Genomic DNA, 115,343 nt, shown 5'->3' with positions numbered 1-115,343 from the left:
CAGGGCCAGGCCAAGGATATGCAGGTCATGGGCACGACCTGCGGGGGAGGGGGGCAGCAGCTTTTTATCGGCCGGGGCCAGGGTTTCCAGATAGTCGAGGATCAGGCTGGAATCCATCAGCACCGTGCCGTCATCCAGCACCAGGGTCGGCGCCTTGACCACCGGGTTGATCTGGGAAAACTCGGTGAACGTGCTGAACACCGACAGCGGTTCATGCACAAAATCGACGCCGTAAAGGTCCAGGGAAATGGCCACGCGGCGTACGTAGGGCGAGTCCAGCATGCCGATCAGTTTCATGAAGCCTCCGTTGCTCTCAAGGTGATGGCTCCAGAGAGTAAGGGCACAGGATCGGCGTGCGCAATGACTGAATGTTGCCTGCCAAGGTCAGGCTGCGGTCATTCAGGCAGGACGCCTGATGTTCTGCCGGCTGGCCCCCGGTGGCTGGCCGGTAATGCGCTTGAATGCACGGCTGAACGCCGCCTGGGAGGTGTAGCCCAGGCGCAGCGCCACTTCTTCGATGGGTAAACGTTCCAGGGTCAGCCACTGGCTGGCCAGGCGCATGCGCAGTTCCGTCATGTAGCGCAGTGGCGGGAGACCCAGGGTGGCCTGGAAGCGCTCGGCGAATACCGAGCGGGAGGTGTGACACTGCGCGGCCAGTTCGGCCACGCTCCAATCGCGCCCGGGTTGCTGGTGCAGCACGAGCAGGGCGCCCGCCAGGCGTGGGTCGCGCAACGCTGCGACCAAACCCGACGCATTGCCGCAGGCGCATTCCACCCAACCCCGCACAATCATGGCAGCCACCACATCGGCCAGACGCGTGAGGATGCCGGGGTAGCCGACGCGAGCCGCGGCGACTTCGCGCTCCATCACCGCCAGGATCGGCATCAGGCCGGGGTAACGCTGGCCCTGGGCATCGATCAGCATCAAGGCTGGCATCAGGCTGCCGAGCCCCTGGAGACTGCCGAGTTCGAACTCCATGCAGGCGCTGAACAGCAACGTGCTCGGCGGTGAGTCCGGTGATGCGTCCACGGCGCAGACGGTCTCGCCCAGTGGTGTCGTGTCAAAGCCGCCGATGGCCTGCACCGGCCTGTCCGCACTGGACAGCAGCGCATGGGCACCGCCGTGGGAGATGAACACGGCATTGCCCGCCGACAATTCGAACAGGCTGCCGTCATCGGTGCGCAGGGTGGCCGTTCCTGCGGCGAGGAGGTGGAAGTAGGCATGCCCCGGTCTGGCGTCAAAGCCCATGCCGAAGCTCGGTCCGGCCTGGATGCGTCGGTACTGCACGCCGCGCAGGCGCATGCCGCGCAGCAGTTCGTCGATAAGGTCGGAGGACAGGTTGAAGGGCGCCGCTGCAGCCATGTTCGGGGTTTCGGTCAAAAACTCAAGGGTTTGCATCATAGATCATCCGGGTTGGCAAACCTAGACTGGCCGTCGTGCTAATGACCGAGGATGTCGTGTGATGAATGATTGTGTAGCCCAAGCCGCTCACTCTGCCCAAGTTGAGCCCGATGCGCCCGCCTGGATGGCGGTGTTTTCCCTGGCCATGGGGGTATTCGGCTTGTTGACGGCGGAATACCTGCCGGCAAGCTTGTTGACGCCAATGGCGATGGACCTGGGAGTGTCCGAGGCGCTGGCCGGCCAAGCCGTGACGGTGACGGCAGTGGTGGCGTTGTTTGCCGGGCTGCTGGTGCCCGGCCTCACGCGTGGGATCGACCGACGCGTGGTGCTACTGGGTTTCTCCCTGCTGATGATTGCGTCCAACCTGTTGGTGGCGTTCTCTTCAAGCCTGACGGTATTACTGCTGATGCGTATCCTGCTGGGCGTTGCCCTGGGCGGTTTCTGGAGCATGGCCGCCGCCGTGGCGATGCGCCTGGTGCCAGCGGCGCTGCTGCCCCGCGCGCTGTCGATCATCTTCAGTGGTATTGCGGTGGGCACGGTGGTCGCTGTGCCGCTGGGCAGCTACCTCGGTGGTCTGTATGGCTGGCGCAGTGCGTTCGTTGCCGCCGCCGCCGTCGGTGCAGTGACGCTGGCGTTCCAACTGTTCACGCTGCCCCGCCTGGCGCCCTCGGGGACTGCACGCTTGCGCACGGTACTGGATGTGCTGCTGCGTCCAGGCATCGCCATCGGCATGTTGGGCTGCGTGTTGGTGCACACCGGGCACTTTGCGCTGTTCACCTATATCCGGCCGTTCCTGGAAAGCACCACGGGCGTGGGCACTGAAGGGCTGGCCTTGATGCTGCTGGGCTTCGGTGCGGCCAACTTCGTCGGCACGCTGTTGGCCGGTTGGATGCTGGTGCGTTATCCCCGCGGCACCTTGGTGCTGATGCCTGTGTTGGTGGGCGTCGCGGCGCTGGCGCTGGTGTTGCTGCCGGCCTCGCTGCCAGGCCAGGCGTTGCTGCTGGCGCTGTGGGGCATGGCGTTTGGCGGCGTGCCGGTGGCGTGGTCGAACTGGGTAGCCCGCAGCGTGCCGGATCAAGCTGAAAGTGCCGGCGGCATGGTGGTGGCGTCCGTGCAGTCGGCCATTGCGGCGGGCGCGGCCGGTGGGGGCGCGATGTTCAGTCTCAGTGGCATCAGCGGGGTGTTTCTCGGCGCCGGTGTGTTGATGCTGTTGGCCGCCTTGTTGATTGCCCTGCGGGTAACGGTGCCCGGCAATGACGCCGTGGGTGCACCGCTGCATCTTTGACGTCAGCCTGGAGATTGGCCGCATTCACGGTGTGACGAGCCATCGACCTTTGGTTTAGTCTGGAACGCTTCGTTGAACGCAAGCACATTTGGAGCAGTAAGCATGACCGATTACGTACCCCCGAAAGTGTGGACCTGGGACACCGAGAATGGCGGCACTTTCGCCAGCATCAACCGCCCTGTGGCCGGCGCGACCCATGAAAAGGAATTGCCGGTGGGCAAGCATCCACTGCAGTTGTACTCCCTGGCCACGCCCAACGGGCAGAAGGTCACGATCCTGCTGGAAGAGCTGTTGGCCCTGGGGCACAGCGGTGCGGAGTACGATGCCTGGCTGATCAAGATCGGTGACGGCGACCAGTTCGGCAGCGGCTTCGTGGGGGTGAACCCCAACTCCAAGATCCCGGCACTGCTGGACCGCAGCGGCGCCACGCCGATTCGGGTGTTCGAGTCGGGCGCGATCCTGCAATACCTGGCGGAGAAGTTCGGCGCGTTCTTGCCCACCGAACCCGCCGCCCGCGCCGAATGCCTGTCGTGGTTGTTCTGGCAGATGGGCAGCGCGCCCTACCTGGGCGGTGGTTTCGGCCACTTCTATGCGTATGCGCCTAGCAAGATGAAATATGCGATCAACCGCTTTGCCATGGAGACCAAGCGTCAGCTCGATGTGCTCGACCAGCGCCTGGCGGTGAGCGAATACATCGCGGGTGATGAGTACACCATCGCCGATATCGCCATCTGGCCCTGGTATGGCGGGTTGGTCAAAGGGCGTTTGTATGGCGCGGCGGAGTTCCTCTCGGTGCATGAGTACCAGCATGTGTTGCGCTGGGCGGACGCGATTGAAGCGCGGCCGGCGGTGCAGCGTGGGCGGCGGGTCAACCGGGTGTCCGGCGAGCCCCATGAGCAGTTGGCCGAACGCCATAGCGCTCGCGACTTGGACTAAAAATGTGGGAGGGAGCTTGCTCCCTGCCACACTTGGATCACCACACTCCAGTTTATTGGTAGCGCTGCTCGAACACCGCCACCTGCTCGGGCTTGATCAGTTCGAACGGCACCCACACCTGCGGCTCAATCGCCTCGCCGTTGATCATTCGCACCGCCGCCTGCAAGGCCTGGGTCGCCTGGGCCTTCGGGTCCTGGAACACCGACGCCGTCAGCAGGCCGCGTTTGATCGCCGCCAGCCCGTCGGGCAAGCCATCAATGCCCACAATTGCCACATCGCCCTTGGCTTTGCCCGCCTGCTGCAAGGCCATGGCCGCGCCAATCGCCATTTCATCGTTGTTGGCCACGATGGCATCGAACGGCGTGCCCGCCAGCAGCCAGTTGCTGGTCAGGTCCATGCCTTTACTGCGTTGCCATTCGGCGCTTTGCTGCTCGACCACCTTGATACCGGGAAACTCCTTGAGCACCTGTTTGGCGCCCTCGGTGCGGTCGTGGGTGGCGTTCTGTGCGAGGTCGCCCATGATGATCGCCACGTTGCCCTTGCCGCCGAGTTTTTCCGCCAGGTAGCGCATCTGCAACTGGCCGGCCTCGATGTCGTTGGAGGCCACGGTGACCACGCCCTTGGGCAGGGTGCGTTCGTCCGGGTGGCGGTTGACGTACACCAGCGGCGTCTTGGCGGAGACGGCGGCGCGGGTCATGTTGGCAGTGGCGGCGGTGTCCACCGGCAGCACGATCACCGCGTCGACCTTCTGGTTGAGAAAACCTTCGACCTGATTGAGCTGGCGCACCACATCGCCCTGGGCGTCTTCGAACTGGATCTGCACATCCTGCTGCTTGGCGGCCGCTTCCAGGCCGGTGCGCACGTACGTCATGAAGTTGTCGTCGACCCGGGCAATGCTCACGCCGATGCGATAAGCCGCGAAGGTCCATTGGCTGAACAGCAGCAACAAGGTGGCAGCAAACAACGAATAGCGATTCATAAGGGTGATCCTTTTATTGTTATAGGGTGAACGCCTGGCGGAAACGCTCCAGGGCCAGCTCGCTGTCGCCGCTGGCCCAGCCTTCCAGGCCGACCACCCCGCTGTAGCCTATGGCGTGCAAGGCTTTGGCAATGGCCGGGTAGTGGATTTCACCGGTGCCAGGCTCCTTGCGACCTGGTACATCGGCCACTTGGATTTCACCGATGGCGCTGCCGGCGCGCTGGATCAGTTCGATCAAATTTCCTTCGCCGATCTGCGCGTGGTACAGGTCCAGATTCATCTTCAGGTACGGGCTGCCCACGGCCTCGATCAGCGCCAGGGTATCGTCGGCGCGGGCGAATGGCGTACCGGGGTGGTCGACTTCGGTGTTGAGGTTTTCCAGCAGGAACACACGGCCGGCGTCTTCCCCCAGGCGGGCGATTTTTTCCAGGGTCTTGCAGGCGCTCAGCCACATGCGCCCGGTGGCCAGGCTCACCGGTTGAACGGGCAGGCCGCCTTCACCCAGGCCGGTGCCGTGCAGGTTGAGGCTGGGGCAATTCAGGTGTGCGGCTACCCCTAAGGATTCGCGGGCGCTGTCGAGTAACTGGCGGATGCCATCGGGGTCGGTGAGGGTGCCGCTGATGTAGCCGGTCATGGAGGTGAAATCGGCGCCGGTGGCGGCCAGGGCGGTGATGTCCTTGTCTGTCCAGTTCCAGATTTCGGCGCTGAACCCCAGTGCGTGAATGCGCTTTACACGCTCGACAAACGGCAGGTCGAGAAACACCATCTCGGCGCTGACCGCCAGCTTGAACGGGCTCATACCGCCACCGCCTTGCCGGTTTCGAACGACTCGATGCACGCACGGGCAATCGCCAGGGCCGCGCGCGCATCCTCGCCGCTGGCCATCGGCTTGGCACCGCTGCGCAGGCAGTCGACAAAGTGGTTGAGCTCGGCAATGTAGGCGTCGCGCAACAGGTCGGTGTCCAGGCGCTGGGTGTCGGCCTGGATGCCCTGGGCCAGATAGCGCACCAGGTCGCTGTCGTTGAGACTGCCCATGCTCAGCATACCGGCGCTGCCGAACACTTCGCCGCGCACATCGTAGCCGTACACGGCCTGGAAGTTGGCTTCGGCGGTGGCGATGGCGCCGTTGTCGAAGCGGATCGCGACCACTGCGGTGTCGAGGAAGCCTTTGCTTTTGAATTGCGGAGCGATCAGTGCGTCGGCCATCACATACACCTGCTTCGCCTCGGCACCGGGGTTGAGGTAGCGCAGGGTGTCGAAGTCGTGGATCAGGGTTTCGAGGAAGATCACCCATTGCGGCGAGTTGGCCGGGTTGTTCAGCGCCGGGTCGCGGGTCAGCGAGCGCAGCAACTGCGGCGTGCCGATGCGGCCGGCGGCGACGTCGAGGTGCGCGGTGCGAAAGCTCTTGGCGAAACGCCGGTTGAAGCCCACCTGCAACGGCACTCGCGCATCGGCGGCAGCGGCGATGGCGCGGTCGGCCTCATCGAGGGTGATGGCCATGGGTTTTTCGCAGAAGATGCCCTTGCCGGCGCGGGCGGCGCTGATCACCAGTTCGGCATGACTGCGGGCCGGGGCGGCGATGATCACGCCGTCGATAGCCGGGTCGTCGAGCAGCTGCTGAGGGTCGGTGTAGACCTTGCTCACCCCCAGTTCGGCGGCGAGGCGGGCGGCCTGGCCTGGCGTCGGGTCGGCAATCGCTGCCAGGCTGGCACCGGGGATGTGCCGTGCGGCGGTCAGGCCGTGGAAGCTGCCCATGCGACCGGCACCGATCAAACCCAGGCGGATGTTTTGTGTACTCATGCAATGACCCCTTGTTGTTATTGGCCTCAGGACAGTCCTGATGGGCAAGGGGGTGGGAGCAAGGCGTGTGCCAGTTTTTAACCTATTGATTAATAAGGGTTAATTAATATCTACAAACAATAAGTGTTCATTTTGATGACATGCCTATACTGACATGTCAAAAACATGAACATGGATATCACCCAATGAGCATGGCCTTCAGTGTGCAAGACCTCGACTACCTGACGACCCTGGGGCCTGCGGCGCTGAATGACGGCCCGGTGGCCGCGCTGGAGCAGGCCTGGCGCGATTGCCTGGCCGGCCAGGTCGACCGGCCGGCGTCCGTGCGCCAAGTGATCTGGGATTCGTGGCGGCGCAGCGTCGAGGCGGGCATCGATCCAGCCGACAACGCGTACCGCTTTGTCGCAGCCGACACGCTGACCGCCACCCTGACCACCCACCGCGTGCTGATCGCCGCTGCCGCGCAAGTCATGCACGGCTTGCTGGCCTACAACCCGCGCGGCCATATCAACCTCACCGATGCCGATGGCACCACCCTGTATTTCTGTGGCCTGGACATCACTCCGGTCGGCAGCCGCCTGCTGGAGTCGGTGCAAGGCACCAACTGCACCGGCCTGGCCCTGGCCGAAGACCGCCTGGTGTACGTGCTGGCCGAGGAAAACTTCGGCATCGGCCTGCGCCAGCGCCGCATGCACTGCGCCGCCGCGCCGATCAGGAATGCCCAGGGCCACACTGTGGCGATGCTGACCCTCACCGCCGAGCCTGGCTGGTTTCACTTCCATACCCTCGGTACGGTGCAGGCGGCCGCCGAGGCGGTGTCGCGGCAGATGGCGTTGCAGGTGTTGCTGGAGGAGCAGCAAGCGGTGCTCGAAGTCCTCAACGAAGGCCTGGTGGTACTGGACGAGCGCGGCTGCATCAAGGCGCTCAACCGGTATGCCCGGCAGTTGTTCGGCGTAGGGCTGGAGCTGATCGGGCGGCCGTTCCAGCAACTGGGCCGTAGCGAGTTGAGCGACGTCCTTGGCGAGCCCGTGCGCGACCTCGATTGCACCTTCCACTTGGCTGACCGGGGCCAACTCGCCTGCCTGGTGTCGGTGTGCCCGCTGGAGCAGGGCGGGGTGATCGTGTCACTGCGTGAAAACCGCCGCATCCGCGAAATCACCCGGCGCCTGATCGGCACCCAGGCCAGCTACACATTTGAAACCATCCAGGGCAGCTCCCGAGCCATCCAGGACGCCGTGCACCTGGGGCGTATCGCCAGTCGCAGCGACTCCACCACGCTGATCCTCGGCGAAAGTGGCACCGGCAAAGAGCTGTTCGCCCAGGCCATCCACAACGGCAGCGATCGCCACAAAGGCCCCTTCGTGGCGGTCAACTGCGGGGCGATCCCCCGTGACCTGGTGCAAAGCGAACTGTTCGGCCATGTCGAGGGCGCGTTCACCGGCGCCACCCGTGGCGGTTCGGCGGGCAAGTTCGAACTGGCGGATGGCGGCACCATCTTTCTGGATGAGATCGGCGACATGTCCTTCGATGCCCAGGTCAGCCTGTTGCGGGTGTTGCAGGAGGGTGAAATCACCCGGGTGGGCGCGAAGAACTCGCGACAAGTGGACGTGCGCATCATTGCCGCCACCCACCGCAACCTCAGCCAGGCCGTGGCGCAAGGCGCGTTTCGCGAAGACCTCTACTACCGCCTCAACGTCCTGAACCTCACCGTGCCGCCCCTGCGCATGCGCCGCGAAGACATTCCGCTGCTGGCGCGGCACTTCCTGGCCCGCTGTGCACGCTCGTTGCGCAAGTCGGTGCAGGGCTTTTCGCCGGAGGCGATGGCATTGCTGTCGGCCTATGGCTGGCCGGGCAATGTGCGGGAGTTGGAAAACAGTATTGAGCGGGCGACCAACCTGGCGATGGGCGAGCTGATTCAGCCTGCCGATCTGCCGATGGAAACCAGGCAGCACACCCCGCTGCGCGCCTATGAGCCGCAACCCGCCCAGGACCTGAGCAGCCACGAAATGCACGCCATCGTCGCCGCACTCCAGAACACCGGCGGCAACATCCGCCTGGCAGCCCGGCAACTGAACGTGTCGCGGGGCGGGCTGTACAACAAAATGAGCCGGTTCGGGCTGAGTGCCAGCGATTTTCGCCGCGGATAAGGCCTAAGGTTTCAACTGCTTCCAATCAATGGCAAAGCGCGCCAGGTACTTTCGCAGGCGGTCAGCATCATTGGGTTGCGCCTTGGCCTGGCGCGAAACCCCGAACAGTCGTCGGCCGGCGTCGGAAAGGCTGTCGGATTGCAGGCACACGTCGATCACCGCCTTGAGTTGCAGCTGGTCGAACAGGTCCAGATCAGGCGGCAGCAGTGCATGGGTTTCGGTCAGCCCCCAGGCGCAGCGCAGGCGCTGGATCTCCTCTCCGGCCAGGACTTCATCAATACGCCCGCTGTCGGCCAGGGTGGCCATGCGCGTGATGGAGGCTGATAGCTCGCGAAAATTACCTGGCCACGCCGCTTCGCTGGAGCAGGCGAACGCCAGGTAGTGGCGGCGCGCTTCCAGGTTGAAACGCACGCGGCGGCCTTGCTCGCGGGCATGGCGCTCCAGTTCGAAGTCGATATTGGGCTCGATATCTTCGCGCCTTCCCGCCAGGCCTGGCAGGTCAAAGGTCCACAGGTTGATGCGCGCATACAGGTCTTCGCGAAACAGCCCTTCAGCCACGCGCCCGCGCAGGTCGCGGTGGGTGCCGGCGATGATCAGGAAGTCGCTGGCCACCTCACGGTCGGCGCCCATGGGATAGAAGCGTTTTTCTTCGATAGCCTTGAGTAGCATCGCCTGCTCATCCAGGCCCAGCTCGCCGATTTCATCTAGGAACAACATGCCGCCGTGCGCTGCGCGCAGCAGGCCGTCGCGGGAGTTCTGCGCGCCGGTGAAGGCGCCCTTGGTATGTCCGAACAGTGCCGACATCGCGCTATCGCCGCGCAGGGTGGCGCAGTTGACTTCCACGAAGCGGCCCTGGACCTGGTGGCGGCTGCGCTTGAGTTCGTAAATACGCCGGGCGAGAAAGGATTTGCCTGCGCCAGTGGGGCCGATCAGCAGCATGGGCGCGGTGGAGCGCACGGCCACGCGCTCGATCTGTTCGATGGAAGCATTGAACGCACTGCTGCGCGTGGCGATCCCGGACTTGAGGAAGTCTAGGCCTTCCAGGCGTTGGTGGGCGAAGCGCGAGGCGATGCGGTCGTAGCGCGACAGGTCGAGATCGATCAGGGTGTGGGTGCCGGTGGCGGGAGCGGTGTCGTCCCGGCGGCGACTGGGGGCTGTCTGGATCAGGCGCGCCGGCAGGTTGCGTGCCTCGGTGAGCAGGAACCAGCAAATCTGTGCCACGTGGGTACCGGTGGTGATGTGGACCAGGTAGTCCTCGTGGTCGGTGTCGAAGGTGTAGGCGGCGGTAAAATCGTGCAGCGCGCCGTAGACCTCTTCGAAATCCCAGGGGTTGTGCAGTGGCATGGGGTGCAGGCGCACCTCGGTATTCGGCGAGATCTGCTGGATGTCGGCACGTACCCGCTCGGCGAGGCTGACGTCACGGGCGTCGACATCGTGGATCAGCTCCAGGCGATCGACCTGCAAGTTTTCCTGCTGGCACAGACCGACGCTGGGGCGCCAGTGATTCCAGCGGTTGGCGCCCTTGCCGACGCGATCCAGCTTGGATCCGATAAATCCGATGGCGACCGTGCGCTTGTGTTTCATGACTAGACCAAAAGATAAATGACGATATGGAAGGATATGAATTTGGCTGCGGAGTTGTCATCGTTTTTCAAAATCGAAAGCTGCAGTTATTTAAATTATCTATATAAAACAATTGCTTATAAATTATTTTAGAGGTGGGGAAAAACGTGGCACGCCCGCTGCAGTCCCTCAGCCAACGCCGCAGTGTCGGCCTGCACATTAAAGAATCGAGATCATGCAAGAGACCACCTACCAACTGCTGGAAGTCGCCAACGGCAAGCCGATCAAACTCTGGACCCAGGGTGTGCCTGTGGAGCCTGAAGCGCGCGCGCAACTGATGAACACCGCCCAGATGCCGTTCATTTTCAAGCACCTCGCGGTGATGCCCGATGTGCACCTGGGCAAGGGCTCGACCATCGGTAGCGTGATCCCCACCGTGGGCGCGATCATCCCGGCGGCGGTGGGCGTGGATATCGGCTGCGGCATGATCGCTGCGCGTACCACGTTGATGGCCGGCGACTTGCCCGACAACCTCCACGGCCTGCGTTGCGCCATCGAGGCCGCAGTGCCGCATGGTCGGACCCATAGCCGTAAAGGTCGCGACAAAGGTGCGTGGGAAAATGTACCGACCCAGGCCGATCATGTGTGGTCGGCGCTGCACCCGCGCTTCAAGGCGATCACCGACAAGTACCCGCAACTGGAGCGCAGCAACAACCGCCACCACTTGGGCACCTTGGGCACCGGTAACCATTTCGTCGAGGTGTGCCTGGATGAAGCCAACCGTGTGTGGTTCATGTTGCACAGCGGCTCCCGTGGAGTGGGTAACGCCATCGGCAACTTGTTTATCCAACTGGCCCAGGCGGATATGCGTCAACACCTGGCCAACTTGCCGGACCGCGATCTGGCGTACTTCGAAGAGGGCAGCCAGCACTTCGATGACTACGTGGAAGCCGTAGGCTGGGCCCAGGATTTTGCCCGGCAGAACCGTGAGTTGATGATGCGTGCGGTGGTCCAGTCCACGCGCCAGGTGATCAGCAAACCGTTTGAAGTGGCGCTGGAGGCCGTGAACTGTCATCACAACTACGTGCAGAAAGAGCGGCACTTCGGCGAAGAAATCCTGGTCACGCGCAAAGGTGCGGTGTCGGCGAAGAAAGGTGAACTGGGGATTATCCCGGGCTCCATGGGCGCCAAAAGCTTCATTGTGCGTGGGCTGGGTAACGAAGAGTCGTTCTGCTCCTGCAGCCACGGCGCCGGGCGCACCATGAGTCGCACCAAGGCGAAGAACACCTTCACCGTGGCCGACCAGATCCGCGCCACCGCCCATGTCGAGTGCCGCAAGGATGCCGATGTGATCGACGAAATTCCGATGGCCTACAAGGACATCGACCAGGTTATGCACGCTCAGCGCGAGCTGGTGGAAGTGCTGCACACCTTGCGCCAGGTAGTGTGCGTCAAAGGCTGAGAGGGGAAGCAAGATGCAAAAGGATGAACGCCACCCATTGAGCGACGCCATGCGCGCGCGGGTGCTACAGGAGCTTGACCGCATAGAGCGCGAACGCAATGTCACGGTGTTGTATGCCTGTGAGTCCGGCAGCCGGGCCTGGGGGTTTGCGTCCACCGACAGCGACTATGACGTGCGCTTTGTCTACGTGGAAAAACCCGACTGGTTCATGCAGGTAGATGCGCCGCGCGATGTGATCGAGCGTCCGTTGGATGACGAATTGGATGTCAGTGGCTGGGAGTTGCGCAAGACCCTGGGCCTGCTGCGCAAATCCAATCCCACGTTGCTGGAATGGTTGGACTCGCCGCTGGTGTATCGCCAGCACGTCGAGGCCACACAACCGTTGCGCGCCTTGGCAGAGACGTTCTACAGCCCGTCGGCGGCGCGCAGTCATTATCTGTCAATGGCCAAGAAAAACTTCCGTGGTTACCTGCAAGGCGACACGGTGCGGTTCAAGAAGTACTTCTACGTGCTGCGGCCATTACTCGCGGTGCGTTGGATCGACCTCGGGCTGGGCCGGCCGCCGATGACGTTCGCCGATTTGTTGAGCACCGTGGATGACGCGCAACTGCTCGATGAAGTGGCAACCCTGCTGGCGTTGAAACGCAATGCCGGGGAAGCGGCCTACGGGCCTCGGCGTCCGGCGCTGCACGCGTACATACAAGCTGAATTAGAACGCAGCGTGCCTGGATTGCCACGAACTCATGCGGATTCACAACAACTGGACCAGTACCTGCGGGACACGGTCAAACGCTTTGCTTAAGGATGACGATGAAACAGGACGTGATTGAACTCGACGGCGCCATCGGCGGTGGCCAGGTACTGCGCAGTGGCCTGAGCTTGTCGATGGTGACCGGACTGACCCTGCGGATTAAAAATATTCGCGCCAAGCGCAGCCGGCCAGGGTTGATGCGTCAACACCTGACCGCTGTGCTGGCGGCGGCGCGAGTCTGTGGGGCCCAGGTACACGGTGCGCAATTGGGCTCGCAATCCCTGGTGTTCGAGCCGGGGCCGATTCAAGGCGGCGAATACCGCTTCAGCATCGGCACCGCCGGCAGTTGCACCCTGGTGTTGCAGACCCTGTTGCCGGCCTTGCTGCGCGCGCCCACGGCCAGTCGCGTGACGATCTGCGGCGGCACCCACAATCCGCTGGCGCCGCCGGTGGACTTTTTGCAGCGGGCCTGGCTTCCGCTGTTACGGCGCATGGGCGCGGTTATCGAATTGAGCTTGAACCGGTATGGGTTTGTGCCTGCCGGTGGTGGTGAGTTGGAGGCGTTTATTCAGCCGGCGCAACTGGCACCGTTGCAGTTGATGCAGCGCGGAAAACTGCTCGAAGCCCGGGCGATAACGCTTAACGCCGGGTTGCCTGCGCAGGTCAGCGAACGCGAGTTCAAGCGCGTGCGCCAGCGCTTGTCGTTCGATGACTCCCAGTTGTGCCCGATTGAGATCGACCCGGAACGAGGTCCGGGCAACATGCTGATGTTGGAGTATGTCCATGAGCACGTCACCGAAGTGTTCAGCGCTTTTGGCCAGGTCAACGTGCGCGCCGAGACGGTGGCTGACCAGGCGATCGAGCAGGTCATGGAATGGAAGGGCACCGACACGGCTGTGGGCGAACATCTGGCCGATCAATTGTTGTTGCCGATGGCATTGGCCGGCGGTGGTCGTTTCACCACACCGCATATGAGCGACCATCTGCACAGCAACATGCAGGTGATCCAACACTTCCTGCCCGTGCTGATTGAGAGTCACGTGCGGGAGGAGGGCGGTTTGATCATCCAGTGCCGTGCCCGCTAGAGGTTCTCCGACGTCACAATCTGCGGCGGTATATACACCCGCTGCCGCACCGGATCGAACCCTTCGGCAGTCTGCAACTCCACCATCAACTGCACCAACGCCGTCGCCGTCTGCCCCGGCTGCGAGTCCATCACCACATCGATCAAACCCTGGCGCAGCGCCTGGCGCGACAGCTCGGTGGACTCCTGCAGGATGCAGCACAACGCCGGCCGCCTGGGCAACTGCGCCAGGGCGCTGATGATGCCGTCGCCGCCGCCACCCACCACGCATAGACCGCGCAGATCGCTGTGGCGGCTGATCAGGTCGAGGGTGGCTTCTTCGGTAATGTCGCAGTTGTCGAGGTTGATCAACGGCTCCAGCGGCTTGAGCCCCGGCGCGTGCTCGGCCAGGTAGCTGTGCAGGCCTTCGACCCGTGCCTGGTGGCCGAGGAAACGATGGCCGCCGAGCAGGATGCCCACGCTGCCTTTGCGCGCGCCGCAGGTGCGGGCGAGCAGCCAGCCCATGGTGCGGCCGACCACATGATTGTCCTGGCCTACGTAGGGTTCCTCCGCCTGTTCGTGGATATCCGAGAGCAGGGCGACCACGGGCACGCCGGCTGCGCGGATTTGCGCCAGGCAGGCGTTGATCGACGGATGGGCAAAGCTGACCACCGCCAGGCCATCGCACTGCACGGCCAACTGTTCGATCTGCGCGACGATGGCGTTGGGCGAGCGGTCCACGATGTACTCGAACTGGCACGTCAGGTTGGCGTTGGCATGCTGCTCCGCGGCGGTGCTGATGGCCTGCGCCAGGCTGGCATAGAACGCCTGGGCGGTGGCCAGCAACAGGATGCCGAAGCGATAGGTCGGCCGACGCTCGCGAATGCGCTGGCCGATCAGCCGCGCCGCAAAATACCCCACGGCTTCGGCCGCCTGAAATACCTGCTCGGCAGTCTCGGGATTGACCGGTGCCCGCGCATTCAATACGCGGTCGACCGTGGCCACACTCAGCCCGGCATGGGCGGCCACGCTGGCGATGGTTGGGCGTTTGTTGTTGTTCATGACTGGCCCCTTGTGCGTCTTGATAGAAAACTATCAAGCCCCGCTGGGCCTGGATGATAGCTTGATAGGGAATGGATTCAAGGCCTTGAGGGTGAATAACCCGTTCTCTAAGGTGGGTTTCACACAGCACCAGAAACCACCCGCTTGTGGAGAACAATAACAATGCCTGAACACACCGCTCCTATCGGCCGCCGCGACTACAGCCTCACCGGCCCCGAAGCCGCCCGCGCCGCTGAAAAAGGCCTGGTCTCGGCCAGTTGGTACCAATCGCCGATCTCGCGTAAACGCATGAAAGAACTGATGCAACGCCGTGACGGCCCGGCACTGCTCGACACCGCGATCTGGGTGATCGCACTGTTTGCCAGCGGTTTTGGCGGCTACTGGTTCTGGGGCACCTGGGCCTGCGTGCCGTTCTTCCTGGTCTATGGCGTGCTGTATGGCACTGCTTCCAACCCGCGCTGGCACGAAACCGGCCACGGCACCGCCTTCAAGACCCGCTGGATGAACGATGTGCTGTATCAGGTCGCCAGCTTCATGTGCATCTTCGAACCCCACGTGTGGCGCTGGAGCCATGCCCGGCACCATACCGACACCATCGTGGTCGGCCGTGACCCGGAGATCGTCGAACCGCGTCCGCCGAGCTTCTGGATGATGTGCCTGAGCCTGTTCAACCTGCCCCTGGCCTGGAAAACCTTCAGCGGCGTGGCGCGCCATGCCATGGGCAAGATGAGTGCCCAGGAAGCGGACTTCATCCCCGAATCCGAATGGCCCAAGGTGTTCCGTGCCGCGCGTATCTGGGTCGGCATTTATGCCGTGGTGATCGGCACCGCGTTGTACCTGCATAGCTGGTTGCCGCTGATGCTGGTGGGCCTGCCGAGTATTTATGGCGCGTGGCTCGGCTATCTGTTTGGCCTCACGCAGCATGTCGGCCTGGCCGAAGATGTACTCGACCACCGCAGCAACTGCCGCACCATTTACATGAACCGCGTGCTGCGCTTTATCTACATGGACATGAACTACCACCTCGAACACCACATGTACCCGATGGTGCCGTACCACGCCCTCGCGCAACTGCACGACGAAATCCGCAGCGACTGCCCGCCGCCGTACGCCAACCTGTTCGAGGCATTCAAGGAGATCCTGCCGACCATCTGGAAGCAGCGCAGCGATCCCACCTATTTCGTCCAGCGCCCGATTCACCCGAATACGCCTCCGGCTGCCCATGCGCCGGTGCATGCAGAAACCGCTGCCGGTTGAACCCCACCCAAGAACAAGAGAAAAACGCCATGAACGATCAATGGATCGACGTCTGCGCCGTGGGCGAAATAGACGAAGAAGACGTGCTGCGCTTCGACCATGGGCCGCACACCTATGCGGTGTATCGCTCGGCCGAGAATGAATTCTTCGCCACCGCCGGGCTGTGCACCCACGAGAAAATCCACCTGGCCGATGGCCTGGTGATGGACCACGTGATCGAGTGCCCCAAGCACAACGGGCGCTTCGATTACCGCACCGGCAAGGCCCTCGGCGCGCCGGTGTGCGTCAACCTCAAGACCTACCCGGTGCGGGTCGAAGCGGGGCGGGTGTTGCTCGCTGTCACGGCCTGATCATGCACGATCCCTTGATCATCGTCGGCGCCGGTCATGCCGGCGGCCGTGCGGCGCTGACCTTGCGTGAAGAAGGCTACACCGGGCGGCTGATCCTGATTGGCGATGAGCCGCACTTGCCCTACGAGCGGCCGCCGCTGTCCAAAGGCGTGTTGCAGGGCACGGCGGACCTGGCCGGCTGCAGCCTGTGCGACAGCGCGCGACTGGCCGAGCTGGGTATCGAGCACATCGCCGCTAACCCGGTGACGCAGTTGCAGCCGCAACAGCATCGCCTGCAACTGGCCGATGGCCAATGGCTGCGGTACGCCGGCCTGCTGCTGGCCATCGGGGGGCGGGCGCGCCGGTTGCCTCAGGAGCAGGCCAACGTGCTCTACCTGCGTACCCACGATGAAGCGCTGGCCCTGCGCGATGCGCTGAAGCCCGGCACGCGGTTGGTGGTGGTCGGTGGCGGCTTTATTGGCCTGGAAGTGGCGGCCACGGCACGTGGCCTTGGCTGTGAGGTCACCCTGCTCGAAGCCGGGCCGCGATTGGCGGGCCGGGTGTTGCCGGCCGTTATCTCTGAGGCGCTGTTGGCCCTGCATCGCCAGCACGGGGTCGACGTTCGCCTGAATGTGGCCTTGGAATCGAGCCAGGCCGACGCCGTGCTGCTGGTGGACGGGCAACGCTTGCCCTGCGACCTGGTGGTGGTCGGCATCGGCATGCAACCCAATATCGAATTGGCCGCCGCAGCGGGGTTGGACGTGGGCCAGGGCATACGCGTGGATACGCACCTGCGTACCAGTGCGCCGGATATTTTTGCGGCCGGTGACGTGTGTGAGTTTCGCCTGGATGGCCTCTATCAGCGCCAGGAAACCTGGCGCAACGCCGAGGTCCAGGGCCGGCATGCGGCATTGAACCTGCTGGGCCGCGATGTGCCGTTCGAGGCGCTCCCCGGGTTCTGGTCCGACCAGTACGACTGGGGCTTGCTGACCGTCGGCGTGCTCACGCCCTCGACGGTCAGCCGGCCTTTGCCGGGCGGCGGCATGTTGCTGTTCCATCTCGATGCCGATCACCAGTTGCAAGGCGCGTGCGGATGGGCGCCAGGCAACAGCGTGGCCAAGGACATCAAACTCTGCGAGCGCCTGATCAGCGCGCGACGCTCACTCGATCCCGCCAGCCTGGCCAACCCCGAGCTGTCCCTCAAACACCTGCTGCGAGGCTGATATGCGCCAATTCCTGGTGTTCCAATCCCTGTGGGCCATGCAGACCGAACCCGGCCCACTCGAGGCTCAACTCGAGCGCATCAAGGCCGCCGGGTTCGACGGCATTACCGATCATTACTTCAAGCCCGCCGATGTCGCCCGCCTGCACGCCGCCGCCACGGCGCAAGGCTTGCAGATCGAAGGCCAGTTATTCCCGCAGTCGGTGGGTGACCTGGCCGCCGCGCTGGAGGTGATCAGTGGCTACGGCTGCCACCACCTCACCCTGCAAGCCGACGTGCGCCCACGCACTCAAAGCGAAGCGGCGCGATTGGTCGAAGGCTGGCAGCGCTTGGCCGAACAGGTGGAATTTCCGGTGCTGCTGGAAACCCACCGTTATCGCCTCACCAATGATCTGCTGTTCACCCTCGATCTGCTGGCACAGATGCCCGACTTGAAGCTGCTGGCCGACCTGTCCCACTACGTGGTCGGGCGCGAACTGCCGGAGCCGGGCGCCGCCGAGGACGATGCGCAGATACGCAGCATCCTGCGCCACAGCTGGGGTTTCCACGGTCGGGTAGCCAGCAGCGAGCAGGTGCAAGTCTCGTTGGCGTTTCCCCAGCACCAAGCCTGGGTCCGACGCTTTACCGAGTGGTGGCGCTACGGGATCGAAGACTGGCTGGCGCGCCCGCAGACGCCGCAGAGCCTGTCCTTTACCTGCGAACTCGGCCCGCCGCCTTATGCGATCACCGGCGCGGACGGGTGCGAAATCAGCGATCGCTGGTCCGAAGCGCTGAAGATGCAGGTGCTGATTCGTGAGGTGTGGCGCAGTTGTCAGAAATGATCTGCTAATCTGCGCGGGTTCAATCTCGCCCTTTAGCCTGGACTTTCACCATGACCCCATCTTCCGTTCAGCCGCCCCTGGAACCGCAGTCCGTGTGCCACCCGATCACCAGCAGCGCGATTTTCATGGTCGCCACTGTTACCCCCGGCAGCGAGGACACGGTACGCGCCTGGTGCGCCGATATCGCCGGGCTGGTGCGCTCGGTGGGCAAGCGCGTGCCGGCCGGCAACCTGACCTGCGTCTGCGGGTTTGGCTCGGACGCCTGGGACCGCCTGTTCGGCGCGCCACGCCCGGCGGCGCTGCACCCGTTCCGCGAGTTCGGCGTGGAGGGGCGCATGGCAGTGTCGACACCGGGGGATATCCTGCTGCATATCCGCGCCGAACAGATGGACCTGTGCTTCGAACTGGCCACCCATCTCATGGCGGCCCTGGGCGACAGCGTGAAGGTGGTGGATGAGGTCCAGGGTTTCCGCTATTTCGACATGCGCAGCATCATCGGCTTTGTCGACGGTACCGAGAACCCGGTAGGGCGCAAGGCCGAGGGCTTCACCATCGTCGGCGACGAAGACAGCGAATTCCGTGGCGGCAGCTACGTGCTGGTGCAGAAGTACCTGCACAACATGACGGCGTGGAATGGCTTGACGGTGGAGGCCCAGGAGAAAGTGATCGGGCGCACCAAGTTGTCGGATATCGAGTTGGACGAAGAAGCCAAGCCGAGCAACTCCCACAGCGCCTTGACCGTCATCACCGACGAGCACGGTGAAGAAGTGAAGATCCTGCGCGATAACATGCCCTTTGGCCGGCCAGGTGCCGGGGAGTTCGGCACCTACTTCATCGGCTATGCCCGCTCGCCGCAGCCCCTGGAATTGATGCTGGAAAACATGTTCGTCGGCCGTCCGGTGGGCAATTATGACCGCCTGCTGGATTTCAGCACGGCAGTCACCGGCGGCCTGTTTTTCGTGCCGTCGGCCGACCTGCTGGAAGAACTGGCCGACCGAACCGACAGTCTGTAAGGCAACACGGTACAAAGGTGGGAGAGGGCTTGCCCCCTCCCACATTGGATTAATGCTGGTTTGAGATTAATGTCAGATCAGCTCAGCCACCCAGTGCTGACCGCCACAATCAGGAACACCCCCAACAGCGCGCGGTAGATCACGAACGGCCAGGTGGAGAACCGCTCCAGGAACTTCATCAGGCCCCAGATCGCAAAGAACGCCGAGACGCTCGCCACCACCAGACCGAACAGCAGATGCGGCCAGGCATGGGCCGGCATGTCGGCGTGCAGCAACACCCACAACTCCTTCAGCCCGGCGAGGGCGATGGCCGGCAGGCCCAGCAGGAAGGAGAAGCGTGCAGCTTCCTCACGCTTGAAATTGAGAAACAACGCAGCGGTCAGCGTAGAGCCGGAGCGCGATACCCCCGGAATCAACGCGCCAATTTGCGCGATCCCGACGATCAACGCATCGCGCAGGCGCATTTCGCTCACTTCACGGGTGTGGCGTGCGCGTACTTCCGCCACAGCCAGCAGCACCGCCATCACCACGCAGGAAATACCGATCACCATCAGCCCACGCAGCGGCGAGTTGCAGGCATTCAAGGTCGACGACAACGCCAGGCCGGCAATCCCGATGGGAAGGGTCGCCAGCACAATCGCCACCGCCAGCTTGAACCAACGGTCGTTGTAGTCACCCCGACGCACCGCGCCGATGCTGCCGGTGGTGACCTGGCGCACATCGCGCCAGAAGTAACTGACCACCGCTGCCAGCGCCGCCAGTTGCATGGCCGCGGAAAACGCCGAGCCGGGGTCTTGCCAGCCGAGCAGGGCGGGCACCACGCGCATGTGGGCGGTGGACGACACCGGCAGCAGTTCGGTAATGCCCTGGATCACGCCAAGGATGAAGATCTGCAGGTAATCGAGGGAGGCAAAACCCACATCCAGGCCGGCGGTACACATGTTGGTCAAAATAGGTGTCCTTGAAGAGCAGGGGCAAATTTCACGAAGTTTATTCGAAATGTTTCAAGGTTTTGGGCGAGGCAACACCTATTTGCAATCGGTTCAGCAAGTAGAAAGGTTGGCCTCTCCTCGCGTTTTGTGAACAATGGCGCCCTGCGTTTTTTCACCGAGAGCCCCATGCCCGAAGTCACCGTCGAATTGATCCAGACCGGCCCCGAAGCCGCCGAGCTGATCCGTAATCTCTACCAGTACTACGCCTATGAGTCGTCCGACTGGGAACAGGAAGATGTGGAGGCGGACGGCCGTTTCTACATCCATGACGAACACCTGGCCCGCTACTGGCAAGACCCGCAATGGAGCGCCAACCTGCTGCTGGTGGATGGCTACATTGCCGGCTTCCTGTTGATCGAAGGCAGCGAATTGCCAGGCATCGATGCCCTGGAGCTGGCCGATCTGTTCATCCTCAAGCGCTACCGCCGCAAAGGCATCGGCCGTGCCATCGCCAGCCAGGTGCTGTGCAGCGGCCAGGCCAATTGGCTGGTGCGGTTCTATGACCAGGACGAAGTGTCCCAGGCGTTCTGGCGCACGGTGCTGGATAACCTGCCGCGCCCGGTACAGACGATAGAGCTGGAGGATGACCCGCAGTTGGTCAGTTACCTGGTTACGCGGGCGGCCCTGCATTAAAGGCCTGTTGCATCACCGCCGGCGGCTGCCCGAACGCCCTCAGGAACGCCTGGCGCATGCGCTCGCGATCGCCAAAGCCGGTTTCGCGGGCCACCACCTCCACCGGGTGACGGCTGGTTTCCATCAGTGCCCGGGCGGCTTCCACGCGCAGGGCTTCGATGGCTTTGGCCGGTGTCTGCCCGGTTTCCTCACGGAACACCCGGCTGAACTGGCGCGGGCTCAGCCGGGCGACATCGGCCAAGGTCTCCACCGTGAGGTCGTGGGTCAGGTTCTCACGGGCGTAGGCCAGGGCCAGTTGCACGCGGTCTGACTTGGGGTCCAGCTCCAACAGCGCCGACAGTTGCGATTGTTCACTGCCGCGACGTTGGGCAATCACCAGTTTGCGCGCAATGCGCCGGGCGAGGTCGCTGCCCAGGTCGTTTTCCACCATGGCCAATGCCAGGTCCACCCCGGCGCTCATGCCGGCACCGGTCCACACCTGGCCGTCCACCACGAACAACTTGTCTTCTTCCAGCTGGATGTGCGGGTAGCGCTTGCGAAAGGCCGGCGCGTGAATCCAGTGGGTGGTGGTGCGCTTGCCTTCCAGCAGGCCGGCTTCGGCCAGCACGAAGATGCCCATGCACAATGACGCGACGCGCCGCGACTGGGCAGAGGCGGCCTTGACCTGTTCCAGCAGGTTGGCTTCCGGCAGGCGGAACTCCATGTAGCCGCCGACGATCAAGGTGTCATAGCCCTCGGCCCGAATGGGTGTGGTGTTCACCGAAAAGCCCTGGGATGTCATCACCGCGCCGCCGGTCTCCGAGACCAGGTGAAACGCATAGGCCGGCTCGCCGCGCAACAGGTTCGCGCACTCGAACACCGAGCCCACGCTGAGGCTCAGGCATTCGAAATTCGGGTAGACCAGCAGCGCAACGCTGTGCATCGTGTTTCTCCAGGGGGTAGGGGAGACGCGATTGTCGGTGGCTGGGCGAGAAACGGCAACTGCCGTCGAGCGATGTCCGAAAACCTTGCGGATATGACGTTGTGAGGCGACGCCCGGGCTCCTAAGCTTCAACCCACAGTCATCCCGAGGCACTCGACAATGAAAGTATTGATGGTATTGACCTCTCACGATCAGTTGGGCAACACCGGCCGCAAGACCGGCTTCTGGCTCGAAGAATTTGCCGCACCTTATTACGCGTTCAAGGACGCCGGCGCCGAGGTGGTGCTGGCATCCCCGGCCGGCGGCCAGCCGCCGTTGGATCCGGTGAGCGATCAGCCGGACTTCCAGACCGAACAGACCCGCCGCTTCGCCGCCGACCCGGCCGCGCAACAGGCCCTGGCGACCACGCTGAAGCTGGATTCGGTCAACGCCGATGCCTTCGACACCGTGTTCTACCCAGGCGGCCACGGCCCGCTGTGGGACCTGGCGGAATCGCCGGTTTCCATTGCGTTGATCGAGTCCTTCGAGCGTGCCGGCAAGCCGATCGGCTTTGTCTGCCATGCACCGGGTGCCTTGCGTCATGTCAAGGCGGTCAACGGCGAGCCGTTGGTCAAGGGCCGGCGTGTCACCGGTTTCTCCAACTCGGAAGAAGCCGCCGTTGAATTGACCGATGTAGTGCCGTTCCTGGTGGAAGACGAGTTCAAGAAGCTGGGTGGCCTGTATGAGAAAGGCGCTGACTGGCAGTCCTTTGTCATTACCGATGGCTTGCTCGTCACCGGGCAAAACCCCGGCAGTTCCAGCGATGTCGCCAAGGCCCTGCTGAAACTCACTGCCTGACTCAATAAACCGCTTGATGCATTGGCGACTTGAATAAGTCGCCAATGCTTTCGCGCGCTCGTAATCTGGAAGAATGAGATGACCGTTTTAAGTACCCCGGTGAAACTGGGTCACCACGCACTGAACAACCGTATTGTGCTGCCACCGTTGACGCGCCAGCGCAGCGCCCAGCCGGGCGATATCGCCACTGACTTGATGGCCGAGTATTACCGCCAGCGCGCCAGTGCCGGCTTCATGGTCAGTGAGGGCACGCAGATTGAACCGCGTGGCCAGGGTTACGCGTGGACGCCGGGCATTTATACGCCGGCGCAGATCGACGGCTGGCGCAAGGTCACCGAGGCGGTGCATGCCGAAGGCGGGGTGATCTTCGCCCAGTTGTGGCATGTCGGTCGGGTGTCCCACAGCGCGTTGCAGCCTGAGGGTGCCGCACCGGTCGCACCTTCTGCTATCCAGGCAATTCAGGCCAAGGCCTTTATCGAAACGGCGCCGGGCGAGGGGCAATTGATGCAACCGCCTGTACCGCGTGCGTTGACCACGCAGGAGGTCAAGGACCTGGTCGGGCACTACGCCCAGGCAGCGCGCAATGCACTGGATGCGGGGTTTGATGGGGTGGAAATCCATTCAGCCAATGGCTACCTGGTCAACCAGTTCATCTCGGCCCACGCCAACCAGCGTGACGACGAGTACGGTGGCTCGCTGCACAACCGCCTGCGCTTCCTGCGCGAGATCGTCGAAGCAGTGACCGCCGTGGTCGGGCCCGAGCGCCTGGGCGTGCGCTTCTCACCATTGTTCAGCGGCACCGACCAGGACCGGGTGTACATCGGCCTGGTGGAAGACGACCCGCACCACACCTACATTGAAGCGATCAAGGTATTGGAAGCGTCGGGCATCGCCTATGTGTCCATTGCCGAAGCCGACTGGGATAACGCCCCGGTATTGCCCGAATCATTTCGCCGAGCGGTACGCGACACCTTCAGCGGGCGGATCATCTATGCCGGTCGCTACACCGCTGAACGCGGTGCAGCACTGGTTGAAGCGGGGCTGGCGGATCTGATCGCATTCGGGCGGCCGTTTATCGCCAATCCGGACTTGCCGCAGCGGATTTTCAACGACTGGCCGTTGAACCCGCTGCGGGCGGAAGGGATGTATGGGGGAGGCGAAGCGGGTTATGTCGACTACCCGGTGTTCGCCGGGTAATCAAACCACCCGCAACACAATCTTGCCAATGTGATCGCCACCTTCCATCCGCGCATGCGCCTGATCGGCCTGGGTGTAATCGAACACCTGGTCGATCATCGGCAGGCAGCGCCCGGCTGCCAGCACCGGCCATACGTGCTCGCGCAGTTGGTCGGCGATGGCGGCTTTCTCGTCCTTGGTACGGGCGCGCAGCAAGGAGCCGGTGACGACGGCGCGTTTGCCGAGGATGGTCAGCAGGTCCACGTCATTGGCCTTGGCGCCGCCGAGGAAGCCCAGCATCACCAGGCGCCCGTCCATGGCCAGGGCCTTGAGGTTGTTGTTGAGGTAGGAGCCGCCCATGATGTCGAGGATCACATCGACACCTTGAGCCCCGATCACCTCGGCAAAATCCTGCTCGCGATAATTGATGGCTTCAGCGCCCAAGGCACGGATGGCCGCACATTTCTCTTCGCTGCCAGCGGTGGCGAACGCCTGGATACCGAATTCGCGGCACAGCATCAGGGCGGTGGTGCCGATCCCGCTGGTACCGCCGTGGATCAGCACGCGCTGGCCCTTGTGCGCGCCGCCGATGCCGAACAGGTTGGCCCACACGGTGAAAAAGGTTTCCGGGATGGCGGCGGCTTGAATCCACTCCATGCCTTCGGGAACCGGCAACGCCTGGCTGGCGGGCACCGTGCAGTATTGGGCGTAGCCGCCGCCATTGGTCAGGGCACAGACCCTGTCGCCAATCGCGTATTCGCTGACGCCTTCGCCCAGCGCGACCACTTCGCCGGCCACTTCCAGGCCGGGGATCGGGCTGAAGCCGGGTTTCATCGGGTACTTGCCGGCACGTTGCAAGGCGTCGGGGCGGTTGACCCCGGCGGCGTGCACGCGGATCAGGATCTCGCCGGAGGCCGGGGAGGGCACCGGTTCCTGGCGCGGCTTGAGCACCTCGGGGCCCCCGGGCGTGGTGATTTCAATCAGGGTCATGTCGGTAGGCACGGTCATTTGGCAAATCCTGTAAGGGGGAGCGTATGGGTTGGGACCGTGTCGAGCGGTCGACGGTTCAGCACAATCATGCCCAGTTCCAGGGCCAGGGCGACCACGATGGCGCCAGCGGCAATCACGAACAACAGCGCATGCTGGCCACCGCTGCTGTTGAACAGTGCCGAGTAGGCAAACCCGGACAGTGCCTGGAAGGTAGCAAAGGAGACGGTGGCGCGGCTCCACGCTACCTGCTGCTGATGATGATGGTTGGGCAGCAATTCATGCACCCGCGCCAAGGCCAATGGCACGATGCCTGGCGGGAACGAACCGAGGATCACCGCCAGTACGGCAAGGGCAGTGAACGAACTGGCCAGCGGCAACAGGCCGACGGCAACCGCCTGCACCACCAGCACCACACGGATACTCAGGCGTGCACCGAGTTTATCGGCGAGGAACCCGTAGCTTACCGGCCCCACAATCGCGCCCAGGCCGTACGTCACCCAGACCATCGCGCCGATGTGCGCACCATCACCCAGGCCACGGGCCACGTAATCCACCAGGAACACCATCGCCGGCACCAGGCCTGCGGCCATGAAGGCGTACTGGGCGAACAGCAGGTACACGCCGGACGGCATCCGCGCTGAAGTGGCCATTGGTGCTGCTGCTTCATGCAGCGTAACGCCGGGCCAGGCGAACCAGCTGGCCGCCGTCAACAGCAACGCCAGCAGGCCCAGGCCCAGCCACGTCTGCTGCAAGCCCAGGCTCAACAGCGGCGGCACCAGTGTGCCGGAGCCTGCAATGCCCAGGCCGATGCCGAGGAAGATCGCGCCACTGGCCAGGCCCCGGCGTGCGGCCGGTACGTGGGGCAATACGGTCGCGGCCACCAGCACCATGATTGCGCCGCCGGCAATCCCCGAGAGCAGGCGCCAGGCGAAGAACCACACCACCGACAACGGGAAGGCACAGGCGAAGAAGGCCAGGGTCACCGCTACCATCATGATGCGCAGGGCGGTCGTATTGGAGGTGCGCTGGGCGATGGGCCGGCCGATCAGCGCACCGATCAGGTAACCCACCAGGTTGGCGGCGCCGAGGTAGACCACGTCATTGGCGGAAAACCACTGGGCCTGGATCAGGCTGGGGATCAGCGGTGTGTAGGCAAAGCGTGCCAGGCCGATACTGACCAGGCTGGCACACAGGCCGGCAAAGATCGGCAGCCAGACCGCGCTGCGGGATGGTGCGTGGGAGTCGAGCATGATGGCTGTCCTGAAGTTTTTTCTGCGGCGGTCAGCATATCGGGCTTTTTCGATGCAATAATGCAGCGAATTAGCGTCATGATGATGCATATCTGCATCAATGGGAGGCCGCATGAATTGGGACGATGCACGGGTATTCCTGGCGGTGTGCCGCGAATCCACGTTGCGCGGCGCCGCACGGGTACTGGGCGTGGACCAGGCCACCGTAGGGCGCCGCGTCAACGCCTTGGAAAAGTCCTTGAACGCAACCTTGTTCCTGCGCACCTCCGAAGGCTACGCGCTCACGGCGGTCGGCGAAGCGGCGTTGCTTTCGGTGGAGAAAATGGAGCGCTCGGCCCTCGACCTGGAGCGCCAGATCCAGGGCCTGGATGACCGCCTGACCGGCACTGTGCGGGTCAGTACCACCGACTCCCTGGCCATCGACTTCCTGATCCCGGCCATCGCCTGCCTGCACGACAAACACCCCGACGTGCGCGTGCAACTGGACGCCTCCACGCAGATCCTCAGCCTGGCCAAGCGCGAAGCCGATATCGCCGTGCGCAACCAGCGCCCGGATAACCCCGACCTGATCGCCCGGCGTATTGCGCGCTGGCCGCTGGGGTTGTTTGCGTCCCAGGGTTACCTCGAGCGTCACGGCGTACCTGAGCCGGGCAGCCTGTTCGAAGGCCATGACCTGGTGGTCTACCAACCTCACCTGCAAAGCCAGAAGGACATGACCCTGGTCTCCGAGCCCCTCGGTCGCGGGCGCATCGTTGCTGCCTTGAGTTCCAGCCTGCTGGTGCGCCGCTCCATCGCTGCCGGCATCGGCATCGGCGAAATCCCGGTGTGCACCGGTGAGCGCGACGGGCTGGTGCGCCTGTGGCCGGAGCGCACCCGACCCCTGCCATATGACGTGTGGCTGGTGACCCACGCCGATCTGCGCCACACCGCACGGGTGCGGGCGGTGATCGATGAGATCGTGGCGGCGTTTGCCGGCACCGGGGAGTGAGGTCAGCACAGGCTTGCAAGCGCGGCGGTGGCTCGGTCGACACAATCGTTGTTTGTGGCAATCAACCGAGAGCACGTATGAACGAATCGACGCGTCAGGACCTGGGACTATTGTTTCTGCGGATCAGCGGGGCGCTGTTCCTGCTGTGGGTGCATGGCTTGCCCAAGTTGCTCAACTACAGCGAGCAATTGCAACTGATCGAAGACCCGTTTCACCTGGGGGCGAACATCACGTTGTTGCTGGCGATTTTCGCTGAAGTGCTGTGCCCGCTGCTGATCATTGCCGGGGTGCTGGTGCGCCTGGCGTGCCTGCCGATCCTGGCGGTGCTGTTGATCGCTTTGTTGGTGGTGCACCCGGAGTGGACGTTGTTCGAAGGGCAGTTCGGCTGGCTGCTGTTGATCATCTTCACCACCTTGCTGATCAGCGGGCCCGGTCGCCTGGTCCTGGGCCAGCGTTTCTCCTGAGCAAAAAAAGGCCGGGCAAGCCCGGCCAAAATAAGGAGAGGGTGGTGCAGGTGTTTCAGCGTTGCAGGAACGCCAGCAGGTCTTCGTTCAACTGCTGCGCGTGGGTCACGGCGAAGCCGTGTGGCGCGTCCTTGTAGACTTTCAGTTCGGCGCCCTTGATCGAGGCGGCCGCCACTTTGCCGGTGGTTTCGAACGGTACGATCTGGTCGCCATCGCCGTGGATCACCAGGGTCGGCACGTCGATTTTGGTCATGTCCGGGCGGAAGTCGGTTTCGGAGAACGCGGTCACGCAATCCACCGTCGACTTGAGGGATGCCAGCATCGCCACCTGCAGGGTCTGGGTCAGCACGCCTTCAGAGACCTTCTGGCCCTGGTTGATGCCGAAGAACGGCGTGTTGAAGTCGCTGATAAATTGCGCACGGTCTTTCAACAGGCCGGCCTTGATGCCATCGAACACTTCAGTCGGCACGCCCTGCGGGTAGTCCGCTTTCTGGCCGAACAGTGGTGTGACCGCGCCCAGCAGTACCAGGCCGGCCACGCGTGCGCTGCCGTGGCGTGCGATGTAGCGGGCGACGTCGCCACCGCCCATGGAGAAGCCCACCAGGGTCACGTCCTTGAGGTCCAGGTGTTCGATCAACTGGGCGATATCGTCGGCGAAGGTGTTGTAGTCGTTGCCGGTCCAGGGCTGATCCGAGCGGCCGAACCCACGGCGGTCAAACGCGATGGTGCGAAAGCCGCGGCTGCTCAGGTATTCCATCTGGTATTCCCACATGTCGGCGTCCAGCGGCCAGCCGTGGCTGAACAGCACGGGTTTACCGCTGCCCCAGTCTTTGAAATAGATCTGGGTACCGTCTTTGGCGACGAATGTGCTCATGAACATCTCCTTATCGAGGGGGGGATAAAACGCAGGATCACTATTGCCGTTAACCGGCTCGAGGGCTTGTACGGGTGTGCTTGCTTGGGGTTACCAGCTGAACTTGAGCTCGACCCCCAGGTAATTGCTGTCGTCACCGCCGGCATCGCGCAGGGTCTGGCCCACGTCGTAGTGCACGGCCTCGACGGCGCCGGTGAGGTTGGGGCTGAACACATAATCGGTGCGCACTTGCGCATAGGCGCCGGTCCAGCGATCGCCCTGGCCTGCGGTGCCGGCCACCGGCAGGTTGGGCTGGGTGTAGACCGCGTCGCTGGTGGTTTGGCGCCACAGCAGGCCGATGGCGGTTTGCACGCTGAGCCTGTCGATCGGCTTGACCGTGATCGACGGCTTGACGTGAATCAGGTTGCTGTAGCCGGTGTAGCCCGCCAGGGAAAAATAGTAGCCGTTGGGGAACAGCGGGTTGAAGGTGCCGACGGTGCCATCCCCGGTTTTGCGGTCGCCCGAGGCGATGTCCAGTTGCAGGCCGATGCGCGGTTTCCAGGCCACGCTGTCGAAGGTGTAGCCGGTACGGCTGCCACCGGCCCAGGCGCGAATGTCCTTGTTGCCGACCGAGCCGCTTTGCAGCATCGCTTCGATGTCCCAGTCAAAGCCCATGGCCGCGCCGCCCAGGCGTGCGTCGAACAGGTGGCGGGTCTCGTCGCCGTCGGCGTCCAGGTAGTGGGCGGCGGTGCGCTCATACACGCCGTAGTAGGCGGACAACTCGTTCTTGCCGCCCACCAGTCGCTCCACACGGACCATGTGGAAGCGCGCATCGCTGTTGGATTTGTCGTCGAAGTGACGCCCGTCCTGGTACTGCACCGGCTGGCTGGCGATCCCGATAAAACGCCAGTTGGAGGTCTCCCAGTCGGCCCACAGCGCATCGAAGGACTGCCGCACATTCGGGCCGTCCCGCGATGAGATGAAGCGTTGCAGGTCGAAGGCGAAATCCTGGCGCCCGACACGGGCCTTGAGAGTCCCACTGCTGAAGGTATTCACGTACTCGGCGAAGGCCAGGCGCAGATCGACGCGATTCTGGTCGGCGCCGCCGATCGTGGTCTTGTCGTACGCCCGCACATCTTCCAATTGGGTGAACACCCGCCAGTGCTCGTTCAGATGCAGGTCGGCGTGGAGCTGGAAGCGTTGGATCAGGTAGCGATCACGCTTCACATCCCGCACGCCGAAGCCACTGGCATCGTTCATCTCGAAACGCTCGCGCAACGTCGCGCCCAGGGACAGGTAGGTGTAGGGGTTCGCGCTGGACAGCGGGATGTACTTCAAGCTGTCCAGCGGCTGCGTGCGCAGCGCCGGGTCCTGCAAAACCGACCAGTCTTCCTGCCAGCGGTTGGCCTTGATGGCCGGGCGTGTCGCTTGCTCGTCGGCGTGGACGCTGCCGACGAGCAGCGGCCACAGCACGGCCAGGCCCCAGCCTGTGCGGCGCATCATTTTGCGGCGTTGAGTTGATGGATCTCCGCGACGTAGCCGCCAGGAAATTCCACCAACGCACTGCGACGGCCTCTGCTGTCGAACGCAGGCACTAACACTTTCGCGCCGGAGCCGGTGGCCTTGCCCAGGGTGGCCGTCAGGTCAGCCACTTGATACCCGGTGGTCTCGTGGCCGAACGGGTAGGGCAGTTGGCCGTTGGTGACCAGTACCGCCATGCGCCCGAATGGCGATTCGATGTCGACGCGACGGTAGTTGCCGTTGGCTTGGCCGATATCCACGCCAGGGGCATGTTTGTCATCGGCCAGGACTTTGCCGTGGGAGAAGCCGATAAACGATTTGATAAAGGTGTCGGCACGCTCGGCACTGAGGTACACGCGGTTTTCCGGCACGGTCTGGAACGCGGCGTAATCCGGGGTCTTGGTGTGCCAGTAAAGCTGCATGTTCACACCGCCCGGCCACTGCACCACCGCGTCACGCCCGATCGGGTCGGGAAAGTCGCTGACGATCACCGCCGCGCCGTTCTCCCGGGCGGCCTTGAGGGCGACGTCCATGTCCTTGACCAGGTAACCGTTGCGCTCCTGGCCGAACGGGTGCGGGATCGGCGTGGTGAAACCGAACAGCGACACTGTGCCTGCCGGGGTCTGCAGCAGTTGCGACGTGGTGCTGCTGGGCACCGGCAACACGTTCACCACCACTTGGGGCGTGCTTGTGCCGCCGAATGTGGCCAGGAAGCTCTGGGTAAAACGCTCCACATCGGCCGGTGCCACATAGACGTGGCTGGTGTCGTATTGCGGGGCCACGGCGACCGCCGGTGTAGCGGCGAAGGCGCTGTTCATCATGGCCCCGGCCAGCAAGGTGACTGCCAGCGATACCGTCCTGACTTTTCTACACATACCCACTCTCCCGCGTTTTGAGAAAGTCTCGATCTTAGGGACGGGGCCGACCGGCGGATTGTACGGACGTGCTCGGTTGAACGATTCAGCGTCCATGCTGGTCATGGTTGAACGGTGGCATCCAGCAGCCCCAGGACATGCTCGACTTCTGCGCCAGGCACGGGATTGTCTCGGACATCGAGATGATCGATATCCAGGGTATCAACGAGGCGTATGAGCGGATGCTCAAGGGCGATGTGAAGTATCGGTTCGTGATCGATATGGACAGCTTGAAAAAGGAAAGCCAAGCGGCGTGAAACGCATTCCCTGAACCGCTGTAGAACCCTTGTGGGAGGGGGCTTACACCCCGATAGCAGTCGGCCAGTCACCGCATAATTGACTGACCCGCCGTTATCGGGGCAAGCCCCCTCCCACATTATTTTGTGGTGTGCCTGGACCGAGAGGTGCTCGTACAGAATCGTCGCCCCTACCAACATCAACACCACACCACCGACCATCTGCGCACACTTGCCCACCAGATCATGTGCAGCCCCAGCCCGACCAGCAGGGTAAACGCGATCCAGTGCTCCCAGTCTCTGGCTGAAACCCTCCCGTTAAGAGCGAACACTGCAACTGTGGCGAGCGGGCTTGCCCCGCGTTGGGTTGCGAAGCGACCCTGGAAGGAGGAATGCGGTGAATCAGGCATGCTCCGGGCGCTGGTTTTGGGGCTGCTGCGCAGCCCAACGGGGGGCAAGCCCGCTCGCCACAGGGGACTTATCGCCCGTTTTGAAAGGGTTGGCCCTCAGGGCCGCTGCGGTTTCACCGACGTCCCGAAGGTATTGCCCATGCGCACGCTGGTCGCCGCCGGGGTGGATAGGCCTACCGCGTTCGGCGGGCGTTTTTCGATGGGGAGGTTCTGCGCCTCGCGGTTCTTTTTGGCCGCCTTGGTAGCGTTCGTGTCGTTGCTCATCTGCTGGCTCAGGCAGCCATAGTCGGGCGCCTTGTAGCCATCCACGCTGACCTCGGCGCACGTGCCGGCGGCAGTTTCGGCATGGCCCAGCAAGGGCAGGGTGGCGCACAGCAACAGGCTGGCAACGGTCGGCAAGGTTTTCATCGGGCCTCCTGGCAGGCCCGAAGGAGTGGGCCGGTAAGGCTTGGAAGTCTAGTGCAGCGGGCCTCTCATCACCGTGATGTTTTTTTTGCTATCACCGTAACATCAGGTTCATAAACTGGCCTCAGGATGACGGTTTTCTAGGGCGCGTCGGCCGTGCAGCGATGCAGAACAGGGGGTGAACAGGGAGCCTGGAGGCGCGTCATGCGCGCCCTGGTCTTGCTGTTGCTGCTGGCCGCTGGTCGCGCGGCGCAGGCAGAGTCACCGCTGCTGCCGTTGAACCTGCCGGCGCAGGACCTGGAACATGCACTGCAAGCCTACAGCCGTGCCACCGGGATGGCGGTGCTGGTGGACCGTGAGTTGACGCGCGGGCGGCGCTCCATCGCAGTGCGCGGGCGCTTCACGGCGCAAGAGGCACTGGCGATGTTGCTGACAGGGAGTGGCCTGATGGCCCGTTATGCACGCAGTGATGCGTTTACCTTGCAGACCCCGCAAGTCAGCCCGCCGCCTACTACGCGGGGTGCGGCGGCACGCAACGCTGCGCGGATCAACAACAGCTACGCGACGGCGTTGCAGCAAGCCATCGAGACCAGCCTGTGCCGCTCGCCGTTGACCCGGCCCGGCAGTTTTCGCGCGCTGGTGCAGGTGTGGGTCAACCCGGAGGGGCGGGTCGAACACAGCCGGTTGGTGAGTTCCACCGGCGACGAACAACGCGATGAAGCACTGGTGCGCAGCCTGGCAGCGGCGCGGGTCGAACGCCCGGCGCCAAGCTCGCTGCGCCAACCGGTGACTTTACTTTTGATGCCTGACACAACAGGAACGCGCATGGAATGCACAGCCGCAAAAGGAGCCTCGGAGGGATGAAAAATACCGGGCACAGTACGATGGTCAGCCTGTTCCTGGCCTCTTACGAAGACTTCAAGGTGCGGTTGCGCAAGCGCCTGGGCTCGGAGGACCTGGCCAACGACGTGCTGCACGAGACCTACCTGCGCGTCGACCGCATGGACGTGCCGCCGAACCTGCAACAGCCCAATGCCTACCTGTACCGCATGGCCCTGAACATCGCCGCCGACCGCCGCCAGGCCGATGCGCGCCTGCTCACCGGCAGCGAGGTGGAAGAGCTGCTGCAAAGCGCCGACGAAGCCCAGGACCCGTCGCGAGTGGTGGGCGGCCAGAAAGAAATCCAATCCCTGGTCAAGGCCCTCTACGAACTGCCGGCGCGTCGGCGCAAGATCCTTATCGCCGCGCGCCTGGAAGAGGCGCCGCACCTGGAAATCTCCCAGCGTTTTGGCATTTCCACGCGCATGGTCGAAAAGGAAATCAAGGCCGCCCTGGGCCACTGTGCCAAGCGCCTGGAAAGAAAAGTGATTCAGCGGTTCGGTCCCGGGGCCGGAAAACCGTCTTAGTGTCGAGTCCCTGATAAATCCGTGAGTACGTGCGCGCTTGAATATTTTTAGCCTCTCCACCGCCCGGCAGTCCGCCGCCAGCCCCCTGCACGATGAAGCCCGCGACTGGCTGCTCCTGCTGACCTCGGGCCGCGCCACCGTGGCCGATGCCAAGGCCCTCAAAGCCTGGTGCGCGCAGAGCCCGGAACACGCCCAGGCTTTCGAACAGGCCAAGGCGCTGTGGCAGCAACTGTCCCCGGCCCTTGATCAAATGTCGCAACCGCGCAGCTTTGGCCGCCGTGCCTTCCTCGGCGGGGCCATCGCCGCCTCGGCAGCCGTGGTGATGGTGCGCGTCGGTGTGCCGGGCGGCTTCGCCGGGCTCACAGCGGACTATCGCACCGAAGTCGGCGAGCAGCGCCAAGTGCTGTTGAGCCAAGGCATCAGCCTGGAACTCAACACCCAGACCCGCATCAGCCGGGTGGGCGAGGGCATCGAACTGCTCGAAGGCGAAGTCGAGGTGGTCACCCACGTTTCGCAACCGCTGCTGGTCCAGGCTGGCGAGGGCTCGGTCAGCGCGGCGCAGGCACGCTTCAATGTGCGCAATACCGACCACCGGGTATGCGTCACCTGCATCGACGGTTCACTCGCGGTGGCCATCGCCGGGCGCAGCGTGCGCCTGGACAGCGGCCGGCAACTCACCTACGGCGCGTCCGGCGTCAGCGAGGTGACAATGGTGGACACCCAGGCAGTGGTGGCCTGGCGTGAACAGGTGCTGGTGTTCAACAACGCCACGCTGGCGACGGTGGTGGACGAGATCAACCGTTATCGCCCGGGCATGCTGCTGCTGTTGAACAAGGAACTGGGCCAGCGTCGGGTTCAGGCGCGCTTCAGTTTGCAGCAGTTGGCGGGCGTGGCGTTGTTGATCCGCGATGCGTATGGGGCCAAGTGCACGGAGTTGCCGGGTGGGGTGGTGTTGTTGAGTTGAGGGGCTGCCGCTCGTCGGGTAACTCCAATTTTTACGATGTAAATGGACCGGGCCAGAACGCTAATCTACGCCTGTCGCTTTCAGGTATGCCTGTGTGCTCATGGGTTGAGCGACCGGTCTTTTTCCTCTGACAGATCTCCTTTCTTATCCTCTCTGAATTGTCTTTCTCGTTTGTAGGGGAAAGGACTTTCAGCGTAAGAAAAAACCAGGAAATGTACGTTTCAAGTCTCACTTCCTATCCGGTTTCTTCCTTCGACTGACATTGTTCGGAAGCATCTGACAGCCCTCCAACGCCTGTGTGACAGACAAGGCGACGCCCTCAGGAACGCCGAATTTTTTGTAACCTTTCCTGTTTTCCTTAAGCGTTTCAGCCTCGGCAGCATGGGTGCTCTTTCCATTTGAGTACCTGTGTGAGGGTGAAAGGATGCCGGCTGTTTTTCGACCTGCGCTGCTGGGGATAGCGCTGTTTTCAGGTCCGCTTCTTGCCGCGTCCCCCGTGTCGCCCGGCGACCGCGAATTGGCCCGTGAGCGTCAGCAGCAAGTGTTGGAAGAGCAGCGTCGTCGCCTTGAAGACCTGCAGAACCTGCCCGGCCAAATCGCTGTGCCAACGGCTCCCGCGCTGCTGGAAGACGGCCAGTGCATCACCGTCACGCGTATCAACATTGAAGGCGCGACATTGCTGCCCGAAGGCCAGCGAGAGGCGCTGCTGCAACCCTGGCAGGGGCGTTGCCTGGGGGTGCCTCAACTCAACGCCGTGCTCAAAAGCCTCACCGATCACTACCTGCATCGCGGCTACGTCACCACCCGCGCCTACCTGCCACAGCAGGACCTGAAACATGGCGAACTGAACATCATCGTGGTCGAAGGGCGCCTTGAAGGGCTCGACAGCTCATCGCTGGCCAGCCCGCTGGAGTCCGCCATGACCTTTCCCGGCACCGTAGGGGAGGTGCTCGACCTGCGCGAGCTGGAGCAGTGGGTGGATCAACTGTCGCGCTTGCCCTCGCGCCAGCCGCAGCTTGAGGTGTTGCCGGGGCAGGCAGTGGGGGGCAGCCGCGTGACGCTCAAAGGTGAGCGCCGCGAACCCTGGCGTGTCTCGGCCAACCGCAACAACCATGGCGATGCCAGCACCGGTCGCCAGCAGGCCGGTATCGGCCTGGATTGGGACAGCCCCCTGGGCCTGGCGGATCAATTGAACCTGCGGGCCAGCCGCGACACCGTCAGCGACCGCTGGCGCCATTCCCACAGCCAGAACCTGTTCTACAGCCTGCCGTATGGTTGGTGGACGTTCAATGTCAGCCACAGCCAAAGCTTCTACCGCACGCGCAACGACCTTTCCGGGTTTGCCTTCGCACTGTCAGGCGAGACGTCCAGCCAGCAGTTGCGCGCCGAGCGCGTGCTGCACCGCGATAACCTGGGCAAGACGGCGTTCAGCTTTGGCCTGAGCCACCTGCGGACCCGCAATTACCTGGAAGACGCGTTGCTGCGCACCTCCAGCCATCGCATCACGGAGCGTCAACTGGGCTTCAACCATGGCCGCCGCATCGGCAACGCCTTTCTCAACCTCGATGCCGGCTGGCAACAGGGCATCGGCGCCCTGGACGCCCAGCGCGATCTCTCTACACAGCGCGGCGCGCCGACCTCGCGCTATCAGAAATACACCCTGACCCTCAGCTATTTGCAGGCCTTTCGCTGGCTGGGCCAGCACTGGAGTGTCGACAGCCTTGCCACCGGCCAACACGCCGAAGACGAACTCTATGGGCCACAACGCCTGAGCGTCGGCGGCCTCGGTGCGGTGCGCGGGTTCCAGCAACAGAACCTTTCGGGCAATAGCGGCGGCTACTGGCGCAGCCAGGTGCGCTGGCGCCAACCGGTGGCCTGGGACGCGCTGCGGCCCTGGGTGCACGAAGTGGGCGTGGGCTTTGGCTACGACGTCGGAGTGATCCGCCGTGGCCCGCACAACCCTGACGTTGCCGGGCGCCTTACCGGCCATGCCTGGGAGCTCAGCGCACGCGGTACTCACCTTGCCGCTTCGCTGGTGCTCGCCCGCTCCCTGGAGCGCCCGGCCATCGTTGAACGTCGCGAACACCCGATCTACGCCCGAATCGACCTGTTTTTCTGAATAACAACAAGGAACCTAGCCTATGGACGTGCGCCGCCCGTTTTACCAGTGCCTGGCCCTGAGCCTCGCAGGCATCATCTTCCTCAACCCGATTGTCGCGGCCGCCGCCGAGCTGAGCGTGGACCCGGCCAGCCCCGGCACCAGCCTCGGCCATGCGCCCAACGGCGTGCCGGTGGTGAATATCGCCGGGCCCAATGGCAGCGGGCTGTCCCATAACCTGTTCACCGACTACAACGTCGGCAGCAACGGGCTGATCCTCAATAACGCCACCCAGGCCACGCAAAACACCCAACTGGGCGGTGTGATCCTCGGCAACCCAGGCCTGCAAGGGCGGCCTGCCAGCGTGATCCTCAACGAAGTCACCGGTGGCAACCGCAGCCACTTGGGGGGCTACACCGAAGTGGCGGGGCATGCCGCGCGGGTGATCGTCGCCAATCCTCACGGCATCACCTGCAATGGCTGCGGGTTTATCAATACGCCGCGTGCGACGCTGACCACCGGCAAGCCCGTGATCGAAGGTGGGCGGCTGGATCACTTTCGCGTAGACGGCGGCGATATTGCGCTGGAGGGCGCCGGGCTCAATGCCCGCAATGTCAGTCAGTTCGATCTGATCACCCGCACGGCCAAGCTCAACGCGCAACTGCATGCCGACCAGCTCAACATTATCACCGGCCGTAACGATGTCAGTGCCGACACTTTGCAGGCCCGTGCCCGTGCCGAAGATGGCCGGGACAAACCGCAACTGGCCATTGATGCCAGCGCCCTCGGCGGCATGTACGCCGGGACGATTCGCCTGGTGGGCACTGAGCAGGGCGTCGGCGTAAGGCTGGCGGGCGATATGGCCAGCACCGCCGGCGACATCGTGATCAACGCCAATGGCGGCTTGAGCCTGTCCCACACCACCAGCGTCGGCGCCCTCACGGCCAAGGCCGCGTCGATTGACTTGCAAGGCCCGACCTTTGCGATGGCTGATATCGACCTGCAGGCCCAGGGCGATCTGGTGGTGCGGCAGACCCTGGCCAGCGCCGGGAATGTCAGCCTCGAAGGCAGTACGGTGAGCAACCAGGGCAAGGTCGTCAGCGGCATCCTGGAAGACCGGCGTATCGCGGGCAAACAGCTGAGCATCAAGGCCCAGCGCCTGGATAACCCGGGTGAACTCAATGCCAGTGGCCACCTGGAAATCACCAGCGGCAGCCTCGATAACAGCGGCCAGATCGCCGCCGACAGCGCCAGGATCGAAGCCCGCCAGGACCTGAGAAACACTGGCCAGGTGGTCACTGCCGGCCAACTTGAAATTGCCGCCGGACAGGCCATCAACCATGCCGGGACGCTGCATGCCGAAGGCGATTTGAGCCTGGTCGCCGACAGCGTCGACAACAGCGGCAAGATCGTGGGGGCAGGCACTGTGCTGAGTATTGCGGCCGGCACGGTCACCAACGCGGGCGAACTGCTCGGCGACAACCACCTGCACCTGCAGGTCGATGGCGACCTGAACAACAGCGGCCTGATCGCCGCCAAAGGCGATGCCCATATCAGCGCATCAAACCTTACCCAAGACCACGGCCAGATTCTCAGCGGCCAAGACATCCAACTGCGCGTGCGCGATGTACTGCATAACCTCGGCGTGCTCAGCGCAGCGCGGCATATGCAGATCAATGCGGCTCAACTGAATAACCCCGGCACGCTCGGCAGCCAAGGCAACCTCCTGCTCACTGCCAACGTCACCAACAGCGGCCTGCTGTTCAGCGGCGGCGACCTGCATGTGCGTGGCGAGCATTTCAGCAATCTTGAAGGTGACCTCTACAGCGTCGGTGATTTCAGTTTCGCCGGCACGCGCTTCAGCAACCTCTCCGGCAGCGTGGAAACCGAAGGCAACCTGCACATCAACGCCCGCGAGTTTGAAAACGCCCGCACCCACCTTGTCCTCGAACGCGAGCTGGTCGGCGGCAGTATCCAATGGGTCTGCGGCCAGCACTGCCACGGCAACGACAGCTACAAGCGCGGCACTATCTACATCAGCGAAATCTGGCGCGAAACCGCCGCGCCCAACTCCACCAGGGCGGCGCGACTGGTGGCCGGCAAAGACCTGCGTATCGACGCGCAGACCCTGGAGAACCGCTACAGCCTGCTCGCCGCCAATGGCGACGTGCACCTTTCCGCCAACCGCCTTATCAACCAGGGCGCGGCCTCCCAGACCGGCATCTCCAGCACCATCATCGGCACCCCCGGTCGCATCGATAAAGCCCTGTGGGACCAGATGGAATTCCACGACCTGCCGGCCTTCAATAACGCACCCTTCGACCCCGTGCGTTTTGCCGAACTCAAGGCCCGCTCGACCGGAGAGGGGTTCAGCAACCCCGGCACCCTCACCACCTGGCGCGAGGATGGCCGCGAAGTCTATGCCGCCACGCTGCAAGCCGGCGGCCGCCTCAACCTGCAGGCCACCGAGTACCTGCAAAACGGCACCCTGCGGGAAAACACCCTGGCGCAACTGACCGGCGACATTGGCCACAACCCCAACGACCTCGAACTGAGCCCGGATCGCCTCAGCGATGACCTGACCCAACCGCCGGAATTCCAACTCCCCAGCGGTAAATACGGGCTGTTTATCCCCAGCAAGAATCCGGGCAGCCCCTACCTGATTGAAACCAATCCCCTGTTCACCCACCTGGCCAACTTCCTCAGTTCCCAGTACTTGCTCGACAAGATCGGCTACAGCACCGACGTGGCCTGGCGACGCCTGGGCGACGGCTACTACGAAAGCCGCCTGATCCGTGACGCCGTGCTGGCGAAGACCGGGCAACGCTTCCTCGCCGGGCTGGAGAGCGACGAGGAACAGTTCCGCTACCTGATGGACAACGGCCTCAGCGCCCGCGACAGCCTGCAATTGAGCGTCGGCGTTGGCCTCACCGCGCAGCAGGTGGCGGCCCTGACCCACGACATCGTATGGATGGAAAAACGCCAGGTGCAGGGTGAAGACGTGCTGGTGCCGGTGCTGTACCTGGCGACGGTCGACGCCAATAACCTGCGCGGGGGCAGCCTGGTGCAAGGCCGGGACATCAACCTGGTCAGCGGTGGCGACATCGTCAATGTCGGCACCTTGAAAGCGGCACAGGAGCTGACCGCCATCGCCGACGGCCGCCTGCTCAATGGCGGTACGCTCAGCGCCGGTGAACGCATCAGCCTGCTGGCCACCGACAGTATCCGCAACGCGATGGCCGGCGAGATCCGTGGCAGCCATATCGAACTTACCAGCGTCACCGGCGACATCGTCAACGACCGCACCGCCCATGCCAAGCACCAGGGGGACGGCACCCTTGTCACCCATCTCGACCAGGCGGGCCAGATCAGCGCCGCACAGCGCCTCACGCTCAACGCCGGGCGCGACATCACCAACCGAGGCGACATCAACAGCGCTGGCGATGCCAGCCTGAGTGCCGGGCGCGACATCAACCTCATCGCCGTCACCGATACCCAACAGGTGCGTACCACGGAAAACGGCGGCCACCGGGTCACCCAACACAGCCGCACCGAACAGCTTGGCGCCAATCTCAACGCCGCCGGCAGCCTGAGCCTGCATGCCGGGCGCGACATCACCCTATTGGCCAGCCACGCCAACGCCGGCAAAGACCTGACCGTCGCCGCCGGTGGCAACCTTCACCTGTTGGCCGCCGCCAACGAAACCGATCACGCGGTCAACAGCAAACGCGGCGGCGCCAAGGTGCATGAGCAAACCACCCAGGTGCGTCACGTGGGCAGCCAGCTCACCGCCGGCGGCAAACTGAACGCCAGCGCGGGGCAAGACATCGTGCTGCACGCCAGCCAGGTCAGCAGCGGCAAGGATGCGTATCTGGTGGCGGGTGGGCAGTTGCAACTGCTGAGTTCCAATGACAGCGACTACAGCCTGTATGACTACAAGAAAAAAGGCAGCTTCGGCGCCCTCAAGACCCAACGCGACGAAGTCACCGACGTGCGTGCGGTGGGCAGCCAGATCACCACAGGCGGCAACCTCGACCTGATCAGCGGCGGCGGTCAGTTGTATCAAGGGGCAAGGCTGGAAAGCGCGGCGGATATCGCCATCACCAGTGGTGGGGCGGTGACCTTCGAAGCAGTGAAAGACCTGCATCAGGAGAGCCACGAGAAGACCAACAACAACGCATTCTGGGTGGCATCCAAGGGCAAGGGCAGCACTGACGAAACGCTGCGCCAGAGCCAGTTGGTTGCCGGGGGCACCATTGCGATCCAGGCCGTCGACGGTTTGCAGATCGACATCAAGCAGGTCAATCAGCAGAGCGTCAGCCAGTCCATTGATGCGATGGTCAAGGCCGACCCGCACTTGGCTTGGCTCAAGGACGCAGAACAGCGCGGGGATGTGGACTGGCGTCAGGTCAGGGAGGTCCACGACAGCTTCAAGTACAGCCACTCCGGGCTGGGGCCGGCCTCGCAACTGATCATTGCCATCGTGATGTCGGCGGTCATCGGGCCCATGGCGACGGCCGCAGCAGGCGGCGGTGTCGGCGGCGCCATGGTCGGTGCGGTTGCGACCGGCGCCTCGACCAATGCCAGTGTCAGCGTGGTCAACAACCGGGGCAATCTCGGTGCCGTGTTCAAGGACGTGACGTCGTCCGATGCCCTGAAGGGCTACGGGGTTTCGGCGATCACTGCCGGCCTGACGGTGGGTTACTTCGACCCATGGACCGGAGCGCAGACCAATACCACCATCAGCAAAGTGGCCACCTCCGGCTCGCTGGGCACCTGGAGCGGCGTCGGCCAATTCGCGGCCAACCAGGCGCTGCAGAACGGCACCTCTGCGTTGCTGAACAAAGCCCTGGGGCAGGGCGGCAGTGTCAGTGACGCGCTGAAAAATGCCTTGTTCAACACCTTGGCGGCGGCCAGTTTCAACCTGGTAGGGGACTACACGAAAAACGTCCTGGCGGACGGCTCGTTACCCAAGGTGGCGATCCACGCCATGGTCGGTGGCTTGCTGGCCGAAGCCACCGGCGGCGACTTCAAGACCGGCGCATTGGCGGCGGCGGCAAGCGAAGCACTGGTTGGCCACCTGGATACGTTGGTCAAAGGCAACGACACCCTGCTCACCATGAGTTCGCAGATCGTCGGCGTGCTGGCGGCTGCGGCACAAAGCGACACCGACGCCGCCAAGCTGGAGACCGGCAGCTGGGTGGCGAAGAACGCCACGCAATACAACTACCTGTCACACAACCAACTGGAACGGGCCGCCAAACAGATAGCCCGATGCACCGACGCCTCCTGTATCCAGGACGCCACGCGCAAATTCCAGGAACTGAGCCTCCAGCAGGACATTGACGCCATCGTCAGCTGCCAGGCCGACCCCAGCTCCTGCGCGGCAAGCTCCAAAGAAGTCGCCAACACCCTGGCGAACCTGAATGCCATCCGCGACATCGCCGACTACGCCTCGCCCGACGCACGGGAGGCGGTACAGAGCCTGATCAACGGCAATCACGAATTTCAGGAAATGCTGGCGACCGCCACGACCGAGCACTCGGTGGGCGCGATGGTCGAGTCGCTCAAGTCGAAGTGGGCACTGAGCGACGCCCAGGCGCAGGACATTGCGGACAACCTGAAGATCGCACTGGCGGTTGGGGTGGGGACTGCGGCGGGGGTGGTGGCTTATAGGCGGGCTGTGGCGGGTGGGGTAAAAGGCGCGACTAGCAACAACTCTATTCCTCGCAACGCAAATAATCTTGTCGGAGGTCCGCTTGAAAATGCTACTCAGATTAGCGGCCGCTTTAAGCTAGACGGCGGCCCCGCGAATGGAGCTTTGTATCGGGCCGATAATCAAGGAAATATTACGAGCTACGCCGTCTATGATTCAGCTGGGATGATTATTAAGCGGGTCGATGTTAGAGGTGCTGCTCATGCTAATGTATCGACACCACATGTAATAGAATATGGTAGAAATACGCTTCCGGACGGAACAGTAAGAGTTCAGTCGCCTTCTACTAAACTGGCTCCGCGGCCTACTAATTCAGATGAGATTCCATAATGAAAGTAAATACGCTTGGGCAATTTAGCGGTTTGAGTCGATACGAGCTATGGGCGTCAAGCTGGGCTGAGAGCGATAATATTGATATATTTTCTTATATGAGCGCTATTTGTAAGCCTGAAGACTGTCTGCTATTTTGCAGGCTGTTGTTTCCTGATTTTTTTATCAGCCAAGGTGCGATTTTTTTAAATGCTAAATATGATCATGAGGTTTTTTTGGTATGGTTAAAAAAGCTTGATGGGGATATTTCTGCAGTTGAAAAAATAATGAATCATACTCACATGTACGATGTTTTTTCAGGCTGTACGGATGAAGTTGATGATGTCGTTTTTGAGCAGCTAGCTGACACTATTGCTTTTTCATGGCGGCTAGTTTTAAAGGACAAATTTCCAGGATGTAATTTTTCTGTAGAGGTTTCGAATTCAGATCAGGATTACGGGCCTACTGTTACTTTTTATCAATCTATCGGCTATGGCGAGAAAAGGGATAGGTAAACGTAGGTAAACGGGGTCAGACCCTGAGGGACTGCGAAGAAAAATACATAGACTGAGGGAGTTGTTCTAGATTTATCGAAAAGCTCCGTTACCAGAGAGCAATTAGGAGATGTACTGTGTAGAGTTAACGGTTTAGGTGCAAAAAATAATAATGATGTCGTTATTATAGGAAAATAAAATGCCCTCAGTTCTCTGCAAGTGTGGTAATAAGTTAAGTTTTGGTGGAATACCTAATTCAATTGAATGGTTGATGATTTCAGATGATGGATTTGAAAAATTCCAAGGCTCTGTTGATGCGGAGTATATTTATCGAGAAATGAATAGTGCACTTAAGTGTTCTTGTTGTGGGCGATTATTAGTGTTTTGGAACGGCTTTGATGTTTCCCCGATTTCATATATGCCGGAATAGTCATTTATTGTAAGTTAAGTTGGTGCAAAAGTAGCGCCTGTCTGGGGTAGCGCTATATCTAAAGCTGACGGAGACTTTGGGTATCTCCCGCTTGTCCAGCAAAACTATGTTAAAGATATTAGAGGGTATTAGAGGTTATTTGCCGTGAGTAGAAAATCTAGAATTACGCCGGTATCAACGGACTATGAAACGAGCGGGTAAACGGGGTCAGACCCTGAGGGACTGAACAAAGCCCTGGGGCAGGGCGGCAGTGTCAGTGACGCCCTGAAAAATGCCTTGTTCAACACGTTGGCGGCGGCCAGTTTCAACCTGGTAGGGGACTACACGAAAAACGTCCTGGCGGACGGCTCGTTACCCAAGGTGGCGATCCACGCCATGGTCGGTGGCTTGCTGGCCGAAGCCACCGGCGGCGACTTCAAGACCGGCGCATTGGCGGCGGCGGCAAGCGAAGCACTGGTTGGCCACCTGGATACGTTGGTCAAAGGCAACGACACCCTGCTCACCATGAATTCGCAGATCGTCGGCGTACTGGCGGCTGCAGCACAAAGCGACACCGACGCCGCCAAGCTGGAGACCGGCAGCTGGGTGGCGAAGAACGCTACGCAATACAACTACCTGTCACACAACCAACTGGAACGTGCCGCCAAACAGATAGCCCGATGCACCGACGCCTCCTGCATCCAGGATGCCACGCGCAAATTCCAGGAACTGAGCCTCCAGCAGGACATTGACGCCATCGTCAGCTGCCAAACCGACCCCAGTTCCTGCGCGGCAAGTCTATTAAGGAGAGAAAATAGATGATCATCGGAGGGTATACCCTTAGTCCTGAGCATGGCAGATCGCAAATCCCTCTAATTGATCAGCCGACCATGGAAGAGGTAAGGTCCATTATATTTGAATATAGTAAAGTCGACGGCGTCGTTTCGTTGTCTATTTCCCCAGCACCTGAAGCCGGACCTTACGAAATCAATCTTTATGCTGAATCCGGAAATTATATTCTGATGCTGAACCAATACCTTGATGATGGTGAGCATGTTGTGCGTACTCTTAATAATACGTCGGCTGGAGCAAAATTGGTTGATGTTTTGGACGATTACTATCCGGCGAGTGTTGTCACAAGAAATATAGATATCGTTATTTCTTGTTTTCAAGAATTTTTGAGGTCCGGTGATGTAAGCTTTGCAGTGTTGAATGCTTAAAAAATTTTGCTGCTAGCCTAGGACCTGAAAAGATAGGGGGCAGGCCACGGTTTTGCGATTTTTAAAGTTCAGCAGAATTGCTCTTTTAAAATATTATTTATTTTTTGTACTTATTCGATTTTGTTGGCCTAGTGATGGGCGGCTAAGCTGTAAGCTCTTATTTATTTGGGGATTTATATGGTTCGCCGTCCTAGGGTTATACTGCCGTATATCCCGTTGCACATTATTGGGAAATAGGGGGCGGACCACGATTAGTGCGCCCGATTAGTGCACCAATGTATATTGGTGGTCTGACCCCGATTTCCCCACCCCGATTTCCCCGGTGGGCTCAAAGCCTTGGTCGGCTGCTGAGCAGACCAAAATGGTAGATCAGGCGAAGAAATACTCATCCGGCTTCGAGGGCGGTGTTATTTATCATGCGAATAGTCCAGAGTTGGCTAGTTACTATTCGAAAGTATTTACTGATGCGGGTGTCACAAACTTTAAGTTTTTAATTACATCAGTGAAAAACTGAGGTGATATTTTGGCTAACCAAATAGAAGAATTGGAGAAGGTTTTAGGCGGGAAGCTAGAAAGGTCTGATGCTAGAGTCATTCCTGGGACGGATGGTGCGACCACCAGGGAGGCTATCTATTTTTCTGATGATGGGAAAAGTAAATTTCGTAAGCAATTTAAAAATATAACGTGTTTTTCTGAACCTCCGAATGCAACTAGTGGTGGGATCAACGAAGCCGGATGCAGCATCACACCGAGAAATGGCCCGCTCTTTCATGCTGTCGTATATCACGGTGATATTGACGGCTGGAGAAAAGACATCGAAGCCGGTGCAGAGGGCCTTGGTCTACTGTTGGCAAGAATCGAAGGCGATCAATTTATGGTCTCTGATGGCCGCTCGATCCCTCTGTCAGATTGCAAAATAGAGTTTTCTTGAACACTGCTCACCCTCAACACCGGCCTCGCGCCGGTTCGGCCAAAGCAGCCGCAGAAGGTAAACGGGGTCAGACCCTGAGGGACTGAACAAAGCCCTGGGGCAGGGCGGCAGTGTCAGTGACGCGCTGAAAAATGCCTTGTTCAACACGTTGGCGGCGGCCAGTTTCAACCTGGTAGGGGACTACACGAAAAACGTCCTGGCGGACGGCTCGTTACCCAAGGTGGCGATCCACGCCATGGTCGGTGGCTTGCTGGCCGAAGCCACCGGCGGCGACTTCAAGACCGGCGCATTGGCGGCGGCGGCAAGTGAAGCACTGGTTGGCCACCTGGATACGTTGGTCAAAGGCAACGACACCCTGCTCACCATGAGTTCGCAGATCGTCGGCGTACTGGCGGCTGCGGCACAAAGCGACACCGACGCCGCCAAGCTGGAGACCGGTAGTTGGGTGGCGAAGAACGCTACGCAATACAACTACCTGTCACACAACCAACTGGAACGTGCCGCCAAACAGATAGCCCGATGCACAGACGCCTCCTGTATCCAGGACGCCACGCGCAAATTCCAGGAACTGAGCCTCCAGCAGGACATTGACGCCATCGTCAGCTGCCAGTCCGACCCCAGCTCCTGCGCGGCAAGCTCCAAAGAAGTCGCCAACACCCTGGCGAACCTGAATGCCATCCGTGACATCGCCGACTACGCCTCGCCCGACGCCCGGGAAGCAGTACAGAGCCTGATCAACGGCAATTTTTTGTTTTTCGACCGCCACGACCGAGCACTCGGTGGGCGCGATGGTCGAGTCGCTCAAGTCGAAGTGGGCACTGAGCGATGCCCAGGCGCAGGACATTGCGGACAACCTGAAGATCGCGCTGGCGGTTGGGGTGGGGACTGCGGCGGGGGTGGTGGCTTATAGGCGGGCTGTGGCGGGTGGGGCAAAAGACACTGCATCTGGCTTGGTTTCTGGAGAAACAAGTGTTGTAGGTAACGGAAAAGCTGCTGCCAACGACGCGAGCTACGATGGTGCAAAAGGTGTACTTCGAATAGATCCAAATGGAAAATTTACTCAGTCAGAGATAAATTCTGCATATTATATGGCGGCCCAAGGTAAAAAAGTTGAGTTGCGCAGCCCTGTTGGTACACGAGCAGGAGGAAATACTTCAGATCTTCTAGTTGATGGTGTTCGCTATGATGTATATACGCCTACAACAGGTAACGCGGACCGAATAATTTCTGCGATAGCGAAGAAAAATACACAGACTGAGGGGGTTGTTCTAGATTTATCGAAAAGCTCCGTTACCAGAGAGCAATTAGGAGATGTACTGCGTAGAGTTAACGGTTCAGGTGCAAAAAATATTAATGATGTCGTTATTATAGGAAAATAAAATGCCATCAGTTCTCTGCAAGTGTGGTAATAAGTTAAATTTTGGTGGGATACCTAATTCAATTGAATGGTTGATGATTTCAGATGATGGATTTGAAAAATTCCAAGGCTCCGTTGATGCGGAGTCTATTTATCGAGAAATGAATAGTGCACTTAAGTGTTCTTGTTGTGGGCGATTATTAGTGTTTTGGAACGGCTTTGATGTTTCCCCGATTTCATATATGCCGGAATAGTCATTTATTGCAAGTTAAGTTGGTGCAAAAGTAGCGCCTGTCTGGGATAGCGCTATATCTAAAGCTGACGGAGACTTCGGGTATCTCCCGCTTGTCCGGCAAAACTATGTTAAAGATATTAGAGGGTATTAGAGGTTGTTTGCCGTGAGTAGAAAATCTAGAATTACGCCGGTATCAACGGGCTATGAAGCGTGCGCCGAGTGCTTCGTTAGGCTAATGATTTATCCTGGCGATATTCATCCAAGCGAAATTTCCAATATCATGCATGTTCAACCAACACAAATTACTGTTGTAGGCGAAAAAGTAAAAAATAGTCGTGGAGTCACGCGAGAGGTGAAGAACTCTAGCTGGTTTTTATCTAGCGCGGGAAATGTGCAGTCTAAAGATCTTCGCGACCACATTGATTGGTTAGTCCGTGAGATCCAACCGCATCGTGAGTCTTTGGGTTTCGTGCAGCAGATTGATGGGGTGAAAATCACCCTGAAGTGTGTGTGGTTTTCTCTGCTGGGGCACAGCGGTCCAGTACTTTGGCCTGAGCAGATGAAAGCTTTAGCAGACTTGGATTTGGAAGTTTCTTTTGATGTTTACTTTGTCGAATAAGAAAAAAGGTAAGGGGGCGGAATCCAATTAATTGAATATGGTAGAAATACGCTGCCGGACGGAACAGTAAGCGTTCGGTTATCTTCTACTAAACTGACTCCCCGGCCTACCAATTCGGATGGGATTCCATAATGAAGGTAAATACGCTTGGGCAATTTGGCGGTTTGAGTCGATACGAGTTATGGGGATAAATGGGGTCTGATCCTGAGGAGTCCATGTTGTTACCAAGCCAGATGGAACGTTTGTGACTATCTTGAAAGATGGGGTGACTCAGAATTCATCTGTGAAAAGTGCTTTGAAAGGGGGAGTAGGTAATGAGTCTTTCATATCTTATGAATACTTGGTTAGTGAGGGCGTTAGGAAGTAAGCTGCTTTCAGTAAATGCATTGCTTCATGTGTTCGAGTCTTATAGAGGCTCGATTCCTCAAGAGATTTCTTTTCGATTTGAAGATTTGGAGAGTGGGAGGTTATATTGCGGAAGTGATGGTGTGTCGCTATGTTTTTCTGAAACGCCTATTGCTGAATGCGATTTGGGTGAGTACGGAAAATTGATTGATTTTTGTGTTTCTAGTGGAAGTTATTTTTTTGATGTTGTCGGGCTTAGATTGCTTTCGGTCTCGGCTATAAAGTCCTCGGTAGAGCGTAAAGTGATAGGCGTATTATTGTTGTTTGAATATGACTCGTTTCTATCAATTTTGAATTTAGGGGATGAGCTCTTTTTTTGTGATAGGGTGCCAGATGAAATAATTGCCAGCGAAGGGTTGACGTTTGTTTTGTTGGGCGGAAAAGGGGGGGTGGAAAACGGGGTCAGACCTTGAGGGATCCAGCTCGTTGGTTATCAAGGCTCTGGAGCTGGGTGCCCAATTTATGAGTTAAGTATTAATGGGCAGCCGCAGCGAATTGCTGTGACTGTTGGCGACAACGGTTTTGTCGTCGGTGCAAATCCAAGGGGCAGCGTTAAATGAAAAATCTAAAGTTGATGGCGGATTATCAGTGTCATCCGCTTTGGAATATGTCCCCCCGATGAGTATGGGGACATAGCTCCTTGCGGGCTTCCTATTTCTGAAGAGCTTCAGCTGCGTCTATCAAAGTGGGCCGCTATATACGATGAAACCCTGAATGCTGATTACCCGCCAAACTCTGGGTTCAAGAGTGAGGAGTTAGAGCGCGAATTCAAGCGAGAAGGAGAGCGATTAGCTGAATGCTTGAGAAATGAGCTCGGTCCGGATTTTTCTATTCTCTTTAAGCTTTAGTTGGGGCAAAAGGTATAAGAAGGTAAAATAGGTTGTTTGCCGGATCGCTACGCAGCGGAAAGCGGGCGGCAGCGATTATGACTTTGATCCAGTCTGCGCGCATGAACGGACATGAGCCGTATGCTTAAATGAAGGACGTTTTGACTCGTCTGCCCACGCAGCGGACAGGGGACGCCACCAACTTGTTACCACATCGTTGGGCGCCTGTTTAATCAAAAACCACTCAAGGAGAAAGCTGTGGACTTACGGATTGAGATAAATGAGACGCCTCAAGAGGTCGATTACCAAGCGATTTTGGCACCGCTGCGCGAATTCAACCAAGCACAAACGGGGCTCATCGGAACTGAAAAACTTGCGATCTTGATCAAGGATGACGCAGGGGCTACGCAAGGTGGGCTATACGCAAAAATTTCTGGGCAGTGGTTATTTGTTGAGCTGCTGGTAGTCCCTGAAGTTGCCCGCGGGCAAGGGTTGGGCGCAAAGTTGATGGACAAGGTGGAAGCGCTGGCGCGTGAGAAAGGCTGCCAAGGTATCTGGCTGGACACATTCTCTTTTCAGGCTCCGGACTTTTACCGCCGGCTCGGCTTCAGCATATTTGGAGAACTCAAAGATTACCCTGTCGCTGGATACAATCGGTTTTTTATGCAGAAAAGATTTGATCTCGACAAGCATAACGCTAGTCATACTCAGCCTTGAGGCAATAACAGCAAAAAACCTAGGCAAGGTGTGTTACCCGCGATCGATCGTCGCCATTCCTTTTCAGAAGAATACGCAGGACGTGGTGCATGCCTTGACCCGCAGTACCCTGGAAGAAGCGGTGCAACGCCGATTGTTGTAATGCGCGGTCAAGTCAGTTCAACCCGAACGTCGATCAGCCGTGACCGGCGTTCAGCTTCCTATCGAGTCGTAGGAATTGTTCCCTGTAATATGTAGGTCATTTCGTTTTATGCTTTTCCAGCCCTCCCAGACACCTGCTGTTTCATGCCTGCGCTGTTTTATAGTTCACGGAGAAATCCACCACGGCAGGGAGCCGCCCACCTCATGCATACCCGAAAAAAATCCCCCCGGCGCCACACCCCACCACAACCCCCGACCCTTCATTCCGGCCAGCGCCTGCGCATGGTGCTCAACACCTACGGCATTCCGCCCACGGCCTTTGCCGAATGGATGCACGTCAGCCCGCAGTGCCTCAACAATTGGTTTTCACGCGGGCTGCCGGTGGATCGTGTGGAGAAACTGGCGACAACCTTGAGCGTCAGCAAAGTGTGGCTTGAGACCGGCGAGCGCGGATGATGACAGTGGTGGGGCGGTCAAAGGGCCGCCTCTATTTCAAGGGTCCCACCACCTGCCGGTATTTTTCCACCCCCTGCGGTGTCTGCCGCATCAGGCTGATCTCCAGTCCCAACGGGTCTTCGCGGCGATCGCCGCTCAGTTGCCGCCAGCCTTTTTCCGCTTCCCATACGCGTACCTGCAGGTCACTGACGCCGGTCAGTACCACCACGCCGTCCTTCGCCGCCGGCAGGGGGTAGCGGTCCCGTGCGGGGGCGGCGGCGCGGTAGAGTGCGTCGCCCTTGAGCCACCAGCGTACCCGTTGCAGGCCGTCGCCTGCCATTGGGGCGCTGCGGATCACGTCGAGGCGAAAGCCCTTGCTGTCGGAGCTGCGCACGGTCACGGCGGCCAATCCCTCCGTTTGTGTGGCTTCAGGGGGCGTCAGTTCGACGCTGGCACGCAGGCTAATATCCCGTTGCATCTGGTTCAGCGCGCGCAGCAACACTTCGGTCTGTTCGGTGCTTGCCTGCAAATGCTGATCGGCGCGGGTGACGCTGTCCAGCCCGCGCCAGGCGATCAGGCTGACCACCGCCATGAGCATGATCGCCACCATCACTTCGATCAGCGTGAAGCCTTGCTGTGACGGCTTCATGGTTGACTCACTACGCGCATCAACCCGGCGGCGTCGCGTTGCAGACTGAGGCTGTGTTGGCCGTCGGACAGCACCATGCGCAGCGGTGGGTTGATCCATTCAGCGTTGAGCACCAGGGTTTGCCGGGGCTCGAGACTGATCTGCATCGGCGTGCTTTCCCACAGGCGTGGGCGCAACGGGTCGTCGTTTTCAAAGGTATCGAGGCCCTGGCCGTCGTCCCGCTGGCGGTTGAAGCGAAACCCCTTGGCATCCGCGCGCCAGGTGATGGGTCGGCCGTCGGCGTGGGCTTCGGCCTGGGCGACTTGCAGCAGTTGGCTCAGGCGTTCGGCGTCTTTGCGCAACAGGTGCAGCGGATCGGGCTTGATGGTGAGGCTGATGGCGGCGCTGGCGATGCCGATGATCACCAGCACCACCATCAGCTCGATCAGGGTGAAGCCTTGCTGTTTCATCGCGGGCTACCTGGAGAACTGGGGAGTGTGTGAAATAAAAGCGTGCGAATTGACCTGTAGGCTGGTGCGACGGACAAACAGGAGGTCCTCCCCATGACATTTGCCCCTCGTTTCACCCTGGCCCACGGGGTGCAGGCCCTGGGTGTGCTGGCCGCGCTGGCGGGCGTGGCGGTATGGACGCCGCTGCTGCTGACCACGGCAGAATCCCACACGCCGCAAGCCACGCCCCAGGCACTCGCGGCACGCAGCGATAACCCGGCGCTGCAATGGTTTTCCAATGCGCCGACAGCGCTGCAAGTCAAAGTCACTGGCGTGTTGGCAGGTGCCCGTGGTGCGGTGGCGATCCTGAGTCTCAACGATGGCCCGCCGCGCAGCTTTCTAGTGGGTGAACGCCTCAGCCCCGGTGTGCGGCTGACGGCCATTGAAGGCGACGGGGTGGAGATCGAGCGCGGCGGCGAGAAGCAGCGCGTCAACCTCGACAAGTTGCCGCCGGGGCCTGCGTTGCCGCTGCTCACTCGGCCATGACCTGGGTGTCCAGCCGCGCCAGGGGCGGCGCTTCGCGGCTGGCGTCGAGCACTTGCAGGTTGACCTGGAACAGACGGCCGTCGGCGTTGATGGTTTGTTCGCAGCGCAGTTTCAGGCGGCCTTGATCGCAGGTGAATGTCTTCTTGCCGCTGCGCAGGTGGCCTTCCAGGCGCAGTTCGGCGAGGCGACTCTGCGCCGCCAGCAACGCGATGGATTTGTCCCGCAGCAGGCCGTTGCTCTGGGTCATCAACCCGGCCACGCGCACGGCGGCGGCCATGGCCACGGCGATGATCGCCAGCGCCACCAGCACTTCGATCAGGGTGAAACCTTGCTCCTTGCGACGGCCGTACATGGCGCTCTCAAAGCCGGGAAACAGGCCCGCAGACTAGCGCCGGCAGTTGACCGATTGGCGACTGAAACTCCCGAGGAATTTCAATACGACTGACATGTGTTCTTGCAACACTGCGCCACGAACTGCACTCAAGCCAAGGAATGTCGAGATGGATATCGCGCGCCTAACGTCCCCATTGCCAGGCCCTCACAGGCAGCGTGGCTTCACCTTGATCGAGATCATGGTGGTGGTGGTCATCCTCGGGATCCTCGCCGCAATGGTGGTGCCCAAGGTGCTTGACCGGCCGGACCAGGCGCGGGCCACGGCGGCCAGGCAGGACATCGGCGGGTTGATGCAGGCGCTGAAACTCTATCGTCTCGACCACGGCACTTACCCGAGCATGAACCAGGGCCTCAAGGTGTTGGTGGAACGCCCGGCCGACGCCAAGAACAGCAACTGGCGCGCCTACCTGGATCGCCTGCCCAACGACCCCTGGGGCCACCCGTATCACTACCTCAACCCGGGCGCCAATGGTGAGGTGGATGTGTTTTCCCTCGGCGCCGACGGCCAACCGGATGGCGATGGCGTGAATGCCGATATCGGCTCCTGGCAACTCTAAGGCCCGCCATGAAACGGTATTCGCCCCCAGTGGCGAAGCAGCGCGGCATGGCGATCATCAGCGCCTTGCTGATCGCAGCGGTGGTGGCGGTATTGGCCGGCGCCATGCTCACGCGCCAGACCGTATTTACCCGCAGCCTCGAAGCCGAGCAGTTGCGCATCCAGGGCCAATGGTTGTTGCAGGGCGGCCTGGAGCGCAGCCGGCAGATGCTCTGGGACGCCCGCCAGAAGGACGTGCTGACCCGTCTCGACCAACCCTGGGCGCGTGCCCAAGGGGGGGCCTTCGAGGGGCGGATCGAGGACGAACAGGGCAAGTTCAACCTGCGCAACCTGGTCAACCGCCAGCAGGTGGACACCGAGCAATTGCAGAGTTTTGAACGGCTGTGCCGCCTGATCGGTGTCGACCCGGCGGTGAGTCGGCGCATCAGTCAGCGGGTGATCGCGTCTTATGAGTCGCCCGCCAGATCCCCGATGCTGCGCAGCCTGGATGAGCTGAGCGGGATCGAAGGCCTTGATCCCCTGGTGTTGCAGCGCATGCAGGCCTATATCAGCGTGTTGCCCGGCCCGACCTGGGTCAACGGCAACACCGCCAGCGCCGAAGTACTCAGTGCGGTGGTGCCTCAGCTCAGCCTGTCCCAGGCCCATGGATTGGTGGCTGAGCGTGACAGCGGGCAGTGGTTTATCAACCGGGGTGATTTCGTCAACCGCTTGCACTTGCCGCAAGTGGCGGTGGATTCGGTGCAGGTGGGCATCACCAGCGAGTGGTTCCGCGTGCGGGGCCAGGCGCGGCGCGAGCAGCGGCGGGTCAGCCTCGACGCCTTGTTGCACCGCCCCGAAGACCGGCAGCCCCGGGTGATCTGGGCGCGGGTGGGCGTATGAAACGCTTGCGCATTGGCTTGCCGCCACTGGATCAATTGAGCGCGCAGAGCCAGGTCCGGTTTGCCTGGGTGGAGCGTGGCGTGGTCATTGAAGAGGGCGACGCCAGCCTGGCGCAGTTGGGCCAGTCACGCCAGGCAGCGGACTGTTTCCTGCATCCGCGGGACAGCCTGCTGACCAGCCTGGAACTGCCGCCATTGCCGGCGGCGAAGACCGCCGCCGCCGTGGCCTGTGCCGCACAAGCGTTGATCCTCGGCCCGGTTGAACAGATGCAGGTGGCCCACGGCCCGCGTGAAAGCGATGGGCGCGTGCAGGTGGCCTGGGTGCCCAAGGCCGGGCTGGAGCGGTTGGCGCAGTTGCCGCTCAAGCTGCGCGGCCTGTACCCGGCACCCTATGCGTTGCCGGTGGGCGCCGCTGCGTTGGATGACGGCTACCTGCTGACCCGTGACAGCCTGCAACAAGGCACGGTGCACCCGCTGGGTTTGCAGGCGCTGGACCTGCCATTGGTGGCAGCGGCGCAGCGTTGGAGTGGGCCGCTGCCCATGTGGGGGTTGCACGGTCGCCTCACACAGCCCTCGACCGGCGGGTGGGGCAGGGCATTGGCCTGTGTGGTGCTGGCCATCGCCATCTGGACCCTGGGCCTCAACCTGTATGCCGCGCGCCAGGTGGAGCAAGGCCAGCGACTCAAGGCACTGATGAGCCAGCAGGTGCGCCAGGCGTTTCCGGCGTTGCCGGTGGTGCTCAACCCCTTGCAACAGGCCCGCCAGCAATTGGCCGCACGCCAGACCGGCGCGGCCGCCGACCCGGGCCAACGCTTCCCCGGCCTGCTGCAACTGGTGGGCAGCAACCTGCCGTTCATGGTCGGCAGTGTCGACAACCTGACGTTTGAACAGGGACGCTTGCGTGTCGAGCTGCTCGCCGACAGCCGTCACCCGACCGCCGAAGGTGAATGGCAGGCGGCGTTGGCCCAGGCCGGTTTCACCGCCAGCCGCGATGGCCAGGCCTGGACCATTGCTCCCGCGCAAGCCGCAGAAAAAGCCGGAGCTGGCGATGAATAAAGTCCAGCGACTGCGCAGCCAGGCCCGGGTGTTCTGGAGCGGCCTGGCCCTGCACGAAAAGCGCATGCTCGGCGGCGCCGGCCTGGTCCTGGCCAGCCTGTTGACCTGGCTGGTGCTGGTGCAACCCGCGTTGAAGAAGATCGATTACTGGCAGACCGAAACCCCCAAGCTGCGCGCTCAGGCCGCCGCCTTGCAAGTGTTGTTGCAGGACGTCGCCGCGCCCAGTCCGGGCGACGAAGCCGCGCTGCGCCAGGCCCTGGACAGTGCCGGTCTGCAGGGGCATTACCAGTTGCAGGCGCTCGAACCCACTGGGTGGCGCCTGACCTTGGACAACGCCCCGGCCGATGCGGTGGTGGGCTGGCTGCTGGGCAATGCCCGTTCGTTTTCCCTGGAGGTGTCCGAGGCGCATTTGCAGCGCGTGCTCGATACCGTCGACAACTCGGCCGGCACTGTGTCCGGGACCGTTCGCATGGATCAGGCGCTTGGCGCTAAGGAAGCTTCATGAAGTGGTCAGTCCCCCCTTTCCGTATGGTCGCGCCGTTGCTGGTGCTGGCCCTGAGTGCGTGCAGCAACCAGGACGCGTCCAAGCCGCTGCTGGTGGACAGCGAACTCGGCCAGCCCCTGGCGGACACCCGTCGCAGTGGCGAGACCGTTCTCGACCGCCAGAGCCAACCCGCCCCCAAAGCGCCGGTACAGCACCGCGTCACCAACAGTGCTCGCGGCCATGCCCCGGCAACCGTCAAGGCCCGCAACCCGCTGGGTGACCAACCGGTGCAGCTCAACTTTGTCGACGCCGACATCCAGGCCGTGGTGCGCGCACTCTCCCGCGCCACCGGCCAACAATTCCTGGTCGACCCGCGTGTGAAGGGCAACCTCACCCTGGTCAGCGAAGGCCAGGTGCCGGCGCATCAGGCCTACGACATGCTGCTGGCGGCGTTGCGCATGCAGGGCTTCAGCGTGGTCGACGTCGGCGGCGTGGCCCAGGTGGTGCCCGAAGCCGATGCCAAATTGCTCGGCGGGCCGATGTACAGCGCCGGCGCCAGCGGCATGCAGACCCGAACCTTCCGCCTGCAGTATGAGAACGCGGTGAACCTGATCCCGGTGCTGCGGCCCATTGTGTCGCCGAACAACCCGATCAATGCCTACCCCGGCAACAACAGCATCGTCATCACCGACTACGCGGAAAACCTGGCGCGGGTGGCGCAGATCATCAACGGTATCGACACCCCCAGTGCCATCGACACCGATGTGGTGATGGTGCAGAACGGCATCGCCGTGGACATCGCCGCCATGGTCTCCGAGCTGCTGGACACCCAGGGCGCCGACCAGACCCAGAAAATCAACGTGGTCGGCGACCCGCGCTCCAACTCGATCATCATCCGCTCCGGCAGCCCGGAGCGGACGGAACTGGCGCGCAACCTCATCTATAAACTCGACAACGCCCAGAGCAACCCCAGCAATATGCACGTGGTGTACCTGCGCAACGCCCAGGCGGGCAAGTTGGCCCAGTCACTGCGCGGCTTGCTCACCGGCGAGAGCGATTCCGGCGTGAGCGACGATGCCCGGGGCAAGCTCAGCGCCATGGGCGGCAATGGCAAGAACACCGCCCAAGGCGCGAGCAATGCGCAAAACAGCAGCGGCACGCCCACCGGCAGCGGCGTGCAGTCGGGTTATGGCCAGGCCACCGGCTCGACCACCGGCACCAACGGCACCCCCAAGGACCAGGACACCGCGTTCAGTGCCGGCGGCGTGACGATCCAGGCCGACGCCACCACCAACACCCTGCTGATCTCCGCGCCGGACCCGTTGTACCGCAACCTGCGCGAAGTCATCGACATGCTCGACCAGCGCCGTGCCCAGGTGGTGATCGAAAGCCTAATCGTGGAAGTCGGCGAGGACGATGCCACCGAGTTTGGCGTGCAGTGGCAGGCCGGCAACCTGGGGGGCAAGGGTGGGTTTGGTGGCGTGAACCTCGGCGGTAGCGGCGTGAATGGTAAGCCCAATAGCCCCACCAGTATTGATGTGCTGCCCAAGGGGCTGAATGTGGGGGTGGTCAACGGCACGGTTGATATTCCCGGCATCGGCAAGGTGCTCGACCTCAAGGTGTTGGCCCGTGCGTTGAAGAGCAAGGGCGGCACCAACATATTGTCCACGCCCAACCTGCTGACCCTGGACAACGAAGCGGCGAGCATTTTCGTGGGCCAGACCATTCCGTTTGTCACCGGCAGTTATGTGACCGGCGGCGGGGGCACCAGCAACAACCCGTTCCAGACCGTGCAGCGTGAAGAGGTGGGGCTCAAGTTGAACGTGCGGCCGCAGATTTCCGAAGGCGGCACCGTGAAGCTGGATATCTACCAGGAGGTCAGCACCGTGGATGCGCGGGCGTCGGTGGAGGCGGGTACGGTGACCAACAAGCGCGCGATCGATACCAGTATTTTGCTGGATGACGGGCAAATCATGGTGCTCGGTGGGTTGCTGCAGGATGGGTATAGCCAGAGCAATGATGCGGTGCCGTGGTTATCGGATATTCCGGGGTTGGGGGCGTTGTTTCGCAATGAGAAGCGCAGTGTGAACAAGACTAACCTGATGGTGTTTTTGCGGCCCTACATTATTCGGGACAGTGGGGCGGGGCGCAGTATTACGTTGAATCGGTATGAGTTTATGCGCAGGGCGCAAGGGGGGTTGCAGCCGGAGCACAGTTGGGCGATGCCGGATGTGCAGGCGCCGCAGTTGCCTTCTGTGGACAAGGCGATTCCTGGGGGCCGGCCTTGAACGTTTTGACCGTGTACATATCCATTCCTTCGGTAACGGCGGCTTATGGTTCCGCTCTTACAGCGGGTCACTTTTGGAAGGACCCAAAAGTAACCAAAAGGTCCTCGCCCCACCACTCGGCACCTCGCCCAGGCTCGGTGTGCCGTAACGAAGGCTTGAATCCGTGGGCCGCCGCAATGGGCCATCCATGGCCCAGTGCGGCTAACCCGGCGTCCTGCCGGGTTACCCACGGATTCAAGCCTGCGTTCGGCCAGCGTGGTTTTACGGGGCGCCGAAGAGCAAGATCAAGAGCGACTCGCTGCGCATCGTGGATACGTTTTTTGTTCTGTGTCGCCGCCTTACTGTGGCGAGCGGGCTTGCCCCGCGTTGGGCTGCGAAGCAGCCCTAATACCAGTGAGCGCGCCGTGTGCATTCTGGTTTCCCACGTCATCGTTAACAACCATCGCGGGCAAGCCCGGCTCAGGGGGAACGCGCACGCCTCAACGATCCGGTCGGCTACCAGGCCGCCGCGCTTTGCTTTTGATTTTGATCTGAGGCGCCCCGTCAAACACGCTGGCCGGAATTCGGCAGGGATTTGGGGGGTAAACCGGCAGGGATGCCGGTTTAGCCGCCCCGCGCCATGGATGGCGCGTGGCGGCGGCCCCCCAAATCACTGTCGGATTACGGGCACACCGAGCCTGAGCGAGGTGCCGAGTGTTGGGGCAAGAGCGTTTTGCTTACTTTTGCGCTCTTCAAAAGTGAGCCGCCGTAAGGGCGGAACCCTAAGTAGCCGTTACCGCAGCAACGGATATGTACACCTACAAACAGGGCCAAAACCATGAGCCTATTGCCCTACGCCTGGGCCAAATCCCAACGCATCCTCCTGCGCCCCAGCGACCAGGGCATGCTGCTGACGGTCTGCCCCTCAACCCCCGGCTGGTCCATCAGCGAAGTCCACCGCCAATTCGGCCCGGCCCACCTCGAACAGGTCCGCGACGATGAACTCGACGGCCTGCTCACTGCTGCCTACGCTGACACCGGCAGCGCCGCCGCCGTCGTCGGCGCCGCCGAAAACGAGGTCGACCTCGACCGCCTGATGCAAGACATGCCCGAAATCACCGACCTGCTGGACACCCAGGACGGCGCCCCGGTGATCCGCATGATCAACGCCTTGCTCACCCAGGCCGCCCGCGACGAAGCCAGCGACATCCATATCGAACCCTACGAAACCCATTCCGTAGTGCGCTACCGTGTCGACGGCACCCTGCGTGACGTGGTCTCGCCACGCAAGGCATTGCATGGCGCGCTGGTCTCGCGGATCAAGATCATGGCCCAACTCGATATCGCCGAAAAACGCCTGCCCCAGGACGGCCGTATCGCCCTGCGCGTGGCCGGGCGGCCCATCGATATTCGCGTGTCCACGGTGCCCACCGGCCATGGCGAAAGGGTGGTCATGCGCCTGCTGGACAAACAGGCCGGGCGCCTGCAGTTGGAAACCCTGGGCATGGAGCCGCAGCTGCTGGCGCGCCTGGATACGCTGATCCGCCAGCCCCACGGCATCGTGCTGGTCACCGGGCCCACCGGCAGTGGCAAGACCACCAGCCTGTACGCCGCCCTGGCGCGGCTGGATGCGAGCACCAGCAATATCCTCACCGTGGAAGACCCGGTGGAATACGACCTGCCGGGTATCAGCCAGATCCAGGTCAACGCCAAGATCGACATGACCTTCGGCCTGGCCCTGCGTGCGATCCTGCGCCAGGACCCGGACATCATCATGATCGGCGAAATCCGTGACCTGGAGACCGCACAAATCGCCGTGCAGGCTTCGCTCACCGGTCACCTGGTGCTGGCGACCCTGCACACCAACGATGCGGTGTCGGCGGTCAACCGCCTGATCGATATGGGCGTGGAGCCGTTCCTGCTGGCGTCGTCCCTGTTGGGGGTGTTGGCCCAGCGCCTGGTACGGCGCCTGTGCCCGCACTGCAAGCAGGAAGACCCCGCCGCGCCCGGCACCTGGCGCCCGGTCGGCTGCGCGCAATGCAACCAGGTCGGCTACAGCGGACGTACCGGGATCCATGAGTTGTTCTGTGTCGACGATGCGGTACGCAGCCTGATTCATGAGGGCGCCAACGAGCAGGACCTGCGCCTGGCCGCGCGCCGCGCCGGGATGTTGAGCATGCGTGAAGACGGTGAACGCTGGGTGCGCAGCGGTGCCACCGCCCCCGAAGAAATCCTGCGTGTGACACGGGACGCCTGATGAATCGCTATCGCTATGAAGCCGCCGATAGCAGCGGCAAAGTCGAGGCCGGGCATGTGGAGGCCGACAGCCAGAGCGCAGCCTTTGCCAACCTGCGCAGTCGCGGTTTGACCGCGTTGCTGGTGCAGATCGAAGGCAATCAGCAGGCCGCGACGGGCAGCAGCCTGTTCAGCGCCAAACTGTCGGACAACGACCTGGCCTGGGCCACGCGGCAACTGGCGAGCCTGCTGGGTGCGAGCCTGCCGTTGGAAGCCGCGCTGAGTGCCACGGTGGAGCAGGCCGAGAAAAAGCATATCGCCCAGACCCTGGCCGCCGTGCGCGCCGATGTGCGGGGCGGCATGCGCCTGGCGGATGCGTTGGCGGCGCGACCTCGGGATTTTCCGTCGATCTACCGCGCGCTGATTGCGGCGGGGGAGGAGTCCGGTGACCTGGCCCAGGTGATGGAGCGTTTGGCCGACTACATCGAGGAGCGCAACAACCTGCGTGGCAAGATCCTCACCGCGTTTATCTACCCCGGTGTGGTGGGGCTGGTGTCCATCGGCATTGTGATTTTCTTGCTGAGCTACGTGGTGCCCCAGGTGGTCAGCGCGTTCTCCCAGGCCCGCCAGGACCTGCCAGGGCTGACCCTGGCGATGCTCAACGCAAGTGACTTCATCCGCGCCTGGGGCTGGCTGTGTCTTGCCGGGATCGTCGGCGGTTTCTGGAGCTGGCGCCTGTACCTGCGCAATCCGGTAGCGCGGCTGAATTGGCACAGCCGCGTGCTGCGCCTGCCATTGATCGGGCGTTTTGTACTGGGGTTGAACACGGCACGATTCGCCTCGACCCTGGCGATTCTCGGCGGTGCCGGGGTGCCGTTGCTGCGTGCCCTGGAGGCCGCGCGGCAAACCTTGTCCAACGACCGGCTCGACCAGTGCGTCAGCGATGCCACCGCCAAGGTGCGCGAGGGCGTCAACCTGGCCCCGGCGCTGGCGGTGGAAAAGGTCTTCCCGCCGGTGCTGATCCACTTGATCGCCAGCGGCGAGAAAACCGGCTCGCTGCCACCGATGCTGGAGCGCGCGGCGCAGACACTGTCGCGGGATATCGAACGGCGTGCCATGGGCATGACCGCCTTGCTGGAGCCGCTGATGATCGTGGTGATGGGGGCCGTGGTGCTGGTGATCGTCATGGCGGTGTTGTTGCCGATCATCGAGATCAACCAACTGGTCACCTGACCGCACCTGCTCCCGTCCAACCTCGGGTTCCTCGTTCCGTCACATTCCGACAGCTCATGTCGCCTTCAGCCATACGCGCTGAAACCTGACTGTCACCTGCGCCCAAAGCGCTCGGAATCATGACCGGAACACCCGAGAATCTTTTTAAAAATCAAGGTGTTCCTCCCGAGGTTTTTTCCTACAAACGTCATCGGAAACTGCGAATTTCTGTCCCATGGTTTTAACCCCTGGCCACCCCCCTGAACACGGCTCGGGACCGAAGCCATGGCGTCATGCAAGAGCCCTCTACCCCAAACGTACAAACACGACGAAAGGAGATTCTTCATGTTTAAGCGCAACGTTCTCGCGGTATCCATGACCCTCGCTGCATTGTGCTCGGCCCAGGCTGCAATGGCTGACATCAACGGCGGCGGCGCAACCCTGCCACAAGCGCTGTACCAGACGTCTGGCGTGTTGACCGCAGGTTTTGCCCCGTACATCGGTGTGGGCAGCGGCAATGGCAAGGCAGCTTTCCTGACCAACGACTACACCAAGTTGAAGGCTGGCGTTTCCAACCTGAACGTGCACTGGGCGGGCAGCGATTCCAAGCTGAGCGCTACTGAACTGTCGACGTATGCGTCGGCCAAGCAACCTGCCTGGGGCAAGCTGATCCAAGTGCCATCGGTGGGTACTTCGGTTGCCATCCCGTTCAACAAAAGCGGGACTGCGGCCGTTGACTTGAGCATCAACGAGCTGTGCGGTGTGTTCTCCGGCCGTATCGCCGACTGGAGCGGTATCACAGGTTCGGGTCGCAGTGGCGCCATCAAAGTGGTTTACCGCAGCGAAAGCAGTGGCACCACCGAACTGTTCACGCGCTTCCTGAATGCCAAGTGCGCTGAAACCGGCACCTTCAATGTCACCACCACCTTCGGCACCAGCTACACCGGTGGTTTGCCTGCCGGCGCGGTTTCCGCAACTGGCAGCCAAGGCGTGATGACCACCCTGGCCGGTACCGACGGCGGTATCACCTATATGAGCCCTGACTTCGCCGCGCCGACTCTGGCCGGTCTGGATGACGCAACTAAAGTCGCTCGCGTGGGCAAGGACGTGGTCAACGGTGTGGCGGTCCAGGGTGTATCGCCGAAAGCGAGCAACGTGTCCGCTGCCATCAATGCCGTGCCGTTGCCTGCTGTCGCTGACCGTGGCAACCCTGACGCTTGGGTTCCCGTGTTCGGCAAAGCCAACACTGCGGGTGTGGTGCCTTACCCAACGTCGGGCTACCCGATCCTGGGCTTCACCAACGTGATCTTCAGCCAGTGCTACGCCGATGCCACCCAGACCACCCAAGTGCGTGACTTCTTCACCAAGCACTACGGTTCGTCTGCCAACAACGACGCAGCGATCGAAGCCAACGCGTTCGTGCCACTGCCAAACAACTGGAAAATCGCTATTCGCGGTAGCTTCCTGACCGCCACCAATGCCCTGAGCATCGGCAACACCAACGTCTGCAACGGCATCGGTCGTCCGCTGTAACCCACGCTTTCAAAGACCCGCAACACCTGATCAGCAACGGCCTGCGCCGTTGCTGATTTTTGCGTTTGTGCTGTTCACCGCCGCGCCGACAGCGTCATGTGAACTTTGCATGACAGAAGTTCAGTCGTGTCCCTCGCCAACCGCCTAATCCTCATACGTGAGCCTGTCCTGCTCCCTGCGTAATAACAAAGAAGGAAGATTCCCGATGGTCCGCTGCAAATCGCCGGTCAACCTGAAAGCCCCCGAGACCGTTCTGTGTCTCAAGCCTTTGGCCCATGCCATTGCCTTATTGATGGTGGCGGGTAACGCCCAGGCAGCCACGGCGTTCAGTTCCGGCTGGTTTGCCGACAAGGGCGCGTCCCAGGCGGCCACGGCAGCGCGTACCGGTGCCGGCCAGGTGCCGGGGATTCCTTCATTGAACCAGCAGGCGCGGGTCAAGCAGCAGTTGGCGCGCTCCATCAGTACCTTGAACACCAGTGTCGCGGCCATTGCGGCCCAGCAGGCCGCGCAAGCGGCAGGGCGCCAGGCGGCGTTCGGTCAGGTCTCGGCGATTCCCGATGGCCTGGGCAAGGGCGGCCTGCAGGTCGACAACAGCCTGACCCAGGGTTGGACCCACGCCAAGAACCCGACCCAGAGCCAGTCCGGCGGCAAGACCACGGTGACCATCGAGCAGACCGCCGACAAGGCGATCCTCAACTGGGAGACGTTCAACGTCGGGCGCAACACCACCGTGGACTTCCAGCAGCAGGCCAGTTGGGCGGTGCTCAACCGCGTCAACGATCCCAATGCGCGCCCCAGTGAGATCCAGGGCCAGATCAATGGCGCCGGTACGGTGATGATCATGAACCGCAACGGCGTGGTGTTCGGCGGCACCAGCCAGGTCAACGTGCGCAACCTGGTGGCGGCCGCCGCGAACATCACCGACGAGCAGTTCACCCAACGCGGCCTCTACGTCGATGCCAACGGCACCCAGCCGACCTTCACCGATGCGGCAGGCAAGGTTCAGGTGCAGCGCGGTGCGTTGATCCAGACCCACAATCCGGCCACCTCCACCGACGCCGGCGGCTATGCCTTGCTGCTCGGTACCGAAGTGGAAAACGCCGGCACCGTCATCACCGCCAAGGGCCAGACCACCCTGGCCGCCGGCGACAGTTTCTACATCCGCAAGGGTGTCGGCACCACGGGCAACGACCGCTCCACCACGCGTGGCAATGAGGTGGCGACCAGCCTCAACCCTGGCAGCAGCGCAGGTAAAGTCACCAACAGCGGCCTGATCATGGCCTCCACCGGCGATATCACCCTCACCGGCCACCAGGTGCAGCAAAACGGCGTGGCGCTGGCCAGCACCTCGGTGGACACTCGCGGCACGATTCATCTGCTCAACGCTGCCAGCGACAGCACCGGTAGCGTGACCCTGGGCGAGGGCAGCACCACCGCGATCTTGCTGGACGCCAGTGGCAGCACCGCCCTCAACAGCCAGAAAGACAACGGGCTGGTCAAACTCGACGGAACACCCGCCAACCTGATCACCGGCCGGTTCAACCACCTCAGCGCCGTGGCTGACCGTACCGACCAATCACGCGTCGAGATCGTCAGCGGTGGCTCCGTGGACTTCCAGAAGGGTTCGATCACCCTGGCCACCGGCGGCCAGGTGGCGGTCAGCGCTACCGGGCGCAGCCTGGTGCGCGATGGCGCGATGATCGACGTCTCAGGCGCGGTCGGCGTCAAGGTGTCGATGGCATCCAACACGATCAAGATCAACGTGCAGGGTAACGAGCAGCGCGATGCTCCGGTGAACCGTGACGGCGGGCAACTGATCAACAACGATGTGTGGGTCGACCTGCGCGAGCTGGTGTTTGTACCGGCAGGCACCAACGGTTACGCGACGGATCGCTGGTACACCGCCGGCGGCTTGCTGGAAGTGGGCGGTTACCTCGGTACTCAAGGACATTCGGTCGGCGAATGGATGGCCCAGGGCGGCACGGTGACCTTTACCGGCAAGGATGTGGTCACTCAGACGGGCGCGCAGATCAACCTGTCCGGCGGCACCGTGGACGTGCAGGCCGGTTACATCCAGCAGACCTGGCTCAAGGGGCCCAATGGCCGCTTGTATGAATTGTCCAAGGCGCCCGGCGACATCCTCTATTCGGGGTTCTACAAGGGCTATGAAGACACCAGCGCGCGCTGGGGCCAGACCGAGTATTACTACAACCCGCTGATCGCGCCGCAACGCCGCTACGAGGCCGGCTACACCGTAGGCCGCGACGCCGGCAAACTGGTGGTCGGCACCACCAGTGCGGTGTTGGAAGGTCAGTTGATCAGTGATGTGTTCCAGGGCGATCGGCAGACCCAGGCGCCCAACATCAACCTCGACGGCTACCAGCAATCCAAGAAGGCCATGGCCCAGCGGGCGCAGTTGATCATCGGCCAGTACATTCCGATCTACAACAAGACCACCGGCACGCTGCGCTATGCCCTGAGCGGCACCGCCGACCAGGTGCTGATCGATGGCAATACCCGGAAAATCGCCGATGGCCTGGACCTCACCACGGCGCTGCCAGCCGATCGCCAGGGCCAGATGGTGCTCGACAGCGACCCGCTCAACGGTTACCAACTGGGCGCGATCAAGGTGGGCGCCAAGCAGCAGATCACGGTGAATGGTGCGCTCAAGGTGGCAGACGGCGGCGACATCACCTTGTTCGGGCCGGGGGTCGATATCAACGCCAATCTCACCGCCCGGGGGGGCAGTATCAACGCGGGCAACATCCTCACTCAGGTCAACCTCAACGCGGGCAACACCGTCGGCGATGTGATCCTCGCGGGCAGCGGACGGGTCGATGTGGCGACCGGCGTCAAGCTGGACGCCGCCGGGCGCTGGAACAACCTGGCGCTGGACCCGAGCCTTGGTGAAGGCGTGGCCTATGTGAACGGCGGCAAGGTGTCGCTGCGCAGCACCGGCAACCTGAACCTGGCGTCAGGCAGCGTGGTGGAGGCGTCTTCCGGCGCCACGCTCGGCGTGGATGGCAAGCTCATCGGCGGCAAGGGCGGTGACGTGACCTTGGGGGCACTGGGCAGCCTGGGGCTGGAGGGCGAGATTCGCGGTTATGGTGTCAATGGCGGCGGCACCCTGGCGTTGCAGGCCCGCAAGGTACAGATCGGCAACAGCACCGGGGCGCCTGACGCCGGCACCGTGCAACTGGCGCAAGACTTCTTCAACAAGGGCTTCTCGGCCTATGACATCACCGGCAACGAGGGCCTGCTGGTCACTGACGGCACCCAGGTAGATGTCACCACGCCGGTGTATCGCCTTGGCGAGCAGACGTCCGCTGCGCCAACGGGAGGCGACCCTGCCACGGTATTGGAGCGCTGGACCCCTGCGCTGTATCAGCAAGACGCTGCTAAAGGCGTGCTGACCCAGCGCCGTGGCGCCAGCCTGACCCTGACTGCCGGTCGGCAGGAATCCACGGCGGCCGAACTGGCTACCACGGCCCTGACAGTGGGCCGGGGCGCGGTGATCAACGTCGACCCGGGCCAGAGCATCAACCTGCGCAGCGTCGGCCAGTTGACGGTCAACGGCACGCTCAATGCCTGGGGCGGCAGCGTCAATCTGGGAGGCCTGACCGCTGTCGGTTCCGAGGTGGCCAATGCCGCCGGGCATAACCGCTCGATCTGGGTCGGCGACCACGCGGTGATCGATGTGGCAGCCCGTGCGATCAGTGCCGCGGACAATCGCGGGCGCCTCTACGGCCAGGTCGGCCAGGGTGGCAGGATCAGCCTCGGCGGCGAAATTGACCTGGCCACCGGCATTTCCAAGGCCAGCGACCTGTTTGTGGTGGTGCGCGACGGCGCGCGCCTGGACGCTTCCGGTGCCCAGGCGATGCTCGACATTCCGGGCCAGGGCCGGGTGCAGGTGGCCAGCAATGGCGGCAGCATCAGCGTTGCGTCCAACAATGGCCTGTATCTGGATGGCAGCTTGGTCGCCCGGGCCGGCGGTGCCGCGGCGGCGGGCGGCAGTTTATCGCTGGCACTGGAAACGCCTTACTACCTCAAGGCGGCGGTCACCGACCCGATGCTCAAGGTGCGTGAACTGGTGCTCAGCCAGTCCCATCAAGCCAGCCCCCTCCCGGACACCCTCGAGTACGGCCATGGCCGCCTCGGTGTGGACCAGGTCACCACCGGCGGCTTTGATAACCTGGCCTTGCTCAGCAACGGCGTGTTGAGCTTCGACGGAGATGTGTCGCTGAACATGGGGCAAAGCCTGCGCCTGTACAGCGGCGCCATGGGCCTTGCCGAAAACGCCGCCGCCAACGCTCGCATCAACCTGTCTGCGCCTTATCTGCTGCTGGCCGGCATCCTTGCGCCGCTGGACCCCAGCAAGGACCAGTACCTGCATCCGGTGCTGGCGTCCAACCTGTCGCAACGTGCCAGCCAGGCGCTGTTCCAGGCCAGTGGCAATCTGATCGACGTGCGCGGCAATGTGCTGTTCGGCAACCAGAGTGACCTGACGCTGAGCGATGCCAGCAAGCAGAGCATCGATCGCCGTGGCTTCGATGATGTGCAGTTGAGCAGCCAGGGTGACCTGCGCTTCCTGGCCGGTGCCGGGGCGGACGTGATCGCGCAGGGCATCAGTACTCAGTTGATGACCAAAGGCGATATGACGCTGCGCGCCGCGCAGTTGTACCCGGCGACGGACGTTGGCGCACGGGTGCTGGCCGGTTTTATCGATGCCTTCTCTGGCTTCAAGTACGACCCGACCCGTACCTTGACGATCGCGCGCACGGGGACTGCTGATGCCGCCATGCCGTACTCGGCGTTTGGCCGCTTGCAACTGGGCGGCCCGACGATCAAGCAGGGCGGGGTGGTGCGTGCGCCCCTGGGCCTGATCGAAATCGGCAACCTCGGGGCCAGCCGCGTCGAGTTGCTGCCCGGCAGCCTGACCTCGGTGAGTGGCAAGGGATTGGTGTTGCCCTACGGCGGCACGGTAGACGGCCAGGTCTACAAATACAACGGCAAGACTGTGACGTTCCTTGGGCAGGGGGCGTTGCCTAACGCGAACGGCAGCCTGAATGTCGGGATGGTCCTGGGTGGCGAATCGGTGGTGGTGCAGCCTGACGCTACCGTGGACCTTTCCGGTGGCGGCGAGCTGCTTGGGGCCGGGTTTATTTCCGGGCGCGGCGGATCTACCGATGCGCGCTACAACCCCCTGGTGCAATTCGGGGCAACCGGCGGTTTTGTGTTGCCGGGGCTGGGCACCAACCCGGTCTACGCGATTGTGCCGGGCGCGCAACCGGGCTATGCCCCGGTGGGGCCGGAGGGCGGGGCGACCGACCCGTTGATTGGCCAGCAGATCACGATCGGTGCCGGTGTGCCGGGGCTGACAGCGGGCACCTACACCTTGATGCCGTCCACTTATGCCCTGATGCCGGGGGCCTTCCGCCTGGAAATAAACGGCTTGGCGGGGCTCGGCAGCGAAGGCACGACCCAGTTGCTGCGCAACGGCTCATGGTCCACTGCGGGGCGCTTGTCCATCGCCAATACCGGCATCGGCAACAGTACGGCGAGCCAGGTGATCCTCACCGCCGCCGACACCCTGCGCCGATATTCCCAATACAACGAGACCCGTTATGCGCAATTCGCCGTGGCCGACGCGGCCCGCCTCGGGGTGCCGCGTGCGCTGTTGCCGGTGGATGCCAAGACCCTGCAACTGAACCTCAGCCCGGGGGCGGGTGCCAATGCCTTTTCGTTCAAGGGTATCGGTCGCTTCGAGGCCGCCGACGGCGGTTACGGTGGCACCGTGGCGTTGACCAATGGCAACAGGAGCACGGGCAAGGACATTGAGATCGTCGCGGCAGGCAAGGGCGCAACCCCGGGTTTCAGCGGCATCAGCGTCGAGGCCGAGAGCCTCAACGCGCTCGGCGCGGCGCGTCTGTTGATCGGTGGCCTGACCGTGGTGACCTACGGTCAGGGCGGCAACTACATCAACCTGGCCAACGGAGCCTTGAGCAACATCAACCTGCGCGAAGGCGCGAACCTGGCGGCGCCGGAAGTGTTGCTGGTGTCCTCTACCGGCAAGGTAACCGTCGAACAGGGGGCCTCGATCAACACCATCGGTCGCGGCAAGGCCAGTTATGACGCACGTGACGGCTTTGTGTACAACATGCCCAATATGCTGGCGGTGTCCAACGGCCTGCTCAACGTGGTCGCAGCAACGCCGATGGCAGGTGTGACCAGCGGCGGGATCGAGCTGGGGGCTTGCACTGGCACGCTGTGCAGCGGCCAGACCGCTTTGTATTCCGAAGGCACACTCGTTGCCTTGACCGACAGCACCCTGCAGATGGGGGCGGACGTGCGTTATGGCACCCGTCACCTGAACCTGGGCGTATCCAGCATCAACGTCGGCAGCCCCGAAGCCTTGGCCGCCGCCGCTGCCGGCAATCGCCTGCCGGCGGGCATGACCCTCACCCAGCAAGTCCTGGAGCGCCTGCTGCGGGGGGACACCCAATTTGGCGCGCCGGCCCTGGAAACCCTGCAACTGTCGGCACGCGACAGCTTCAACTTCTATGGCACCACGACCCTGGATACTTATGACTCGGCGACCGGCAAGTCGATGCTGAGCAACCTGATGCTGTCCACGCCGGCTATTTATGGTGCGGGCGGCGCCAACGATGTAGCCACCATCCATACCGCCAACCTGATCTGGCAGGGGGCCGCGACACCGCCCGTGGCGGCAGTGACTGACGGTGCCGGCAGCGGCAGCGGGCGCCTGGATATCCATGCCGAGCGCATCGAGTTCGGCTATGGGGATTTTGCCCAGCCAAGCACCACCCAGTCCTTTGACCGCCTGGCCCTGGGCTTTGCCAACGTCAACCTGAACGCCAGCCAGCGCATCACCGCCAACCATAAGGGCAGCCTCTCGGTGTATCAGCGTCAGGGCGCCTATGACGCGATCAAGGGCTTTGCCTACAACGGCGGCAACCTGAATATCCTCACACCGTTGATGAGCGGTGAAGCTGGCTCAGTCAACCGGATCACAGCCGGTGGCGCGATTGATGTGCGCGCCTCGGCGGGGCCGGTGGGCGAAGCGAAGGGCATTGGCGGCGAGTTGTCCTTGCAGGGTGACAGCATCCGCCTGGCCAGCGCGGTGGTATTGCCCAGCGGCAAGCTCACCCTGGGCGCCCGTGGCGACGTGGTGTTGACTGATGCGGCATTGATCGATGTGGCCGGCCGGGCCATTGCTTTCAACGACCTGACTAAATACAACGCTGGCGGCGAGGTCCTGCTGGAAAGCCGTGCGGGCAACGTGCTGCAGGCGGTCGGTTCGACCATCGACCTGTCGGCGCAGCACAACCAGGCGGGCCGGCTGCGGGTGGTGGCCGTAGAGGGCGCGGCGGGCACCGTCGACCTGGCGGGCAGGATCGTCGCTGGCAGCAGCGGCGACTACGATGCCGGCGGTACGCGGGTGCCTTACCTGGCGGGCGCGGTCGAGATCCAGGCCCAGCGGCTGGGCACAAGCGGCACATTGAATGAACAGTTCGCCGCCCTCAATCAACGCCTCAATCAAGGCCAGGTGTATGGCTCGCGCAGCTTTCAGCTCAAGCAAGGCGATCTGATCATCGGCAGCGATGTGAAGGCCAACAGCGTCAACGTTTCGCTAGACAATGGCAGCCTGCGCGTTACCGGCCTGGTAGACGCCAGCGGCGAGCGCGTCGGCAGCATCAACCTGGCCGCCAGGAACGGCCTGGTCCTGGACGGTACGGCGGTGCTCGATGCCCATGGCACGCAAGTGCGCGTGGACAGTTATGGCAAGGTCATCGACGCGCCGAACCGCGCCACCGTTGTGCTCGGCTCCGGCCAGGGCCAGTTGACCCTGGCCGATGGCGTGCGCATCGACCTGCGCCATGGCACGGGGGCAGGGGCCGGTAATGACGGACGCAGTCTCGGCACCCTGGAGCTCAACGCGCCCCGTCTGGGCGGCAATGACATTGCCATCGATGCCAGTGGGCGCCTGACCATCACCGGCGCACGTTCCATCGCGCTCAATGGCATGGTCACCTACGACGATGCCCCGACCAGGACCGATGCCACCCCGAACGGACGTCCGTACCAGGCGATCGACCAAGCCTACCTCGACGGCAAGCACGCACTGAGCACGGCGTTCATCAATGCTGCGCTCGGCAATACCAACCTGCTGCAGAACAAACTGGCAGGCCTGAATAACGCCACCTACGGCGATGTTTTCCACCTGCGGCCTGGTGTGGAGATTATCAGCAAGACGCCCGACGGCGACCTGGTGGTACAGGGCGACCTGGATTTGTCCGGCTATCGCTACGCCAGCCTCAAGTCGACCGAACCTACCGAGGCCGGCAGCCTGACCCTGCGCGCCGGTGGCGACCTGAATATCTACGGCAGCATCAACGACGGCTTTGCACCGCCGCCGCAAACCGATGATGACAATGGCTGGGTCCTGCGTGCAGGTATCGACTACACCGGGGGCACGGTGGTGGTGCCGGGCAGTGGTGTGACCCTGGCGGATGGCACCCTGTTTCCGGGCGGCGTGACGCTCAATTTCGATGTGCCGACGCAGCCGCTGTTCCTGCCTGCTGGCACGCGGTTGCCCGTCGCGGCAACGCTCAGCCAGTCCTTGGTGCTGCCTGCCGGGACGGTGTTGGCCGCCGACGTGCGGGACGCATCGGGCAATGTGCTGTTCGCCGTGGGCACGCTGCTGGTTCAGAGCCAGACCCTCGCCGCCGGCAGCACGCTGGACGCCGGCACCTTGTTGGGCAGTGCGGCCAACGTCAACGGGCTGATCTGGCCCAAGGGAGTGCCTTTGGCTACCAGCCTCAAGCTGGCAGGCAGTAAAGTCTTGCCCCGTGGCGCGCTGTTGCCGTCGGGTACCGATGTCAAGTTGCCGGACGGTGTGGCGTCGGTACAGCTGCGTGTCGCCGATGCCGGTCGCCAGGGCAAGAACTGGGCGATTGCGCCGATGCTGGAGGAAGGCTCGCAAGCGTGGTCGATTCGGCTGGTGGCCGGCGCGGATACCGGCGCGGCGGACAGTCGCCTGCTGCAACCGCACCCGGTCACCGGCAACCTTCGGTTGGCCGACAGTCACTATGGGATGTACGGGCAGGGTGCGCTGGTCTGGACCGAGCAGGGCTCTTTGGATGTCTATGGCGACAACAGCATGGTGGGCAAGCCCATCGATGTGAATGATGGCTACGCCTACCCCGGGATTTGTGACGATATGCCGGAATACTGCTCGTCCGAGGGCGATGCCTACACCTTGCTGGCGGGCGGCAGCACGCGTTTCAGTGTCATCCGCACCGGCGCTGCGGACTTGGATTTGCTGGCAGCCGGCAACCTGAGCATGGAGTCGTTGTACGGTGTCTACACCGCCGGCAGCTCCTCCACGGGCACCTCGGCTGGCGACCCGTATAACCTCAAGCGTGCCCTTGGCGGCAATGGCAAGGTCCTGGGTAACGTCGGCGGTAACGAAAAGTGGGTCAACGGTGGCCCCGACAGCCTGTACCGCGCCTGGTACCCGGACACGGGCGGCAATGTGCTGGTCAAAGTGGGGGGCGACCTGACAGGCAATATCACCAGCCCTGCGCAGAATGGCGTTGCGCGTCCTGTGCCTGTCGACCTGGGGCTGGATTCAGCCAATGTCGGCAATTGGCTGTGGCGACAGGGTAATAACCTGGAGGGTAGCCAGGCACAAGCGACCGCCTGGTGGATCAATTTCGGTTCTTACGTCGCTAACGTGCGTTCGGACCAGATGGTCGGTTTTACCGGGTTCGGCACCCTGGGTGGCGGCAACCTCACGGTTGATGTGGGGGGCAATGCGGGAATCATCAGTGCGCTGTCGTCAACCGCCCAGAACGTCAGCCCACGCAGCCAAGGCCTCGTTCTGGCGGTCGGCGGTACAGGGCGGGTCGCCGCCGATGGCAGTGTGCAACTGAGCGGTGGTGGCGACTTGAACCTGCGGGTGGGCGATGCGCTGAACCCCGCCAGTCAGGTCACCGTCGATCACCTCAATGGCTCGTTGGTGAACCTGCGCGGCCACGTACAGGTGACGGGCGGCAGCCTGGGCAGCCTGACCTTGCGTTACGGCAACCAGTCCAGGGACCAGAGCCCCAGCGAAGTGCGCGCCTACGACCCGCTGCGCTCCACCTCGGCCATGGCGGCCGGCGGCTTGAGCCTGCTGCCAGGGGATTCGACCTTCAGCCTGGCTACCCGGGGCGACCTGGTCCTCCAGGATGTCGCCGATCCAGGCCGCGTACCGCAGATGAATGCCTTGGCCTACGCAAAGGAAGGCGTCAACGGGGTAGGACAGAGCTGGTTCAGCCTGTGGACCGACCGTACGGCAGTCGATCTGTTCTCCTCCGGCGGTAACCTCACACCACTGACCCAGACGCTGGAAACCGATATGGCGGCGGTCTACCCCGCCACATTGCGTGCGGTCGCCGCCAGCGGCAGCCTGTACTACGGCCGTGCGTCGACGAGTAACCCGAATGTGCCGCAGCCATTGCAGGCGCTGGTGCTGGCACCGTCGGCCAACGGTCAACTGGAATTGCTGGCGGGCGATTCGATCTACGGCGGCGACTTGACCATCAGCCGTTCCAGCGCAAGTCCGCAAAGCCTGGCGACGATCCAGCGTCCGGCGTTCCTGGGCTTCATCAACAGCTTGCCGGTCGCAGGCAGCGGCAATCTTTCCAGTGATGGCAACATCGCACGCCTGGGGCTTCACCCGCTGTTCGCGTTTGGCCCTGACACCGCGAGCATGGCATGGGGCGGCGCCTTGGAACCGGCGCGTTTCTATGCGCTCAGCGGTGACCTGCTGGGGGTCAACAGTGGACGGGCGCTCAGTCTCTATGGGGCAAACGATCCACGCTTCGGTCAGACCTACTACGAAGGTGCAGGCCCGGTCTGGATGCTCGCCGGGCGCGATATCGTCAGCAGCGGCACCCGCTTGAATGGTGCCCTTGGCGGGGACGTGAGCACCGGTGAATACACGTTCACCGGTAACCTGTTCGTGCACACGGGGGCGACTGATATCTCCATTGCCAGCGCCGGGCGCGACATCCTCTACAGCAGTTTCAATGTCGCGGGCCCCGGGACCCTTGAGCTGACTGCCGGGCGCACTATCCAGATGGACGATCAGGTGGGCGTGAACAGTCTGGGCGCCGTGGCGGCCGGCGACAACCGAGCGGGTGCCAGCATCGCCCTGCAAGCCGGTGTCGGGCCCAAGGGGCCGGACTACCGTCGGTTTGTCGAGGCTTACTTGAACCCCGCCAACCTGGCGCTGCCGGGTGAGTCGATCCAGGGCAGTAAGGTCGCCAAGACCTACGAGAGGGAATTGCTCGCCTGGCTGGTCGAGCGCTTCGGGTTTACCGGAGACGCCGAACAGGCCCACACTTACTACGCGGCGCTCCCCGCCGAGCAACAACGGGTGTTCGCCCGCGACGTGTACTTCGCCGAGCTCAAGGCCGCCGGCCGTGAGTACAACACCGCTGGCAGCGTGCGCCAGGGCAGCTACCTGCGTGGCCGCGCGGCGATTGCGGCGCTGTTCCCGGACAAGGACGTGGCTGGCAACCCGATCACCTACAAAGGCGACATCACGATGTTCGGTGGCGCGGGCGTGCACACCAACTTCGGGGGTTCCATCCAGATGCTCACGCCGGGCGGCAGCCAGACCTTCGGTATCGAAGGCGCGGCGCCACCGTCGACGGCGGGGGTGATCACCCAGGGCGCGGGGGATATCCAGCTGTATTCCCTGGGCAGCATCCTGCTGGGCCAGAGCCGCATCATGACCACCTTCGGCGGCTCGATCATGGGCTGGACCAGCGAAGGCGACATCAACGCCGGGCGCGGTTCCAAGACCACCGTGGTGTACACGCCGCCCAAGCGTGTGTATGACAACTGGGGCAACGTCGGCCTGTCGCCGTCGGTGCCGAGTACCGGTGCGGGGATCGCCACGCTCAACCCGATCCCGGAAGTGCCGGCGGGGGACATCGACCTGATCGCACCGCTGGGCACCATCGATGCCGGCGAGGCGGGCATTCGTGTGTCCGGCAACGTCAACATTGCCGCCTTGCGCGTGGTGAACGCGGCGAATATCCAGAGCCAGGGCAAGTCGTCCGGGGTGCCGGTGTCTGCTGCGGTCAACACCAACGCCATGACGTCGGCCAGCGCGGCCGGTGCGGCGGCGTCCCAGGCCGCGCAAGACGCGGCGCGCAGCCAGCAGGCGGCCGCCAAACAGGGCAGGCCGTCGATCATGACCGTGGAAGTGTTGAGCCTGGGCACCGAACCGTTGCCGCAGGAGCCTGCGCCGGCGCAGAAAACCTCCGGCTACAACCCCAACAGCCCGGTGCAGGTGCTGGGCGCCGGGCCGCTGAGCGAACAGGCGCGAGCGCGGCTGACGGATGAGGAGCGCAAGCAGATCAGTTTGTAAGGCTTTGGAAGGGACCTCTCGATGTACCGTTCGGGGCGATCAATGATCGCCCCTTTTTTTGCGCCGGTTACGGGTTGTCCTTGAGGGTCTTGAACGACTCGATGCGTTTGATCAGCCGCGTATTTTTAGCCGAGTCGGCATTGCCGAACAGGAACGAGAAGTCCGACGCCAGCCCGGATTTGCCGGCAATCGCCGCGTACTGGTGGCAGTCATTGCAGTTGTCTGTCTGCACGTAGGTTTCTATCGTGGTGTTGGCGACCACGACACTCTGGTCGCTGACAAACGGCCCATAGGACAGCGGCACCTTCACGTTCGGCCCAGGGCCTGGATCGTTGGGGGCGTTGGGCGTCTTGGACCACAGCACGTTCACCAGTTTGTAGTACTGGAACACCGACTGGCCCTGGGTCTGCTGGGCGAAGGTCTGCTGCACCGCCGTGTTCAGCGCCTGCATGTCCTGGGGCGTGGCGTTGAGCCGGGTGGCCTGCACCGGCTGGTCCAGGGGCGTGCAGTCGGGCGGCGTGTGGGTGGCGTCGCACTGCACGCGGGCGACGTTTGGCGCGCAGGCATTGCCGGTGCACTCGGGGTTGTTGAAGCTGTAGCCCTGGGGTGGGGCGGCGCCGCCATCGGGCACGTTGTCGATCTGCTCGAAGGTGGTCCAGATGAAGTTCGGCTGGGTCTGGGTCTTGTTGATGATATGCAGCCCTACCAGGCCTATCACTTCCTGGGTGCATTGCAGCGTGTCCGGGCGTTGCAGCCAGGCCACGGTGGTCAGGTAGCGCCCGTACAGGTCGGGCTTGTTGGTGAGCACGCGCCAGGCCGCCTTGAGTTCCAGGGCACCCAGTTCCTCCTGGGGCAGCGCCTTGGCCGGCAGCTCGCGCACCGGCTTGCCGGCCGGCAGTGACAGGCCGGCGGGGTGTCGGTTGTCGCTGTTTTGCGCCACGATCAGCTGGTTGGCGGCGTCGTACAAACCGTTGTCGACGATGTAGTCGAACTCGGCCTTGCCCACCTTGCGCTCGAAAAACACCAGGTTGCCCGACTGGTCCGTGAGCCAGCCGCCGGATGCTTCCATGATCGAATCCGGCAGGGTCACCTGGGTGCCGCTGGACAGGTGGAAGCGGTGCTTGCGGTTGATCGCGCTTTCCGAGGTGGCGGTGATGAATTTACGCGCCCCCGTGGCAAACGCCTTGAGGTTGCCGGTGGCGGTGCAATGGGACGGCACCAGGGTTTCCACGCCCCAGCCGGACGGCTTGGCCGCGCCGGGCAGGAAGATTTCGCTGGCATCCTTGTAGCTGGCCCACACCGGGGCATTGCTCATCGGTTGGCCGGGGGTTGGCGGCACGCCGAACTGGGCCGCGCTGCTTTGGGTGTCCGGCTCACCGGCCAGGCTTGGGTTGGCCGGCCAGCCGGGATTGACCGGCCAGTTCATGGCGATGAACAACTGCCAGCCGAAACAATTGAGAAAAGCCTGCTCGGTGCCGAAATTGTTCACCGGCAGGAAGCCGCCGCTGGTGGGATCGAACACCAGCTGGCTGACGCAGCTCTGGGCGTCCGAGGCGGCATTGGCCGGTGTGGGGGCCAGCAGTGGGAGAAGGGTGCAGGTGATTGCGCAGGCAATACGCAAGCGTGCCCGGCGCAGCGGGCGAAGCCATCCGTTCATGATCGCATTCCTTGCTCAAGACTCAAGGGGCGGCCGCCCAGGCCAGGCATGGGCGGCCGGGAGGCACTCAGGCGCTGGGCACCAGGGCCAGGCCGCTTTCCCAGGGGTGCTCGGAGGCACTCGGGTTGGCCGCTTCGCTGGGGTTCAGCGCACGCACGCTGACCAGCCCCGGCGCCGCGTTGCTGCTGACGGTGATGGTCATGATGTAGCCCTGGGTGCCGCCGCCGTCGGTCTGGCCGGGAATCGCCGAGGCATCCGGCAGGAACTGCGTGACCTGGGCCGTGATGCCCGGGTTGGAGAACTGCACCCGTGCATCCGCCGCCGTGGTGTTCGGGTCGGCGCCTTGTACCACCAATACGAACTGGCCTGAGCTGCCGGGGGCAAAGCTGGCCGGCAAGTCGCTGGGGGATTGGCCGTAGAACAGGTCAATCGGCAGCAACTGCACGGGCCAGGGTTGCGCATCGGTGGTGTTGGCCGCCACGCAGGCACACTCCTTGGGCTGGGCCGTGAGCGGCGCAGGGGTCACGCTGAGGGCCACGTTCAGTTCGTTGGCGATCACCCACACGTAGTCGATCGGCGTGCCGTTGATGGTGATCTCATTGATCGAGAACCCCGCGCTGGCCGGCACCTCGAAGACCGCCTGGAGAATCTGGTCGGAGTTGTTCGGGCCGGTGCCGGCGGTGCCACGGGTAACGCGCCAGTAGCTGCTGACATCCTGGCCTTGCGGGCCTTTCCAGGTGCTGAAGGACTTGGGTTGCTGCAGGTACAGGCCGATAGGGTTGGTCAACGAGATCAGGTTGTTGACCGCCGCCTGGTTCGCGGAGAACCCGATATGCGGGTCGGAGTTGCGGTAGTTCTGCCCGTATTGCGCGCAGCAGATCAGGCTCTGCTGGTTCTGGCTGCTGGTGAGTGGCCGCAGGATGGTGGCCGCCGCCGCCAGGTAGATCTCGGCACTCAGGGTATTGGGGCCGGAAGTCAGGTGCATCGCGCCGCCCGACACGCCCGGTATGCGCACGGTGCCGCTGTTCCATTTGTTCACGGTGTCGTAGGCGGGCTGGCCGGTGGTGGGGTCGAGTACCGGTTCGCCGGCCTTGCCGGTCGGGCCGTCTGCGGTGTAGCGCAGGTACAGGTCTTCGAGTTTCACCTGCGGGTCGACATACGCCTGGTACAGGCCCAGCACGGCACCCGGGTCGATGTTCCACATGGTCAGGAAATACGCCGGGTTCTCGCTGGTGAACATGATGCTGCGCATGTTGCCGTCGGGGTCGCGGGTGATCGACCATTCGCAGTATTCGTCCAGCCAGCCCCGTGGGCCCGAGGGCGAAAAGTCGGCGTAGGGGCCGTTCCAGTTGATGGATTTGCACAGCACGCTGGGGATCTGCAATTGGGTGGCCTTGGGGTCCGGGTACAGCGAATAGAGGGTGTCGTTGAGGGTGATCTGGCCGTGGTCGGTCAGTTGCATCACCTGGTCCAGGGTCATGGCCTTGCCGCCCAGTTGCGGGACCACGGCAGCGCCCTCGTTATAGAAAAACGTCCACAGCCGATTGGGGAAGGGCTGCCAGGTGATGGTCTTTGGCGTCAGCGTGCCGTAGCCGCTCTCCAGCGGGTTGTAATAGCCCGAGCGCGGTGCATCGTTGAGGTTAGACCAGGGGTTGCCGATGATCGACATCTGGGTCCAGCCGGTGACGTTGTTGTTCCAGTCGGTTTCGAACGTCGGCAGCTGGTCCTCCAGGCCCAGCTTGTTGTAGTCCTTGGGCGCTTGTTCGGCGGGGGAGGTGAATTGGGTGAAGGGTGTGCTCATGTCGGTTCTCCAGCATCAGTGTTGGTGGAGCAGCAACCGGCGCCCGGAGCGGGGCCGGCAGAGGTTTGGCGCGGGTCGTCCCACACCAGTTCGGCGATAAAGCCAGGCAGCGGCGCGTATGCATCGGCCGTCAATACCTGGCCACTATCGGAGTGGGTCACGACCAGCGATAACTGCGCTGTGTCGGTCGGTTTGAGCTTGAGTACCCGGGCATTGCGCGCAGCGTTCAGCGCCCGCGACACGCCCTGGGTGACGCAGCGGCCCTTGTCGTCGACCAGGCCCATGCCGATGCGGCTGAAGCGCCCGACGTAATGCGGGTTATCGGCGCGGGCGTGTTGCGCGGTGGCGTCGGGCTGGTTGAGGAAGACGTCGATCAGGTAGGTGTCGTGGGTGCAGCGCACATGGTCGAACACCACCCACGGACCGCTGCCTGCCGCCTGCGGCTGACGGCAGCACACAGCCTTGGCCGCGCCGAACTGCGGGGCGACTGGCGTGCCATAGTCGTAGCCGATGTGCCGGCTGTCCTGGGCCATGTCGCCGAGGGTGGTGTAGCGCCAGGCGTCGGCGCTGGTGAAGGTCACGTCATCGGCCTGATGCCCGGCGAAGGGTTGCAACAGGCATTGGGTGGTGTACTGCGCCGCCGGGTTGGCGCGGATCCAGACCTCCAGCATGCGGTCGATGTTGGCGTGATAGGAGCAGAATACCGGGTCGAAGGCGGTGTAGGCGTTGTCGGCCATGTCGCCGCCGATCCAGCCGTGATAGTTGTCGTGGGGCTGCTCGTAGAGTCCGTCGAAATTCAGCGCACGGTTGGGGTAAAGGTTGTCCGGTTGCGGCGGGTCGAAGGCCGTGATGTTGGCCCATGGATAGCCTGGCACACCCTGGGGCTGGCTGAAGGTGGTGAACGCCAGCGCATCGACCACCTGCTGCTGGAAGATCCGGCTCATGCCATACAGTTGGGTGCGCTCGAACCGAAAGTCTTCGCCCTGGGTGTAGAACAGCGGATTGCGCTGCACGTACAGGCAGTCGACACCTTCGACCGGCGCGGTGGCGCAGACCTTGGAGCAGCCATCCTTGGCCGCCGCATAACGCAACGGGTTACGCCGCACCTCACCGGTATGCGGGTGCACGTAGGTTTCATCGAGGAACGCCTGGGGCAAGCCGGCCTGGGGGCTGCCGTCGACACTGGCGTCTGCGGCCATCCAGTCCCAGTAGGGGATCGCGCAGTCGATCAGTGCTTCCAGGTACAGCAGGTAAGCGCGGTGCCACAGGGCGAAGGCTTCCTGGTAATGCAGGCACCAGTTGGTGTGGATGTAGGCATAGCGCTGCCAGGGCGAGCCACTGTCGGGGTCGCCGATGTGCATTACGTCATCCAGCTTGGCGCGGTACAGGTTCAGTGCTTCGGGGCTCAGGGAGCGGATGTCCTGGCGCACACGCTTGACCGGGTGTGGCAATGCCGGTGGCGGAATGCGCTCGGCCAGGTCAAACGGCGAGATGCTGTCCAGGCGCCAACCCTGGTTGACCCAAAGGCGGAAGGTTTCCAGGGCATCCATCGGCCAGAACTGTTGCTGATCGGTGGTCAGCGGCATGTTGCGCGAGGCCAGGTGCTGGTAGATGGTTTGCGACCAGGTCTTGACCGAGGCCGGGTCTTCCAGGAACACCTCGTAGGCGTTCATGCAACCGACCCAGGTGGCGGCGACGGCGGTGCGCTGGGCGGCGGGTATCCAGTAGGGGGCGCTGAACAGCGCCTTGATATCACCGGTCCATGTCGGTTTCGCGACTATCATAAGATCCCTCTCATGCCGCCTTCAGGCCAGGTGTTGGCCGGGCTGCTAAGCTGGAACGATGTTAACTAGCCACTGCGCAGGATTTGTGCAAATTGGCCCGTCTTTGCGACGTATTCATTGCATTTTTTCAAGGACGATTCGGAACCGATGACAGACGCCATGGATTTGAAGATCCTGGGCAAGTTGCAGAAGGATTGCGACCAGAGCCTGGAGTTGTTGAGCGACAGCGTGGGGCTGTCTTCCACCAGTTGTTATCGGCGGATTCGCCGCATGGAGAGCGTGGGGATCATCAAGGCCAAGGTAGCGGTGCTGGATGAACGCAAATTGGGTATTCAGGTGACGGCGTTTTTCCTGATCAAGCTGGACAGGGATAGCCAGGATATTGACCGCAAGATGCAGCACATCCTTTCGACTCATCCGGAGATTCAGGATTGTTACCTGATGACGGGGGAGTTTGATTTTGTGATGGTGGCGAAGTTTCGGGATGCTGCGGAGTACACCGAGTATATCTATCGGTTTCTGGAGACTTATCGGGATATTCCGATTCGGACCTATTCGTCGACGTTGGTGGTTAGGACGGTTAAGAAGTCTTATGAGTTGCCGTTGCAGGGGGTTGGGTTTTGTTCTCGGAGTTGAGTACATATCCGTTTCTTCGGTAACGGCTACTTATGGTTCCGCTCTTACAGCGGCTCACTTTTGGAAAGGCCGAATGCCGGCCCAGCCCAAAGTAAGCAAAAGGCCTTCGCCCCAACACTCGGCACCTCGCCTAGGTTCGGCCAGCGTGTTTGACGGGGCGATCCCACATCAAAAGCAAGAGCGCGGCGGCCTTGGAGCCGACCGGATTGTATGGCCGGTACTCGGTCAAAGTGTGGGAGGGGGCTTGCCCCCGATGGCAGTGGGTCAGTCACTGATGAGTTGGCTGACACACCGCCATCGGGGGCAAGCCCCCTCCCACAGGTTGATCTTCATGTATCAGTTGAAGGGTGGTTTGCTCTGGCTCTGGCTTTTGATCTGCTTTTGATTTTGATGTTAGGCGGCCCCCAAATCCCTGTCGGATTACGGGCACACCGAGCCTAAGCGAGGTGCCGAGTGTTGGGGCAAGAGCGTTTTGCTTACTTTTGACTGGGCCGGCATTCCGGCTTTTCAAAAGTGAGCCGCCGAAGGGCGGAACCCTAAGTAGCCGTTGCCGCAGCAATGGATATGCCCCGAAAAAAATGCCCCCCACCCAATCCCAAATGAAGCTTTCATGACAAAAGTTCGGTAGCCCATGGCCACTCCCGTCTCCTCTGTGTAACGCGCTTGAGCCCACCAGAAAGGTGAGCTTTTCAGCCGCAAGCAGGATGCCAGGAGTGGGGCGATGGGAACTATGGAACGTTACTCGAAAGTGGGCATGCAGGAGCTCGACCAGCGCCTGTCGAAGATCGTCGAGGCGGCGCGCAAGAAGCCGGTGTCGGTCTATCGCTACGGCGCACCCTGGGTCTGGATCGTCTCCCAGGATGACTGGCAGGGCGCCCGCAAGGAAGTCTCAAGCTACATCCCGGCAGGCCATTCCCTGGTGTTGCTGCGCCCGCAGATCGACGAAGTGCTCGACCAGCACCGTGACTGGCTCACCGCCGAACCTGCGATGTCGATCCCGGCGCAGACCGTGCTGCAGATCCTGCTGCTGCAGCTGCTGTATTCGGTGCCCAGCGAGCAGCAACTGCATGAACAACTGAACTACAACCTGCTGTTCCGCTGGTTCGTCGGCCTGGACCTCAACCAGAAGGTCTGGAGCGTTCACGTCCTGACTCGCGACATCGCCACGCTGCTGAACAACCCGCGTGCGGTGCAACTCATCCAGAAAATCATCGGTGACGTGTTTTGTGGCGCCTTGCTGCACATGCCGGAGTTCTCGTTGAACTTCGCCCTGTTGCACACCTGGCTGGCACGCCACGGCAACACCGCGATCACCAGCAATTGAGCAGGCCGTACGCCGGGCATTCGGCGACGGTGCAAACAATCAGACAGTCAGGGGGCGGTGTGGAGCATCTGTTCAAATTAACGCTGGCGCTGTGTTGCGTGACGCTGGGGAGCCTGGCGCAACCGGTGTTGGCCGAGGAAGAGGCGGCGGCGCGCAGGGTCGACGTCAATGAGTACTTCGTGCGCGGCAATACCGTGCTCGATGCGACGACGATCGAGGAGGCGGTGTACCCGTTCCTGGGGCCGCAAAAGACCCTGGACGATATCGAGGGTGCCCGCGATGCATTGCAGAAGATCTACCAGGCGCGTGGCTACCAGTCGGTGTTTGTCGAGCTGCCGGAGCAGAAGGTCGATGACGGCATCGTCTACCTGCAAGTAAGCGAAACCAAGGTTGGCCGCGTACGGGTGGTCGGCGCCAAGCACTATTCACCGGTGGAAATCCGCGAGCAGGTGCCGGCCCTGGAGGAGGGCGCGGTGCCGGACTTTGCCACGGTGCAAACCCAGTTGGCCGGCCTCAATCGCAGTGCCGGGCGCCAGGTCACGCCGCTGGTGCGCGAAGGCCAGCGCCCGGGCACGATGGATGTGGACCTGCAGGTGGAAGACCAGAACCCCTGGCACGCCACCCTCGGCCTGAACAACGACTACAGCGCCGACACCGAGAAGCTGCGTTCGGTCGCCACGCTGGGTTACGACAACCTCTGGCAGCTGGGCCACAGCATTTCCCTGACCTACTTCACCGCGCCCCAGGACACCGACAACGCCAAGGTCTGGTCCGGCTCCTACAGCGCGCCGTTGAATGAGCGCTGGACCTTGCAGTTCTCGGGTTACCAGTCCGACAGCAACATCGCCACCATCGGCGGCAGCAACGTGTTGGGCAAGGGCCATTCCTACGGTGTGTCGGCCATCTACAACCTGCCGGCGGCGGGTAATTGGGCCCATTCGTTCTCGTTCGGCGTGGACTTCAAGGACTTCGACGAGCAGATGAAATTCGGCTCCAGCAGCGACCAGGTGCCGCTCAAGTACGCACCGTTCACCTTGGGTTACAACGGCTTTCGCTACACCGAACAATCCCAGTTGGGCCTGGGCCTGAACCTGGTGGTGGGCACCCGCGCGTTCTTTGGCTACGGCAGCGATGCCGAAGAGTTCGACTACAAGCGCTACAAGGCCAGCGCCAGTTTCGCCGTGCTCAAGGGCGACCTGAATTACACCTACACCTTTGCCAGCGATTGGCAGTCGGCAACCAAGGGCGGCTTCCAGCTCGCGTCGGGGCCGCTGGTTTCCAACGAGCAATATTCCGCCGGCGGCGCCACTTCGGTGCGCGGTTACCTGGCGGCGGAGCGCACCGGGGATGAGGGTTACTTGCTCTCCCAGGAGCTGCGCACGCCGTCCCTGGCCAGGTTCCTCGGCAGTTATGTGCAGGAGTGGCGCTTTTATGCGTTCGCCGAAGGCGCGCGCATGCGCCTGCACGACCCGCTGCCCGAGCAAGAAGACGAATACAGCCTGGCCAGTGTCGGCCTGGGCACCCGCGCCAGTTTGAGCAAATGGTTGTCCGGCAGCCTGGATTGGGGCTACCCGCTGCTCGATGGACCGAACACCCAGAAACAGGACTCGCGACTGCACTTCAGTGTGCAGGCGACTTTCTGACTTTTTCTTCCGGAGACTTCACCCATGCAACGCCTATTCCTGAGCCTGTTGATCTGCCTGGGCTTCGCGCTCCCGGCCACCGCCCATGCCTGGTGGCAGGACGACTGGCACTACCGCAAACAGATTTCGGTAGACACCACCGCCCAAGGCGCCGCGATCAGCCAGGCCCTGGGTCGCACTGCACTGCTGGTGCGCCTGCACACCGGCAACTTCACGTTTGACGGAGTCAAGGACGACGGTTCTGACCTGCGTTTTGTGAGTGCCGACGACAAGACCGTGTTCAACCACCAGATCGAAAGCTTCGACCCACTGATGGGCATGGCGCTGATCTGGGTCGATGTGCCCAAGGTCGAAGGCGGCCAGCGCCAGGACCTGTGGATGTACTACGGCAACCAGAAGGCCCCGGCCACGGCCAATGGGCAACTGACCTTCGACCCGAACTACACCGCGCTCTACCACTTTGACGGGGCCAATGGCACCCCGGCCCGGGACACTACGGCCTACGCCAACACCGCGTTGAACGCCACCGGCGCGAGCATCGACGGCGTGATCGGCCGCGCCTTGCAGTTGAGCGGCCAAGCGTTGATGTTGCCGGCCAGCCCCTCGTTACAGCACGCTGCGGGCGGCGCGTTCACGTTCAGCGCCTGGTTGCGCCTGGACCAGGCCAGCGGCGAGCAAGCGGTGCTGGCCCGTCGCGACGGCGGCCATAGTCTGTTGCTGGGCCTGAACCAGGGCATGCCGTTCGTGGACGTCGACGGCCAGCGCGCCGTCTCCACTCAACCGCTGAACCCTGGTCAATGGCAGCACCTGGCGTTCACCGCCGAGGGCGATAAGGTCACGCTGTATGTGAATGGCCGCGAAACCGCGACCCTGGCGCAGGCCTTGCCGGCGTTCAATTCTCAGATAGCCATCGGCGCCGACCTTCCGGAAGCCGGCAGCACCCACCTGCCATTCGCCGGTGCCATCGATGAGTTGCGCCTGTCCAAGGTGGCACGCCCGGCTGCGCTGTTGTTGGCCGATGCCAGCGCCCAGGGCGCCGAGTCGAAGCTGGTGGCCTACGGGGTGGATGAAGAACAATCCGGCTTCGGTTTCGGCAGCCTGGGCTTTTTGCTCAACGCCGTACCGGTGGATGCCTGGGTGATCATCCTGGTGCTGGTGGCGATGATGTTCCAGTCGTGGGTCATCATGCTGCGCAAGAACCGCCAGGTCAGCCGTGTAAGCAGTGCCAACGAGGTCTTCCGCGAGCACTTCGCGCAGATCGGCACCCGCCTGGAGATGTATGCCGACGACGCCCTGTTGGGTGAGCGCCTGACCCATTCTTCGCTGTGGCGCCTGTACCTGGTGGCGGTCAAGGAGATCCGCACCCGCCGTGCCCAGGGCGCGGACACTTCGTCGGTGTCGGCGGCCACCATCGAAGCCATCCGTTGCTCCATGGACGGCGTGCGCACCCGCGAGAACCAGGCGCTCAGTTCCAGACTCTCGACCCTGTCCAACGCCATCGCCGGCGGCCCGTACATCGGCCTGCTCGGCACGGTGCTGGGGATCATGGTGGTGTTCCTCGGCACGGCGATGGCCGGTGACGTGAACATCAACGCGATCGCCCCCGGCATGGCGGCGGCGTTGCTGGCGACGGCCATGGGCCTGTTCGTGGCGATCCCCGCGCTGTTTGGCTACAACCGCCTGATCACGCGCAACAAGGAAGTCAGTGCGGACATGCGCGTGTTCGTCGACGAGTTCATCACTCGCCTGGCGGAGATGCACGGCGAGAGCCAGCACAGTGAAGCCGCGCACCGCCGCGAACATCACGCATCGGTTCCGGCCTGAGGAGAATCGCCATGGCTTCCGTAAATGCCTCCCACGACGATGACGATGACGCGGCCGTCGACAGCATCAACATCACGCCGCTGGTGGACGTGCTCATGGTGGTGCTGGTGATGTTTATCCTCACCGCTACCGCCCAGGTGTCCGGTATTCAGATTCACCTGCCCAAGGCCAGCGCCTCGGTGTCGTTGTCGCAGGCCAAGACCAAGGCCATCTCCGTGAACGACGGCGGCCAGGTGTTCCTCGACGCCTATCCGGTGACTCTCGGCGAGTTGGAAGAGCGCCTGCGCATCGAGAAAGCGCTGAACCCGGACTTCCCGGTGATCGTGCGCGGCGATGCGATGGTGCAGTACCAGAAAGTCATCGAAGTGCTCGACCTGCTGCGCCGGCTGGAGCTGTCCCAGGTCGGGCTGGTCACCGGCAAACCGAGCCAGGGCTGAGTCATGACTGCACAGATCCCGATCGCGCCACCGCCTGTGAAAAACACGCCGCCGTTGCGCCCGTTGAAGTGGGGCGCCGGCCTGTTGCTGGGCGCCGTCGCCGCCTGGTTCTTGTGGCAGTGGGCCAACGACATGAGCGGCGTGCGCCGTGAAGCGCCGAAGGTGCCGACGATTATCCCGTTGCCGCCGCCACCACCGCCACCGCCGGAAAAACCCAAGGAGCCCGAGCCCCAGGTCGAAGAAAAAGTCCCGGAACCGGTGCCGAGCCCCGAGCCCGAAGAGGTCAAGCCGGTCGAGGAAGCGCCGCCTTCGCCTAACGAGGATTTGGCCAACCCGATGCAGATCGATGGCGACGCCCAGTCCGGCAATGACGGTTTCAACATCGGTGCCGGCAAGGGCGGCGGTATGGCCGGCAGCGGTGGCGGCGGGCTGGGGACCGGCACCTACAAGCAGTACCTGGCCGGCACTTATCAACGGCTGATGCGCGAGGATCCTGAGCTGCGCAAGAAGGCCTTCTCGATACAGATAGACCTGTGGCTGGGCGCCGATGGCCAGGTCACCAAGGCGCTGGTGGCCAAGTCCAGCGGGGATGCCGAGACCGATGCGCAGATGCTCGCCTTGATCCAGGCGCCGCGTGCCACACAGAAACCACCGGCGTCGCTGACGCTGCCCATGCGCCTGTCCCTCAAGGGCCGGCGCCCGGATTGATTGAATCCTTTTTTCAACGGTTTTTACAGGAGTTGCGTACACATGATTTCCCCCGTGAATCGACTGACCCTGGCGGCCGGCATGGTCATCGCGACCCTGGTCGGCCAGGCGGCTGCGGCCCCGGTTGCGCCCTCGGAAAACGTCACCATCAACCTGATCCGCCTGCTGGTGCAGCAGGGCGTGCTGAGCCAGGACACCGCCAACGGGCTGATCGCCCAGGCCGAAAAAGAAGCCCGGCAGGCGCGTCAGGCGAATGCCGCGCCGGTGGTGGCCGCAGGCCCGACCGCAGCCCCCGGCGATGTGCGGGTGCAATACGTGCCGCAGGCGGTGAAGGATCAGATTCGTGACCAGGTCAAGGCCGAGGTCATGGCCACTGCCAAGCAGGAAAACTGGGCGCAGCCCAATACTTTCCCGGACTGGGTCTCGCGCATCAGCTTTGACGGGGATATCCGCCTGCGGGATGAGTCGCGCTACTTCTCGGGCAACAACAGCAACGAGATCGTCGACTACGCCAAGCTCAATGAAAGTGGCCCGTACGACACCAACAAAGACACCAACACCAAGCTGCCACCGCTGCTCAACACCACCAAGGACCGCGAAAACCTGTTCCGCCTGCGCGCTCGCCTGGGCATGAAAGCGGTACTGTCGCCGGACTGGACCGCTGGCATTCGGGTGGGCACCGGCTCCGACAACAACCCGGTGTCCACCACCCAAACCCTGGGCGGTGGCTTTGGCAAGAAGGACATCTGGCTCGACCAGGGTTACCTGAGCTGGAAGGCCAGCCCGGACGTGACCCTTACCGCCGGGCGTTTCGCCAACCCGTTCTATTCCACCGACATGATGTATTCGGGCGACCTGAACTTCGACGGTATCGCCGCCAACTTCAACCACGCGCTGAACAGTGAGTGGGGCCTGTTCGGCACCCTGGGCGCGTTCCCGGTGGAGTACACCTCCGACTCGGCCAGCAGCAACGGTTTCGACAAGGAAGACAGCGATACCAAATGGCTGTTTGGCGGGCAGATCGGCGCCAACTGGAAGATCAACCGCGAAAACAGCCTCAAGGGCGCGTTGGCGTACTACCACTTCGACGATATCGAAGGGAAGCGCTCCGGCGCTTGCCAGCCCTGGTCCGGCCAGCCGGCCTGTGACAGCGACGGTTCACGCCTGGCCTTCATGCAAAAGGGCAACAGCGTGTTCCTGCTACGCGACATCACCCCCAACCCGGCGACGCCCGGCCTGACCCCGCAGCCGCAGTTCGTGGGCCTGGCGTCCAAGTTCGACGTGCTCGACCTCAACCTGGCCTGGGATGCCGAGCTGCCGAGCGACTTCAAACTGCGCACCCAGGGCAATTACATCCACAACCTGGCCTACGACAAGGGCGAAATGCTCAAGCGCAGCGAAGGCCAGATCGTCAACAACATCAACAGCAACGGTCAGTTTGAAAGTGGCGGCAATGCGTTGATGGTTTCGTTCACCCTCGGCAGCGCGCTGGAAATGCGCAAGCGTGGCGACTGGAACGTACTGGCCGGCTACAAGTACATCCAGCCTGACGCCTTGCCCGACGGCTTCAACGATTCGTCGTTCCACCTGGGCGGCACCAACGCCAAGGGCTACTTCATTGGCGCCAACTACGGCATCGAAAAGAACATCTACGCCAGTGCGCGTTGGTTGAGTGCGTCCGAAGTGTATGGCGCGCCGTTCGAGGTAGATGTGATGCAACTGGAACTCAACACGCGCTTTTGATGCGCAGGGAGATGCCACATGAACACGCGAATCTGCGGGTTGTTACTGCTGCTGGTCGCTACCGGCGCTACGGCTGAAGGCATGGAGGAACGCCTGCGCACGCAACTGCGCAGCACCACCCAGCAATTGCAGGCCTTGCAAAGCGAACAGGCCCAGGCCAGCGCCGCGCGCCTTGCCGCTGAAAACCAGGCCAGGCAAGCCCAGGCGCAAATCAAGCAACTGACGGCCGAGTTGGACAAGGCTCGCGGCGTGGCCGAGCAATTGGCCGGCCAGCAACAGAGCCTGCACAGCCAGGCGCAGGCCCAGATGGCGGCCAGCAATGAGCAGATCGGCAAGTTCAAGAAAGCCTATGACGAACTGCTGGTGCTGGCCAAGGGCAAAGAGGCTGAGCGTGCACGCTTGCAGGCACAACTGAGCGAACGTGACACACAAGTGCAGCAATGTTCAGTCAAGAATCAGCAGATGTACGGCGTGGCCCAGCAGTTACTCGCGGCCTACGAAAAAATCGACGTGGCCGAGGTGATGAGTATCCGCCAGCCGTTCGCCAGCAGCGCCCGGGTCAAGTTCGAGGAACTGGCCCAGGGCTTTGGCGACGATTTGTACAAGAGCCGTTTCGACGCACCCCAGGCAACCGCCAATCATTGATAGACAGGGAAGAGATCTCCATGAGCGAATTGATCACCAGCGTCACCCCCCAGAGCCTCACCGAGTTGCTGCAGGAAGCCGGCTACCGGGTCAACCAGACTGAGCAAAATGGCATCGTGCAATTGCTCAGCGCCAGCCAGGGCATCGGCTTTGCGGTGCGCTTCGGTAACCCGGCGGCGGAGCAGGGCGGCTATGTGGATTTCACTTACAGCTGCGCGCTGCGGATCCAGGGCGAGCTGCCCGAAGGCCTGGCCCAGGTGTGGAACGCTTCGCGGCGCTTTGCGCGTTTGTCCGTGCAGGGCGAATTCCTGTTGATGGAAATGGACGTGGTGGTAGCGGGCGTGGGCGCTACGCACCTGCGTAGCCAGCTGGAGTTGTGGGACCGCCTGTTGCAGGAATTTATCGTCTACCTGCGTGAGTACAGCCAGCAGGCCGCGCAGTTGCAGGCTGAAACCGAGGCACCGGTATTGTGAAGAAACCAACCCTGATGGTCGGCGCGGGTGCGCTGGCTTTACTGGTGGTGGCGGTGGGCTTGAGCCTGCGACCGGGCAGCGACCCGGTGGCGGCGCAGCAACCGGCACCGGTGATCAGCCCTGTATCGGCTGGGCCGGCGGTGGCCCGCCTGGGCAATCAGCAGATCGACCTGACGGAGCTGAAAACCGTGCTGGCCAGCCTGCCTGCCGAGTCCCGTGAGCAATTGCGCGGCAACCGTGGCGCGCTGGAAACCTGGATTCGCTCACGCCTGGCGCAAAAGGCTGTGCTTGAACAAGCCGATGCCCAGGGCTGGCGCCAGCGCCCCGACGTGGAGCAGCAGACCCGTGCGGCCACTGAGCAGATCGTGTTTCGCGACTACATGCTCTCGGTCAGCCAGGTGCCGGCCGATTACCCCAGCGCGGCGGAGTTGCAGCAGGCCTACGACAGCGGCAAGGCCCAGTGGGTAACGCCGCCGTTGTATCGCGTGAGCCAGATTTTCCTGGCGACCAATGACCCGCAAACCGTCGATAACGTGCGCCGCCAGGCCCAGGAGCTGAGCCGCCGCGCCCAGGCCGCACCGGGTGATTTCGCCGCCCTGGCCACCCAATATTCCCAGGACGCCGACTCCGCCACGCGCGGCGGCGACTCGGGCATGCAGCCGTTGCAGCAACTGGTGCCGGAAGTGCGCAGTGCGGTGTCGCGCCTCAAGGTCGGTGCCGTGTCGGACGTGGTGCAGAGCGCGGCGGGGTTCCATGTGCTCAAGCTCACCGGCCAGCAACCGGCGCGCACCGCGACCCTCGACGAACTGCGTGAACGCCTGACCCAGGCCCTGCGTGCACAACGCCAGGAACAGATCGCCAAGGCTTACCTCGAAGGCATGCTCAATACCGCCACCCTGAGTATCGACGGCGCCGAGTTGAACAAAGTGCTGGAGTAGTACGCGTCAACCCGCATTGGATGCACAGACTGACAAGACAGGGAGTCTCCCATGGCATTTCTAGAACCGTCTGCCCCTCAGGGGCCGTCCGCTTATCGTGCGCCAGCCGAAGGCCGCAGCAGTTGGCTGGCCCTGGTCCATGAGATCGACCCGGAAGTGGCGCGCTATTTCCTGGTAAGTGCACGCTGCGGCTGTTTCATGCAGGCGGCGCGCAGTTTGAATATCAAGGCCACGCTGTTGCGCAAGCGTCTGGCGCAGTTGGAGGAACACCTGCGGCATTCGCTGTTCAGCTACCAGGGCAATGGTTTGGTGCTCAGTCGCGATGGCCAGCAGCTGCAGGCGCAGCTGATTGCCCTGGCCCATGAACGACGCCTGCCTGTGACGGAGCAGCCGCTGATTCGGCTGGCCGTGGCCGAGCCGATCCTGCATGACATCCTTGGGCGCGATCTGATCGCGTTGCTGCGCCGCAATGCCAGCGTGCGCCTGGAGATCATCTCCATCGACAGTCAGTTGTCGTTGCAGGCGGTGGATGTGGACGTGGTGCTGTGGCTGTCAGACGCCGACGGGCCGGTGCCGGGTCCGAGCTTTGCCACTGAGCCACCCCGAGCCTTGGCGCGCTTGCAGTATCTGCCGCATATCGCCAAGCGTTATTCGCGGTTGACCACGCGGCCGGACAGTGTGGAGGACCTCGACGATTACATGCTGGTGCAATGGCAGCCGGATGCGCAGGTGGGGGCTTTGCAGGCGTGGAACCAAGTGGTGCAGCAGCGCCTGGCGGCAGTGGTGCAGGTGCATGCGTATTCGCTGATGCTGGAGATGATCCGTTGTGGCGCGTGCATTGGGTTGCTGCCGCAGTACATGAGCAGCTTTGACCGGGGGCTGGTGGCGTTGCCGGGGTTATTGGCCGAGAGCATGCAGCGCCAGGTGTGGTTGGCGGTGAATGCGCAGGTGCGGGATGAGGAGGCGGTGCGGATGATTGTGGAACTGATCGTTGGCACCTTTGAAGGTCGGCGGGAGTGGTTTGACTGACAGATTTCTCTTAGATCACCGAATTCCCCTGTGGTGAGCGGGGCAAGCCCGCTCGCCACAAAAGACAGTTATTTCAGTGTTGCAGCACGCCGCGAAAGGTCGCACTCAGGGCACGCAGTGTCTCCCGTGAGCGCACATCGGTGATGCGGCTGTAAAGCACCACTTCACTCACCGGCAAGGGTGGCAGGCCGTATTGCTCGCTCACATCTACCGCGCCAGACGGCGCCACGCGGCGGGCGAGGGCGGCGACGCCCAATCCGGCGCTGACGGCAGCACCGACGGCCATGACGCCGCCGCCCACGAAGACTTCGGTCCAGTCGATGCGCGCCGTGTCCAGTGCGCGGGTCGCCAGGTGACGAACACCGCAGGGTGCGGCCATGGTCGCCATGCGCAGGGGCGTGCCTGGGGTGTGTTGCCAGGTGGGGGCGGCGAACCAGCCGAAGCGTTCCACTGCCAGCACTTCACCGTCCCGGCGGTCGCCCTCGTTGCGCACGATCACGGCGTCCAACTCATTGCGATCAAAAGCGGCAACCAGGTCGCGGGAGGAGGCGATGCGCACTTCGAGGATCACCAGCGGGTCGTAGGCGGCCAGGCGGCTGAGCCAGGCCGGCAGGTCGGGGCCGGCCACGTGGTCGCTGATGCCGATGACCAGGCGCCGGGGTGTGTGAGTCGCCATGTCGCCCAAGGCGCGTTCATGGGCATCGAGCAGGGCGCGGGCGGCGATGATGAACTGTTCGCCTTGGGGCGACAGCCGTACATGGCGAGGCGTGCGCTCGAGCAGGCGGTAGCCGAGGCGCTCTTCCAGGCGTTTGAGCTTGAGGCTGATGGCCGCCTGGGAAGTGTCGACGGCTTCGGCGGCGCGGGTGAAACTGGCGAAATCGGCCACCAGCACGAAGGCCTGGACGGTATCGATATCCAGTGGTCTGAGGGCGTCAGTCATATTCGATCCTTATCGCACATATATCGGCTGATATCTTGTTGAAATCATCGCCGCTGCGCAAGCTGAACGCTCATCTTGCACAGGAGTTCTCGCATGTTTGCCAAACAGTATTCACACCGCTTGCCAGCTGACTACGACATGGGCGTGATTCACCGGCGCGCGGCGCAATTGGGGCCGTTGTGGGATGACGCCGAGGGGTTGCTGTTCAAGGCGTTTATCGCCCGCGAGCAGGGGGGCAAAGTGTATTCGTCGGTGTACCTGTGGGCCGACCCGTTGCAGGCCGCTGACTTTTTATTGGGCGAGCGCTTCCAGAAGGTGCTCGACAGCTTTGGTCGCCCGCATATCGAGAGCTGGTTGCCGCTGGATGTACAACGTGGCCCGGCGCAGGGCGCAGTGAGTTTGTACCGCGAGGAATGGCCGCTGGAGGCGGGCGCGGACAGGGCGGTGGCCTTGGCCGAGGGAAAACGGCGCAATCGACAGGTGGCCGACAGCGCAGAGACCTTTGCGGTGTTCCTGGCGCTGGATGTGCAAGCGTGGCGCCTGGTGCGGGTCACCTTGTCGGCCAAGGCGCTGGACGCGCAGCACCCAGGGACGGGTTACCAGGTGCTCTATCTGGCACAAGGCGTTGCGCGACTGGGATAAGTGCGCCAGTCTTGGTGGCCTCATTCCCTGGGTCCAAGCACGCTGCGATGCAAGCCACACGTCTGACACTCATTTGCCATGCCCTCACGTCCCTGCAGAAACAGGGGCGTTTCTGCGATGACGAGCCGGTGGCGATGGATTGGCAGGGCGCGGCCGGCTCCCTCGCCGGGCGTTACAGGAAAACGCCGCGTTTACTCTGCGCTCCCGAGCTGCGTACTCGACAGACGGCTGGCTTGTTCGGCAATGACGCTGTGATCGAAGACGCCCTGCGCGATGCTGATTTCGGCCAGTGGAAAGGCCAGGCCATCAACCAGCTCAGTAGTGATGAGTTGAATACCTGGCTCACCGACAGCACCTTCGCGCCCCAGGGTGGAGAGTCAGTCGATGAAGTCTGTACACGTGTAGCGCAGTGGCTGAAAACCCTCGAAACCCAACCCGGCCATATCGTCGCCATCACCCACCCCTTTGTGATCCGCGCCGCGTTGTTGCAGGTGATGCAGTTCCCGCTGTCGATGTTCTACCGTATCGACGTCGAACCGTTGTCCGCCACCGAGCTACGCTTCAACAACGTCTGGCGCCTGCGCCTGGAAACTCACGCCTGAGCGCCTGAACATGGCAAAATCCACGCCCCGCACTGAGAGCAACCCATGAAACGCATCCTGATCATCGGCATTGGCGCCGGCAACCCTGACTACATCACGATGCAGGCCGTGAAGGCGCTCAACCGCACCGACGTGTTTTTCCTGATGGACAAGGGCCAGAGCAAAGACAAGTTGATCGACCTGCGTCGCGAGATCTGCGAGACCTACATCACCGAGCCGGGCTATCGCTTCGTGGAGGCCGAGTGCCCCGAGCGCGTGCGCGGCGATATCGACTACACCACCGCCGTGCAGGACCTGAACCGCGACAAGCAGCAGACCTTCGAACGCATGATCAACGAAGAAATGGCTGACGGTGAAGTAGGTGCTTTCCTGGCCTGGGGCGACCCGGCGTTGTACGACAGCACCATCCGCATTTTGCAGGCGATTCTGGCCAGTGGCCGTTGCGCCTTTGAGTTCGAGGTGATCCCCGGTATCACCAGCTTGCAGGCCCTGGCCGCGCAGCACAAAGTGGCGCTGAACCGTATCGGCAAGTCGGTCGAGATCACCACCGGGCGCCGTCTGGCGGCGGGGCAGGCGAGTGATGCCGACACCCTGGTGGTGATGCTCGATGCGGAAGACTCCTACCGCACCGTGGCCGATCAAGGCCTGGACATCTACTGGGGCGCCTACCTGGGCACGCCGGATGAAATCCTTATCAGCGGCAGGGTCAGTGAAGTGGCAGAAGAAATCGAACGGGTGCGCAAGGCGGCGCGCCTGGAAAATGGCTGGATCATGGACACTTATCTGCTGCGCAAACCCTGAGGTTACGTCCCATGCTCAAACTGTTTGCCCTGGCACTGACCCTGGTGGTCGGCGTCGCTCATGCCGACGATACGCTGCATACCGACTTGCCGTTGTCGTACCTGGAACAGACCCAGGGCGATGCGCGCAACCAGCCGCTGGTGATTTTCCTGCACGGTTTCGGCAGTGACGAAGAGGATTTGTTCGGCATCAAGGACGCGTTGCCGTCCACCTGGACTTACCTGTCGGCCCGCGCGCCGATGCCGGTGGACCCCCACGGCTATCGCTGGTTTACCAAGACGCCCGGTGACGGCGAATACGATGGCGAGACCGCCGACCTGCAACGCAGCGCCAGGCTGATCGAAGAGTTTGTCGGTAAAGCCACCGTCAAATACCACACCCAGCCGGATCGGGTGTTCCTGGTGGGCTTCAGTCAGGGCGCGATCATGTCTTACGAGGTGGGGTTGCGTCGGCCGGAACTGCTGCGTGGGATCGCGGCGTTGAGTGGCAGCGTGTTGCCGGTGCTCAAGGCTGAGCTGAAGCCGGATGCGTCACTGGGCAAGCTGGCGATTTTCATTGGCCACGGCACTTTGGACCAGGCGCTGCCTTATGCGTCGGCCACTCGGGCGAATGAGGTGTTGACGGGGTTGGGATTGAAGCCGGAGTTCCACGGGTATCCGGGCATGCCGCATACCATCAGTGAAACGGAAGTGCAGGACCTGAAAGCCTGGCTGGAAAAGAGCCTGAATTAAAAGCGGTCAAACATTGTGGGAGGGGGCTTGCTCCCCCCCCACATGTGGATCGGGTTGTCTGGAAGACTGTTATTTCCCGCCGGTAATCTGCCTCACCAGCGCGGCATGCCCCTTCGCATCATCCGCCCGCGAAATCGCCTGGATCACCAGCAGGTGATTGCCCGAACCGCCCAGGAACGTCGAATTCAGGGTCTTGCCGCCGCCCTGGGTGGCGGTGCTGTCCACCTGGCGCAGGCCCAGGCCCTTGAAGTTCAGCTTCTTTTCGCTCTGTTTCTTGAAGTCCGGCAGGGCGGCGCTCTGGTCCTTGACGAAGCCGGCTACGGCGCCGTCCAGGAATTTCGCGTCGTTATCCCCAATGCTCAGCCCATCGTTGCGCACGGTTTCGGCGACGATCACCACGCTTTTCGTGGTCTGGTTGGCGTACATCGTGCCTTGGGTATCGGCAGTGCCATCCTCGGCCTTGCCTGCCGGCAGGGTGTCGGCGGCGTAGGCCTTGGGCAAGTTGAAGGTGAACTTGCCGCCCAGGGTGGAGATGGTTTGCGTGGTCGGCTTGGACGCGGCAAACACGCTGCCGGCGGTCAGCGCGAGGGCCAGCAGGACGGCGGTCTTGGTGAAAGTGGCCATGAAGCGCTCCAGGGGATGAACAAGATTGCGGCGTATTCTGTCAGAAAAATCGCAATCTCGTTCATTGGCAGCCTCACAGCTTGTCGGACTCTTCCTCAAGTCGATCCATCTCAAACAGCCGCGCCAGTTCTGCCCGTGCCTCCTGGGCGGTCTGCATCACCTTGGCCGCGTCGTCGTACACCGCGTGTTGCGCGGCCAGCACTTGCAGGTCGTGGTTCTTGAAGCGGGTGATGCGCGCATCGGCCTGGGCCTGGCTCAAGCCGAGGCCCACCAGGGTGTGGCGGCTCATTTCCAGGCTGGAATAGAAGGTCTCGCGAACCGGCGAGGCGTCCAGGTCGACCAGGCGGTGCACGTGCTGGCGGTTACGTGCACGGGCGATGATCTGCATGTGCGGGTAGAGGTTGCGCACCAACTCGGCGGTCTTGATATTGATCTCAGGGTCGTCCATGGCGATCACGAAGAACTCCGCCTGGTCGACCTTGGCCGCGTGCAGGATCTCGGGGCGTTGCGGGTCGCCGTAGAATACCGGCATGCCGCCGAAGCTGCGGGTCAGCTCAATGGTTTCCACCGAGGTGTCCAGGGCGATGAACGAGATGTTCTGTGCCCGCAGGATCCGCGCCACGATCTGGCCCATACGGCCCATGCCGGCGATCACCACGCGTGGCGCATCGCTTTCGATGGTGCGATATTCCTCGGGCACTTCCACCGGCTTGGCCTTGGGCTTGAACAGCTTCGGGCACACCAGCAGCAACAGCGGCGTCACCGCCATGGACAGGGTGATGGTCAATACCAGTACGTCGTAGAGGTGCGGTTCGAACAGGCCCTGGTCGCGGCCGATCTTGAACACCACGAAGGCAAATTCACCCCCGGCCGCCAGCACCACGCCCAGACGCAGGGCGCTTTCGCGATTGAGGTCACCCACCATGCGGCCCACGGCATACAGCAGCGGCAATTTCAGGCCTATCAACAGCAGCGTCAGGCCAATCACCACCAGCGGCGAGCTGAGCAACAGGCTGAGGTTGGCGCCCATGCCCACGCTGATGAAGAACAGCCCCAGCAGCAGGCCCTTGAATGGCTCGATCTGCGATTCCAGTTCGTGGCGGTACTCCGAGTCCGCCAGCAGCAGGCCGGCGAGGAAGGCGCCGAGGGCCATGGACACGCCCACCAATTCCATCAACCACGCCGTACCAATCACCACCAGCAGCGCGGTGGCGGTGGATACTTCACGCAGACCGGTCTTGGCCACGATGCGAAACACCGGTCGCAACAGGTAGCGTCCGCCGATGATCACCACGGCGATGCTGCCGAGGATCTGCAGTACGTGTTGCAGGCCCTGGGCCTCGGTGGTCGGGTGATCGCTGCCGGCCAGCAGCGGCACCATGGCGATCAGCGGGATCGCGGCGATGTCCTGGAACAGCAGGATGGCAAAGGCCAGGCGACCGTGGGGCTGGTTCAGCTCCTTGCGCTCGGCCAGGCTTTGCAGGCCGAAGGCAGTAGACGACAGCGCCAGGCCCAGGCCCAGCACGATAGCGCTGTTCCACGACTGGCCAAACAGCCACAACGCCACCACGCCCATTACCAGGCCGGTGAGCAGCACCTGCGCCAGGCCGACGCCGAACACCGCCTTGCGCATCACCCACAGACGCTTGGGTGACAGTTCCAGGCCGATGATGAACAGCAGCAACACCACACCCAGCTCGGAGAACTGCGCGACGCTTTGCGGGTTGCCGATCAGGCCGAGCACCGAGGGGCCGATGATCACACCGGCGAACAGATAGCCCAGCACCGCGCCCAGTTGCAGGCGTTTGGCCAGGGGCACGGTCAGCACGGCGGCGAGCAGGAACACCACGGCTGCTTGTAACAGGTTGCCTTCATGGGGCATTGGGAACTCCAGGATCTTCAAAACCAATCAACAGGCGGGTATTAGAGCGCTTTTTACATTTGGATAATTGTGTTTTTGCGGCGCAGGAGGGGGAACACGCAGTATTTTTCAAGGTTCCGAGCGCTTCGCGTGTTGTATGCCTTTGATCCGCCGATGTGCGTTGTTGCTGATCGGTGGAGACAAGACAGGGCGACACCGATGGTATGAGGAACACGTCCCGATGGCAGAAAAGCTATATGACGTGCATTTGGAAACATTGCAAAAGCCCGGCACGTGCAGGGCTTTGTGTTATCTGGTTATTAATCGCCTTGCATGACCGCAACTTGCCCGACCGGTGCGAGGTTCACTGGCCGGCGATACATCCCTACTGCCAACCGGGCGCCTTTTCCCCCCAGCGGTACGGCGATGAGCCTCGTCCTTTGTTACTATCGCCGTCCCTTGTCGCCAGGAGTCACTGCCCCATGCAGCACCAGTGGGATGAAATGCACCGCACCCGCAAGCCCACCTTCGTACTGTGCGGCGAGCCTCAGGGCGACGTGCTCAATCTCTATGTTCACGGTTATTCGGCGTTCTTCAATCGGCAACAACTGGGTGGCTTCAAGGAGCAGTTGGCGAGTATCGAAGGTTCGACCAACCTGATGCTGTTCTGGCCGGCAGGGCATTTCCTGGAAAATCTGTTTGCACCCTTCAAGGAGGTGATCGGCGCAGTGCTGGGCGGCGGCAGCCTGGGCGCGGCGACCGTCGGGGTGGGCAAGGCGATCGCCTATTTTCTCGATCACTACAAAAGCGTCGAGGCGCGGGTGGACGAAGTCGCCAAAAGCCTGTTGCCGGAACTGGCCAACTACCTGCACGGTGAATCCCTTGATGTACGGCGTATCAACCTGATCGGCCATTCCCTGGGTGCGCGGATCCTGGTCAAGAGCTTGCTCGCCAGCCCCGAAACCGCCCGTGAGCTGCCGTTGGACAACCTGTTGTTGATGGGCGGGGCGATCTGCACGTCGAGCCCGTGGGGCGTGGTGTCGGCGCCGCTCAAGGGGCGAGTGATCAACTGCCACTCCAGCAAGGACTGGGCCTTGGCCATAAAGCCGGACACCGAACGCTGTATCGGCCGTTATGCAATCCCGGTGACACCGGCGCTCAAGGCCAAGGTCACCAACGTGCACCTGGCGACTTTCGATCACGCCGCCTATTGGCCGCAGTTGCAGACGGTGGTGCAGTACACCGACCTGCTGCACGAGCGGCGCGGCATGATCCGCTCTGACCAGCGCAGTGCTGAAGTGCGTTTTGCCGAGGAGGACATCGATTTGTTCCCGGCGCTGGTGCAGGCCCGGCCGGAAGAGTTGAAGTTCCTCGCCGAATTGATGGCGCAAAAGCGCAGTGCATCGATAGACGCCACGGTGCGCGAGCCGCTCAAGTTGGCTGTTGAGCTGCAACGCATGGGCGGCGATACCTTCATGAATCTGGCCCGTGGGCATGGCGTGGGTTACCGCCAGATAGCCGAAGATGTGGTGCGGCGGCTGGGGATCAAGTTCGACGAGCCGCTCGATACTGTCGCGCTGGCCGACCTCGAAGCCCGGGTTGCCGAGAAGCTTATCGAACGGTACAAGGACAAACTCAGCAACGCGGACCGCCAGGTATTCGACGCAGAACTCAAGGCTGCCGCGCAAAAGGAGCAGGGCTTGTTCAGCCGTTTTGACGTAGGCCGTTCGGCTGCCACCGCGTTGAGCGGCACGGCGTTGGCCGGGCTCACCGGTTTTATCCTGCGCCGTGGCGCGGCCACGGCAATCCCGGTGGTGGGCCAGGCGTTGGCGGCGGCGATGCTGGTGGTGAGCGGCATGCGAGCATTTTCCGGCCCGGCGTATTCGATCACCACGTTGGCCGTGCTGGTGATCGGCGTGATTCGCCAGCGCATGGAGCGTGAAGCGCTGAACCAGGAGATGGACCTGGTGGTGCAGGTGGTGGAGGCATTCGACCTGCCACGGGACACGGTGATGCGCACGGTCGTGTCCGACTGATAAGCTGCATCCTTGTCTTGTATGTTTGCCTGGGATACCGCGTGAAATTCAGCCTGCCGAAAATTGCTACCGCCCCGTTCTGCCCGCCGGAAGTGGCCGGCTCCGTTGCCGTTGACCCTAAGGCCTCGTTCTTCAAGCGCATGTTGATGTTCGCCGGCCCTGGCTTGCTGGTCTCCATCGGCTATATGGACCCGGGCAATTGGGCCACGGCCATCGAGGCCGGTTCGCGCTACGGCTACAGCCTGTTGTTCGTGGTGTTGCTGGCCAGCCTGGCCGGGATGGCGGTGCAGTGCCTGTGCTCGCGGCTGGGCATCGCCACCGGCAAAGACCTGGCGCAGCTGTGCCGTGAGCGCTACAGCAAGGGTTCCGCTCGTACCCAATGGGTGCTGGCGGAAATCTCCATCATCGCCACCGACCTTGCCGAAGTGTTGGGCTGTGCCCTGGCATTCCACTTGCTGCTGGGGGTATCGCTGACCACCGGCATTGTGATCACCGCCTTTGACACGCTGTTGGTCCTGGCCCTGCAAAACCGGGGTTTCAGGCGCCTGGAAGCGATCATGCTGGCGCTGGTGGCGACCATCGGCGTGTGTTTCTTTATCGAACTGGTGCTGATTAAGCCGTACTGGCCGGACGTGTTCGGTGGTTTCGCCCCGTCACTCTCGGCCATCAGCGACGCGGCGCCGCTGTATCTGGCCATCGGTATCCTCGGGGCCACCGTAATGCCCCATAACCTCTACCTGCACAGCTCCATCGTGCAAACCCGCCTGATCGGCAAGGACCTCGCCAGCAAAGTGGATGCGGTCAAGCTGGCGCGTATCGACACCATCGGTTCATTGGCCCTGGCGCTGCTGGTCAACGCCGCGATCCTGATTCTCGCCGCCGCCGCTTTCCACAAGACCGGCCACACTGAAGTGGTCGAAATCCAGGACGCCTACCACTTGCTCGACCCGCTGGTGGGCGGTGCCTTTGCCAGCATCTTGTTCGGTATTGCGCTGTTGGCGTCCGGGCAAAGCTCTACCTTTACCGGCACCATCGCTGGGCAGGTGATCATGGAGGGCTACCTCAACCTGCGCATCCCCTGCTGGCAACGTCGTCTTATCACCCGTGGGTTGGCGCTGATTCCGGCGTTTGTGGGGGTATGGCTGATGGGCGACGATGCCATCGGCAAGCTACTGATCCTCAGCCAGGTGGTCCTCAGTCTGCAGTTGCCGTTCGCGCTGTATCCGTTGATCCGCATGACCGGCGATAAACAGCTGATGGGGCCATTCGTGAATCGGCTACCAACGCGGTTGCTGGCGTGGTTTCTGTTTGCGCTGATCAGTGGGGCGAATGCCTGGTTGATTGGGCAGTGGGTGTTTGGTTGAGGTGGTGCTGTCGTCGAGATGAGTTAGACCAGGATCGCCAAGGACGTGTATTGGGCGATGCCTGGATCGGCCGTCAATAGCCTCATGGGTTCGCTCATGGCTGTCGCTACGATGAGCCGATCAAAAGGGTCCTTGTGATGGTGTTCGAGATCCTTGACCGCGATGGCATGTTCCGAGGTGACGGGCAGCTCGACAAATCCGCTTTCCAGGCAGTACTCACGGATTTCATCCAGATCGACAGCGAGTTTCCCCAGGCCGACCTTGATTGCCATCTCCCAGAATGTCGCAGCGCTGATGTAGACCTCTGCGGCATTCTCAATCAGCTTCCTGGCTTTGCCGGATAGCCTGGGGTCTTCCGTCAGGGTCCAAAGCAGAATGTGGGTGTCCAACAGCACTCTCATGCAGGCTTGCCTTCGAAGGCATCCAGCAGATCGTCAGGCAAAGGTGCGTCGAAGTCTTCGGGAATGATGAACCTGCCTTTCATGGCACCGATTCTGCGACCCTTGGATTTCCCCATGGGCACAAGCTGTGCCATCGCACGTCCATGTTTGGCTATGGTGATGACCTTGCCCGCAGCGGCCTCATCCACCAGTTTTGACAGATTGTTTTTCGCTTCGCCCAAAGGAACCGTGATCATCTGGTTATCCCCATATTTTGGCCAAATATAGCCAAAACTGGGTGCGCTATCAAAGACGGCCAGACCACTGGCGGACGCGGCACGCTCAGATCGCGATGGTTTGTGATACGTGACTTTCATGGCAGTTCTCTAAAGGAAGATATCGCAAAAGTCTGCCGTATAAGGCTTGGCCAGAAGAATACTGGCCCGGAAAAACAGAATGGAACTACTTCCTCCTGTAAGAAAATTCCTGATGTGGCGATGTTTCTCCCGAGCCTCTTTGCTCACCGATCCCAATACGGCACCCCCCCAAAACACTCCACAAAATAATCAATCACCGTCCGCACCTTCAGCGACAAGCGCCGGCTGCCCGGCCACAGTGCCGCAATCTGCTGCGGTTCCAGGGTTGTCGCCACTTCATAGTCGGTCAGCACCGCCTGCAACGTGCCTGCGCGCAAGCCTTCGCCGATCAACCAGGAGGGAAACACCACCAGCCCCAGCCCTTGCTCGGCGGCATGGGTCAAGGTGTCGGCATGGTTGCCGGTGATCGGGCCCTTGACGCTGTAGGGCGTCCAGTCGCCCTGGCCCTTGCGAAAGAACCAGCGCTGCTGGCCGGTGATGCCTTTGTAGGCCAGGCATTGATGGTTGCTCAGTTCGTCGGGGTGCTGCGGGGTGCCATGCCGGGCCAGGTAGGCGGGGCTGGCGGCGATGCGAAAGCGTTGGGGCGCGAAGATGCGGGCCTGCATGCTGGAATCGTTGAGCACGCCGATGCGGAACAGCAGGTCGGTACCGTCCTGCAGTGGGTCGACGTAGGTGTCGGTCTGCTGGATGTCCAGTTGCAGCTTCGGATAGCGTCGGCACAATTCGCCCAGCCACGGTGACAGGTGACGCTGGCCGAATACCATGGGTGCATTGATGCGCACCAGGCCGCTGGGCTCGCTTTCCTGTTCCTGTAATGCCTGGCCAGCGGCTTCCAGTTGTTCCAGCATCAACCGCGCATGCCGCCCCAGCAGCCGACCGGCTTCGGTGGGGCTGACCGCGCGGGTGTGACGGTACAGCAACTGTTGGCCAAGAGCCTGTTCCATCAGCTGTATCTGCCGGGAGATAGAGGAGGGTGCCAGGCCTTCGCGGCGAGCCACTTCGGAGAAGCTGCCCAGGTCCAGAACGGCCACGAACAGGCGCAGCGCCTTGAAACTCAATTCATTCAAGCCTTGCATCATGTCTCCAGGCTGTGCGTTTTGCGCAAAGGTGTTGTCGACATGCTCCCATTTATCGCACAGCACGGCCACCGGATAATGCGCGCCTTGTTTCCTTTCTTGAGCGCGGGTGATGTATGCAAGCAAGTTCCATCGAGGGTGTGGCGCAAGCCAGGCCGAAAAAAAACGTCATGAGGTTGCTGTTGCTGCCGCTGGTGATCCTGGCCGGCATGGGCCTGTCGGTAGAGGCCGGGTTGCTCGGCCCGCTGGGTGTGCAGGTCGGCCACTTGTGGGCGACCCTGAGCATTTTCGGGGTGGGCTCGGCGATCCTGTATCTGCTGCTGTTGTTCAGTGGCCCGCAAAAGGGCCCGGCGCTCTCCGAACTGCCGCGCTGGCAACTGATCGGCGGTTTCCTGGGACCGATCTACGTGGTCGTGCTGACCCTGGCCACGCCGCACATCGGTATTGCGATGACCATGATCGCGATTTTGTCCGGGCAGGTCGGCAAGAGTGTGCTGATCGACCATTTCGGCTGGTTCGGCTCGGCGCGCAAGCGGGTCAATGGCGAACGCTGGATTGCCCTGGCGCTGATTGTGGTGGCACTTGTTCTGATTGCACGAGGTTAAGGCGATGAATCTGATTCTGTTACTGGTAGTGGTGGTCGCCGCAGGTGCGGTGTTGAGCGTGCAAGCGGCGATCAACGGTCGCCTGGGCCAGGCGGTGGGGGTGTTGCGTGGCAGCCTGGTGACCTTCTCGGTGGGGGCGATTGTCACCGCGCTAATGATTTTCTTCTTTGAACCCGTCCAGGCGGTGAGCCTGCTGGACGTGCCGAAATGGCAACTGACCGGTGCGTTGTTCGGTGTGGTGTACATGATGGTGATGGTCGGCGCGGTGCCGGTGGTCGGCACGGCCGTTGCCACCGTCGCGGTGATCGTCGGCCAATTGGGCATGGGCATGCTGATCGACAACTTCGGCTGGCTGGGCAACCCGGCCATCGAGCTGTCGAGCGGCCGCATCGTGGCGATGGCCTGCCTGGCGTTGGCGCTGGTGTTCATGTATCGCAGCAATACCCGCACCGACTGATGGCTTGAACCAACGAAGGCGGGCCGCAGTCACTGCTTAAGGTGTCGGCGTCCGCCGCACCGGGACGACCATGAAGAAGGAGTCTGACCATGCCAGATAAAACCTGTGCCTGCCCACACTGCAAATGCGTGCTGGGACCTGATGCGGTCATGAAGGACGGCAAGGGCTATTGCTGCCAGGGCTGTGCCGAGCACCATGCCCATGGTGAGCCGTGTGCGGCTGCGACGGGGTGTGAATGTGCCAAGTCTGCCAAAGGCTAGCGGTGTTTGAACCGGTGGGAGCATGCGTGCTCCCACACGGTTTGCGGGCCGCAAAAATCACTCGGATTGTCGTGCGGCGGTGATTACCATAGCGACTCTCCTTCGAATGATGTGCATCCCATGGCCCTGGCCGCGCCGCCTGACCTCAGTGATCCTGCCGTTCCCGTGCAACCGTTGGCGCGCACCTACCCGCGTGGGCTCTACATTGAGCCCCACAGCCACGACTGGGGCCAGTTGCTCTATGCCATGAGCGGTGTGATGTGGGTCGACACCCCGCAGGAAGCGCTGGTGGTGCCGCCACAGCGTGCCGTATGGCTGCCGCCCGGCGTGGAGCATGGTATCCGCGTGGTCTCGGACTTGCAGATGCGCAATATCTACCTGCGCCCGGCCCTGGCGGCAACGCTGGACAGCCAGGTGCAGGTGATCGAAGTCGGTGGGTTGTTGCGCGAGCTGATCGTCACGTTGGTGGACGAGGGCGACAACGGTGAGGTGGCTTACTACGACGCGCTGGTCAGCCTGGCCTTGCTGGAGCTGCAACGGGCGCGTCGCTCGCCGATTCGCATCGCCATGCCGGTGGAGGCCGACCGCCGGCTGATCAATGCCTGTCAGGCGGTCATGGCTGCGCCGTCCCTGGAGATCCCTTTCGAGCAGCATGCCGAAACCGCCGGCGCCAGCGTGCGCACCCTGGCGCGGCTGTTCCAGACCCACCTGGGCATGGGCTTTGCCGAATGGCGCCGCCAGGTGCAACTGGCCACGGCGGTGGCAGAGTTGATCCAGGGCCAGTCGGTCAGCGCCATCGCGCGTTCCCTGGGGTATTCGCCCAGCAGTTTCAGCGACATGTTCCGGCGTGAACTCGGTGTGGCGCCCTCGCAATACGTGGGCTGAGGGGTTGGCCGAAATCCTGAAGCACTTGGCCGATGCTTCAGGCTGGTGCTCTCTACACTGAGCGCATCCACCCACAAGGCGCTGCCCCATGAACTACCTCATTTCCCTGGCCATCGGCCTGTTTGTCGGCGTGATCTACGGCGCCCTCGACTTCCGCTCGCCCGCACCGCCGGCCATCGCCCTGATCGGCCTGATGGGCATGTTGCTGGGTGAAAAGCTCTGGCCCATGGGGCGGCAGCTGGTGGGCACCTGGTTCTCCTGATCTCTTTTTTCTCTTCGATGGATATTGGCCATGAAAGCACTGCAATTTACTGCCACCGGCGACCTCAACAACCTGCGCTTTGTCGACGTCGCCACCCCGGTGCCGGCCGTGGGTGAAGTGCTAGTCCAGATCAGGGCTGCGGGCCTCAACCCCAGCGACGTCAAAAACGTGCTCGGTCGTTTTCCCTATACCACCTTGCCGCGCATCCCCGGCCGTGATTTCGCCGGGGTTGTGGTTGAAGGTCCGCAGGCGCTGGTCGGCCAGGAAGTGTGGGGCACCGGCCGTGACCTGGGCTTTTTTGCCGACGGCTCCCATGCCCAGTACCTCACCGTGTCGGCCAAGGGCGTGGCACATAAGCCTACCCACCTGAGTTTCGCCCAGGCCGCGAGCCTTGGTGTGCCGTACACCACCGCCTGGGATGCACTGGAGCGCAGTGGCGTGACCCAGGGCACACGCCTGCTGGTGATCGGCGCCAATGGCGCGGTGGGCAGTGCGACCCTGGCCCTGGCGAAGATCCGTGGCGCCCAGGTGCTGGCCGCCGTACGTCGCCCGGAACAGGTTGAAGTCTTGCAGAGCCAGGGCTTCGCCGCGATTGTCCTGGGCAAGCCGGAAGACCTGGGCGCGCACGTCAACGCCGTGTTCAAGGGCGGTGCGGATGTGATCTTCGACACCACCGGTTTCTGGCTGCCCGCCGCCGTGGCAGGCCTGGCACCGTTCGGCCGCATCGCTATTATCGCCGCACCGGTGGACGGCCATGTACAACTGCCGGCCCTGGCGTTGTACCGCAAGGGCGGTTCGGTGGTGGGGATCAATTCGTTGCTCTACAACTGCGAGCAGTGCGCGGTGATGCTGGAGCAGTTCGGGCGGTTCTTCGATGAAGGCTTGTTGCCGCTGCCCACCGGCCTGCGTGAAGTCGCGCTGGCCGATGGGGTGCAGTGCTTCGAAGAGGTGAACCAGGGCAGCGCAGACAAGCTCATCTTCCTGCCCTGATCCTGGCGGTCATGCCTCGGGAACACCTTTTTCCCAGGCCGACCAGTTGTTGAGGATCGCCTGTACCAGCGGGTTGCCCGTGCGGTACAGGTTCTCCAGCGCCGGGACAAAACCGCCCTGGTCCGCGTACTTCAACAGGTTATCCACTTCGCTGTAGCCCGGGTACGGCCGGTCGAAATCCGAACCGGCCCGCACCACCGCCAGGCGCTGGATGTCCACCAAACCTTCGCGGCTGGCGCGCAGCAGCGCTTCATAGGTGGAGTTGTCTTCCTGCTGCGTGGTGCAGTATTCGCCTTTGTTGTCGGTCAGCAGCTTGGTCCACACCTCGGCGCGCTCGCTCAAACGCGTGCCGGAGAACCAGGTGTTGCCCGCCAGGGTGTCGCAGCGCGTAACTTGTGGCGGCTGGTTGGCCGGGGCGGCCGGGTAGTGTTTGCGCCAGGCGCTGGATTCCTTGCTTTCCGTCAGCTCGACCTTCTGTGACAGGGCAAACGCCTTGGCCTGCAATTTGGGGTTCAGCTCAAACACTTCGGTCTTGTAGTCCAGCGGTGGTTTTTCGTTGGGGCCCTTTGTGTTGATGCCGAGATAGCCGGTCGGCCAATCCTTCGGCGCATCCCGTGAATCCAGCTCCCATTGGGTGCCGAATTCCACCAGGTAATGCGCCCACGCGGCGGTGCCGATCGTGCCGTGCTTGGGGCTGATACCGGCGATCCCGGCGATCAGGAAATAGCTTTGGCGCAGGTCGAACTTGGGCGAAAGGGCCAATGCCAGGGTGGAAGCCGCGGCGTTGGTCTGGCCCATGCCGGTGACCAGCAGGCACACATCCCGGGTATTGCAGCGGATCACCGGATATTCGGCGGACAGGCCCGGTACGCGCACTTCCTGCTTGAGTTCCAGGCGGTCGATCCAGGTTTGCGCCTCAGGGGCGAACATGGTGATCAGCATCACCTTGGGCTTGATCGGCGCGGGTGCATCGGCCAGCACCACCTGGGGCAGAAAGGCCAGGCCAGCGGCCATTGAGAGACGGGTCAATGCGTTCATCTAAAGCTCCTTGATCAGAATTGATAGCCCACGCCGGCGTAGTAACCCCAACCGTCCGAGCGGGCGCGGAAATTGCCTTCGCCGAAATTCAACTCGCTGCCGTCTTCCCAGTTGCCGCCGTTATGAAAGTAACGGCCGACCAGGGTGAAGCGCAGATGGGTAAACGAATACAGCAGCACGTTGGTGGCCACCAGCGAGTTGGCGGTGCGCGCCGGATTGTCCTTGTGCAGGTCCGAGCCAAAATCGTAGTTGGTAAAGCCGATGTAGGTCAGTGAAGCACCGTTATCGAATTTGCCGATCGGCACGATGTACTTCATTTGCGCACGGTAGCCGTCCCAGGAATATTCGTTGCTGGCGCCATAGTTTTCCCACTGGTAACGCCCGTAGAAGTTGGCCGACAGATTGACCCGCGAGTGGGTGTCGATATCGGTGCCCAGGCCGCTGTACAGCGTATTGGCGCGGTTGGCCTTGTTGCTGCCGTGGTCGTAGATCCAGTCGAAGGCCACGTACCATTCCTTGAACGGCCCGATGGCCAGGCTGCGGCCCGCCAGGTAGTCGATGGAAATCCGCGGCTCATGCTCCATGAACACCGGCGAGCCATGGTCCCACACGCCCTTGTCATTACTGTTACCGATGGTGAGGATCTTCGGCACGTCGATATAGCCGTACAACTCGAAAGGCCCCTTGCGGCCGAAGTACTCGTACTCCAGGTACACGTCATCCTGCGGCTTGGGGCCGAAGCTGATGTCTTTGCTGCCGATCAGCGTCAGGTCCTGGTTGAACCAATCCGACAGGTACACGCCTTTTTTCGCCGGGTTGGCTTCCGGGCTGAGGGTTTCGCCCTGTGCTGAGTCATCGACGGGTTTTTCCTGCGCCAAAAGGGGCGCGCTGAGTAGTCCCGTAACGGCGGTCAGTAGCAAGGAAACACCAAAGCAGGTAGGACGCCTTGAGGTGGAATGCATTGAAAATCCCTATTCGTACGCGGTTTGAACCCGATTCTTCGGGTAGAGGTGAACTTGGTCGCCAAGTTCGTACCGCAAACGTTTGCACAGGCTGTACCAACTTTGCTCAATCGATTGATCAGCTTGGAAAAAAACAGGATTAGTCGACCTTTTGGTCAGAATTGACCGGGTGTCATTTTTCGATGCGGTGGAACAGGTGCGTCGCGGTTTCCCGTCGATAGTCACTCGGCGTCTGGTTCATCTCGATGCGAAAGTGCCGGTTGAAATTCGACAGGTTGGCGTAGCCCACTTCAAAGCAGATGTCCGCCACCGACATATCGCTTTGCAGCAACAGCCGACAGGCGCGCTGCACCCGGAACTTGCGCATCAGGTCGATAAAGCCGTGGCCGGTGTTGCGCTTGAAGAAGCGCGAAAAGCCCGGTTCGCTCATCTCCAACTGTTGTGCGATCACCGACAGGCGCACGTCGCCGGTCAGCTCGCGCATCAAATAGTCGAATGCCTTGTTGATGCGTTCGGCGCTGCGTGCATCCAGGGTCGGCGCGTAGCAGGGGCTGGCCAGGGCCTTGGCCTGCTGGGGCGGGGCGTTTTTCAGGGTGTCGAGCAATTGCAGGAACAGGATAAAGCGTTGCAGGCCCTGGGCGTTGCCGATGGCTTCCATCAGGTGGGCGGCGTGCAGCGCCGTGTCCCCGGTGAACTCCAGGCCACGGCGAGCCTGTTCGAACAACGGCTGCAGGTCGCCCAGCTCCGGCAGGGTGTTGCGCAGGGCGAGGAGGGCGGCGCCGTCGAATTGCAGCACCACGTCGCGGCCGCTCAGGTATTCGCCGGGGGCCAGTTCGCCGATCCAGTCGTGGGGCAGGTCGGGGCCGATCAGTGCGACATGCCCGGCGCTGAATGCACCGATGTAGTCGCCCGCTACGAGTTTGCCGCTGCCTTGGCGGATCAGGTGGATTTCGAATTCGGGGTGGTGGTTCCAACGCGCCAGGTCGTAGGGGTAGTCGTGTTCGAACCAGCGGAAACAGTGGTCCGGCTCGGGCAGGATCACTTCCAGTTCGGCGGGGCGGTGCTCGAACAGTGTGGCACGGCTGAGGGGCATGAGCGGACTTCTTGGGGTTCTTGTAATCACTTCAAAATACGCGCCTCGGGCGTTCAGGCGCTACCCCCGCTTGCGTCCGGCACTGATACTTTTTTAACTCGCACGCCCGGGTTAAAAAAGTATCAGTCGAGCATCCGCCACGGGTTTGTGAGGGCCTGGCCAAGCTGCTGTAATCGGCGCTCAACAACAAAAACAACAGGTGGAAACCGCCATGTTCAAGCTCCCGCAAGTGTTGTTCCTGCTGTCCGGCCTGGCGCTGGCCATGCCCAGCCACGCTGCCGACACCGTCACCATCGCCACGGTCAACAACAGTGACATGATCCGCATGCAGCGCCTGTCCAAAGTGTTCGAAGCCCAGCACCCGGACATCACGCTCAACTGGGTGGTGCTGGAAGAAAACGTGCTGCGCCAGCGCCTCACCACCGACATCGCTACCCAGGGTGGGCAATTCGATGTGCTGACCATCGGCACCTACGAAACCCCGCTCTGGGGCGCCAAGCACTGGCTGGAACCCTTGGCCCAGCTGCCGGCCGATTACGATGTCGACGATATCTTCCCCTCGGTACGCCAGGGCCTGTCGGTCGACAACACCCTCTATGCCTTGCCGTTCTACGGCGAAAGCACTGTCACCTACTACCGCACCGACCTGTTCCAGCAGGCGGGCCTGAGCATGCCGGCGCACCCCACCTGGACCCAGCTCGGTGAGTTCGCTTCCAAGCTCACCGCCAAGGACAAGGGCCAATACGGCATGTGCCTGCGCGGCAAGGCCGGCTGGGGCGAGAACATCGCCTTGCTCAGCACCATGGCCAACGCCTTTGGCGCGCGCTGGTTCGACGAGCAGTGGAAGCCCGAGCTGACCAGCCCCGAGTGGACCGCGGCCGCCAACTTCTATGTCAACACCCTCAAACAGTACGGCCCGCCGGGCGTGTCCAGCAATGGCTTCAACGAAACCCTGGCGCTGTTCAATAGCGGCAAATGTGCAATCTGGGTCGATGCCAGCGTCGCCGGCTCCTTCACCACCGATAAAAGCCAGAGCAAAGTGGCCGACAGCGTAGGCTTTGCTGCCGCGCCCACCGAGGTCACCGATAAAGGTTCGTCCTGGCTCTACGCCTGGTCCCTGGCGATCCCGGCCACTTCCAACCACAAGGACGCCGCCAAGGCCTTTATCAGTTGGGCGACGTCCAAGGACTACATCCAACTGGTGGCCGACAAAGAAGGCATCACCAACGTGCCGCCAGGCACCCGCCAGTCCACCTACAACGAGGCGTATCTGCAGGCGGCCCCGTTTGCCCGGGTGACCCTGGAGATGATGAAACACGCCGACCCCGCGCATCCGTCCGTCAAGCCGGTGCCGTACGTGGGTATCCAGTACGTGACCATCCCCGAGTTCCAGGCCATCGGCACCTCGGTCGGCAAGCTGTTCTCGGCGGCGCTGACCGGTGGCATGTCGGTTGACCAGGCCTTGCTGCAAGCGCAGTCCACCACCGAGCGCGAGATGAAACGCGCCGGCTATCCGAAGTAACTTTTGACGGGACCTACTGATGAAACGACTGGAAGGTAAAAGCGCGCTGATCACCGGATCGGCGCGCGGTATCGGCCGCGCCTTCGCCCAGGCCTACATCGAAGAGGGCGCTACAGTCGCCATCGCCGATATCAACCTGCAACGGGCCCAGGCCACGGCTGCCGAGCTGGGCCCGCAGGCCTACGCCGTGGCCATGGACGTCACCGACCAGGCCTCTATCGACGGCGCGATTGCCGCCGTGGTGGCCCAGGCCGGCAAGCTGGATATCCTGGTCAACAACGCTGCGCTGTTCGACTTGGCACCCATCGTCGACATCACCCGCGACAGCTACGAGCGGCTGTTCTCGATCAACGTCGCCGGTACGCTGTTCACCCTGCAAGCCGCGGCGCGGCAGATGATCCGCCAGGGCCATGGCGGCAAGATCATCAACATGGCCAGCCAGGCCGGACGGCGCGGCGAGCCACTGGTGGCGATCTACTGCGCGACCAAGGCGGCGGTGATCAGTCTGACGCAATCGGCTGGGTTGAACCTGATCAGGCAGGGCATCAACGTCAATGCCATTGCGCCGGGTGTGGTGGACGGCGAGCACTGGGACGGGGTGGATGCGCTGTTTGCCAGGCATGAAGGGCTGGCTCCGGGAGAGAAGAAGAAGCGGGTAGGGGCCGAGGTACCCTTTGGACGGATGGGCACGGCGCAGGACCTGACCGGAATGGCGATCTTCCTGGCGTCAAAAGAGGCCGACTACGTGGTGGCGCAGACCTACAATGTCGATGGCGGCAACTGGATGAACTAGGGCCCAATGTGGGAGGGGGCAAGCCCCCTCCCACAGTTGAGCCTCTTTGTTCGTTGATTCGGGGCTAGTCCGCAAAACTGCGGTCGAAGAAGTAAATCTCTCCAGGCTTCAGGTTCTCCACCGTCGCCTGGGGCCTGCCGCCTTCACCCTGCTTCTTGCGCCCGGTCTCGCGCAGATACCCTGCCTCCGTCAGCTTCAACAACCGCTGGCGAATACTGGTCTTCAACACCGGCCGCGCCAGCACCAGGGAGAAAATCGTGGTCGCGTCCGGTGCGCTGAATTCATTGCCCAGAAACATCAGCGGCAAGTTGCTGTACAACGACTTGGAAAACAAACGGTCCTGCACCGCTGCCACAATGCTGTTGTGATCGAACGGCAACTTGATGCCGCCACTCGCCACCGCTGTCAGCGAATACCAGCCCTGGTGCTCACCCAGCGTCACGTCCTCGTTCACGATCGCCAGGTAATAGGTGGACGACGACCAGCAGCGCGGATCGCGAAACGCATCCCCCACCGTCCCCACCTGTTCGCTCCAGGCCAGGTCCAGCCCGACCTTGTCACTCGCCCGCAAGCGCTCCACCGCAGCCTGGAGGCTCAGGTCCTGCACGCCGCCATTTACCACCACGCCCGGCAGCGCCCAGTGCCCGGCGAAGGGCTCGGCGTCGCGCTGGTTCAGCAGCAGTTTCAGCTCGCCAGAGAGGCGGCAGTAAGACAGCACGCACAGGTCGACGGTATGGAGGTAGGCGCTACGGGGCATGTGATGTCCTTCTAAACAGCAGTGCGGCACAGTCTAACGGATCGAACAGATATGTCATGTACTGAGTCAAGGATAGATACGCAAATGTTTGTTGCAATGAAAGTACATGACGTGTACTTTTGTTTCCAGGCCACAGGAGAACCACCATGACCCTCGCGACAACCGCCATTGCCTCATTCGACGTCGACGCCCAGAAGAGCTTCACGCCGCTGTGCCCCAACGAGTTGCCGGTGGCCGGCGGTGACCGGATCGGCGCCGAGCTCAACTACATGGCCAGCCTTGCCGGCCATCGTGTCGGCAGTAAGGACGCCCACACCCCGCACGCGCCCTGGGTGGTGGCGCAGCACAGCGACATGCTGCAACCCACCGGCCTGGCCCATGCCGATGTCACTTGGGTCAGCCACTGTGTACCCGGCACCGAGGGCTTCACCCTGCTGGATGAGTTGCCCACGCCTTATGACTACGACTACTTCATCTGGAAAGGCGTCGAACCCGACCTGCATCCCTACGGCGCCTGCTACCACGACCTGCACGACAAGCTGTCCACCGGCGTCATCGAGTATTTGAAAGCCCAAGGCGTGGTTCGCGTGATCGTCGGCGGCCTGGCCCTGGATTACTGTGTCAAGACCACCGCGTTGCAGTTGCTCAAGGCCGGCCTGGAAGTGGTGCTGCACTTGCCGGCGTGCCGAGGCATCAGCGAGGAGGGCGGTGTACAGGCGGTCAATGAGTTGCTCAAGGCCGGTGCCGCTATCAGCCGCACCCGCGAAGAACTGGCCGCAATGGCCACGCGTTAAGGAGAGACACCATGGAAAGTGCGTACGACTACGAATCCCCGGTGATCCAGGGGTTGCTCGACACCGATTACTACACCTTCACCATGATGCAGGCGGTGTTGCACCAGTACCCCAACGTTGATGTGGAGTACAACTTCATCGTCCGCTCCAGGGAAAAGCTCGGCCACCTGATTCCTGAATTCCGTGCCGAACTGGAGAAACTCGCCAGCCTGCGGATGCGCGAAGGCGAGTTGCGCTTCCTGTTCAACCCACGTTTTCGCGAATACCTCACCCCGGATTACGAGCGCTTCCTTGGCCTGTTCCGTTTCAACCTGCGCTACATCCACGTCAGTGAAGTCGACGGCCAACTCAATATCCGCGTGGTCGGGCCGATGCTGCACTGCATCATGTTCGAGCAACCGGTACTGGCGTTGGTCAGCGAGCTGCGCAACCGCGACAAATACCCCGATGTAACCCTTGAAGACGTCACCCGCAAGCTCTACCAGAAGTTCGACTGGCTGGAGAAAAACCTCAGCCGCGATGAACTGGCCGACCTGCGTGTATCGGACTTCTCCACTCGTCGGCGCCTGTCGTTCAAGGCCCAGCGTGAAGTGGTCGACATCATGCGCCGCGATTTCCCCGGCCAGTTCGTCGGCACCAGCAACGCGCACCTGGCCTACGAATTCGACCTGCCGCTGATCGGCACCATGGCCCACCAATGGCTGATGGTGCACCAGCAACTGGGCCGGCTGCGCGAGAGCCAGAACGCCGCCCTGGAAAACTGGGTGCGCGAATACCGTGGTCGCCTGGGGATCGCCCTGACTGACTGCATCAGCACCGACTTTTTCCTCAAGGACTTCGACCTGTACTTCGCCAAGCTCTACGACGGCCTGCGCCAGGACTCCGGCGACCCCATCGCCTGGGCCGACAAGGTGTTGGCCCGCTACAAGCAACTGGGCATCGACCCGATGACCAAGGACCTGATGTTCTCCGATGGCCTGAACTTCGAAAAATGCCTGCCGATCCTGCGTCACGTGCGCGGCAAGGCCAGGTTCGGCTTCGGCATGGGCACCAGCCTGGCCTGCGATGTGGACGGCGTTGAGCCGCTGAGCATCGTGATGAAACTGGTGCGGGTGCACGGCGAGCCAGTGGTGAAGTTCTCCGATGACCCGATCAAGAACGTCTGCGAAGACGCCTCGTTTTTGCAGTACGCAGCACAAGTGTTCAACGTTGGCAGTGTGGAGGTGTGACATGCAAGAACGTATCGCACGGGAACTGAACATCAATCGCGCGTTGACCCAAGGCGGCGAGCCCGAGGAAATCCAACGGCGCATCGACTTCATCAAGACCACCTTGCGCCACTCGGGCTGCAAGGCCCTGGTATTGGGCATCAGTGGCGGCGTCGACTCTCTCACCGCCGGCCGCCTGTGCCAAATGGCGGCAGAGCAATTGCGCAGCGAGGGTTACGCCGCACGCTTCATCGCCATGCGCCTGCCCTACAAGACCCAGGCCGATGAACGCGACGCCCAGGCCTCCCTGGACTTCATCACTGCGGACCACATCGACACCCTCAACATCGCCGCCAGCGTCGACGGCCTGATGGCCAGCCTGACCGCCGCCGAAGCCAGCGCCGAGCATGTCGATTTCATCAAGGGCAACGTCAAGGCCCGCACGCGCATGGTCGCGCAATACGCCGTGGCCAACCTGCACAATGGCCTGGTGGTGGGCACCGACCACGGCGCCGAAGCGCTGATGGGTTTTTTCACCAAGTTCGGCGACGGCGCCTGCGACCTGGCCCCGCTGTCCGGCCTGACCAAAACCCAAGTGCGCCTGCTTGCCACGGCCCTCGGCGCACCGGACAACCTGGTGCACAAACACCCGACGGCCGACCTGGAAGAGCTGGTACCGGGCAAGCTGGACGAGCACGCCTACGGTTGCACGTATGCAGAGATCGACGCCTACCTGATGGGCGAACCGGTGAGCGAGCGGGTGAGGACGATTGTCGAGGGCGCGTACAGCAAGACAGCGCACAAACGCGCGCTGCCTGTCAGCCCCGCTTGAATTGGCGATCAGATTTTCACGTTTTCGCGGATGTTCCAGCCGAACCGGATCGGCCCGCCATCCTTGCCGCCATCGGCTTTCTGGGGCTGGTAGCTGACTTCCACCTTGGCGAAGTTAAGGCTGATTTCCTCTGTCAGCACATCATTGGTTGTCGCTGCG

General features: G+C 62.3%; 101 protein-coding genes and 6 pseudogenes (2 of these 107 cut by a window edge). 74 read left to right on the top strand and 33 right to left on the bottom strand.

Features of this window, described 5'->3' with window-relative positions:
• On the bottom strand, nt 1-297 hold the 5' end (the start) of the coding sequence (locus BM110_RS15110; RefSeq protein WP_093513732.1) for a glutathione S-transferase. It extends 300 nt beyond the left edge of the window; the window shows 297 of its 597 coding nt (coding positions 1-297); the start codon lies at nt 295-297; the stop codon falls past the left edge of the window.
• A 102-nt stretch (nt 298-399) separates the two neighbouring features.
• Nucleotides 400-1,398, bottom strand: a complete 999-nt coding sequence (locus BM110_RS15105; protein WP_093128072.1) for an AraC family transcriptional regulator — start codon at nt 1,396-1,398, stop codon at nt 400-402.
• 64 nt (nt 1,399-1,462) lie between these two features.
• Between BM110_RS15105 and BM110_RS15100 the strand changes: the two genes are divergently transcribed.
• Both BM110_RS15100 and yghU read left to right on the top strand, forming a co-directional pair.
• The gene (locus BM110_RS15100) at nt 1,463-2,686 is read left to right on the top strand and encodes an MFS transporter (RefSeq protein WP_092245989.1); all 1,224 of its coding nucleotides are present in this window, start codon (nt 1,463-1,465) and stop codon (nt 2,684-2,686) included.
• A gap of 102 nt (nt 2,687-2,788) precedes the next feature.
• Nucleotides 2,789-3,622, top strand: a complete 834-nt coding sequence (gene yghU / locus BM110_RS15095; protein WP_093513731.1) for a glutathione-dependent disulfide-bond oxidoreductase — start codon at nt 2,789-2,791, stop codon at nt 3,620-3,622.
• Nucleotides 3,623-3,674: 52 nt separating this feature from the next.
• On the opposite strand, the gene BM110_RS15090 is transcribed toward yghU, so the two are convergent.
• From BM110_RS15090 to BM110_RS15080, 3 genes are read right to left on the bottom strand one after another with little or no spacing between them, the layout of a single operon-like run.
• The gene (locus tag BM110_RS15090; RefSeq protein WP_093513730.1) at nt 3,675-4,601 is read right to left on the bottom strand and encodes a sugar ABC transporter substrate-binding protein; all 927 of its coding nucleotides are present in this window, start codon (nt 4,599-4,601) and stop codon (nt 3,675-3,677) included.
• Nucleotides 4,602-4,620: 19 nt separating this feature from the next.
• A complete protein-coding gene (locus tag BM110_RS15085) occupies nt 4,621-5,400 on the bottom strand; it encodes a TIM barrel protein (RefSeq protein ID WP_093513729.1) in 780 nt (259 codons plus the stop codon).
• On the bottom strand, nt 5,397-6,401 hold the full coding sequence (locus tag BM110_RS15080; protein WP_093513728.1) for a Gfo/Idh/MocA family oxidoreductase: 1,005 nt from the start codon (nt 6,399-6,401) through the stop codon (nt 5,397-5,399). The genes BM110_RS15085 and BM110_RS15080 overlap by 4 nt, the downstream gene beginning before the upstream one ends.
• Nucleotides 6,402-6,586: 185 nt before the next feature.
• On the opposite strand from BM110_RS15080, the gene BM110_RS15075 reads away from it, so the two are divergent.
• Nucleotides 6,587-8,548 carry a sigma-54 interaction domain-containing protein gene (locus BM110_RS15075; RefSeq protein WP_093513727.1) on the top strand — a complete coding sequence of 654 codons (1,962 nt, stop codon included), beginning with the start codon at nt 6,587-6,589 and terminating at the stop codon, nt 8,546-8,548.
• 3 nt (nt 8,549-8,551) lie between these two features.
• Here the strand turns inward: BM110_RS15075 and rtcR are convergent, their stop codons facing one another.
• On the bottom strand, nt 8,552-10,132 hold the full coding sequence (gene rtcR, locus BM110_RS15070) for an RNA repair transcriptional activator RtcR (protein ID WP_093513726.1): 1,581 nt from the start codon (nt 10,130-10,132) through the stop codon (nt 8,552-8,554).
• 214 nt (nt 10,133-10,346) lie between these two features.
• Between rtcR and BM110_RS15065 the strand changes: the two genes are divergently transcribed.
• Genes BM110_RS15065 through rtcA form a run of 3 tightly spaced genes read left to right on the top strand, consistent with a single transcriptional unit; the run spans nt 10,347 to nt 13,409 of the window.
• Nucleotides 10,347-11,573 (top strand): RtcB family protein, encoded by a 1,227-nt coding sequence (locus BM110_RS15065; RefSeq protein ID WP_093128040.1) that lies wholly within the window; start codon nt 10,347-10,349, stop codon nt 11,571-11,573.
• A 13-nt stretch (nt 11,574-11,586) separates the two neighbouring features.
• The gene (locus BM110_RS15060) at nt 11,587-12,375 is read left to right on the top strand and encodes a nucleotidyltransferase domain-containing protein (RefSeq protein ID WP_093128042.1); all 789 of its coding nucleotides are present in this window, start codon (nt 11,587-11,589) and stop codon (nt 12,373-12,375) included.
• Between the two features lie 8 nt (nt 12,376-12,383).
• Nucleotides 12,384-13,409 carry an RNA 3'-terminal phosphate cyclase gene (rtcA, locus tag BM110_RS15055; RefSeq protein ID WP_093128045.1) on the top strand — a complete coding sequence of 342 codons (1,026 nt, stop codon included), beginning with the start codon at nt 12,384-12,386 and terminating at the stop codon, nt 13,407-13,409.
• Here the strand turns inward: rtcA and BM110_RS15050 are convergent.
• Nucleotides 13,406-14,449: a LacI family DNA-binding transcriptional regulator gene (locus BM110_RS15050; protein ID WP_093513725.1), complete on the bottom strand. Its 1,044-nt coding sequence runs from the start codon at nt 14,447-14,449 to the stop codon at nt 13,406-13,408. The genes rtcA and BM110_RS15050 overlap by 4 nt on opposite strands.
• 162 nt (nt 14,450-14,611) lie before the next feature.
• Here BM110_RS15050 and BM110_RS15045 point away from each other — a divergent pair, with 162 nt between their 5' ends.
• From BM110_RS15045 to BM110_RS15025, 5 genes are read left to right on the top strand one after another with little or no spacing between them, the layout of a single operon-like run.
• Nucleotides 14,612-15,706, top strand: coding sequence for a fatty acid desaturase family protein (locus tag BM110_RS15045; RefSeq protein ID WP_092245966.1), 1,095 nt, complete (start codon nt 14,612-14,614; stop codon nt 15,704-15,706).
• A 29-nt stretch (nt 15,707-15,735) separates the two neighbouring features.
• Nucleotides 15,736-16,056, top strand: a complete 321-nt coding sequence (locus BM110_RS15040; protein ID WP_058426960.1) for a MocE family 2Fe-2S type ferredoxin — start codon at nt 15,736-15,738, stop codon at nt 16,054-16,056.
• Between the two features lie 2 nt (nt 16,057-16,058).
• Nucleotides 16,059-17,258 (top strand): NAD(P)/FAD-dependent oxidoreductase, encoded by a 1,200-nt coding sequence (locus BM110_RS15035; RefSeq protein ID WP_093513724.1) that lies wholly within the window; start codon nt 16,059-16,061, stop codon nt 17,256-17,258.
• Between the two features lies 1 nt (nt 17,259).
• Entirely contained in the window at nt 17,260-18,078 is an 819-nt protein-coding gene (locus tag BM110_RS15030; RefSeq protein ID WP_093513723.1) for a sugar phosphate isomerase/epimerase family protein, read from the top strand.
• Between the two features lie 50 nt (nt 18,079-18,128).
• Nucleotides 18,129-19,091, top strand: a complete 963-nt coding sequence (locus tag BM110_RS15025; protein ID WP_093513722.1) for a Dyp-type peroxidase — start codon at nt 18,129-18,131, stop codon at nt 19,089-19,091.
• Between the two features lie 77 nt (nt 19,092-19,168).
• Here the strand turns inward: BM110_RS15025 and BM110_RS15020 are convergent, their stop codons facing one another.
• A complete protein-coding gene (locus BM110_RS15020) occupies nt 19,169-20,041 on the bottom strand; it encodes an undecaprenyl-diphosphate phosphatase (protein WP_092245958.1) in 873 nt (290 codons plus the stop codon).
• 168 nt (nt 20,042-20,209) lie between these two features.
• Here BM110_RS15020 and BM110_RS15015 point away from each other — a divergent pair, with 168 nt between their 5' ends.
• A complete protein-coding gene (locus BM110_RS15015; RefSeq protein WP_092246184.1) occupies nt 20,210-20,716 on the top strand; it encodes a GNAT family N-acetyltransferase in 507 nt (168 codons plus the stop codon).
• Here BM110_RS15015 and BM110_RS15010 read toward each other — a convergent pair.
• Nucleotides 20,694-21,638 (bottom strand): GlxA family transcriptional regulator, encoded by a 945-nt coding sequence (locus tag BM110_RS15010; RefSeq protein WP_071488257.1) that lies wholly within the window; start codon nt 21,636-21,638, stop codon nt 20,694-20,696. The two genes, BM110_RS15015 and BM110_RS15010, sit on opposite strands and share 23 nt — an antisense overlap.
• A gap of 159 nt (nt 21,639-21,797) precedes the next feature.
• On the opposite strand from BM110_RS15010, the gene BM110_RS15005 reads away from it, so the two are divergent.
• On the top strand, nt 21,798-22,475 hold the full coding sequence (locus tag BM110_RS15005; RefSeq protein ID WP_092245952.1) for a type 1 glutamine amidotransferase domain-containing protein: 678 nt from the start codon (nt 21,798-21,800) through the stop codon (nt 22,473-22,475).
• Nucleotides 22,476-22,553: 78 nt separating this feature from the next.
• Nucleotides 22,554-23,672 carry an alkene reductase gene (locus tag BM110_RS15000; RefSeq protein WP_093513721.1) on the top strand — a complete coding sequence of 373 codons (1,119 nt, stop codon included), beginning with the start codon at nt 22,554-22,556 and terminating at the stop codon, nt 23,670-23,672.
• On the opposite strand, the gene BM110_RS14995 is transcribed toward BM110_RS15000, so the two are convergent.
• Complete coding sequence (locus tag BM110_RS14995; protein WP_093513720.1) at nt 23,673-24,659, bottom strand: NAD(P)H-quinone oxidoreductase; 987 nt, start codon at nt 24,657-24,659, stop codon at nt 23,673-23,675.
• The gene (locus tag BM110_RS14990; protein WP_093513719.1) at nt 24,656-25,891 is read right to left on the bottom strand and encodes a YbfB/YjiJ family MFS transporter; all 1,236 of its coding nucleotides are present in this window, start codon (nt 25,889-25,891) and stop codon (nt 24,656-24,658) included. The genes BM110_RS14995 and BM110_RS14990 overlap by 4 nt, the downstream gene beginning before the upstream one ends.
• A gap of 112 nt (nt 25,892-26,003) precedes the next feature.
• Between BM110_RS14990 and BM110_RS14985 the strand changes: the two genes are divergently transcribed.
• Nucleotides 26,004-26,879: a LysR family transcriptional regulator gene (locus BM110_RS14985; RefSeq protein ID WP_071488262.1), complete on the top strand. Its 876-nt coding sequence runs from the start codon at nt 26,004-26,006 to the stop codon at nt 26,877-26,879.
• Between the two features lie 77 nt (nt 26,880-26,956).
• Complete coding sequence (locus BM110_RS14980) at nt 26,957-27,343, top strand: DoxX family protein (RefSeq protein ID WP_071488263.1); 387 nt, start codon at nt 26,957-26,959, stop codon at nt 27,341-27,343.
• Between the two features lie 55 nt (nt 27,344-27,398).
• Here the strand turns inward: BM110_RS14980 and BM110_RS14975 are convergent, their stop codons facing one another.
• The 3 genes from BM110_RS14975 to BM110_RS14965 form a co-directional block, all read right to left on the bottom strand.
• Nucleotides 27,399-28,217 carry an alpha/beta fold hydrolase gene (locus BM110_RS14975; protein ID WP_092245939.1) on the bottom strand — a complete coding sequence of 273 codons (819 nt, stop codon included), beginning with the start codon at nt 28,215-28,217 and terminating at the stop codon, nt 27,399-27,401.
• Nucleotides 28,218-28,307: 90 nt separating this feature from the next.
• Nucleotides 28,308-29,699, bottom strand: coding sequence for an alginate export family protein (locus tag BM110_RS14970; protein ID WP_093513718.1), 1,392 nt, complete (start codon nt 29,697-29,699; stop codon nt 28,308-28,310).
• A complete protein-coding gene (locus tag BM110_RS14965; protein WP_092245935.1) occupies nt 29,696-30,592 on the bottom strand; it encodes a VOC family protein in 897 nt (298 codons plus the stop codon). The genes BM110_RS14970 and BM110_RS14965 overlap by 4 nt, the downstream gene beginning before the upstream one ends.
• 107 nt (nt 30,593-30,699) lie before the next feature.
• On the opposite strand from BM110_RS14965, the pseudogene BM110_RS14960 reads away from it, so the two are divergent.
• Nucleotides 30,700-30,888 (top strand): annotated as a pseudogene (locus BM110_RS14960) (NAD(P)-dependent alcohol dehydrogenase); the annotation flags it as partial.
• Between the two features lie 141 nt (nt 30,889-31,029).
• Here the strand turns inward: BM110_RS14960 and BM110_RS29860 are convergent.
• A pseudogene (locus tag BM110_RS29860) lies at nt 31,030-31,134 on the bottom strand (hypothetical protein); the annotation flags it as partial.
• A gap of 239 nt (nt 31,135-31,373) precedes the next feature.
• The gene (locus BM110_RS14955) at nt 31,374-31,685 is read right to left on the bottom strand and encodes a hypothetical protein (protein WP_093513717.1); all 312 of its coding nucleotides are present in this window, start codon (nt 31,683-31,685) and stop codon (nt 31,374-31,376) included.
• A gap of 201 nt (nt 31,686-31,886) precedes the next feature.
• On the opposite strand from BM110_RS14955, the gene BM110_RS14950 reads away from it, so the two are divergent.
• From BM110_RS14950 to BM110_RS29375, 18 genes and pseudogenes are all read left to right on the top strand, one after another.
• Complete coding sequence (locus tag BM110_RS14950; protein ID WP_175507946.1) at nt 31,887-32,546, top strand: TonB family protein; 660 nt, start codon at nt 31,887-31,889, stop codon at nt 32,544-32,546.
• Nucleotides 32,543-33,088 carry an RNA polymerase sigma factor gene (locus tag BM110_RS14945; RefSeq protein ID WP_016980117.1) on the top strand — a complete coding sequence of 182 codons (546 nt, stop codon included), beginning with the start codon at nt 32,543-32,545 and terminating at the stop codon, nt 33,086-33,088. The genes BM110_RS14950 and BM110_RS14945 overlap by 4 nt, the downstream gene beginning before the upstream one ends.
• A 37-nt stretch (nt 33,089-33,125) precedes the next feature.
• Nucleotides 33,126-34,052, top strand: coding sequence for a FecR family protein (locus BM110_RS14940; RefSeq protein ID WP_092245926.1), 927 nt, complete (start codon nt 33,126-33,128; stop codon nt 34,050-34,052).
• A gap of 424 nt (nt 34,053-34,476) precedes the next feature.
• Nucleotides 34,477-36,171, top strand: a complete 1,695-nt coding sequence (locus BM110_RS14935; RefSeq protein ID WP_093513716.1) for a ShlB/FhaC/HecB family hemolysin secretion/activation protein — start codon at nt 34,477-34,479, stop codon at nt 36,169-36,171.
• A 22-nt stretch (nt 36,172-36,193) separates the two neighbouring features.
• Nucleotides 36,194-42,196, top strand: coding sequence for a two-partner secretion domain-containing protein (locus tag BM110_RS14930; protein WP_093513715.1), 6,003 nt, complete (start codon nt 36,194-36,196; stop codon nt 42,194-42,196).
• The gene (locus tag BM110_RS14925) at nt 42,196-42,690 is read left to right on the top strand and encodes a hypothetical protein (RefSeq protein ID WP_256575416.1); all 495 of its coding nucleotides are present in this window, start codon (nt 42,196-42,198) and stop codon (nt 42,688-42,690) included. The genes BM110_RS14930 and BM110_RS14925 overlap by 1 nt, the downstream gene beginning before the upstream one ends.
• A gap of 178 nt (nt 42,691-42,868) precedes the next feature.
• Nucleotides 42,869-43,099 carry a hypothetical protein gene (locus tag BM110_RS29385; RefSeq protein WP_139220337.1) on the top strand — a complete coding sequence of 77 codons (231 nt, stop codon included), beginning with the start codon at nt 42,869-42,871 and terminating at the stop codon, nt 43,097-43,099.
• Nucleotides 43,100-43,321: 222 nt separating this feature from the next.
• Nucleotides 43,322-43,723, top strand: a pseudogene (locus tag BM110_RS14920) (DUF637 domain-containing protein); the annotation flags it as partial.
• Nucleotides 43,724-43,896: 173 nt separating this feature from the next.
• Nucleotides 43,897-44,298, top strand: a complete 402-nt coding sequence (locus BM110_RS14915; protein WP_093513713.1) for a DUF6911 family protein — start codon at nt 43,897-43,899, stop codon at nt 44,296-44,298.
• A gap of 523 nt (nt 44,299-44,821) precedes the next feature.
• Entirely contained in the window at nt 44,822-45,229 is a 408-nt protein-coding gene (locus BM110_RS14910; protein ID WP_093513712.1) for a hypothetical protein, read from the top strand.
• Between the two features lie 82 nt (nt 45,230-45,311).
• A pseudogene (locus BM110_RS30145) lies at nt 45,312-45,710 on the top strand (DUF637 domain-containing protein); the annotation flags it as partial.
• 307 nt (nt 45,711-46,017) lie between these two features.
• Nucleotides 46,018-46,608 carry a CdiA C-terminal domain-containing protein gene (locus tag BM110_RS30140; protein WP_371914795.1) on the top strand — a complete coding sequence of 197 codons (591 nt, stop codon included), beginning with the start codon at nt 46,018-46,020 and terminating at the stop codon, nt 46,606-46,608.
• Nucleotide 46,609: 1 nt separating this feature from the next.
• Nucleotides 46,610-46,840, top strand: coding sequence for a hypothetical protein (locus BM110_RS29380; protein ID WP_139212926.1), 231 nt, complete (start codon nt 46,610-46,612; stop codon nt 46,838-46,840).
• A 144-nt stretch (nt 46,841-46,984) separates the two neighbouring features.
• Nucleotides 46,985-47,440, top strand: a complete 456-nt coding sequence (locus BM110_RS14900; protein ID WP_256572995.1) for a DUF4279 domain-containing protein — start codon at nt 46,985-46,987, stop codon at nt 47,438-47,440.
• Between the two features lie 314 nt (nt 47,441-47,754).
• Complete coding sequence (locus BM110_RS14895) at nt 47,755-48,258, top strand: hypothetical protein (protein WP_093513710.1); 504 nt, start codon at nt 47,755-47,757, stop codon at nt 48,256-48,258.
• A gap of 461 nt (nt 48,259-48,719) precedes the next feature.
• Nucleotides 48,720-48,905, top strand: a pseudogene (locus BM110_RS14885) (transposase domain-containing protein); the annotation flags it as partial.
• Nucleotides 48,906-48,930: 25 nt separating this feature from the next.
• Complete coding sequence (locus BM110_RS14880) at nt 48,931-49,389, top strand: GNAT family N-acetyltransferase (RefSeq protein WP_093513709.1); 459 nt, start codon at nt 48,931-48,933, stop codon at nt 49,387-49,389.
• 345 nt (nt 49,390-49,734) lie between these two features.
• A complete protein-coding gene (locus tag BM110_RS29375) occupies nt 49,735-49,986 on the top strand; it encodes a helix-turn-helix domain-containing protein (RefSeq protein ID WP_139212927.1) in 252 nt (83 codons plus the stop codon).
• Nucleotides 49,987-50,017: 31 nt separating this feature from the next.
• Here BM110_RS29375 and BM110_RS14875 read toward each other — a convergent pair whose 3' ends face one another.
• Both BM110_RS14875 and gspH read right to left on the bottom strand, forming a co-directional pair.
• The gene (locus BM110_RS14875; RefSeq protein WP_093513708.1) at nt 50,018-50,614 is read right to left on the bottom strand and encodes a prepilin-type N-terminal cleavage/methylation domain-containing protein; all 597 of its coding nucleotides are present in this window, start codon (nt 50,612-50,614) and stop codon (nt 50,018-50,020) included.
• Nucleotides 50,611-51,063 (bottom strand): type II secretion system minor pseudopilin GspH, encoded by a 453-nt coding sequence (gene gspH / locus BM110_RS14870; RefSeq protein ID WP_093513707.1) that lies wholly within the window; start codon nt 51,061-51,063, stop codon nt 50,611-50,613. Before gspH ends, BM110_RS14875 begins: the two co-directional genes overlap by 4 nt.
• 93 nt (nt 51,064-51,156) lie before the next feature.
• Between gspH and BM110_RS14865 the strand changes: the two genes are divergently transcribed.
• A complete protein-coding gene (locus BM110_RS14865; protein ID WP_093513706.1) occupies nt 51,157-51,588 on the top strand; it encodes a type II secretion system protein N in 432 nt (143 codons plus the stop codon).
• Here BM110_RS14865 and gspI read toward each other — a convergent pair.
• The gene (gene gspI, locus BM110_RS14860; protein WP_058427240.1) at nt 51,575-51,940 is read right to left on the bottom strand and encodes a type II secretion system minor pseudopilin GspI; all 366 of its coding nucleotides are present in this window, start codon (nt 51,938-51,940) and stop codon (nt 51,575-51,577) included. The two genes, BM110_RS14865 and gspI, sit on opposite strands and share 14 nt — an antisense overlap.
• Nucleotides 51,941-52,088: 148 nt before the next feature.
• Between gspI and gspG the strand changes: the two genes are divergently transcribed.
• From gspG to BM110_RS14810, 9 genes are all read left to right on the top strand, one after another.
• Nucleotides 52,089-52,538 carry a type II secretion system major pseudopilin GspG gene (gene gspG / locus BM110_RS14855; protein ID WP_093126609.1) on the top strand — a complete coding sequence of 150 codons (450 nt, stop codon included), beginning with the start codon at nt 52,089-52,091 and terminating at the stop codon, nt 52,536-52,538.
• Nucleotides 52,539-52,546: 8 nt separating this feature from the next.
• Nucleotides 52,547-53,416, top strand: coding sequence for a type II secretion system minor pseudopilin GspK (gene gspK, locus BM110_RS14850; RefSeq protein ID WP_175538848.1), 870 nt, complete (start codon nt 52,547-52,549; stop codon nt 53,414-53,416).
• Nucleotides 53,413-54,471, top strand: coding sequence for a type II secretion system protein GspL (gspL, locus tag BM110_RS14845; protein ID WP_093513704.1), 1,059 nt, complete (start codon nt 53,413-53,415; stop codon nt 54,469-54,471). Before gspK ends, gspL begins: the two co-directional genes overlap by 4 nt.
• Complete coding sequence (gene gspM, locus BM110_RS14840) at nt 54,464-54,976, top strand: type II secretion system protein GspM (RefSeq protein WP_093126618.1); 513 nt, start codon at nt 54,464-54,466, stop codon at nt 54,974-54,976. Before gspL ends, gspM begins: the two co-directional genes overlap by 8 nt.
• Nucleotides 54,973-57,243, top strand: a complete 2,271-nt coding sequence (gspD, locus tag BM110_RS14835) for a type II secretion system secretin GspD (RefSeq protein ID WP_093513703.1) — start codon at nt 54,973-54,975, stop codon at nt 57,241-57,243. Before gspM ends, gspD begins: the two co-directional genes overlap by 4 nt.
• Nucleotides 57,244-58,060: 817 nt before the next feature.
• Nucleotides 58,061-59,479, top strand: a complete 1,419-nt coding sequence (gene gspE, locus BM110_RS14825; RefSeq protein WP_093513702.1) for a type II secretion system ATPase GspE — start codon at nt 58,061-58,063, stop codon at nt 59,477-59,479.
• Nucleotides 59,479-60,690, top strand: a complete 1,212-nt coding sequence (gene gspF / locus BM110_RS14820) for a type II secretion system inner membrane protein GspF (protein ID WP_058427213.1) — start codon at nt 59,479-59,481, stop codon at nt 60,688-60,690. The genes gspE and gspF overlap by 1 nt, the downstream gene beginning before the upstream one ends.
• A gap of 324 nt (nt 60,691-61,014) precedes the next feature.
• Nucleotides 61,015-62,202, top strand: a complete 1,188-nt coding sequence (locus BM110_RS14815) for a substrate-binding domain-containing protein (RefSeq protein WP_071491222.1) — start codon at nt 61,015-61,017, stop codon at nt 62,200-62,202.
• Nucleotides 62,203-62,407: 205 nt separating this feature from the next.
• Complete coding sequence (locus BM110_RS14810; RefSeq protein WP_093513701.1) at nt 62,408-74,650, top strand: filamentous haemagglutinin family protein; 12,243 nt, start codon at nt 62,408-62,410, stop codon at nt 74,648-74,650.
• A gap of 67 nt (nt 74,651-74,717) precedes the next feature.
• Here the strand turns inward: BM110_RS14810 and BM110_RS14805 are convergent, their stop codons facing one another.
• The 3 genes from BM110_RS14805 to BM110_RS14795 all read right to left on the bottom strand — a co-directional run bounded on the left by BM110_RS14805 (nt 74,718) and on the right by BM110_RS14795 (nt 79,892).
• Nucleotides 74,718-76,307, bottom strand: a complete 1,590-nt coding sequence (locus BM110_RS14805; protein ID WP_093513700.1) for a hypothetical protein — start codon at nt 76,305-76,307, stop codon at nt 74,718-74,720.
• Nucleotides 76,308-76,374: 67 nt separating this feature from the next.
• Complete coding sequence (locus BM110_RS14800) at nt 76,375-78,108, bottom strand: hypothetical protein (protein ID WP_092245876.1); 1,734 nt, start codon at nt 78,106-78,108, stop codon at nt 76,375-76,377.
• On the bottom strand, nt 78,105-79,892 hold the full coding sequence (locus tag BM110_RS14795; protein WP_093513699.1) for a tyrosinase family protein: 1,788 nt from the start codon (nt 79,890-79,892) through the stop codon (nt 78,105-78,107). The genes BM110_RS14800 and BM110_RS14795 overlap by 4 nt, the downstream gene beginning before the upstream one ends.
• A 159-nt stretch (nt 79,893-80,051) precedes the next feature.
• Here BM110_RS14795 and BM110_RS14790 point away from each other — a divergent pair, with 159 nt between their 5' ends.
• The 11 genes from BM110_RS14790 (at nt 80,052) to BM110_RS14740 (ending at nt 91,292) form a co-directional block, all read left to right on the top strand.
• A complete protein-coding gene (locus BM110_RS14790; RefSeq protein WP_071491274.1) occupies nt 80,052-80,528 on the top strand; it encodes an Lrp/AsnC family transcriptional regulator in 477 nt (158 codons plus the stop codon).
• 730 nt (nt 80,529-81,258) lie between these two features.
• Nucleotides 81,259-81,852: a transposase gene (locus BM110_RS14785; protein WP_071495338.1), complete on the top strand. Its 594-nt coding sequence runs from the start codon at nt 81,259-81,261 to the stop codon at nt 81,850-81,852.
• A gap of 59 nt (nt 81,853-81,911) precedes the next feature.
• Nucleotides 81,912-83,495, top strand: a complete 1,584-nt coding sequence (locus tag BM110_RS14780; RefSeq protein WP_093513698.1) for a ShlB/FhaC/HecB family hemolysin secretion/activation protein — start codon at nt 81,912-81,914, stop codon at nt 83,493-83,495.
• Between the two features lie 24 nt (nt 83,496-83,519).
• Nucleotides 83,520-85,319, top strand: a complete 1,800-nt coding sequence (locus tag BM110_RS14775; protein WP_093513697.1) for a DUF2341 domain-containing protein — start codon at nt 83,520-83,522, stop codon at nt 85,317-85,319.
• 11 nt (nt 85,320-85,330) lie between these two features.
• Nucleotides 85,331-85,756, top strand: a complete 426-nt coding sequence (locus tag BM110_RS14770; protein WP_010564254.1) for an ExbD/TolR family protein — start codon at nt 85,331-85,333, stop codon at nt 85,754-85,756.
• A gap of 3 nt (nt 85,757-85,759) precedes the next feature.
• Complete coding sequence (locus BM110_RS14765) at nt 85,760-86,464, top strand: energy transducer TonB family protein (protein ID WP_093513696.1); 705 nt, start codon at nt 85,760-85,762, stop codon at nt 86,462-86,464.
• 42 nt (nt 86,465-86,506) lie between these two features.
• Nucleotides 86,507-88,207, top strand: coding sequence for a putative porin (locus BM110_RS14760; protein WP_093513695.1), 1,701 nt, complete (start codon nt 86,507-86,509; stop codon nt 88,205-88,207).
• Nucleotides 88,208-88,225: 18 nt separating this feature from the next.
• Nucleotides 88,226-88,852 (top strand): DNA repair protein, encoded by a 627-nt coding sequence (locus BM110_RS14755; protein ID WP_092245856.1) that lies wholly within the window; start codon nt 88,226-88,228, stop codon nt 88,850-88,852.
• 20 nt (nt 88,853-88,872) lie between these two features.
• Entirely contained in the window at nt 88,873-89,325 is a 453-nt protein-coding gene (locus BM110_RS14750) for a YbjN domain-containing protein (RefSeq protein ID WP_170856083.1), read from the top strand.
• Nucleotides 89,322-90,263: a peptidylprolyl isomerase gene (locus BM110_RS14745; protein WP_092245853.1), complete on the top strand. Its 942-nt coding sequence runs from the start codon at nt 89,322-89,324 to the stop codon at nt 90,261-90,263. The genes BM110_RS14750 and BM110_RS14745 overlap by 4 nt, the downstream gene beginning before the upstream one ends.
• A 51-nt stretch (nt 90,264-90,314) precedes the next feature.
• On the top strand, nt 90,315-91,292 hold the full coding sequence (locus tag BM110_RS14740; protein ID WP_093513694.1) for a LysR family transcriptional regulator: 978 nt from the start codon (nt 90,315-90,317) through the stop codon (nt 91,290-91,292).
• Nucleotides 91,293-91,365: 73 nt separating this feature from the next.
• On the opposite strand, the gene BM110_RS14735 is transcribed toward BM110_RS14740, so the two are convergent.
• Nucleotides 91,366-92,232 carry a LysR family transcriptional regulator gene (locus BM110_RS14735; RefSeq protein ID WP_093513693.1) on the bottom strand — a complete coding sequence of 289 codons (867 nt, stop codon included), beginning with the start codon at nt 92,230-92,232 and terminating at the stop codon, nt 91,366-91,368.
• Nucleotides 92,233-92,325: 93 nt separating this feature from the next.
• On the opposite strand from BM110_RS14735, the gene BM110_RS14730 reads away from it, so the two are divergent.
• Genes BM110_RS14730 through BM110_RS14715 form a run of 4 tightly spaced genes read left to right on the top strand, consistent with a single transcriptional unit; the run spans nt 92,326 to nt 95,008 of the window.
• Nucleotides 92,326-92,874, top strand: a complete 549-nt coding sequence (locus BM110_RS14730) for a DUF4865 family protein (RefSeq protein ID WP_093126670.1) — start codon at nt 92,326-92,328, stop codon at nt 92,872-92,874.
• A gap of 47 nt (nt 92,875-92,921) precedes the next feature.
• A complete protein-coding gene (locus BM110_RS14725) occupies nt 92,922-93,476 on the top strand; it encodes a histidine phosphatase family protein (protein WP_093513692.1) in 555 nt (184 codons plus the stop codon).
• Between the two features lie 45 nt (nt 93,477-93,521).
• The gene (cobF, locus tag BM110_RS14720) at nt 93,522-94,277 is read left to right on the top strand and encodes a precorrin-6A synthase (deacetylating) (RefSeq protein ID WP_093513691.1); all 756 of its coding nucleotides are present in this window, start codon (nt 93,522-93,524) and stop codon (nt 94,275-94,277) included.
• Between the two features lie 11 nt (nt 94,278-94,288).
• Complete coding sequence (locus BM110_RS14715) at nt 94,289-95,008, top strand: alpha/beta hydrolase (RefSeq protein ID WP_092245842.1); 720 nt, start codon at nt 94,289-94,291, stop codon at nt 95,006-95,008.
• Between the two features lie 69 nt (nt 95,009-95,077).
• Here BM110_RS14715 and BM110_RS14710 read toward each other — a convergent pair whose 3' ends face one another.
• Complete coding sequence (locus BM110_RS14710; RefSeq protein WP_093513690.1) at nt 95,078-95,632, bottom strand: DcrB/PsbP domain-containing protein; 555 nt, start codon at nt 95,630-95,632, stop codon at nt 95,078-95,080.
• A 73-nt stretch (nt 95,633-95,705) separates the two neighbouring features.
• Nucleotides 95,706-97,514 carry a monovalent cation:proton antiporter-2 (CPA2) family protein gene (locus BM110_RS14705; protein ID WP_093513689.1) on the bottom strand — a complete coding sequence of 603 codons (1,809 nt, stop codon included), beginning with the start codon at nt 97,512-97,514 and terminating at the stop codon, nt 95,706-95,708.
• A 117-nt stretch (nt 97,515-97,631) separates the two neighbouring features.
• On the opposite strand from BM110_RS14705, the pseudogene BM110_RS29850 reads away from it, so the two are divergent.
• From BM110_RS29850 to BM110_RS14690, 3 genes and pseudogenes are all read left to right on the top strand, one after another.
• Nucleotides 97,632-97,830 (top strand): annotated as a pseudogene (locus BM110_RS29850) (type II toxin-antitoxin system RelE/ParE family toxin); the annotation flags it as partial.
• Between the two features lie 145 nt (nt 97,831-97,975).
• Nucleotides 97,976-99,529 (top strand): DUF726 domain-containing protein, encoded by a 1,554-nt coding sequence (locus tag BM110_RS14695; protein ID WP_093513688.1) that lies wholly within the window; start codon nt 97,976-97,978, stop codon nt 99,527-99,529.
• A gap of 41 nt (nt 99,530-99,570) precedes the next feature.
• Entirely contained in the window at nt 99,571-100,893 is a 1,323-nt protein-coding gene (locus BM110_RS14690) for an Nramp family divalent metal transporter (RefSeq protein WP_092245833.1), read from the top strand.
• 23 nt (nt 100,894-100,916) lie between these two features.
• Here the strand turns inward: BM110_RS14690 and BM110_RS14685 are convergent, their stop codons facing one another.
• The 3 genes from BM110_RS14685 to BM110_RS14675 form a co-directional block, all read right to left on the bottom strand.
• A complete protein-coding gene (locus tag BM110_RS14685) occupies nt 100,917-101,294 on the bottom strand; it encodes a type II toxin-antitoxin system VapC family toxin (RefSeq protein ID WP_092245829.1) in 378 nt (125 codons plus the stop codon).
• Entirely contained in the window at nt 101,291-101,650 is a 360-nt protein-coding gene (locus BM110_RS14680; protein WP_256575413.1) for a type II toxin-antitoxin system Phd/YefM family antitoxin, read from the bottom strand. Before BM110_RS14680 ends, BM110_RS14685 begins: the two co-directional genes overlap by 4 nt.
• Nucleotides 101,651-101,793: 143 nt before the next feature.
• A complete protein-coding gene (locus tag BM110_RS14675) occupies nt 101,794-102,726 on the bottom strand; it encodes a LysR family transcriptional regulator (RefSeq protein ID WP_092246176.1) in 933 nt (310 codons plus the stop codon).
• Between the two features lie 116 nt (nt 102,727-102,842).
• On the opposite strand from BM110_RS14675, the gene BM110_RS14670 reads away from it, so the two are divergent.
• The 6 genes from BM110_RS14670 (at nt 102,843) to BM110_RS14645 (ending at nt 106,185) form a co-directional block, all read left to right on the top strand.
• Complete coding sequence (locus tag BM110_RS14670; protein ID WP_093513687.1) at nt 102,843-103,331, top strand: DMT family transporter; 489 nt, start codon at nt 102,843-102,845, stop codon at nt 103,329-103,331.
• A gap of 4 nt (nt 103,332-103,335) precedes the next feature.
• The gene (locus BM110_RS14665; protein ID WP_092245820.1) at nt 103,336-103,788 is read left to right on the top strand and encodes a DMT family transporter; all 453 of its coding nucleotides are present in this window, start codon (nt 103,336-103,338) and stop codon (nt 103,786-103,788) included.
• Nucleotides 103,789-103,877: 89 nt separating this feature from the next.
• Complete coding sequence (locus BM110_RS14660) at nt 103,878-104,048, top strand: metallothionein (protein WP_081049255.1); 171 nt, start codon at nt 103,878-103,880, stop codon at nt 104,046-104,048.
• Between the two features lie 120 nt (nt 104,049-104,168).
• Nucleotides 104,169-104,933, top strand: coding sequence for an AraC family transcriptional regulator (locus BM110_RS14655; protein WP_092245816.1), 765 nt, complete (start codon nt 104,169-104,171; stop codon nt 104,931-104,933).
• An 88-nt stretch (nt 104,934-105,021) separates the two neighbouring features.
• Nucleotides 105,022-105,195, top strand: coding sequence for a DUF1427 family protein (locus BM110_RS14650; RefSeq protein WP_076955279.1), 174 nt, complete (start codon nt 105,022-105,024; stop codon nt 105,193-105,195).
• 30 nt (nt 105,196-105,225) lie between these two features.
• On the top strand, nt 105,226-106,185 hold the full coding sequence (locus tag BM110_RS14645; RefSeq protein ID WP_093513686.1) for a quinone oxidoreductase family protein: 960 nt from the start codon (nt 105,226-105,228) through the stop codon (nt 106,183-106,185).
• A 9-nt stretch (nt 106,186-106,194) separates the two neighbouring features.
• Here the strand turns inward: BM110_RS14645 and BM110_RS14640 are convergent, their stop codons facing one another.
• The 3 genes from BM110_RS14640 to BM110_RS14630 form a co-directional block, all read right to left on the bottom strand.
• Nucleotides 106,195-107,223 (bottom strand): purine-nucleoside phosphorylase, encoded by a 1,029-nt coding sequence (locus BM110_RS14640; RefSeq protein WP_092245810.1) that lies wholly within the window; start codon nt 107,221-107,223, stop codon nt 106,195-106,197.
• 14 nt (nt 107,224-107,237) lie between these two features.
• The gene (locus tag BM110_RS14635) at nt 107,238-108,185 is read right to left on the bottom strand and encodes a nucleoside-specific channel-forming protein Tsx (RefSeq protein WP_092245807.1); all 948 of its coding nucleotides are present in this window, start codon (nt 108,183-108,185) and stop codon (nt 107,238-107,240) included.
• A gap of 172 nt (nt 108,186-108,357) precedes the next feature.
• Nucleotides 108,358-109,278 carry an AraC family transcriptional regulator gene (locus tag BM110_RS14630; RefSeq protein ID WP_093513685.1) on the bottom strand — a complete coding sequence of 307 codons (921 nt, stop codon included), beginning with the start codon at nt 109,276-109,278 and terminating at the stop codon, nt 108,358-108,360.
• 262 nt (nt 109,279-109,540) lie between these two features.
• Between BM110_RS14630 and BM110_RS14625 the strand changes: the two genes are divergently transcribed.
• Together BM110_RS14625 and BM110_RS14620 are read left to right on the top strand one after the other, a co-directional pair.
• Nucleotides 109,541-110,800 (top strand): ABC transporter substrate-binding protein, encoded by a 1,260-nt coding sequence (locus tag BM110_RS14625; protein WP_371914796.1) that lies wholly within the window; start codon nt 109,541-109,543, stop codon nt 110,798-110,800.
• A gap of 19 nt (nt 110,801-110,819) precedes the next feature.
• The gene (locus tag BM110_RS14620) at nt 110,820-111,593 is read left to right on the top strand and encodes an L-iditol 2-dehydrogenase (protein ID WP_092245798.1); all 774 of its coding nucleotides are present in this window, start codon (nt 110,820-110,822) and stop codon (nt 111,591-111,593) included.
• Nucleotides 111,594-111,657: 64 nt separating this feature from the next.
• Here the strand turns inward: BM110_RS14620 and BM110_RS14615 are convergent, their stop codons facing one another.
• Nucleotides 111,658-112,350: an NUDIX hydrolase gene (locus BM110_RS14615; protein WP_092245795.1), complete on the bottom strand. Its 693-nt coding sequence runs from the start codon at nt 112,348-112,350 to the stop codon at nt 111,658-111,660.
• A 146-nt stretch (nt 112,351-112,496) separates the two neighbouring features.
• Here BM110_RS14615 and BM110_RS14610 point away from each other — a divergent pair, with 146 nt between their 5' ends.
• Genes BM110_RS14610 through nadE form a run of 3 tightly spaced genes read left to right on the top strand, consistent with a single transcriptional unit; the run spans nt 112,497 to nt 115,184 of the window.
• Nucleotides 112,497-113,144, top strand: a complete 648-nt coding sequence (locus BM110_RS14610) for a nicotinamidase (RefSeq protein ID WP_071491255.1) — start codon at nt 112,497-112,499, stop codon at nt 113,142-113,144.
• A gap of 11 nt (nt 113,145-113,155) precedes the next feature.
• Complete coding sequence (pncB, locus tag BM110_RS14605; protein ID WP_093513683.1) at nt 113,156-114,373, top strand: nicotinate phosphoribosyltransferase; 1,218 nt, start codon at nt 113,156-113,158, stop codon at nt 114,371-114,373.
• 1 nt (nt 114,374) lies between these two features.
• A complete protein-coding gene (gene nadE / locus BM110_RS14600; RefSeq protein WP_093513682.1) occupies nt 114,375-115,184 on the top strand; it encodes an ammonia-dependent NAD(+) synthetase in 810 nt (269 codons plus the stop codon).
• Nucleotides 115,185-115,192: 8 nt separating this feature from the next.
• Here the strand turns inward: nadE and BM110_RS14595 are convergent, their stop codons facing one another.
• Nucleotides 115,193-115,343 carry the final stretch of an Hcp family type VI secretion system effector gene (locus tag BM110_RS14595; protein WP_093513681.1) on the bottom strand. Its footprint extends 338 nt past the window's final position, so 151 of the gene's 489 nt are visible here — the last part of the coding sequence; its start codon lies beyond the right edge, outside the window; its stop codon occupies nt 115,193-115,195.

Source organism: Pseudomonas sp. NFPP28, assembly GCF_900115535.1.
GTDB classification, from domain to species: Bacteria; Pseudomonadota; Gammaproteobacteria; order Pseudomonadales; family Pseudomonadaceae; genus Aquipseudomonas; species Aquipseudomonas extremorientalis.
The sequence above is the reverse complement of the archived record's forward strand: the minus strand, read 5'-3'. Positions and strand labels throughout refer to the sequence as shown.

Coding starts and splice junctions, on each gene's coding strand:
- BM110_RS14935 (WP_093513716.1), top strand. CDS start 34,477: ATGCCGGCTGTTTTTCGACCTGCGCTGCTGGGGATAGCGCTGTTTTCA.
- BM110_RS14975 (WP_092245939.1), bottom strand. CDS start 28,217: ATGAGCACATTCGTCGCCAAAGACGGTACCCAGATCTATTTCAAAGAC.
- rtcA (WP_093128045.1), top strand. CDS start 12,384: ATGAAACAGGACGTGATTGAACTCGACGGCGCCATCGGCGGTGGCCAG.
- gspE (WP_093513702.1), top strand. CDS start 58,061: ATGAGCCTATTGCCCTACGCCTGGGCCAAATCCCAACGCATCCTCCTG.
- BM110_RS15090 (WP_093513730.1), bottom strand. CDS start 4,601: ATGAATCGCTATTCGTTGTTTGCTGCCACCTTGTTGCTGCTGTTCAGC.
- cobF (WP_093513691.1), top strand. CDS start 93,522: ATGAAACGCATCCTGATCATCGGCATTGGCGCCGGCAACCCTGACTAC.
- BM110_RS15030 (WP_093513723.1), top strand. CDS start 17,260: ATGCGCCAATTCCTGGTGTTCCAATCCCTGTGGGCCATGCAGACCGAA.
- BM110_RS14735 (WP_093513693.1), bottom strand. CDS start 92,232: ATGACTGACGCCCTCAGACCACTGGATATCGATACCGTCCAGGCCTTC.
- BM110_RS14730 (WP_093126670.1), top strand. CDS start 92,326: ATGTTTGCCAAACAGTATTCACACCGCTTGCCAGCTGACTACGACATG.
- rtcR (WP_093513726.1), bottom strand. CDS start 10,132: ATGAAACACAAGCGCACGGTCGCCATCGGATTTATCGGATCCAAGCTG.
- BM110_RS14635 (WP_092245807.1), bottom strand. CDS start 108,185: ATGCATTCCACCTCAAGGCGTCCTACCTGCTTTGGTGTTTCCTTGCTA.
- BM110_RS29375 (WP_139212927.1), top strand. CDS start 49,735: ATGCATACCCGAAAAAAATCCCCCCGGCGCCACACCCCACCACAACCC.
- BM110_RS14895 (WP_093513710.1), top strand. CDS start 47,755: ATGAGTCTTTCATATCTTATGAATACTTGGTTAGTGAGGGCGTTAGGA.
- BM110_RS14930 (WP_093513715.1), top strand. CDS start 36,194: ATGGACGTGCGCCGCCCGTTTTACCAGTGCCTGGCCCTGAGCCTCGCA.
- BM110_RS14770 (WP_010564254.1), top strand. CDS start 85,331: ATGGCTTCCGTAAATGCCTCCCACGACGATGACGATGACGCGGCCGTC.
- BM110_RS14655 (WP_092245816.1), top strand. CDS start 104,169: ATGGCCCTGGCCGCGCCGCCTGACCTCAGTGATCCTGCCGTTCCCGTG.
- nadE (WP_093513682.1), top strand. CDS start 114,375: ATGCAAGAACGTATCGCACGGGAACTGAACATCAATCGCGCGTTGACC.
- BM110_RS14795 (WP_093513699.1), bottom strand. CDS start 79,892: ATGATAGTCGCGAAACCGACATGGACCGGTGATATCAAGGCGCTGTTC.
- BM110_RS15100 (WP_092245989.1), top strand. CDS start 1,463: ATGAATGATTGTGTAGCCCAAGCCGCTCACTCTGCCCAAGTTGAGCCC.
- BM110_RS14800 (WP_092245876.1), bottom strand. CDS start 78,108: ATGAGCACACCCTTCACCCAATTCACCTCCCCCGCCGAACAAGCGCCC.
- BM110_RS30140 (WP_371914795.1), top strand. CDS start 46,018: ATGGTCGAGTCGCTCAAGTCGAAGTGGGCACTGAGCGATGCCCAGGCG.
- BM110_RS14985 (WP_071488262.1), top strand. CDS start 26,004: ATGAATTGGGACGATGCACGGGTATTCCTGGCGGTGTGCCGCGAATCC.
- BM110_RS14765 (WP_093513696.1), top strand. CDS start 85,760: ATGACTGCACAGATCCCGATCGCGCCACCGCCTGTGAAAAACACGCCG.
- BM110_RS15045 (WP_092245966.1), top strand. CDS start 14,612: ATGCCTGAACACACCGCTCCTATCGGCCGCCGCGACTACAGCCTCACC.
- gspL (WP_093513704.1), top strand. CDS start 53,413: ATGAAACGCTTGCGCATTGGCTTGCCGCCACTGGATCAATTGAGCGCG.
- BM110_RS15085 (WP_093513729.1), bottom strand. CDS start 5,400: ATGAGCCCGTTCAAGCTGGCGGTCAGCGCCGAGATGGTGTTTCTCGAC.
- BM110_RS14865 (WP_093513706.1), top strand. CDS start 51,157: ATGACATTTGCCCCTCGTTTCACCCTGGCCCACGGGGTGCAGGCCCTG.
- gspG (WP_093126609.1), top strand. CDS start 52,089: ATGGATATCGCGCGCCTAACGTCCCCATTGCCAGGCCCTCACAGGCAG.
- BM110_RS14945 (WP_016980117.1), top strand. CDS start 32,543: ATGAAAAATACCGGGCACAGTACGATGGTCAGCCTGTTCCTGGCCTCT.
- BM110_RS15005 (WP_092245952.1), top strand. CDS start 21,798: ATGAAAGTATTGATGGTATTGACCTCTCACGATCAGTTGGGCAACACC.
- BM110_RS14670 (WP_093513687.1), top strand. CDS start 102,843: ATGCAAGCAAGTTCCATCGAGGGTGTGGCGCAAGCCAGGCCGAAAAAA.
- gspH (WP_093513707.1), bottom strand. CDS start 51,063: ATGAAACAGCAAGGCTTCACCCTGATCGAGCTGATGGTGGTGCTGGTG.
- BM110_RS14875 (WP_093513708.1), bottom strand. CDS start 50,614: ATGAAGCCGTCACAGCAAGGCTTCACGCTGATCGAAGTGATGGTGGCG.
- yghU (WP_093513731.1), top strand. CDS start 2,789: ATGACCGATTACGTACCCCCGAAAGTGTGGACCTGGGACACCGAGAAT.
- BM110_RS15050 (WP_093513725.1), bottom strand. CDS start 14,449: ATGAACAACAACAAACGCCCAACCATCGCCAGCGTGGCCGCCCATGCC.
- BM110_RS15025 (WP_093513722.1), top strand. CDS start 18,129: ATGACCCCATCTTCCGTTCAGCCGCCCCTGGAACCGCAGTCCGTGTGC.
- BM110_RS14995 (WP_093513720.1), bottom strand. CDS start 24,659: ATGACCGTGCCTACCGACATGACCCTGATTGAAATCACCACGCCCGGG.
- BM110_RS14680 (WP_256575413.1), bottom strand. CDS start 101,650: ATGAAAGTCACGTATCACAAACCATCGCGATCTGAGCGTGCCGCGTCC.
- BM110_RS14815 (WP_071491222.1), top strand. CDS start 61,015: ATGTTTAAGCGCAACGTTCTCGCGGTATCCATGACCCTCGCTGCATTG.
- BM110_RS14625 (WP_371914796.1), top strand. CDS start 109,541: ATGCCCAGCCACGCTGCCGACACCGTCACCATCGCCACGGTCAACAAC.
- BM110_RS15060 (WP_093128042.1), top strand. CDS start 11,587: ATGCAAAAGGATGAACGCCACCCATTGAGCGACGCCATGCGCGCGCGG.
- pncB (WP_093513683.1), top strand. CDS start 113,156: ATGGAAAGTGCGTACGACTACGAATCCCCGGTGATCCAGGGGTTGCTC.
- BM110_RS14950 (WP_175507946.1), top strand. CDS start 31,887: ATGCGCGCCCTGGTCTTGCTGTTGCTGCTGGCCGCTGGTCGCGCGGCG.
- BM110_RS14685 (WP_092245829.1), bottom strand. CDS start 101,294: ATGAGAGTGCTGTTGGACACCCACATTCTGCTTTGGACCCTGACGGAA.
- BM110_RS14640 (WP_092245810.1), bottom strand. CDS start 107,223: ATGAACGCATTGACCCGTCTCTCAATGGCCGCTGGCCTGGCCTTTCTG.
- BM110_RS15075 (WP_093513727.1), top strand. CDS start 6,587: ATGAGCATGGCCTTCAGTGTGCAAGACCTCGACTACCTGACGACCCTG.
- BM110_RS15000 (WP_093513721.1), top strand. CDS start 22,554: ATGACCGTTTTAAGTACCCCGGTGAAACTGGGTCACCACGCACTGAAC.
- BM110_RS14980 (WP_071488263.1), top strand. CDS start 26,957: ATGAACGAATCGACGCGTCAGGACCTGGGACTATTGTTTCTGCGGATC.
- gspK (WP_175538848.1), top strand. CDS start 52,547: ATGAAACGGTATTCGCCCCCAGTGGCGAAGCAGCGCGGCATGGCGATC.
- BM110_RS14705 (WP_093513689.1), bottom strand. CDS start 97,514: ATGCCCCATGAAGGCAACCTGTTACAAGCAGCCGTGGTGTTCCTGCTC.
- BM110_RS14710 (WP_093513690.1), bottom strand. CDS start 95,632: ATGGCCACTTTCACCAAGACCGCCGTCCTGCTGGCCCTCGCGCTGACC.
- BM110_RS14740 (WP_093513694.1), top strand. CDS start 90,315: ATGGCATTTCTAGAACCGTCTGCCCCTCAGGGGCCGTCCGCTTATCGT.
- gspI (WP_058427240.1), bottom strand. CDS start 51,940: ATGTACGGCCGTCGCAAGGAGCAAGGTTTCACCCTGATCGAAGTGCTG.
- BM110_RS14675 (WP_092246176.1), bottom strand. CDS start 102,726: ATGCAAGGCTTGAATGAATTGAGTTTCAAGGCGCTGCGCCTGTTCGTG.
- BM110_RS14965 (WP_092245935.1), bottom strand. CDS start 30,592: ATGTGTAGAAAAGTCAGGACGGTATCGCTGGCAGTCACCTTGCTGGCC.
- BM110_RS14760 (WP_093513695.1), top strand. CDS start 86,507: ATGATTTCCCCCGTGAATCGACTGACCCTGGCGGCCGGCATGGTCATC.
- BM110_RS15015 (WP_092246184.1), top strand. CDS start 20,210: ATGCCCGAAGTCACCGTCGAATTGATCCAGACCGGCCCCGAAGCCGCC.
- gspD (WP_093513703.1), top strand. CDS start 54,973: ATGAAGTGGTCAGTCCCCCCTTTCCGTATGGTCGCGCCGTTGCTGGTG.
- BM110_RS14715 (WP_092245842.1), top strand. CDS start 94,289: ATGCTCAAACTGTTTGCCCTGGCACTGACCCTGGTGGTCGGCGTCGCT.
- BM110_RS14660 (WP_081049255.1), top strand. CDS start 103,878: ATGCCAGATAAAACCTGTGCCTGCCCACACTGCAAATGCGTGCTGGGA.
- BM110_RS14955 (WP_093513717.1), bottom strand. CDS start 31,685: ATGAAAACCTTGCCGACCGTTGCCAGCCTGTTGCTGTGCGCCACCCTG.
- BM110_RS15040 (WP_058426960.1), top strand. CDS start 15,736: ATGAACGATCAATGGATCGACGTCTGCGCCGTGGGCGAAATAGACGAA.
- BM110_RS14750 (WP_170856083.1), top strand. CDS start 88,873: ATGAGCGAATTGATCACCAGCGTCACCCCCCAGAGCCTCACCGAGTTG.
- BM110_RS14645 (WP_093513686.1), top strand. CDS start 105,226: ATGAAAGCACTGCAATTTACTGCCACCGGCGACCTCAACAACCTGCGC.
- BM110_RS14790 (WP_071491274.1), top strand. CDS start 80,052: ATGGATTTGAAGATCCTGGGCAAGTTGCAGAAGGATTGCGACCAGAGC.
- BM110_RS14775 (WP_093513697.1), top strand. CDS start 83,520: ATGCAACGCCTATTCCTGAGCCTGTTGATCTGCCTGGGCTTCGCGCTC.
- BM110_RS15080 (WP_093513728.1), bottom strand. CDS start 6,401: ATGAGTACACAAAACATCCGCCTGGGTTTGATCGGTGCCGGTCGCATG.
- BM110_RS14610 (WP_071491255.1), top strand. CDS start 112,497: ATGACCCTCGCGACAACCGCCATTGCCTCATTCGACGTCGACGCCCAG.
- BM110_RS14990 (WP_093513719.1), bottom strand. CDS start 25,891: ATGCTCGACTCCCACGCACCATCCCGCAGCGCGGTCTGGCTGCCGATC.
- BM110_RS14915 (WP_093513713.1), top strand. CDS start 43,897: ATGATCATCGGAGGGTATACCCTTAGTCCTGAGCATGGCAGATCGCAA.
- BM110_RS14615 (WP_092245795.1), bottom strand. CDS start 112,350: ATGCCCCGTAGCGCCTACCTCCATACCGTCGACCTGTGCGTGCTGTCT.
- BM110_RS15035 (WP_093513724.1), top strand. CDS start 16,059: ATGCACGATCCCTTGATCATCGTCGGCGCCGGTCATGCCGGCGGCCGT.
- BM110_RS14725 (WP_093513692.1), top strand. CDS start 92,922: ATGCAAGCCACACGTCTGACACTCATTTGCCATGCCCTCACGTCCCTG.
- gspM (WP_093126618.1), top strand. CDS start 54,464: ATGAATAAAGTCCAGCGACTGCGCAGCCAGGCCCGGGTGTTCTGGAGC.
- BM110_RS14755 (WP_092245856.1), top strand. CDS start 88,226: ATGAACACGCGAATCTGCGGGTTGTTACTGCTGCTGGTCGCTACCGGC.
- BM110_RS29380 (WP_139212926.1), top strand. CDS start 46,610: ATGCCATCAGTTCTCTGCAAGTGTGGTAATAAGTTAAATTTTGGTGGG.
- BM110_RS14650 (WP_076955279.1), top strand. CDS start 105,022: ATGAACTACCTCATTTCCCTGGCCATCGGCCTGTTTGTCGGCGTGATC.
- BM110_RS14695 (WP_093513688.1), top strand. CDS start 97,976: ATGCAGCACCAGTGGGATGAAATGCACCGCACCCGCAAGCCCACCTTC.
- BM110_RS14630 (WP_093513685.1), bottom strand. CDS start 109,278: ATGCCCCTCAGCCGTGCCACACTGTTCGAGCACCGCCCCGCCGAACTG.
- BM110_RS14805 (WP_093513700.1), bottom strand. CDS start 76,307: ATGAACGGATGGCTTCGCCCGCTGCGCCGGGCACGCTTGCGTATTGCC.
- BM110_RS14785 (WP_071495338.1), top strand. CDS start 81,259: ATGGAACGTTACTCGAAAGTGGGCATGCAGGAGCTCGACCAGCGCCTG.
- BM110_RS14665 (WP_092245820.1), top strand. CDS start 103,336: ATGAATCTGATTCTGTTACTGGTAGTGGTGGTCGCCGCAGGTGCGGTG.
- BM110_RS15010 (WP_071488257.1), bottom strand. CDS start 21,638: ATGCACAGCGTTGCGCTGCTGGTCTACCCGAATTTCGAATGCCTGAGC.
- BM110_RS14810 (WP_093513701.1), top strand. CDS start 62,408: ATGGTCCGCTGCAAATCGCCGGTCAACCTGAAAGCCCCCGAGACCGTT.
- BM110_RS14620 (WP_092245798.1), top strand. CDS start 110,820: ATGAAACGACTGGAAGGTAAAAGCGCGCTGATCACCGGATCGGCGCGC.
- BM110_RS14925 (WP_256575416.1), top strand. CDS start 42,196: ATGAAAGTAAATACGCTTGGGCAATTTAGCGGTTTGAGTCGATACGAG.
- BM110_RS29385 (WP_139220337.1), top strand. CDS start 42,869: ATGCCCTCAGTTCTCTGCAAGTGTGGTAATAAGTTAAGTTTTGGTGGA.
- gspF (WP_058427213.1), top strand. CDS start 59,479: ATGAATCGCTATCGCTATGAAGCCGCCGATAGCAGCGGCAAAGTCGAG.
- BM110_RS15105 (WP_093128072.1), bottom strand. CDS start 1,398: ATGCAAACCCTTGAGTTTTTGACCGAAACCCCGAACATGGCTGCAGCG.
- BM110_RS14970 (WP_093513718.1), bottom strand. CDS start 29,699: ATGATGCGCCGCACAGGCTGGGGCCTGGCCGTGCTGTGGCCGCTGCTC.
- BM110_RS15065 (WP_093128040.1), top strand. CDS start 10,347: ATGCAAGAGACCACCTACCAACTGCTGGAAGTCGCCAACGGCAAGCCG.